We start from the raw sequence: 115,343 nt of genomic DNA on the forward strand, positions 1-115,343 counted from the left end.
TCAATAACAACTCCAATCGGAGCAGTATCTACAACGATGTAGTCAAAGTACTTGCGTAAGGTGTCAATCATGGTTGCAAAATTCTCACTTTGTAGCAAAGCTGTCGGGTTTGGTGATACAGAACCCGCTTGAATAACAAACAAATTTTCAACATTGGTTTCACATAAACCTTGTGATAGGTCTGTTGTGCCTGACAAAAACTCTGTTAGGCCTGTAATCTTTTCCCGTGATTTAAAGACACCTGACATGACTGAATTACGGATATCCGCATCAATCAACAGTGTCTTATAGCCTGCACGCGCAAAAGCCCAAGCAATATTGGTAGAAGTTGTTGATTTTCCTTCCCCTGGTTTCACAGATGTGATCGAAATCACTTTCAAGTTATTCCCGCTCAGTTGAATATTGGTGCGAAGGGCATTGTAGTACTCTTCTGCTTTTCTTGCCAAATCTAATTTTTTTTGTGCAATTTCTAACGTTGGCATTTTTCTCTCCTATTTCAATTTATCCAAATTTGGAACTACTCCCAATAGTGCAATTTGCATAACATCCTCAATATCTTCTGGACGTTTCACTCGTGTATCCAAGAGCTCAACTAGGAGAACCGTGACAACCATCACAACCGCTCCCGCAAGGAATCCAACCATGGTATTGCGACGAATATTTGGTGAAGATGGCGATGTTGCAGGACGTGCTTCTTCAAGCGTTGTCACATCCGAAACGCGAGTGACGCTGATAATCTTTTGAGCCGCAACCTCTCTCAAAGAGTTGGCGATACGGCTAGCTTCCTCAGGTGCACGGTCTGTAACAGAAATCGATACAATACGCGTATCCACTGGAACTGTTACCTTGATTTTACTAGCTAGACCTTTTGGAGGGAGTTCTAGTTTCAAATCAGTCGCAACCTTCTCTAAAACGTCTTGCGAGAGAATGATTTCGCGATAGTCTTTTACCAAGTAAGATCCCGCTTGCAAGTCTTGGTTGGTCAAGCCAGGCTTATCTCCCTGATTACGATTGACCACATAAATTCGGGTCGTACTCGTAAACTCTGGCTTCACAATAAAACTACTGTAGGCAAATGCTACTATCCCTGTCACGAATGCTACCAAAGCAATTAACAGTTTTCGCTTCCAAAGGATTTTAAGCAAGTGAAATACATCGATTTCCATCATATTTTGTTCTTTCATTTTTTCTCCTAAATCAATTGATCCATTATTATTTTTCGGGGATTATCCTTAAAAAGTTCCTTAGCCTTATCTTCACTGTATTTTTGGGCAATGATATCATAGGCTTCCTCCATATGAGGAGGTCTGTGATCCAAGTTGTGCATATCACTTGCTATCACGTGAACCAGATCTCGTTCCAAGAAATACTGGGCTCTCTTTTTCATAAATTTATAGGTTTCTCCGAAGAGTTTTGGTTTCAAAACATGAGAACTATTAACCTGAGTATAACATCCCATATCAATCAGCTCTCGCACGCGCTTTTCATTGTTTTCTAAAGCATCGTAACGTTCAATGTGGGCAATGATGGGTGTAATGCCTAGCATTAGAATATTACTCAGCCCCTTATGCATGTCCCGATAGGCTGTATTCATACTAAACTCAATCAAAGCATAGCGGCTATCGTTGAGGGTTGGGATTAATTTCTTTTCTAACTTCTCAACAACATCCGGAGTATAGTAGATTTCCGCTCCATAGGCAATGATTAAGTCATCCGCAACTTCCTTAGCCATTTCTCGCACCTTTAGAAAGTTGGTTGCAATTTTTTCTTCAGGAGTTTCAAACATCCCTTTTCGTCTATGCGAAGTGGAAACGATTGTCCTTACTCCTTGACTGTAGGCCTCTCTAAGAAGTTTTTTACTTTCCTCTATCGACTTTGGACCATCATCCACATCAAAAACGATGTGCGAATGGATATCTATCATGCTACTTGCCCTCCATCACATCATTGATAGCGGCTTTCGCAGCGGCCAAGCTACTTTCATCAATTTCCATCATGTAGAGGTTACTATCTGGCATAGCGTATGAAGGAAGATCCGTGCGTCCAGTTCCCTTCAAGTCTTGAGAGTTGACTTTGTAGTTCCCGCCACTCTCCAATTGAGTATTAACCAGATCCATCATAGTTTCCAAAGGCATATTGGTCTGAAGAGAATCTTGCAATCCCTTGATGATGTTATCGTAGTTTTTTAAAGCCTCAGTTGACGTCAACTTCTGAATAATAGCTACAATAACCTTTTGTTGGTTCCGACCACGATCTCGATCTCCATCTGCTAGAGAGTAGCGCTCACGGACAAAACCAAGAGCCTGCTCAGAGTCTAAATGAACATTCCCAACAGGATAATACTTCCCGTTAGTATGTGCTGTAAACTCCTGATCATTATAGACATCAACGCCACCTAAAAGGTCAATCAATTTCAAGAAAGAAGTAAAGTTCAAGCGCACATAATAGTTAATATCCACTCCATAGAGATTTTCCAAAGTATGAATCGACGAGTCCACTCCATAAATCCCAGCGTGGGTCAATTTATCCTTTTGATTATTTCCCCCATCCGCAATCGGAACATAGGAATCTCGAGGTGTTGTAGTCAGAAGGATTTTCTTGGTATCTCGGTTCACAGTCATTAGAATATTCACATCTGAACGAGATACTGAACTAATCGGACCATAGGTATCAATACCACTCACATAAATATTGAAAGCTTTATTCTTCGATACCTTTGGAGCCGCAACATCCTTAGTTAATTTTTTTGTATAGATTTTTTTGATTTTTGAAGCATAATCTGGATACTCTGCTTCAATGATATTTTCAAAGACACTATTTAAGACAATTGCTTTAGTTTCGCCAGAAAGCAGACTCTTATAAGCTGCTAGATAAGAAGCACTCTGTTCAACTGTCAAGTCTTTACTCTGTGTCGTCTTAATATCCACCACCAACTTTTGGATATTATCATTATCTGTTTCAGTCGGACCTGCTACACTATCCAACTGGGTCACATTTTTGATGTCACTGTCTTTTAAAACGACCACACTCATCGAATACTCTGAGTAGTTTGAGGTCGCATTGATATGGTTGGTAAAACCGACAAACTGTTGCAAAGCATAGAGAGAAACCGAGCTAACTACGATAGCAAGTGTCAAAAAGAAAACCGTAAACTTCTCGGCTTTTTTATACACTATCAGAAGGATTGCAATTACAGCAGAAATAAAAATAAGAACTGCAGTAAGGATATTGAGGTACCGAAAAGCTAAGATATTATGTTTAAAAATTAAGAACAGCAAAAAACCACTCAATAATAAATAAATGGTCACTAAAACTATATTAACATTTTGTTTTACATTCCCTAAACGAGCTCTCTTTGAACGTCTACTCATGATAATCCCCTATACACATTAATAGTTATAAATATTATATCACAATCATGATGGAAATTCCATCCATCCTTGCTATTTTCAGCGTTTTCATTCGCTTTTGTTCTCTTAAGTTACTCTAAAATATGATCAAAGTTCCGAATGCCATTCTACACAAAAAGACAAGGCGCTCAGGGGCAACCTTGTCCGCAATCTTATTTTACGTGGTTTTCAAACTCTTTTTGGCTCTTTTCAATAGCCTTTTTACTTTCTGCTTCCCACTTAGCCTTGGCCTCGTCAAATTGTTTCTTGGTAACAGGGTCTTTTTGCAATCTCATGTACTTATAATTATTTCCGTCACCCTTGATCCCTACTAGGGAGTAGGCACGTGTAAAGGGAGTTACTTTGGTTACAGAGGCTGTACCACCATTTGACATAGCAGACATGACTAGAGAATTGTCAATCATCCAAGCTTGAGCTTCAGCGTATTTTTCATAACGCTTAGCGACATCTTTGTTCTCAGCATCTGCTTCTTTCAGGAGTTGCGTATAGGTATCGAGTCCCAGACTCTTAACGAGCTCTTGGTCTTCCTTGGCGTCAAGACCAAAAATCTTGAGATAGAAGCCAGTTTCAGCATTGAAGGGGTCTAGATAAGTTGATGGATCCTGGTAATCACCAACCCAGCCATCAAAGTTTAGGTCGTAGTCACGAGCTGCTGGATTTGGTGCTAGGAAGGCAACATTTCCAAAGTCATCTGTAGAAAGCTGTTGAACATCAATGACGATATTGTCAGAACCTAGTACTGTTTCAAGGGTTTGTTTAACCGAGTTCATACCAGAAACCGCATTTTTATTTGTCTGATCAACAGGGACATCCAAATAGATTGGGAAAGTCACGCCTTGGGCTTCCAATTCCTTTTTAGCTTCCGCAAATTTTGCTTGGGCCTTTTCCTTGTTAAAGTAAGCATCTTGAGCGTCTGCCAAATTGATGCCTGACCACTCAGTTCCGTAGTTCACAAGCTTAGAAGCTGTTACTTCTCCAAAGGTCTTATCTCCCACCTGGACAAATGTTGGGGGAACCAGAGTATTACGAAGGGTTTTGCTCGCTGCTTCTTCACCGTTAGATTGAGCAGAGTAGGCTGTTCGATCAATTCCAAAGTTGATAGCCTGACGGAAATTTTTATTTAAGATAGCTGTTTGAGCTGATTTCTTTTGTTCGTCCGTTGTTTTAGCGGTATGATTATAGGTTTTGCGGTTGACATTAAAGTTAAAGTACCAAGATGTCTTGTCTTGTAAGCTATAGACGATATTGTCTTGGTATTTTTCTTTTGTCTTAGCATAGTTCGAACTATTTGGATAGACTCCTGCAATAGAGTAAGCACCACTTTCAAAGTTTCGAATGGTCATTTCCTGATCTGACCCATCAAAGTAGGCTAACTTCACTTTTTCAATGGTTACTTTATCATGGTCATAATAGTGTGGATTCTTCACATATTCGATCGAAGATTTTGATGTGAAATCTTTTAACAAATAGGGACCGTTATAAAGAATACTGTCTGGTGTCAAGGTACCAAAATCTTTATCCTTTGATTTCAAGAACTCTTCGTTGACTGGGAAAAGGATACTGTTGGTTGTCTTTGAATTCCAGTACGGTTCTGGTCGAGTTAAAGTGTACTCTACTGTGTAATCATCCAAGGCTTTGACACCAACAGTTGAAAAATCATTAGTCACACCCGTCACATAGTCATTCAATCCCTTGATTGAATTTTGGATCAGATCCATGGCTTGTCCCTTGTTGTCCGCGGCATATTTGATCCCAGTAACAAAATCCTGAGCTTTGACTGAAGCATACTCCTCACCGTCAGCTGTATACCACTTGGCATCTTTTCTAAGCTTGTAGGTATAGGTCAAACCATCTGATGAAACAGACCAATCCTCCGCAAGAGCAGGTACGAGGTTCCCATAGCTGTCATTTTCTAACAAACCATCTACAAGATTGGTAATAACAGCAGTGTTATCTGCATAATAATCTAGAAGATAGTTAAAAGTTGTTGGATTTGCACTAAATGTTGATGAATAAGTGCTAGTATCTGTGTTGGACTGTCCACATGCAGAGAGCAAAATCCCTGTCGCTAAGACAAGACCTGTCCCGATTAGTCTTTTTTTCATTTTGATCATCATTCACTCCTTTATGTCACTTTTTATAACATAACCATATTTTATCAAATTTATTCAAAAATGTAAAGTTACTGCTTTTATGACAACTGGTATCTCAAAATAAAAAAGGAAGCACAGTTTCTGCAACTTCCTTTTCTATTTATAGATTACTTGACGTGTTTTTCAAGTTCTTTTTGGTATTTGGCATTTGTTTCGATTTTTTCTTGTTGCCATTTCTTGAAGGCTTCTTCGTATTCTTTTGCAGTCACAACGTCATTTTGCAACTCCAATCCTTTGAACACAAATGGGTCTCCCTTGATTCCGACTTGAGAGTATGCTTTTGTGAATGGTACAGTTCGGCTAACAGTTGGAGAACCACCTGAAGAAGCAACTGGGATTAAGAGCGAGCTATCAGACACCCAAGCTTGTGCTTTGGCGTATTTTTCATAACGCTTATTAAGGTCACTGGTTTCAGCTGCAGCATCATCCAAGAGTTTCTTGTATTCGTCCAGTCCAACTTGAGCCATCACTTCTGGGTCTTTTCCGCGATTGATACCCAAGTGTTTAAGGGCAGAACCCTTCTTAGCATCAAGAATGTTGAGGTAGGTAGCTGGGTCTTGATAGTCTGGTCCCCAACCAGTTCCGTTCAAGTCATAGTCTTTTTGGGATGGAACCTTGGCTTGAGACGTAATGTTCATTTTCTCATTATCGGTCATTTGAAGGACATCGACAATGACATTTTCAGTACCAAGTGATGATTCGATAGACTGCTTGAGTGAGTTGGTTTGTTGAACCGCGATTACATCTGTTTGTTCAACCGGGATATCCAAATGGATTGGGAAGGTAACCCCCTTGGCTTGCAATTCTTCCTTGGCTTTAGCAAAGGCTGCCTTAGCTTTTTCAGGACTGTAAATCGTATCCTTGCCATCTGTAAGGGTTACATCTTTCCACTGGTCTCCATATGAAACGAGCTCTGCCTGAGCCAACCCTCCAAAGGTTTTTTCACCTACTTGAACGTAGTCATGAGGCACTAGGCTGTTACGGATAATCTTGTCCGCACCTTCTTCACCATTCAACTGAGCAGTATAAGAATGACGGTCAAGGGCAAAGTTCAGCGCCTGACGGAAGTTCTTGTTGAGAAGAGCTTCTTTCGTTGATGTTTTTTGAGCTTCGTCTGTCTTAGCTGTTTTATTATAAGATTGGCGGTTTACGTTAACAGTGAGGTAGTAGCTTGTCGCTTCTTGTGGACTGTAAACAATCTTATCGCCGTACTCTTGTTTAGTTGACTCAAAGTTTGAGCTTGTTGGGAAGAGACGAGCTGTTGTATAAGCTCCTTGTGTAAAGCTGCGAATCAAAGATTCTTGGTCTGATCCATCGTAGAAAGTTAGTTTAATATTGTCAATCTTAACATTGTCCTTATCCCAATAATTTGGATTCTTTTCATATTCAATGACTGATTTTGAAGTCAATGATTTCAAGAAATAAGGACCATTATATAGGATACCCGATGGGGTTGGTGCACCATAGTCGCTCCCTTTAGAATTCAAAAATTCTTCATTAACTGGGAGCATGGTTGCAGTTGTGACCTTAGAGTTCCAGAAACTTTCTGGTTTGTTGAGCGTGTATTCTACCGTGTAATCATCAACAGCCTTAACTCCTACGGTAGAGAAATCATTGCTCTCACCATTAACATACTCTGCCAAACCTTTGATAGAATCCTGAATCAAAGAAAGACCATCCGATTTTCCGTCAGCAGCATGTTTAAGCCCAGTAACAAAGTCTTTGGCCTTAACTTCAGCATATTCTTCTCCATCAGAAGTATACCATTTTACACCCTTACGAAGTTTGTAGGTATAAGTCAAACCATCCTTTGAAACAGACCAGTCTTCTGCAAGTGATGGAATTAAGTTCCCATACTTGTCATTTTCCAAAAGACCATCAACAACGTTTGCTATAACGTCAGAAGTTGAGCTCTTGCTCGTCACACTATAGTCCAAAGAAGATGGATCCATAGCGTAGACATAAGAGAATGTCTTGGGAGCATCCGCCTTCTTTTCACTTTGCCCACAAGCAGTTAACAGTAGGGCTACGCTCAAAACAGCACCTGCTCCTAAGAGCCACTTTTTCGATTTCATAAGTAATCTCCTTAAAGATAGTGTTTTCACCATTATACCCTATTTTTTCATAAAAGCAAGGGCTTTCGACAGATTTTTTAGAAAATTCTAACAAATATTTTTCAAAGGCTTTTCTATATAATTTTTACCAAAAAGCAAAAAAAGTGAACAATTGTCCACTGGGAAAATCAAATTTTAACAGATATACCCGGAGATTCTGAACAAAAAACATCCAAGAAAACATTCTTGAATGTCTGGGAAGATTGATGACTCCATTTGGCCTATCAGCAAACTGGAAATGTTGATACTATGGCCTCATTATCTCAAATACTGCTGTATGAATCCACTCATTATGAAGGTATAAGTCATTTTCTATCATTCTACTAAGGGTGAAGCCATTTTTTATAAGCACCCTCTGAGAGGCCAGATTATCCGTTGCCGTTCCTGCAATGATTCTATTGAGACCATAAGTCGTGAAGGCCTTGTCTAAAACGAGTTTAACCGCTTCGCTAGCATAACCTAAGTTAGTAACATTTTCCCCAATCCTATACCCAAGCTCTGCTGTTTTTCGATCATTCTCTAAAACACTTAAATTGACTCTTCCGACCATAACACCTTGCGAATCTCTGATAAGATGCATGTAGACAGCCCGATTCGTTTGTTCCGCTAACAATTCCCTCGTGATTTCTTTAAAACCTTCTAAATCAAAATAGTTAGCTGGTCTAGGAGGTAAATTTCGTTCAAAATACTCTCGATTTTCTTTTTCAAAAGAATAAACGTCTAGACTATTTTCTTCGGACAACAGCTCTAAACTAATCATTACAAAACATCCCTTCTCTTCTTAGTTAAAATATTGCTAGATAGAGTTTGACTACCTTTGATTAGGATCCCCTTTTTCCTTATTACGATAGTATGTAATAAACTCTTCCTGACTGTTGACAATATGCTCCTGCCCATCTACTGAGTTTTCCGCAGGATTTTTCACATCGTCAAATAAATTCGTTCCTTCCTTATACAAGAGCTGATAAATTGGCACTCCATAAAATGCCTCATTCACAAAAAACTGGACTAGACCTAGCAACTCCTACTCTAATTTTTGCAACAGCTTTACAACTTGCTGATTATCAATCCTCACATAGTATACACCACTATCATTGACAAGTTTATCCTCTTTATACTTAGCAATCTTTACAGCATAAAGACCCCTTGGTAGGGGTTGGTTGGCAAAAAATTCCTTCATGAGCGCTTCAAGCTCTTTAAGATAGTCATCATACAAGAGATCTCTTTTTTCTTTTGGAACGAAATATTGAAATTCAAATATTGGGATAAGAATCTCTTTTTGGAAAAGATATTGAGCATCCATTGGGTACATTCCTTGCAGAGCTTGACCCTTGCTTTGATTTTCCTCTAATATTTCATTATAAAGATAAATATTATCAGATTGGTTATTAAATTCAAAACCAATACCTTGATACTTCAAATCAGGAAGTTTAGGATCTTTGATTGAACTGTCCAGTGTTTTTAAAAATTCGCTGGTGCCTGGACTAACTTCAATCCCTAAATAGGCTAGTTCTGGGAAAACATCATAAATTTTTTTATAATTCTCGTGATCAACCTCTGCATCTGTCTTTCCATATGTTTCATTTTTCGAAAAGCGAGTATAGTATTTAAATCGAGTTTTAACCTGATAGGTTTTTCCGGCTATATTTCCACTGTAGGTACCATGGATTATAAATCCTCCCACGCTTGTATAGTTTTTCTCGTATTTTTCTAACTCAAACTGTCCTGTAAGACCGTAATTTTGATAAGAACGATGCACAGCCTACTCAATCTCAGTTCGACTTGCATGGGCAAACAGCCCCCACATATCCATTAGAGCAAGAATAGGACTACTCACTATGAAGATTACAACTGGGATCACTATGGATAAGCAACCTATTAATAGCCAATTTCTTTTCTTGACCTTTCCTTCAGATTTTTTAGTAGTTCTCTGTCTCCTTTTTAAGATTAGAATGAGCAAACCCAAAAGCACCAATACTAGTAAAACCAATCTACAATCTCCTTTTACTTTGGATAGCTGTTAACAGATGTATAGGAGACTGACAGAAATACTCGTCTTACTTGCTAACTTATCCTGAATTCCATAAACTCGTCTGAAACGAGGAACAATCCTTGTCTCATTATACCACATGAGAGATACCGTGAGAAGATGAGAGAAGTAAAAAACACCCTATGGTGCGAACCCTGAAGTGTTGTAAATGCTATATTGTAACAGGTTCTTAAGGTTTTGAGGCAACTGACTTTGTCAGATTGCAGCCTCATTTGTAAGTGACTAAAGTCGCAACAACTGTGTCAATTGCACCAATTTAAGTATGAAAGTACAAAAAGAACACCCCGAAAGGTGCTCTTTGTAAGTATCGTAATTCTTTCGAATGAACGTTTACTAAATTGTGATACTTTACGAGCTTTCTTAAGATCTGGTTGGAAAGTGTGGGTTTCAGTTGGGTTAAAAACAGCACAATATCAAGGCTTTTCAGAACGATATCTACTGATTCATTTCATAAAATTTGAACCAATATTTTTTAAATAGGGGAATTTCTTAACACAAAACTTTCAATCCTATCCTCTTCCTTCTTATCCTAATAAAGTTTGTAATATTGGAATAACAACGATAAATAGAACCGTACTTAGAGTCACTACATTCGTAGAGAATTCCACATCTCCTTTTCCCTGATTAGCAAGGATTGGGAGAACAGCTAGAGCTGGCGTAGCGGACTGAATCATAAAGGTCTTAAATTCTACTGTCGCCATATTTGGGGAAAAGAACTTCAATACAAGAAGCATGATTAGAGGAGCTAGGATAAAGCGTCCAACTAAAGTGACAATCGTATCTTTATCAAAAGCAATGGTATTCAAGCCTGCCTTTGCAAGAACGATACCAATATAAATCAGAGATAGGGGAGTGACGATATTTCCAACATAGGTTAAGGTATTCGTTGCGAAATCTGGAATAGGAATTCGGAGAATCAAAAATAGTAGAGCCACAAGAAAACCTACAAGCGGAGCTGGTAGTAATTTCTTCCAGTCAAATTTACTTGTCTTCTTGCTTTGACCCGATTTACTATCGCTCGTCATCAAATACACGCCCAATGTCCATGTGGAAATCGTATTGGTGATATAGTAAATTAAGCAATAAGGCAGAGCCTGATCCCCAAAAAGAGCAACGTTTAAAGGTAAACCAATAAAAATAGTATTAGCATTCACAAAGGTATTAATCATGGTTCCTCGTCGTCCTGGACGGACCTTAAAAACCATAACTGCAATATAAGCTACAATATATCCCAAGATAAAGGCCACAAATGTATAAAGGAGACCTCCAGAAAGACTGATTAGTTTATCTAGTGTTAGGTATTTCATCACCGACACAAAGATTGACGCTGGCAAGGCTACATTCATGATCAAACGAGATAGGTTAGGTCCAAAGGCATCTCCAAACCATCCCTTCACCTGAAGAATATACCCCAAAACAATGATAGCGATAATCGGAATGATACTCGTAATCGAGGTTAAAAAGAGTGACATAGGTATCCTTTCTAAATTACTTAAGTCCACAGCCCATATAAATTTGTCGCTAGTGAAGGATAGGCAGCAGCAATGAATTATTTATACTCTGGATACCACTTCAAATCACGAACGGCTTTGGCCATATCTGTTTCCTTAGCACGCGCAAGACCTTGCTCTTGCGCTTTTTTAGCGACTGCTTCTGCTACTTTAATAGAAACATCTGCTACATACTTGAATGGTGGCAAGACAGGAGCTCCTGGTTGACCTGGATTGACAATACCACTCAATGAATGAGCCGCTGCTCCAATCATTTCATCAGTCAAAAGACTTGCTTCAGAAGCCAGCATACCTAGACCAAGACCTGGGTAAATCAAGGCATTATTGGCTTGACCAATCACATAGTCGACACCTTTATAAGAAACTGTATCAGCAGGAATTCCTGTTGCGACAAAAGCTTTGCCATCTGACCATTCAATCAAATCTTTGGCACTAGCTTCTGCTAGTTTGGTTGGATTTGACAAAGGGAAGATCATCGGACGCTCTGTGTTTTTACACATAGCTTCTACTACTTCTTTAGTGAAGGTATTAGGCTGAGTCGAAGTTCCTACAAGAATGGTTGGCTTCACAGTCTTCACTACTTCAAGCAGGTCAGTCAACTTGTCTGCGTTACTAAAGTCAGCACGTTTCTTAGCAAACGGTTTTTGCTCAGGAGTTAGGTCATCCATGTCATCAAAGAGAAGACCTTGTTTATCAACCATAAAGAAACGTTTATAAGCTTCTTCTTTAGAAAGACCTTCACTAACCATTTCACGAAGAACACGAGAGGCAATTCCTGCACCCGCAGTACCACCACCATAGCAGAGATAAACTTGATCTGTTAATTTTTCACCACTAATATCCAGTGAACCAAAGATACCACCCAAGGTAACGATTCCTGTGCCTTGAATATCATCATTAAAAGTTGGAATTTGTTTCCGGTATTTTTCAAGAATATTGGCAGCATTCAAGCGACCGAAGTCTTCCCAGTGAAGGTAGAGTTTAGGAAAGAGACGTTCTGCTGTTTGAACAAATTGGTCAACGAAGTCGTAGTAACGATCTCCGCGAACCCGTTCGTGACGATTCCCTAAGTAATTAGGATTGTTACGAAGTTCTTCACGATTAGTCCCTGCATCAATGACTAAAGGAAGGACCATAGAAGGATCGATTCCAGCAGCACCCGTGTAGACCATCAATTTCCCAACAGAAATATCGACACCATTTGTTCCCCAGTCACCGATTCCAAGGATTCCTTCTGCATCTGTTACAACAATGAGACGAATCTCGCGATTCCCAGCAGCATTTTTCAAAGTGGCTTCAATATTTTCAGGATGATTGATATCAAGATATCCCGCATATTGTGGATCTACAAAGAGGTCACTATAGCCTTCAATAGTATCTGCAATAGTTGGATCGTATACAATTGGATTGAATTCCTCCAAATGATGAGAAAAGAGGTAATAGAAAAGAGTCCGGTTGGTATTAAAAATTTCCATTAGGAAAAGACGCTTTTCCAAATCATTGGCTTTTGTTTGCATCTGTGCATAAGTTTGCGCCGCTTGTTCTTCAATCGTTTGAACATAAGGTGGCAATAAACCAATAAGACCTAGTTCCTTCCGCTCCTCTAAGGTAAAGGCAGTTCCTTTATTGAGGAAAGGGTTGTTTAAAATATCATGTGCAGTCATAGTGCAACCTCCTTTTTACTTCTATTATACCACTTAAAACGAATTGTTTAGAAAACTTTGTTGTTTAAAAAATACAATCGTGTACGCATATGTTATAATGAGTCTACGAAGACAATTTCTAATAAGCTCTTTTATACTTAAAACACTACTGTTAATGGCACTTTAAGTCGTTATATTTTATAAAGTTCTGAACTCATAAAACTCTCGATGATCACTCTTTACTAAAAGTTTCGAGTAAAAGAAACTAATCATACAAATTGGCAATCCGAATTAAAATAAATATTATATAAGTTTGTTATATAGTACTTTGTATTTTTTAAGGTGTTTTTTTGTCATACAAAACTTGTATTCTATTTATATGACGAATAAAAACTATTTACAACAATATATTTCCCAAAAAGTGAAATATTTTCGAACACAGAAAAAAATGAGCCAGGAAGAACTTTCAGAACAAGCGGGACTTGGGCTTAAGTATATCAATCAACTTGAAAACCAAAATGTGAATCTGACCATTCACAGTCTTGAAAAAGTGATTGTCGCCCTAGAGATGACCCCAGAGGAATTTTTCAATTTTGATAGCCTTGAATCAACCTCTGATAAGACCGACAATCTTTCACTCAAAAGAATCAACATGAAGATTAAACAGCTCCCTATTGATAAACGAGAAAAGATGTTGGTCATTTTTGAAAGTATCTTAGATAACCTTTGATATCCCTGACTCACTTACATTTTAACCGGTGAATACTCGTATAGTCAAATTGTAGGATACGGATAAAAAGTATTTATCTGGTGATTTCCACTTATTTTCCTTCTCCAACTAATGAAAGTGAGCCCATATGAATTTAAAAGATCTACAATATTTTTATGACCTCTGCCAACTTCAATCCTATACGGAAGTAGCAAAACAACACAAAGTCAGCCAACCATCTATTTCTTATGCCATCAAGCGCTTAGAGGAATCTTTTAATTGCAAATTGGTTCACCATGATCCCTCGCATCGTTCCTTTAAACTAACTCCTCAAGGACAAATCCTTCTGAAGCATACAGAACTGATTTTGCCTGAGGTCATTTCTACTCGCAAAGAAATTAATCGTTCCTTGGCGCATTGCTCTACTGTAGGATTCCCTCCTATTATCATTCAGTATCTTTTCTCTGTCTTAAATAAAGAAACTGAATTTGATTTTTTAAAAAAGGTACGTCCTATTCGTGGTGGATCCGTAGAATTATTAAATCTTCTCCTTAAGGGAGAACTAGATGCGAGCTTACTCGGATTGATTGAACCACTCAATCATCCTTCAATAGAGACACATGAACTCTTTCATAAAGAACTGTATGTCGTTTTATCTAAGAACCATCCTCTTGCTACTGCTCCTTCCTTCGCTTTTGAAGATTTAGTAGATCAATCCTTTATACTTTTAGACGAACACTTTGTTCATCTGAAAGCTTTTGAACTACTTAATCAAAAGCATCAAAACAAGGCAGAAATATTCTTTAAGAGTGACGACATTGTCATCATTAAAGAACTTTTAAAGAAAGGGATTGGCGTTAGTTTACTGGCAGATATCGCACTTTCTGATGAAGATGATGATTTAATAAAAATCCCTCTAATACCGGAGGACCAGATAACATTTACAGTTTATTACGCTTATCTCAAATCAACTACACTGTCATCAGAAGTAGAAGCCTTATTTAATCTCATTAAATCATATGAATAGAAAAAAACTCTAACTATCAACTACCTGATAGCTAGAGTTTTTTACATTATAGGTATTAGACTAAAGCACGAAGAAATAGGATATGATCGCCGAATTTTTCATTTACCTGATACCATTCAACGAGATTCCCAATTATAAATCTACAAAATGTCGATAAAAAAAGAACACCCCGAAAGGTGCTCTTTGTATGTATTGTAATTCTCTCGAATTAACGTTTACTAAATTGTGATGCTTTACGAGCTTTCTTAAGACCTGGTTTCTTACGTTCAACTTTACGTGAGTCACGTGTAAGAAGGCCTGCGCGTTTCAATGAATCGCGGAAGTCTGGGTCTACTTGAAGAAGGGCACGAGCGATACCGTGACGAATAGCTCCTGCTTGACCAGCGTATCCACCACCTACAACGTTAACGAAAACGTCGTATGAACCTACAGTTGAAGTAACTGCGAATGGTTGGTTGATAACAAGACGAAGGTCAGCGTGTGGGATGTACTCTTCAACATCTTTTTTGTTAACAGTGATTTTACCAGTTCCTGGAACAAGGCGAACGCGTGCAACAGCGTTTTTACGACGTCCAGTACCTGCATATTGTGCTTGTGACATACTTTATTGTTCCTTTCCTTAGATAAGTCCTGAAATATCAAGAACTTCTGGTTGTTGTGCAGCGTGAGTGTGCTCAGCTCCAACGAATACTTTCAATTTCATACCTTGAGCGCGGCCAAGAGTATTGTGTGGAAGCATACCTTTAACTGATTTCTCGATCAAACGTACTGCATTTTTAGAACGAAGTTCACCAGCAGAGATTGATTTCAATCCACCTGGGTGGTTTGAGTGAGTGTAGTAGATCTTATCAGTTGCTTTTTTACCAGTTAATTTAACTTTTTCAGCATTGATAACGATTACGAAGTCACCTGTATCAGTGTGTGGTGTGAATGTTGGTTTGTTTTTTCCGCGAAGTACGCTAGCAACAACTGCTGAAAGGCGTCCAAGAGGTACATCAGTTGCGTCAACAACGTACCATTTGCGTTCTACTTGGCCTGGCTTAGCCATGAATGTAGTTTTGTTCATGATTTCTCCTATATGAATATCGTTTTTGTTTACAGGGCGGATGTTCCGGTCCGCGGGGTATTTGAAAGGTTCCGGGGCCTTACAAATGGGGTAAACAATACCGTCTACTATCATACCAAATTTTACTACTAAAAGTCAATAGATATGAAAAATATTTTTGCCGATTTCAGTGTTTAACATCTAGAAAAACCTCGCTTTTGCGAGGCTCTCCTATTTATAAGCTAAAGCACGTTTAAAGGTTTTCCAGATTCCCAAATCATCCGTTTGAAGGACTAGACTAGCATACATACGTCCGATAAAGGCTGTTGCAGTGACTGCAAAAACAACCGTTATGGCAAGGGAAATCCAAGCTTCTAGACCACTTGCATACCCATTTATAGCTCGAAACGGCATAAAGAAGGTCGAGATGAAAGGGATATAGGAACCAATTTTCAGAACTAAATTGTCCCCTGCAGCGCCTAGAGCAGTCACTCCAACGAATCCTGCCATAATCAAGATCATCAATGGTGACAAGGCCTTTCCTGAATCCTCAGGACGAGAAACCATAGAACCTAGAAAGGCTGCCAAAACAACATACATAAAGAGACTAACCAAGACAAACAATAAGGTATTGAGCGAGAAAGCCTCTCCTAGATGATTTAAAATACCAGATTGAGCCAAGATTGGTAGGTCTTTAAAGAGCAGAATGGCAGCCAGACCACCCACGACGTAAATCCCAATATGGGTCAAAATCACAAGGAGCAGAGCCAGCATACGAGCGTAGAAATAATGGCTAGCTCGGATACTAGAGAAGACTACCTCCATGATTTTGGTCCCTTTTTCACTAGCTACTTCCTGAGCAGTGACGCTAGCATAGGTAATCAAGATCATATAAAGGAAAAATCCTAAGCCCAATGCCGCCATGTTCTGCACTGTTTTTTTATTTTCTTTAGCTTCATCAATCTTCTCTGTATAGTCAACAGTTTGACTCAAGTATTTTTCCTGCTCTTGAGACAAATTAGCTGCCGAACGATTCAGTTGATATTGCAGTTCATTTAGCTTATTGGTTACAGCCAGCTTGATGCCACTTTCAAGAGAAGTTTCACCGTGATAGACGGCCTTGAGAACACTGTCCTCTTGGTCAATGGTTAGGTAACCCTTGATTTTCTCATCCTTGATAGCAGCTTGAGCACTGGCTTCATCCTTATAATCAAAATTGATACCATTGGTACCCTTGAGTCCCTCAGCTACAGATGGCACTGTTGTTACTACTGCTACCTTGCTATTTTTAGCCATCGAAGAATTTTGGAGATAGCCGATTCCTACAGATAATCCTAAAAAGAGGAACGGCGAAATCACCATAAAGAAGAAACTCCACGACTTGACATGTCGAAGATAGGTTTCCTTCATTACAACCCACATATTTCTCATACTTCCACCCCTGATTCTAGTTTAAAGATTTCATCGATTGTTGGAGCTTGTTGGTCAAAGGTCGCGATGTATTGACCTTGAGTGAGGATGGGGAAGAGTTCCCTTCCAGCGTCCTCATCATCTAGGATTAATTTCCAACTACCTTGCTTGGTCAAGCTCACCTGTTTGACATGAGGAAGACTTTCCAGTTCTTCCTTGCTTCGTTCACTTGAAACAAAGAGACGTGTTTTCCCGTATTGATTGCGAACATCCTGAACAGGTCCATGCAAGACCACACGCCCATCTCGAATCATCAGGATATCATCGCAAAGTTCCTCGACGTTGGTCATGACATGGTCAGAAAAGATAATGATTGCACCACGCTCTTTCTCTTTCAAGATGACCTGTTTGAGCAACTCGGTATTGACTGGGTCCAAACCACTAAAAGGCTCATCCAGGATAATCAAGTCTGGCTCATGGATCAGGGTGATAATGAGCTGAATTTTCTGCTGATTCCCTTTGGAGAGGCTCTTGATTTTGTCGGTCAATTTGCCCTTCACTTCCAGTTTTTCCATCCATTGAGGGAGTTTTTCCTTGACCTCCTTAGCATCCATACCTTTCAAGGTAGCCAAGTAACGAACTTGCTCAAGGACTGTCAACTTGGGCATGAGGCTGCGTTCCTCAGGCAGATAACCAATCCGAGCATAGGTTTCCTGACGAATCTCCTGTCCATCCAGACTGATTTCTCCTTGATACTCCAAAAATTTCAACATACTGTGGAAAATCGTTGTTTTCCCAGCACCATTTTTTCCGACCAAGCCCAGAATCCTTCCTGGACTTGCCTGAAAATCGACACCAAACAAGACTTGCTTGGAACCGAAACTTTTCTCTAGATTTCTTACTTCTAGCATCTTCCACCTCCGAGATATGTTGCACTTATTATACTCCTTTTTGGTAGCCTTTACAACCTTTTATGTCCATTTTTATCGATATTATTTATAGTAAAAATCTACCAAATCTAAGGTTGTTAAGCGCTCTAGTAATAACTTAAGTATAGTTCATTAAAGGATTTCTGAGATAGTTTCCTCCTCAACTGTCGCTTTTCTCTTCTGAACTGTTCTCTTAAAGCTAAAAATCCACCCCGAAGGATGGATTGATGAGTTAACGCACTTCTGCATTGACTTTTTCTTCGAGTGATGCTTGGATTTTTTCCATGTAGCGTGCGACTTCTTCGTCTGTCAAGCTATCTTCTGGATTTTGGAAGGTCAAGCTATAGGCCATTGACTTCATACCAAGTCCCAGTTTTTCGCCTGAGAAGACGTCAAAGAGTTTGATATCTGTCAAACGTTTCACGCCAGCTGATTTGATCGCATCAACCACATCTTGGTGAGTCACTTCTGCCTTGAGAAGTAGAGCAATATCACGGCTAACCGCTGGGAATTTGGTAATTTCCACAAATGGAGTAGCTGGTTGAAGGGCTGCTTCAATAGCTGAAAGGTTAAGCTCAGCCACATAAGTCTCAGGAATATCGTAGGCCTTGGCAGTGACTGGATGCACTTGGCCAAGGAAACCAAGAACTTGGTCGCCGAGTGAAATCACGGCCGTACGTCCTGGATGGAGGCTTGCAATCTCAGCTGTTGCTGTATAAGTCACTTCTAGTCCCAAGCGAGTAAAGAGCGCTTCAAGGATTCCCTTAGCATAGAAGAAATCAACTGGAACTGCTGCTGTTTGGAAGTCTTGTTCCGCAACCAAGCCAGTCAAGGCAAAGGCAAAGCTGTTGATCTCATTTGGTAGATCCTCTTTTGGATTTCCTGTTTGTTCAAAGACTTTTCCAATCTCGTAAAGTGCCAAGTTTTTGTTCTTACGAGCCACGTTGTAGGCCACCGTATCAAGGATACCTGAGATCATATTTTGACGGAGGACTGAACGGTCCACTGTCATTGGCCACATGAGTTCTGTAAGGTTACTTGGTTGAGCTGTGAACTCAACTGCTTTTTCAGGAGTTGTGAGAGCGTAGGTAATGATTTCTGTCAAACCTGCCCCTTCAGCGATCGTACGAACTTGGCGACGCAATTTTTGTGTCGCAGTCAATTCACCAGCTGTACCGTCATCTTTGGGAAGACTGGTTGGCAAGCGATCGTAACCATAGATACGAGCGATTTCTTCAAAGAGGTCCGCTTCGATGGTAATATCCCAACGACGACGTGGAATGCTAACTGTAAAGCTATCTTCATTTCCAGAAATACCAAAGCCAAGACGACGGAAGACATCTTCCACATCAGCATATGAAAGCTCCGTACCAAGGACACGATTAACGTCTGCAAGGGTTGAAGAAACTTCCACATCAGAAGTGTCAAGTTCACCCGCTGAAACGATGCCCTTACGCACTGTCGCACCTGCAAGATCAGCAATCATGCTAGCTGCAGCATCCAAGGCCTCATTGACTGTTGCCACGTTGATCCCTTTTTCAAAACGAGAAGATGATTCCGAACGAAGGTTAAGGCGTCCGCTAGTCTTACGAATGGATGTACCATTGAAAACAGCTGCTTCTAACACAACGCGACTTGATTTTTCAGAGATTTCTGTAGCCTCTCCACCCATGACACCTGCAAGGGCTACTGGCTTGTCAGCCACAGTGATGACTAAGTCATTTGTTTCCAAGTCACGTTCTTCACCATCCAAGGTTACCAATTTTTCACCAGCACGCGCTTCACGCACATGGATGTCATTGCCTTCAAAGGTATCCAAGTCAAAGGCATGCATAGGCTGACCAAAGTAGAGTAGGATATAGTTGGTCACGTCGACCACATTATTGATGGGACGGATACCTTCATTCATGAGGAGATTTTGCAACCACTGTGGACTTGGTGCGATGGTCACATTGTCCAAGATACGGGCTGCATAGTATGGTGCCTTGTCTGTCTCAATGCCTACAGAAAGAGCGTCTGCTGCAACTTCATTTGTTTCTGTCAGAGTAAATTCTTTAAAGTTAACTGCCTTGTCATAGATGGCTGCTACTTCGTGCGCTACTCCACGCATAGAAAGAGCGTCTGCACGGTTTGGAGTGATGGAAAGTTCGATGATTTCATCATCCAAGTCTAGGTAAGAGAAGACTTCCTCACCTGGTACTGCATCTTGAGGCAAGATTTGAATACCATCTGCAAATTCCTTTGGCACAACTGAGTCAGAAATACCTAATTCACCAAGGGAACAAATCATTCCGAGAGACTCTAAACCACGGATTTTCCCTTTTTTAATCTTGTAGTTGTCCGCAATACGAGCTCCCGGAAGTGCCACCATGACCTTGATACCAGCACGCACATTTGGAGCACCACAAACGATTTGACGGGCTTCTTCTTCACCCACATTAACCTGACAGACATGCAAGTGAGTTTCCGGCACATCTTCGCAAGACAAGACCTCACCGACGACAATTTTTGAGAGACCAGCAGCCGGTGATTCGACACCTTCGACCTCAATCCCTGTAGTTGACATTTTTTCAGCCAACTCTTGTGATGGCACGTCAATGTCCACCAATTCTTTTAACCATTTGTATGATACTAACATAATTCTGATTGTAAGATCCCAGTAAGAGAGACCTTTTCAATTCCTTTCTTTTTCTTTGAATCAGTCCTCACCATTTCTCATTGAGAGAAAATGACTAGGACTGTATAGGACTGTGTTTCAGATTTCAATCTTATTTAAACTGTTCTGAGAAGCGAACATCGCCTTGGTAGAAGTATTTAAACATAAATCTATGAGCAAACTCTTGCTATGAAGCTACATTTTTTATAGCAAAATATAACTTCCCAATTAAAATCTATTCATTCAATCTTCATAGAATGCTTAACTATTTCTTCACAACCACCTTGAATTAATTTTTTTAAATTTTGATAACCAGGATGATATACAGCATAAAAATTAAGTTCAATATTTAAATACGAGCTTTCTGAAACTTCTTCTAGCAACTCTTCTATAAAAAAACTAAAATCTTCACGCTTACTCTTTGCTAAAGCACCACAAACATATATATTTAATTTATCTTCTTTTGAATCCTGGGACAATATTTCTAATTGTTCAATTAATTTTTTATACGATTGTTTTCGGTAGTCCTTTTTATTATCATCCTTTACTGCCGAAATTACATTATCCATTACAGATTCAACAACATCAGAAAATAGATCAGTTACATATGATCCGTATAGATTTCTCCAAAATGTACTTGTTTTCATAGTTAAAAATCTTAAATGACGATCATTGATATTTGAATGATGAAATGAAGAAAAATTACTATCAGGGGATTGTTCTCTTTTAGCAGAGGGATTCACCATAAGTATTATATTTGAAGGATTTATGTAGTCTTTTTGATGGTTTTCAATAGCTTCTTCATAGGATATATTTTCAGATGTCGCTTTATCATTATTTTTAGATTCTTTATAAATCGCAAATGAAGATATATCACCAAACTTCTCTAAAAGTTTATTATAGTTTTGTTCCGAAATCATAAAATATCCTCGCGTTTGATTTCTTATTTAAACTGTTCTGAGAAGCGGACATCTCCTTGGTAGAATCCACGGATATCGTTGATTCCGTAACGGAGCATGGCTACACGCTCTTGTCCAAGACCAAAGGCAAATCCAGAGTATACAGCCGCATCGATTCCACTCATTTCAAGGACACGTGGGTGAACCATACCGGCCCCCATGATTTCGATCCAACCTGTTTTCTTACATACATTACAGCCTTCTCCACCACACTTGAAGCAGGAAACATCCACTTCAACAGATGGCTCTGTGAATGGGAAATAAGATGGGCGCAAACGAATTTGACGCTCTTCACCGAACATTTTTTGGACAATCAACTGAAGGGTTCCTTGAAGATCTGCCATAGAGATGTTTTTCCCAACAACCAAACCTTCGATTTGGTGGAATTGGTGACTGTGGGTCGCATCGTCCGTATCACGACGGAACACACGACCTGGTGAGATCATTTTCAAAGGACCTTTTGAAAAATCATGGGCGTCCATAGCACGCGCCTGAACTGGAGACGTGTGGGTACGGAGTAAAATCTCTTCTGTGATGTAGAAGGTGTCCTGCATATCACGGGCTGGGTGATCTTTCGGAAGGTTCATACGCTCGAAGTTATAGTAGTCTTGCTCCACTTCAAAACCATCCACGACTTGGTAACCCATACCGATGAAAATATCTTCGATTTCTTCACTGGTTTGTGTAAGAACATGACGGTGACCAGTCGCTACCGGACGACCTGGAAGTGTCACATCGATACTCTCGCTAGCCAGTTGAGCTGCGACTTTCTTTTCTTCCAAGAGTTTCGCTGTTTCCTCAAAGGCTGCTGTCAAGACATCACGAGCCTCGTTGACGTGTTTCCCGATGACAGGGCGCATTTCAGCCGATACATCCTTCATCCCTTTAAGGATTTCAGTCAGTGAACCTTTTTTCCCAAGGACAGAGACACGTAATTCTTGCATCTCTTTTTCATTTTCAGCAGTAATCTGCTTCAAGCTAGCCAGCGTTTCTTCACGAAGCGCTTTTAATTGTTCTTCAATAGTTGACATAATTCCTCCATCAGTCTCTCGTAGATAAAAAGAAAACCACATGCCAAAAACTCCACTCGGAGCGTTGACACGCGGTACCATCCGTTTTCATCTGACAAGTCAGACCTTCATTTCTAAATCCATGCGCAAGTGAATTCACCCAGCTTTCATATAGAGAGCTTGCAGTCACGGCTCTCCTCCCTGATATACTTCCCTTGAGTTACTAGTCTTGCGGATTCCTATTCAATTACTACTTAGTTTATCAGATTTTTACCATTCTTGCAAGGCCTATCTCACTTCTGCTTGCCTTTAAATCGCCATTGGAAGCGAAGCTTGTCATAGAAAGGAAATTCGATAAACAAGACTCCCAAGCCCACACAGAAACTGGCAAGAACATCTGATGGGTAGTGAACTCCCAGATAGACCCGAGATAGAAGCACACTGACTAGGTAGACCCCAAGGACGATTTGCACAATTTTTCTCCAAACCGGATCTTTAATCCGTTGACTGAGAATGACAATCAAAGTCCCTACCATCAGAGTCACTGCCAGAGAATGGCCACTTGGAAAAGAAAATCCCTTCTCCTCTACCAAGTGTAAAATAGCTGGCCGTGGGCGCTGGTAGATATTTTTAAAGGTCACGATTAAAAGACCAGCTAAGGCTAGATTACCCGCCATGAAGTAGCTTTCTATCTTCCACTGCTTACGATAAAAGATAAAGGCTGCGATGGCAACCCAGGTGATGATTACTGGGATATCAATCAAATGCGTAAGGGCACGGAACAGAACTGTCAAATAATCTGGCAAGTCCCCACGAAGGGCAGTCTGAAGCGGTTGATCAAAACCGACCAGCGTTTCGGGATAGAACTTAACCATATAGCCAAGAAGGACGAAAAGTAAAAGGGCAAAACTGCCCTTCATTAAAAATGTTTGTTTATCTCTCATAATGTTTTAAGGTTGGTTTCAAGAGGACGTATAACAACCAGAATGAAACGGCAAAGATTACACCCTCAATCAAGTTAAAAGGTAAAACCATAGTCATTAGGTAGTTGGAAAGTCCTAAAATTTTTCCAATATCAAAGTTGGCAAACTTCGCGTACAAAGGAACAGCATAGACATAGTTGAGAACCAACATGGCAGCAGTCAACCCAATAGTTCCCGCCAGAGATGCCAGTAGGAAACGAAGGGTGCTGCGTTCCTTTTTCCAAATCAAACCAAAAGCGATAACAAAAACTCCCAAGGCTACGATATTCATTGGCAAACCAATGTAGGTGTTCACTCCTTGGCTATTCAGAAGCAACTTCAAGAGTGAGCGCATCAAGAGAATTCCTAGAGCAGCTGGCAAATCCATCACCACCAAGCCCACAAGGACTGGCAAGATACTAAACTCGATCTTGAGGAAGGTTGCCACTGGCAAGAGCGGAAAGTCAAAGTACATCAGCACAAATGAAATGGCTGATAAAATCGCAATGGTCGAAATTCGACGTGTATTTGTCATAACAGGTTCCTCCAATTTTCTATAAAATCAGAAGAAGTTGGAAAGGATCCCTCTATCTATTCTCACTTTTTATATCCCAAAAGTTCCCTCTCACTCTTTTGAGCAAGCGGTTGCAATTCATCAATAAACTCATCAGAACAGACAAAGCCATTCTTTCGTCTTCTCCCATCCAGACTATACTGTCGGTTGTGGAATCGCACCACATCAGCTTGCGCTCGCGGACTTCTTTAACTAAGATATTTTGGATTAATCTAGGCGTCGCAGTCGAAGATAATACTTGAATATATCGAGACAAGACAACGAAGAGTAAGCCAAAATAGCTAGTTAAAGTCACCGCCGGTCGGGAATCTCACCCAGCCCTGAAGACCCCTTTATCATAACAAAAAACGCTTGCAAGTGCAAGCATTTTGTTTATTTCAATTTATCTGCTTCATAGGTGTGAACAAGCTCAAGACCTGCAAAATTTTGCTGACGGAGCGCTTCGTAGACAATCATGCAGACAGTATTCGAAACATTGAGGCTACGAACATGTTCATCATTCATAGGAATACGGAGAGCCTTTTCGGGATGCTCCCGCATAAAGTCCTCAGGCAAGCCCTTGTCTTCACGTCCAAAGAGAAAATAATGGTCTTCGTCCGTCGATAAATCTGCCTCAGAATAGACCTTTTCCGCAAATTTCGAAATCAGATAGAGTTTTCCCTTCATCTGAGACATGAAATCTTCCAAACTGTCATAAAAATAAATCTCAAGCTTATCCCAGTAATCCAAACCAGCTCGCTTCATCTTCCGGTCATCAATCGGAAATCCCATCGGTTTAATGATATGGAGGGGAGAATTGGTCGCAGCGCAAGTACGCGCAATGTTACCTGTGTTTTGTGGAATCTGAGGTTCAAATAATACAATGTGATTTGTCATGACGGGTTTCCTTTTATCATTGCAAAAAAATAGCCACACTGCCCGGAGTCAAGCTCAGCAAACAGCGTGGTTAAGGCATCGTTAACTTACCTCACAACAGGTTTGAAGTAAATCAGCGAAACTACTTTCTTAGTATAACACTTTCAGAATCATTGTCAATAGAAATGACTTGATTTTTTTACTTTTTTGATGATATTTTCATGTTTGGTCATTCCCTTTCTGAAAAGGTATGGTAAAAGAGCCAAATCACTTCAAATCGGAGGCATTGTCATAGAAGTTAAACAAATGTAGCTTCAAAAACTTGAAAAAGGTCTTTCTTCCCTTAAAAATCGCCTTAGCAAGTGCATTTTTTGCTAAAAAAGGGTATGATAGTTACATCATGAAAAAGTAGGTTTTTTATATGAAAATTGTCCTTGTTGGTGGAGGGAAAGTTGGTTTCGCCCTCTGTCGTTCACTGGTTGCAGAAAACCATGACGTTGTCCTCATCGAGCAAGATGAGGCTGTCCTCAATCACATTGTCAGTCGCTATGATATCATAGGTCTCCTTGGAAATGGGGCTGACTTTGCCATCTTGGAGCAAGCTGGTGTTCAAGAGTGCGATATCTTTATCGCCCTAACCGAATACGATGAAGTGAATATGATTTCAGCGGTACTTGCTAAAAAAATGGGCGCTAAAGAAACCATCGTTCGGGTGCGAAATCCTGAATACTCTAATGCCTATTTTAAAGAGAAAAATATTCTTGGATTCTCACTTATCGTTAATCCAGAACTCCTGGCAGCGCGTGCGATCTCAAATATCATTGATTTCCCTAATGCCCTCTCTGTCGAACGATTTGCTGGAGGTCGGGTCAGTCTCATGGAGTTTGTTGTCAAGGATTCTAGCGGTCTTTGTCAAATGCCAATCTCAGACTTCCGTAAAAAATTTGGGAATATTATCGTCTGTGCTATGGAGAGAGATCATCAACTGATGATTCCAAGTGGTGATGTTATTATTCAAGATAAGGATAGGATTTTTGTTACGGGAAATCGTGTAGATATGATGCTTTTCCATAACTATTTTAAATCTCGTACAGTGAAAAGCTTGCTTATCGTTGGGGCTGGAAAGATCGCTTATTATCTACTAGGGATTTTAAAAGACAGTCGCATTGATACCAAGGTCATCGAGATCAATCCTGAAAGAGCTCGTTTCTTCAGTGAAAAGTTCCCCAATCTCTATATTGTCCAAGGAGATGGAACTGCAAAAGACATTTTGCTTGAAGAAAGTGCTCCCCACTATGATGCAGTCGCAACCTTGACTGGGGTTGATGAGGAAAATATCATCACTTCTATGTTCCTTGACCGAGTTGGTGTCCATAAGAATATCACCAAGGTCAACCGAACAAGCCTTTTAGAGATTATCCACGCGCCTGATTTTTCGAGTATCATCACACCAAAAAGCATCGCAGTAGATACCATTATGCACTTTATCCGTGGTCGAGTAAACGCTCAGTATTCAGACCTTCAAGCTATGCACCATCTAGCAAACGGTCAAATTGAAACCCTCCAATTCCAAATCAAGGAAGCTAATAAAATGACTGCCAAACCTCTATCACAGTTGAAATTGAAAAAAGGGGTTCTCATCGCAGCCATTATCCGAAAAGGAAAAACAATCTTCCCTACTGGAGAGGATATGCTTGAGGTTGGAGACAAGTTACTCGTGACGACCTTATTGCCAAATATCACCAAAATTTATGATTTGATTGAGAGGTAAAAAATGAATAAAAGTATGATTCGTTACCTCCTCTCAAAACTTCTCTTGATTGAGGCTGTTCTTCTCCTAGTTCCTGTTAGTGTAGCGATCTATTACCAAGAATCCAGTCAAGTATTTATCGCTCTCTTTTCTACGATTGGAATTTTAGTCCTTCTCGGTGGTCTAGGCGTTTTACGGAAACCGAAAAATCAACGGATTTATGCCAAGGAAGGGGTCTTAATTGTTGCCCTCTGTTGGATTCTATGGTCTTTCTTTGGCGGCCTCCCCTTTGTATTTTCAGGACAAATCCCAAGCGTCATCGATGCCTTCTTTGAAATCAGTTCTGGATTTACAACTACAGGAGCAACTATTCTGAACGATGTTTCCGTTCTCACTCGTTCCCTCCTCTTCTGGCGAAGTTTCACCCACTTAATCGGAGGGATGGGGGTACTCGTCTTTGCACTTGCCATTATGGACAATGCCAAGAATAGTCACTTGGAGGTGATGAAGGCTGAGGTCCCTGGACCTGTCTTTGGCAAGGTCGTATCCAAGCTAAAAAACACTGCCCAGATTCTCTATCTGCTTTATCTGGCTCTCTTCTCCCTTTTTGTGGTTATCTACTATCTAGCAGGCATGCCTCTCTATGATAGTTTTGTCATCGCTATGGGAACAGCAGGAACTGGGGGCTTTACCGTCTATAACGACGGAATTGCCCACTACGGTAGCTCACTCATCACCTATCTAGTTAGTATCGGCGTTCTGGTTTTTGGGGTTAACTTCAATCTCTACTACTACCTCATGCTCCGTCGGGTTAAGGCTTTCTTTGGAGATGAAGAACTACGAGCATATATCATCATTGTTCTAGTTTCTACCGGCTTGATTACGCTTAATACGCTCCACCTCTATCAAGGGGTCTCTAAAAGCGTTGAAATGGCCTTCTTCCAGGTTTCCAATATCATCACGACAACAGGTTTTGGTTACGGAGATATTACCAACTGGCCCCTCTTCTCCCAATTTATCCTCCTCTTCCTCATGGGAATCGGTGGATCAGCAGGCTCAACTGCAGGTGGTCTTAAGGTGATCAGAGGACTTATCCTCTCTAAAATCGCAAAAAATCAGATTTTGTCCACCTTATCTCCTCACCGTGTTTTGACTCTACACGTCAATAAAACTGTGATTGATAAGGATACCCAGCACAAGATTCTTAAATATTTTGCTATCTATATGATGATTATTCTCTCTCTCATCTTTATCGTCAGTCTTGATAGCAATGATTTTCTAGTCGTAACCAGTGCTGTCTTCAGCTGTTTTAACAATATCGGACCTATTCTAGGTACAACCTCGAGTTTTGCCATCTTTAGTCCCATCTCTAAAATCCTCCTCTCCTTTGCAATGATCGCAGGTCGCTTAGAGATTTACCCAATTTTGCTACTCTTTATGAAACGCACCTGGTCTAAACGCTAATGATAATACAATTCCCCTTTTACAAGCTAGTAGAAGGGGAGTTTTTCTATTAAAAATGAGAAGACCTTTCGGTCCTCTCTTAGTCTGTTTATTTTTTAAGAGCTTCTTTGTATCGAGCAACTTCCGCTTGGTTAGCCCAAACATAGTGACCTGGACGAATTTCTACCATAGATGGCTTGTCTGTCTCATAGTCATGTTGGTCAGGATCGTAAACTTTTAAGACCTTCTTGCGTTCCAAGATTGGATCTGGAATCGGTACAGCAGATAGAAGTGCTTGAGTGTATGGGTGGACAGGATTATTAAACAACTCCTCTGTCTCCGCCACTTCGACGATAACTCCCTTATAGATAACCGCGATACGATCTGAGATAAAGCGAACAACCGACAAGTCATGCGCGATAAAGAGATAAGTCAAGCCCAACTCTTTTTGGAACTTCTTGAGCAAGTTCAAGACCTGCGCACGCACTGATACGTCCAAGGCAGAGATTGGCTCATCCGCAATAACGAAATCAGGTTCCATCACAAGGGCACGGGCAATCCCGATACGCTGACGTTGACCACCAGAAAACTCGTGTGGATAACGGGTCAAGTGTTCTTTCAAAAGTCCAACTTCATGAATCATCTTTTGAACTTTTTCTTTTCGATCTTCTTCATCTTTAAACAAATGGTAGTTGTAAAGACCTTCAGAGATGATATAGTCAACTGTTGCACGCTCATTCAAGCTAGCTGCAGGGTCCTGGAAAATCATCTGGATACGACGGATCAAGTCCGATGATTCCTTATGAGATTTTTTCCCATTGATCTTATGACCATCAAAGATGATCTCACCTTTACTAGTATTATTTAGACCAATAATGGCACGACCAATGGTTGTTTTCCCACTACCAGACTCACCTACAAGTGAGAAGGTTTCTCCCTTGTTGATAAAGAAGTTGGCGTTTTTAACCGCGACAAACTTCTTACTTCCTTCACCGAAGGAAATTTCTAAATCTTTAATTTCTACTAATTTTTCAGACATTTCCTTCCTCCTAGTCTTCTAGATGAGCAAAGCCCATTTTATCACGAATCTTGTCATGCAAATCTGCAATGACCCCAGGTTTTTCAACTTTAGGAGCATTCTCATGAAGCAACCAAGTCTTAGCCCAGTGGGTATCAGTGACTGAAAACTTAGGTGCCTTCTCTTCAAAATCAATTTGCATCGCATAATCTGAACGAAGGGCAAAGGCATCACCTTTCAACTCAGTATAAAGAGACGGTGGTGTTCCTGGGATAGAGTACAATTCCCCTTTATCATCAGCAAGCTGTGGCAAGCTAGACAAGAGACTCCAAGTATATGGATGACGTGGATCATAGAAGACTTCCTCAACAGTACCGTATTCTACAATTTCACCAGCATACATAACCGCTACCTTATCGGCGATACTTGCTACCACACCAAGGTCATGGGTGATAAAGATAATAGTAAAGTGGTACTCATTTTGCAAGGTTTTAAGCAAATCAATGATTTGCGCTTGAATGGTTACGTCAAGGGCCGTTGTTGGCTCGTCACAGATCAAGATATCTGGACGACAGGCAAGGGCAATCGCAATAACGATACGTTGGCGCATCCCTCCAGAATATTGGAAAGGATACTCTTCAAAACGTTTTTCAGCATCTGGGATTCCGACCTTGTTCATATAGTCGATTGCCATCTCTTTGGCTTCCTTAGCTGTTTTCCCTTGGTGTTTAACGATAACTTCAGTGATTTGGCTACCGATTGTATTGATTGGGTCCAAACTTGTCATGGGGTCTTGGAAGATGGTCGCAATTTTAGCACCACGAATCTTCTCCCATTCCTTGTTAGAAGTAAGGGCGGTCAAGTCTTGTCCACGATAGTCGATGCTTCCTTGGGCAATACGTCCATTGTCTTCTAACATTCCTGTAAAGGTTTTTGTCAAAACAGATTTACCAGAACCAGACTCACCTACCAAGGCAAGAACTTCTCCTTCAATCAGGTCCAGAGAAACTCCTCGGATAGCCGTCAGAACTTTGTCACGAACGTCAAATTCCACGACAATATCACGAGCAGTCAAAATTACATTACTTTCTTTTGTCATGTCTACTCCTATCTATGTGTACGTGGATCACTAGCATCCGCTAGGTTTTGACCAACAACGAAAAGAGATAGGGATACCAAGATCAAGGTTGTCAATGGAATCCAGAACAAGTAAGCGTTGGTCGTAACGTTTTGTGAGTAATCTGAGATCAAACGTCCCAAACTTGGCACTGTTACAGGCAATCCCAATCCAAAGAAGGAAAGGAAGGCTTCATAAGAGATGAAGCTTGGCAACATCAAGGTCATTGTAGAAACAATAACAGATACCAATTGCGGCATGATGTTTTTAACAATGATTTTAAAGGTTGGTGTTCCAAGTGTTTGAGAAGCAAGGTTGTATTCCAAGTCACGGTAACGCATGATTTGGATACGAATCATATAAGCAATCCCAATCCAAGTTGTCACACTCATGGCAAAAATCAGATTCCAGAAACCAGCACCGATTGAGTAAGTCAAGACAATGACAATCAAGAGAGATGGAATGTTTGAAATAATGTTATAAACTTCCATCATGACGCGGTCAACGGATTTTGAAATCCCCCAAATTCCACCAACAATAACCCCGATCACAAGGTTGATAAAAGTGGCAATTACAGAGATAAGAATTGAATTACGCGCACCAAACCAAACCCCATCAAACAAGGATTTACCATTGCTATCTGTACCAAACCAATGTTCAGCATTGGGTTTGATAAAACGAGCAGAGAAGTCATTAACCTTACTTACATCGTTGAAGTCAAAATCTGAGAACATTGGGTAAATAAAGCTCATCAAGATAATGGCAACCAAAATTCCTAACATAAAGACGGTTGATTTTTTCTTTAGAAATTGTCTAAATACAGAACCCCAGTATGAATAGGCAGGAGCATCAATTGTTTCAGAGGCAAAATCGTCACGTTTTACGAACTGAAATTTTTCTTTATCGATTGTTGACATTATTTGCCTCCTTTCTCTGTCAATTTAATACGTGGGTCAAGCATGGTCATCCAGATATCTCCTACAAAGAGTGAGAAGATAGAAATACATGTAAAGATAAAGACGAGACCAACTACCATTGAGTTGTTTGATGCCTTAACAGAGTCAATCAACATTTTACCCATACCTGGGAAAGCAAAGACCGTTTCTGTCAATGTTGCACCACCAATAACTCCGATTACGGCACCAGGAATACCTGAAACCAAAGGAACCATGGCATTTTTGAAGATGTGTTTATTTGAAATTTCTTTTTCAGACAAACCTTTGGCACGAGCAAAACGAACAAAGTCCTGGGATTGCAAGTCGATCATGTAACGACGAATCCAGATAGCTGTACTTGGCGCACCCAACAAACCTAGAATAACTGCTGGCAAGACATAAGAACGCCAATCTCCTGCACCCAAGATAGGGAATGAGTCAGGCAGACCAATTGATGAGCCAATCAAACGCACGATGTAAACCAAGGCAATCGTTGGAAGAGCAAGCAAGAAGGTTAGAGCACCTGTCGAGAAGCTATCAATCCAAGTATTCTTGTGGCGAGCCATAGCAGATCCAAGAGGAATAGCAATCGCATACGAAATAATCAAACCAATCAAACCAGCAACCGCTGAGCTTGCAATCATTGATGGATATTGATAATTGCTTTCTGTAGCTGTATATGGATCGTCCTTACCATAGTTGGCTACTTCACGCGCATCTGCTTGACTTGGAGATTTGTAAGTACGAGAGTAAATATCTACAGATGAAGTCTTTTTACCTGTAGGGAATTGAACTTCTGATGTCTTAGTTTGTCCCTGACCTTGTGTGATAACCTGAAGCACTGGTGTATTTGCATAAGTTGGGTAAGAATCTCCCAAGTTAATGTTCACAAAGTTTTGGTGTACAAATGGGAATTGATTGTTGAAATACAAAAGGTATTTATGTTTTGTACCTGAACCAACCAATGACCAACCGATAGCAGGGTCATTTTCAAAACGAAGATAACGTTGCAAGTTTGGATTTTCAGGGTCTTGAATCTTGTTTGGATGATCAATATCAATCAAGTTCGCATAGAATTTGAAAACACGTTCAAAAATCGGAATTTCACGCGTTGCATAGAATTGACCACTTTCTGAGAACACACCGAGCGTCCAACCATTTCCTAGTTGGTTGATGTATTTTTCGTAGATTGCCTTATTGGTATCATTGGCATCCACTGTTACAGATGAGTCCATTGTGCTCGCTCTTTCTTGCAACTCCTTGGTATCGTAGTACTCGATATAGCCCATCCGTTCATAAACGGTATTTTCATAATTATCCCGCTTGTCCGGCGTCGTTGCAATCTTGTTATAGTTGGTATCCTGCTTGAAAATCAATTTTCGAGGAACCATCGTATAGATAATTGTGTAGGTCAAAGTTGTCACCAAGAAAATAGACAACAATGAACGCAATACACGCATAAAAATATATTTCTTCATATCGTTTCCTTTTAAAATCCCAAAAGAACCTTCTCCTCATGGAGAGAAAGTTCTCTTGAGAGTTATTTATTTAACGTGATTAGCCAATTCTTTTTGAACTTTTTCGTTTGATTCTTTTTTCTCTTTGAGCCATTTTTCACGAGCTTGTTCATAGTCAGCTTTTGTTACAACCTTGTCTTGTAACTGAATATACTTGAAGTATACGTCTGAGCCCTTATCTCCAGATTGGCTGTATGATGCTGTGAATGGTACAACACGAGAAATGATTGGTGCAGCACCACTTGATGACATAGCTGGCAAGATGAGGGAGCTGTCTGTCAACCAAGCTTGAGCAGCCGCATATTTTTCATAACGAACATTCAAGTCGTTGGTTTCTTTTGCAGCTTCATCAACTAACTTATCGTATTCTTTCAAACCAACTTGAGCCGCTGCAGCATTATCTGCACCTTCATAACCCATGTATGTTTTTGTTTGTTCAGCATTCGTTGTTTTCAAGATATCAAGGTAAGTTGATGGATCTTCATAGTCTGGGTTCCATCCAACTGCTCCTGAAAGGTCCCAATCTTCTGCTGCTGCGCTAGCTGCGTAGTAAGTGATATTGTTCAACTCATCTTTAGAAATTTGTTGGATATCAATAACTACATTATCTTCACCAAGTACTGTTTCAACGGATTGTTTGAAGGATTGGATACGTGCGATATAGTTCTTAGCAGTTTGGTCTACTGGGATATCCAAGTGAATAGGGAATTTCACACCTTCTGCTTCCAATGCAGTTTTAGCTTTCGCAAATTCGGCTTTGGCTTTATCGGCGTTGAAGAGTCCATCTTGACCATCCGCAAAGTTTACATTCTTCCACTCATCACCGTAAGCTGCCATCTTTTCAGTTACCAAGTCACCGAAAGTTTTTTCACCTGCAGAGACAAAGTCTGGTTTCACAAAGAGGTTACGAACTGCAAGAGGAGCACCTTCTTTACCATTAATTTGTGCTGAGTAAGAAGTACGGTCAAAGGCAAAGTTCAAAGCCTGACGGAAGTCCTTGTTAAGAAGGGCTTTCTTAGTAGAAGTCTTCTCTTCATTAGTTGTCTTAGAAGTGTATTTGTAACCTTGACGGTCAATATTCACACCCAAACCACCAATACCAGGCCCTGATGGAGTGTAGTAGATATTGTCTTTGTATGTTTCTTCTACCTTAGAGTAGTTTGAACTTGTGGGGAAGAGGCGGGCATAACTATAAGCCCCACTTGTAAAGTTACGTTCAATTGATTCTTGGTCTGACCCATCATAGAAAGCAAGGGTTACTTTATCAATGTGAACATTATCTTTGTCCCAGTAGTTTTCATTCTTAGCGAACTCAATAGAAGACTTAGCAGTCAAACCTTTCAGTAAGAACGGACCATTGTAAAGCAATGATGTAGGGTCAGTTGCTTTGGCAAAGTCAGCCCCTTTTGATTTTTCAAAATCTTCGTTCAATGGCCAAAAGATTGCGTAGGCCATCTTAGAGTTCCAGTATGGTTCTGGCTGGTTCAAAGTATACTCAAGAGTATAATCATCAACTGCCTTTACACCTACTGAAGAAAAATCTTTATTGTTTCCAGCTGTATAGTCAGCTAGACCTTTTACTGAATCTTCTGCTAGATAAAGTGCTTCAGACTTGTTATCAGCCGCGTGTTTCAAGCCATTTACAAAGTCTTTGGCTTTTACTTCAGCATACTCTTCGCCATCTGATGTCATCCATTTAACACCTTTACGAATCTTGTAGGTATAAGTCAAACCATCTTTTGAAACGGACCAGTCTTCTGCAACTGCAGGAACTAGGTTCCCATACTTGTCGTTTGTGAAAAGACCGTCGATACCATTTGAAGTGGCAACCTTAGTACTTTGTTTCCCTGAAATGAGGTAATCCAACGTTTCTGGGTCAGCTGAATAAACATAGCCATAATTTTTTGGTGCTGTTGAATCAGATGATTTTGAAGAACCGCAAGCAGCTAGTACTCCTGCTGCTAATAAAGCAACTCCTGCTGCAACAAATACTCTACTTTTTTTCATGTTTTTAACTCCTCTTGAAAAATTTAGGCTTATTGGAAATTATAACATATATCTTTTAAAAAGTAAACGAATTTTCAGAATATTTAGGCGCATTTCCTCAAAAAACTTCTATTTGTCAAAATTTCTGCATTCTTTATTTGCATCTGCAAGAAATACTTTCTAGTCCGACCCTCTTTAGAACGGGATTTTTACAAGCTTTTTCTCACTTCTTCGATCATCATCTGTTTTCCTAAATTGGATTTTAGAATAAGAAACTATTGACGGGAAATGATTTTCAAGGTATAATAATAAACGTTGAGGCGGTATAGCCAAGTGGTAAGGCACGGCTCTGCAAAAGCTTGATCGTCGGTTCAAATCCGTCTACCGCCTTTCAATACCTGAATGAACAGGAATTAACCAAATGAAAAGCCCAAAAAATCGGGCTTTTTTATTTTTTCTTCAGATAAATACGGGTAACTTAGAAAAACTTTTGGGGCGAATTTGGGGAAATATAAAGCAGTGACTCAAGTCACTGCTTTATTCTGTTTCTTCTTCAGGTTCTAGTTCTGTGATTTGAACTTTTACCTTGGTAACACGTCCATTTTTCACCTTATCATTGGTCAGGACGATTTGCTTGTTTTGACTGATCAGTTCATAACTGATTTTTTCAGTTGTTGGAATCGTACCAACACCCGTCAAATAGTAACCAGCGATGGTATCCACATCATCGCTTTCTAGTTCGACACCAAAGTAGTCATTGAAGTCGTTAAGATTCATGGTTCCCTGTGCAATATAGGTGTCCTCACCGATTTGATGGACTTCGATTTCTGCCCTATCTGTCTCATCATCGATCTCACCGACAATTTCTTCTAAGAGGTCTTCCAGAGTTACCAAACCAGCCATACCACCGTATTCGTCTAGTAAGATGGCCATTTGTCTTTGGGTATTTCGCAATTCTTTTAGCAAGTCATCCACAAAAATAGTTTCAGGAACAAAGAGTGGATCTTGTAAGATCTTCTTCCAGACAATGTTTTCAAAGCCATCTGCATAGGCAGCGTTTAGCAAACGCTTGGTATGAATCAAACCAATCACATTGTCCTTATCGCCATCGTAAACAGGGATACGTGAGAAATTTTGCTTTAGAATACTTTGGATAATCGTTTGACTGTCATCCTGAATATCTACCATAAAGGCATCTGTACGAGGCACCATTAGCTCACGAGCCATCAGTTCATCTAGAGAAAAGATTCCCTGTAACATTTCAATCTCATCTGCATCCAGTGTTTCTTCACTATTGGTGAGCATGTACTCTATTTCATCACGTGTCATCTTTTCGTCAGCATCATCAAAGGTCATTGGCGTCACACGGCTCAATAGATTAGTTGAAGCTGACAGAAGCCAAACAAAGGGGCTGACAATTTTCCCCAAGCCAATAATGACTGGTGCTGTTCGGATAGCCAAGGTATCTTTCAGATTTAGAGCAATTCTCTTGGGATAGAGTTCCCCAAAAACAATAGAAATATAGGTCAAAAACGCTAAAGATAGAAAACTTGCAATAGCGTAAGCTGTTTCACTATTTCCCATCCAAGATGCGATTTCGCGTCCCAGCGTTTCTGCTAAACTGGCCCCTGACAAGATGGTAATTAACGTAATACCAACTTGAATCGTTGATAAAAAGTGGTTAGGATTTTCAAGTACCTTTAACAAACGAATGTAACGCTTGTCTCCCTCTTCTGCCTTTTGCTCTACTCGGGAGCGGTTTAGTGACACCATCGCCATTTCAGTGGCTGAGAAAAAAGCATTTAACAAGGTCAAGATAAATAACAATACAAACTGTAGCAACAAATTCTGACTGCTCGGGTCTTCCATAGTCCTTCTCCTAAAATAGTATCTTGTGTTCCATTATATCATAAAATCCCTCAGGAATCACATTATTTTTCATTTAAACAACAACTCCCCTGCCTCTAGAAGACAAAGGAGCTATTTTTATAGTATCTATTGTTTCTAATCTGTCACCGTTACTTGACCTGTTTGGTAATCAAGCTGGATTCCCTTTTGAACATTGGGGATTAGGACATTGAATTCCAATTCGCCATCTGAAGACTTGGCTTCGATTTGTGAAGCGGATGGAACTAAATCCTCATTTGTCGCATAGTGGAGTGTCACCCGATAACGGACCCTCTTATTTTGGTCCAAGGCTTTTCTGACTAGACTCTCATAGTAGTTCTGACCTGTCGAATCCTCAGCCTGTGCTTGGTTTGCCCAAGCTGTCTGAACTGCAATGTTCTTGGGATTGCTAGTAGAAGCATCAAAACCATCCAAACCACCTATCAAGGCATAGCCCAGCAGATGTCCTCTATCAACTGCATGTGTATAGGCTCCCTTTAGATTCTTGACCTGATGCCATCCTGGTGGCGTCCAAGAGGTTGAGCCATTTCCAGTCTCTTCACGATTCTTATACTGCCGAGTCGCTTTGGATAAGATGGCATTGGCAACAGTCGGGACTGTTTCTTTTCCAACTGTCTTTGTTTTATTATCCGCATAGGGTTTGCTAGAAACCTTGGCATCTAGATTGGTTTTATTGCCATTGACAATGAAGGCCCCTGCTCCATTCCACTCGAGATTTCCCTTGATTTGGTTTTTGATTGACTCAGTTAAGACACTTTCTGCCAGCTCCTGACTGGGAGCTTCTGAATCTTGTTTTTTCTGACTAACCTTGGTTCTAGGGGTGTTTGGCGCTGTCTGCATCTGCTTGATGTAATAGCTTCCAGCAGCCAAGAGTAAGAATATGAGTAGCCCTATCAGAGCCTGTCTTGTTTTTTTGTCCATTTTTCTCCTTATTTCTTTAGAAAAAGACTGGTCTCCCAGTCTAATTTCCTGTAAATTTGCTAATCAATTCCTGCCACTTTGCTGGAGACAAGATTGCCCATGGATCCTGTCCCTTTCCTAGGATGCCATAGCCAACCATCAAGCCGATTCCTAAAGCCAGAAAGCCTAGCAATAATACGATAAAAATCAACAGAAAACGACGGAGTACATAGCGTAAGTTTTTATTCTTCTTCATCATTTGCCTCGATTCGCTGAATCTTCGCTCCTAGCTGAGCCAATTTCTCATGGAAACGGTAGTAACCTCTATCAAGGTGGACTAACTTACCAACAACTGTTTCTCCCTGCGCCACCAGACCTGTCAAAATCAAAGCAGCACTAGCGCGAAGGTCCGTTGATAGAACTTCTGCCCCCTGTAAAGCCTGTCCCCCAACAATACGAGCCGTGTCACGGATAATCTCTGAATGCAAGCCCATACGGCGCATTTCTTCCAAGTGTTGGAAGCGATTCTCAAACACCGTTTCCACCATGGTGGATTCCCCTTTTGCGACTGTCATCAGGGCTGTAAATTGTGCCTGCATATCTGTTGGAAATCCTGGGTGTGGTAAAGTTTTTACATGAACAGCCTTGAGATTTTCAAGTTGAGAACGAACACGGATGCCTTCTGACTCCTCTGTCACTTCAACACCCATTTCAAGTAGTTTTGAGATTAAGGGGCGATTGTGCTCCCAGACTGCATCACGAACGAGGACATCTCCGCCAGTCATAGCTGCAGCCACCAGAAAGGTTCCTGCTTCGATACGGTCCTGTACCACATTATGAGTTGTTCCATGAAGTTCCTCAACACCAGTCACTGTGATGGTTTCGGTACCAGCTCCCTTGACCTTGGCTCCCATTTCATTAAGAAGGATAGCGAGGTCAACAATTTCTGGCTCACGCGCAGCATTTTCAATCATTGTGACACCATCAGCTAGAGTCGCTGCCATCATCAGGTTTTGTGTTGCGCCAACACTTGGGAAGTCCATGTAGATATGAGCACCATGCAGGCGTTCTGCCTTAGCTTCGATGTAACCAGCTGTCTGGGTGATCTTTGCCCCCATAGCTTCCAAACCTTTGAGGTGAAGGTCGATGGGACGACTCCCGATGGTACATCCCCCTGGCATAGAAACTTTGGCATGGCCTACACGAGCAAGGATTGGTCCCAAGACAACGATGGATGCACGCATCTTGCTGACATACTTGTATGGAGCTTCCTCCGTGATATCACCAGTCGCATCGACCTCGACAACATGTGCTTCCTCATCAAAGTTCACCTTGGCATTCAGACCTCGAACTACTTGATTCATGGTGAAAACATCTGACAAGATTGGGACGTTCTGCAAGACTGTCTTACCCTTGCTTGCTAGAATAGTCGCTGCCAACAAGGGCAAGACTGCATTCTTTGCTCCCTCAATCGTCACACTCCCGACCAGACGATTATCTCCGCCTTGAACCACAATTTTTTCCATAGTTGTTTCCTTTACTTTTGATTTTATAATAGTCCTCTAAGCGCTTCTTGCCACAGTTGGTACAAACTGATAAAGAATGAACTCAAGATGTAGCCCATCACAATACTAAAGAAGCCTACCAACAAACGAACCTTTTTTGTGTTCGTAGCAGTTACTTTTAACACCTTTTCCCATCTCACAAGATCCTTCAAAAGGTAAAAACTCAAATAAATAAAGAGTATATGACTACTTAGAGTGAATAATAATTGAACCATTTGACTATTATACCATCTTATCCGCTTGCGCGCTAGTTTTCAATTTTTCTACGAATTAGGGATTGTTTTTAAGGTAATCAATCGCATCCTGCAAGGTCTTAACCGGAACGATTTTCATCTCTGTTTTGATCGTTTTAGCAGCTTCTAGGGCTGTTTCATAGTTGCTTTTCGCATTGGGATCTGCTTTTTTTGCTTCCTCGGTGACTGGATTGTCAGGAGCAAAAAAGATGTTAGCTCCCTGACGAGAGGCTGCAACCACTTTTTTGTCAATTCCACCGATGTCTCCAACATTTCCATCGCGATCAATGGTTCCCGTTCCCGCAACGACGCGACCATTACGAAGTCCTGGATCTGCTATCTGGGTGTAAATAGCTAGACTAAACATAAGACCGGCACTTGGCCCGCCGATACCAGCTGTTGAAAAGCGAATTGGAACGTCACTGGTCACTTCCGTACGGTCAATCAAACCAATCCCAATCCCGTTTTTCCCGTTTTCGAGAGTGATAATTTTACCTTCAGCAGACTTGACTTTTCCGTCTTCTTCATAGGTTACTTTGACCGTATCCCCTAATTGTTGAGAATTGACGTAGTCGACCAAGTCTTTTGAGCTGTCAAATGTTTTGTCATTAACAGCCGTCACAGTATCCGCAATGTTCAGAATGCCCTTAAAAGTTGAATTGTCCGTCACGGTCAAGACATAAACTCCCAGATACTTGAGTTCGATATCCTTTCCAGCCGTCTTCAATCCTTGATACTTGGCCATGTTTTGAGAAGTTTGCATGTAGAACTGATTGATCCGCATAAACTCTGCATCAGTAGAGCCACCCGTAGTCTCCTTGGCACTTCTAATATCTGTGAAAGGTGTTAACCAAGCATAGACAAGATGCGATAGGGTTGCATGTCGAATGCCGACTGTTACAAACTGGTAAGCTCCTGCTTCTGTGTCTTCTGTTTCATTGACTTTTAAAACTTGACGAATATCTTCCGCTCCACCTGGAACTTCTATGTAGTAGGGTAAAGGTACTACAAAAGCTAAAAAAGTCACTACTAGTGCTAGGATGACATATAAGGGCCATCTAGTTTTTTTCTTCATGTTCTAATTCCTCCACAACACTGTTTGGGACATATTGCTGAATCTCCTGACCAAACTTCAGAAGTTCTCTCACGGCCGAAGAGCTAATATAAAGATGCTCTGGGCGGCTATATAGGTAAATGGTTTCGATTTCTGGAGCCAGTTGATGATTGTAGTAGTCAAAGCTAGACTCGTATTGCAAGTCGGTGGCATTTCGCAAGCCACGGACAAGGGTCTTAGCACCCAGTCTTCTTGCAACATCGACGACTAGTTGGTCATGAGAAGCCAGCACCTCTACATTATCTAAATGCGCCACCGCTTTTTCGACTGCTCGTTTGCGGTTTTCAACAGGGAGAAAGCCTTGTTTGTGGGGATTGTAGAACACCCCGACATAGAGCTTATCAAAGAGTTTGCTGGCACGTTCAATGATATCCAGATGTCCATTTGTCATCGGATCAAATGAACCTGTAAATAATCCAATTTTATCTGACATAAACTGTCACCTTACTAATCCCATATATTTTTTCTTTCCAGATACCTAAGCAAGCGATTTCTTCTGGGAGTTCTACAGACTTATCGGTTTCACAGACAACCATGATCTCTTCGGAGAAAAGGTTTCTTTCTGCCATTTTTTCGATATCTGCAACGATTTGTTCCTTGGCATAGGGAGGGTCTAAAAAGACCAGGTCAAAGGGACCATTCACTTGCTCCAAGGCCCGTTCAGCCTCCATCTTGAGGAATTGAAATTTTCCAACTTCCTTGGTCATTTGGATGTTTTCAGCGATGATAGCTTGCGCCTTTCGATCCCGTTCCACTAAGACAGCATGGGACATCCCTCTTGACACAGCTTCAATAGACAGACCACCACTGCCAGCATAGAGATCCAAAACACGACCACCCTCAAAATAGGGACCTATCATGTTAAAGATAGCTCCACGCACCTTATCTGATGTCGGCCTCGTCGTCTTGCCTTCTAGCGTCTTGAGGGGACGCCCCCCATAGATTCCTGATACGATTTTCATACCGTTTATTATACCAAATTATAGGCAAAAAGAGAAAGAAAACCGAACCTTGCGGTTCGATTCTCTACAAAATATTTTCGTACGTATCGCGAACTTCTTGAGGCCAGACACTGGTCTGAACCTCTCCAATGTGTTTCTTACGAAGAAGGAACATGGCCATACGAGACTGTCCGATACCTCCACCAATTGTCAGTGGGAAAAGACCGTTAAGCAAGGCTTTATGCCATTCCAGCTCAAGACGATCTTCGTCTCCTGTAAGAGCCACTTGGCGACGAAGGGTATCCTCATCTACCCGAATCCCCATTGATGAAAGCTCAAAGGCACAACCAAGAGATTCGTTCCAAACGAGAATATCCCCATTTAACCCTTTGTAGCCATTTTCAGACTCTGTTGTCCAGTCATCGTAGTCAGGTGCGCGGCCGTCATGAGGTTTGCCATCAGGCAACTCGCCACCGATACCAATCAAGAAGACTGCACCGAACTCTTTACAGATTGCATTTTCACGCTCTTTTGGTGTCAAATCTGGATAGCGTTCCACCAACTCTTCTGTATGGATGAAAGTGATTTGTTTTGGCAAGATGGATTCGATATCGTAGCGCGCTTCTACTGCTAGCTCTGTCAGACGGATAGCCTTGTAAATCTTCTCAACGGTTTCTTTGAGATAAGCGATATTGCGTTGACCATTTGGAATCACTTTTTCCCAGTCCCACTGATCTACATAAACTGAGTGAGTCGCATCAAGCGAATCTTCATCTGGACGAAGGGCCTTCATATGAACAAATAGACCTTCACCTTCTCCAAAACCAAAGCGAGCTAAGGTGTGACGTTTCCATTTGGCTAGTGAGTGAACGACTTCATAAGTTTCATCTGGAATCTGCAAGACCTTTACGGATACTGGATGTTCGACACCGGACAGGTTATCCTGCATCCCATCACCAACCTTGCTCAAGATGGGACCTTGAACTTCAACAACTTCTAACTTATCTTTCAAATACTGGGTAAAGGTGTTTTTGACAAAGGAAATCTCTTCTTGCTGATGGATAAAACTTTTCTTCATAAACGGCTCCTCAAAAATTAGTTAAAAGCATTATACACCTATTTCCAAGAAAAGAAAAGAGTAAATAAGAAAAAGTCAGTGCTCTTTCGAACACTGACTCTGTCATTCATTAATCGTTTCGACCAAAGATTCGTAAGATGCTAAGGAAGAGGTTGATAAAGTCTAGGTAGATGCTGAGTGCCATTGAGATGATCCAACCTGTCGCTACTTGCCCTCGTGACTGCTCATAAACATAGCGAATCTTTTGGTTGTCCCAAGCAATCAAACCTGAGAAAACCAAGACCATGGCAATACTAATCATGTAGTCAAAGAAACTATTGGCTAAAAATAGATTGACAACCATAGCAATGATGAGACCAACAAGTGCCGCCATCAAAGCTCGGCCCATTCCACTCAAATCTTTCTTGGTGAAAATTCCGATTACCGCCATGACAAAGAAGAGAAGGGCACTGGATACAAAGGCTGATAAGACGGTCCCAGGTGTATAAAAGGCTACGACAAAACTGAGCGTAAATCCATTTAAAACAGAATAAACTAAAAATACTGGGAGAGCTGCTGGGCTGTTCTTCGCAGCCATGCTACTTGCAACAAAGACTAGAGCAAGTTCTGCAAAAGTTGCAATCATTAGCCAGAGACGGCCATGCATTAAAAAGTAGACCAATTGGGACTGAAAGACTGTCAACATCAAAGCTGATACGAGAGCCGATAGACCAATCCCAAGTCCCACAAAGGTATAAACCTTAGCGTAAAATTGATTGAGACCTGAACGTTCTTGAATAATCGTTTGATTCATTCTGATTCTCCTTTTCTCTATAAATATGTCTTGATTATAACAAAGATTTTATAAATTAGCTAAAATAAAACATCAATATACCTGCTGCAACTGCCACGTTGAGACTTTCTGCTCGACCTTTCATGTCAATATGAACCAGCTGATCAGCACTCTCAGCCATGACAGAACTAATCCCCTGTCCTTCATTTCCCATGACTAAAGCAAAGTTTTCTAAGGGAGAAAGCTCATGATAATCCTTTGAATCTCTCGATAAGGTCGTTGCCAGAATGGGCAAGTTGCTCTTCTTTGCCCATTCTAAAAAAGTGGCAACGGGCATACGATAGATAGGCAAATGAAAATGACTTCCTTGCATGGAACGCAGGGTCTTGAGACTGTAGATATCTGCTGACTTATCTGAAACAATAACCCCTGTAAAACCTGCCGCATCCGCCGTCCGAATCATGGTGCCAACATTACCAGGATCTTGGACATCCTCTAAAAATAGAAACTTACCCTGACGGAAATCAGGCAGTCCTACTTCCTCTTTTTGAATCACTGCAACAATCCCTTGAGGAGTTTGCGTATCTGCCAAGTCCCGCAAAATCTCCTCTGAAACCCAGACAGTTTGAGGAAAAGTGACTAGCTGATCTCGGTAACTTTCTAAGGCAAAAATCTTCTCAATCGTCACTCCTGCTTGAACAGCTTCTTCAAACAAGTGCCAGCCTTCAATCAAATAGGTAGACTTTCGATATTTTTTTTGATGCAATTTCTTGGCATTTTTTACCACAGAATTGGCTTTTGAGGTTATAATAGTCATAGAAGTATTATAACACAATCAAAGGGGTTTGGTATGCAAAAGGTTAGAATGATTGCCCAAGGTAGGGTGCAGGGTGTTGGTTTTCGCTGGGGCGTTTATACTTTAGCGCTTGAAATTGGTGGCATCACCGGTCGTGTCTGGAATAATGACGATGGCACAGTGGAAATTCTCGCTCAGGCAGACTCTTCTGCCACCATGGCAAAATTTATACAAGAAATCCGAAAAGGTCCGACACCCTTTTCAAAAGTTACCTATCTAGATGTACAAATGAGCAACTTTTCATCCTATCCAGACTTCAAAGTCGCAAATTAGGTCTCTAGAACTATTGTATATTTTACAAAAAAACAGTAGAATAGAAAGGTATAATTTTTAAAGAAGGAATGAAAACATTGAAATCTATTAAACGTTTTGCCCTCTCAGCTATGGGAGTGGCTATGCTACTCGTCTTGACAGGCTGTGTCCAAGTAGACAAAGCAACAGGACAACCTACTGGTTTTATCTGGAACACTATCGGATCGCCTATGGCAGAGGCTATCAAGTACTTCGCTACTGATAAAGATCTAGGCTTTGGTGTGGCTATCATTATCGTAACCATTATCGTACGTTTGATTATTTTGCCACTTGGTATCTACCAATCATGGAAGGCAACGCTTCACTCTGAAAAGATGAATGCTCTCAAACATGTGCTCGAACCACATCAAACACGCCTTAAAGAGGCAACAACTCAGGAAGAAAAACTAGAAGCACAACAGGCTCTCTTTGCTGCACAAAAAGAAAACGGCATCAGCATGTTCGGTGGTGTAGGATGCTTCCCTCTCCTCATTCAGATGCCTTTCTTCTCTGCTATCTACTTTGCAGCCCAGTATACTGATGGAGTATCTAGCTCTACCTTCTTGGGTATCAATCTCGGTTCCCCAAGTATAATCCTTGTCGCCTTCGCTGGTATCCTCTACTATCTCCAATCACTCCTTTCACTTCACGGAGTAGAAGACGAGATGCAAAGAGATCAACTCAAGAAAATGATTTACATGAGCCCACTCACGATTGTCGTCTTCTCCCTCTTCGCACCAGCCAGTGTGACACTTTACTGGGTTGTCGGTGGTTTCATGATGATTCTCCAACAGTTCATCGTTAACTATGTTGTTCGTCCAAAACTTCGTCAAAAAGTACGTGAAGAATTTGCCAAAAATCCACCAAAAGCAAGTTCAGCATCAACTACAGGCGGGCGAAAAGATATCACTCCTAACCAAGCAACTGCAATTACGACTACTAAGAAACATAAAAAACGCAATGCTGGTAAACAACATTCTAGAAAATAAAGTAACGGCTTGGCTGAAAGGCTAGGCTTTTTATGCATCACAAAAGCCCGATGTCTCCATCAGGCTTCTTTTTATCCATGAACACGTTTCATGTAGTCTTGGTAACTTTCTGTATCCATCAATTCCTTGGCATTCTTAACACGGTCTGCTGTTGGTGGTTTTACCCCTTCAAGTGAGTATGGAATTCCAAGTTCACGCCACTTGAATTCTCCCATCGTATGATAAGGTAGGATTTCAAACTTATCAACGTTTTTGAGGGTTTTGACGAACTTCCCAAGTTCAATCAAGTCCTCATCTCTATCTGTCAAGCCTGGAACCAGAACATGGCGAATCCACACAGGCTTCCCAATATCTGATAGATATTTTGCACAAGCCAAGATGTTTTTATTGGTTTGGCTGGTAACAATCCTGTGTTGTTCATCGTTGATCTCCTTGATATCCAAGAGAACCAAGTCAGTGACAGCCATGAGCTTGTCAAATTTTTCAAGGTAACGTGGTTTATTACGGAAAGGGAGGGCACAGGTATCCAAGGTACAGTGGATTCCTTTTTCCTTGGCCTTGGTAAAAAGGGCAATCAAGAAATCAATCTGTAAGAGGGCTTCTCCTCCACTGACAGTGATTCCTCCTTTGTCTCCCCAGAATCCACGGTAGCGAAGGGCTTCTGACAAAACATCGTCTACTGTCCGTTCGCGTGATTTATTGGTCTCCATAGCCCATGTGTCGGGGTTATGACAGTACTGGCAACGCATGTGACAACCCTGCAAAAAGACAATAAAACGAATCCCGGGGCCATCTACCGCCCCAAAACTCTCTGTCGAATGCACCATTCCTGTCACTTGTCCATAGTCAATTGTTTCTTCAGACATATCGTCACCTTCCTTGAAACCGTTTTATAGTTTTATTATATCACGAGTAAGGTGAAAAACAAGGTTTTTTTGTCTATTTTTTAGAAAGCAATCTGTTTTTCACTTTCATTTTCAATTTCTTTTAATGATCCGATTCAAAATCAAAACCATACAAGGTTGCGAAATAGTCCTCAGGGCGCTCTGCACGGCGGATTTGGCGGGCTTTTCCTTCTTCGGTATAGAGAATTTCTGCCGAGCGTAGTTTGGCATTGTACCGATAACCCATGGAGAATCCATGTGCACCTGTATCATGAATTACCAGCAAATCCCCTATTTCTGTATGAGGTAGTTCGCGATTGACGGCAAATTTATCATTGTTTTCACAGAGTGAACCGACCACGTCTACCACCTCAATAGGTCCATCTGGATGAGTCAGATTGGTGATATGGTGGTAGGCTCCATACATGGCTGGGCGCATGAGGTTGACTGCTGATGCATCCACACCTAGATAGGTACGGTAGGTTTTCTTTTTATGAGTTACTTTGGTGACGAGAACTCCATGAGGCGCCAGCATAAAACGGCCCAATTCAGTAAAAATCTTGACCTGACCAAGACCTGCTGGCGTAAGGACTTCTTCATACACCTTGCGCACACCTTCACCAATCATCGCAATATCATTTGGCTCCTGGTCTGGACGGTAATTGACACCAATACCACCAGAAAGATTGATAAAGTCTAGCGAAATGCCCAACTTTTCCTTGATTTCAACAGCCAATTCAAAGAGCTGACGTGCCAACTCTGGATAATAGAGATGGGTGACAGTATTGGATGCTAGGAAAGAGTGAATCCCAAAAGTCTTAGCTCCTTTTTCCTTTAAGATGGCAAAAGCTTCAAAGAGTTGATTCTTGGTCATGCCAAACTTGGCTTCCCCGGGATTGTCCATGATATCTGTTCCTAGCTCAAAAACGCCTCCAGGATTGTAACGACAAGAGATGATTTCTGGAATGCCTGCCGCTCGCTCCAGATGTTCAATGTCTTCAAAAGCATCCAAGTTAATGGTCGCACCTAATTCACACGCATAGGCGTACTCTTGGTCTGGGGTATTGTTAGAAGAGAACATGATCTCAGAACCAGGAAAATCCAGTTTATGGCTCATCAAAAGCTCCACATAACTAGAACAGTCCACACCACAACCTTCCTCTTTGAGAATTTTCAAGATGGCTGGGGTTGGAGTAGCCTTAACTGCAAAATATTCCTTAAAGCCCTTATTCCAGGAAAAGGCCTGGTTGACGGCTCGCGCTTTCTCGCGAATCCCCTTCTCATCATACAAGTGAAAAGGAGTCGGGAACTCTGCAACAATCGTTTCTAAATCTTCTCGGCTGATAAATGGTGTTTTCATAAGCTTCCTTCTATTCTGTTTGCAAAGAAAGGCTGGGACAATCGTTCCAACCTTTAGTTCTATCTCTTATTTGTCTTCGTCAAAGATATTTCCAATCTCAACATCGATGGATTGGTTCTTAACATCAATATTGGTTACTTTCAAGAGTGACTTGTAATCAAACTGCTTTTCACGTTCTTCTTGGGCATTGTCTGCAAAGACTGCGACACCGGCTAGTTCAGAGTCAAACTCACGCAAGAGACTAATCATCCCGTTGACAGTTCCGCCACCTTTCAAGAAGTCATCCACGATCAAGACACGACTGCCTGCCTTGAGACTGCGTTTTGAAAGGAACATTTTCTCAATACGGTCACCACTTGAACCTGAAACATAGTTGACGCTGACCGTTGAACCTTCGGTAATTTTCAAGTCACGACGCACAATGACAAATGGAACATTGAGGACATTGGCAACTGCATTTGCGAGTGGCACACCTTTTGTTGCTACTGTCATAACGGCATCGATTTTTTGGTCCATAAAACTCTTGGCAATGATACGCCCAATATTTTTCAAAATGGCAGGTGTACTGAGCAAATCAGACAGGTAGATGTAGCCACCTGGCAAGATACGGTCGCTTTCTGAAAGTTTGTCACGCAAGTCTGCGATCATTTCTTTGGCTTCATGGCTTGAGATTGATGGTGTAAAGATAACGCCACCACCTGCTCCAGTCACAGTCTGAATATGACCGATTTCAATTTCTTCAAAGGCACGCTTGATAATCACGATATCCTCTGAAATCGATGATTTAGCAGATTCGTACTTTTCTGCAAAGGTATTGAGACTTGTTAGTTTGTATGGATTATTAATCAAATAGTTGGAAATGACAACCATCCGATCACTTCTTCTTAATTTCATTTTTATTTACCATTCCATTTAATTTTGATATTTTATCCATTATACCACATTCACATAAAAAAACGAACATTATTGCGTAAAAAATGCTCGTTTTTCTTAAATCATTAATCTAAATCTGGTTTATAGAAGGAACGATTGTCCATAGCGAAGATTTTATTGGTCATCTCTCCTTTGTCCACCAAAGCTAGAGCTGTTGACATCATCATCATGCTGGCATCTAGATTATCGATCATATGAATAATCTCTGCCTCCATAATGCGTGGACGGACTGGACTTCCATACTCTAGTAAGCCATGGTGACTGAGGATGACATGGCGCAGTAGCACCACTTCTTCTCTAGTATCATCGATGCCTAGTTCCATGACTGTCTTAGTAATTTCGCTATCGATGAGGGCGATATGCCCAAGAAGATTACCTCGCACTGTATACTCAGTCTGGTCTGGTCCCGTCAACTCGATGACCTTAGCCAAGTCATGCAGCATAATCCCAGCATAGAGCAGGCTCTTATTGAGCTGAGGATAGATCTCGCTAATGGCATCTGCCAAGCGTACCATAGTTGCTGTATGATAGGCCAAACCCGTTTCAAAGGCATGGTGGTTGGTCTTGGCAGCTGGATAGGAGTAGAATTCCTTATCATACTTGGTGTAGAGACTGCGAACGATACGCTGCCAGATAGGATTTTCAATCTTGAAAATCATTTGCGACATGTAGTCACGGATTTCCTTGACATCAACTGGCGACTTAACCTTGAAATCAGCTGGATCATTGGGTTCCCCAGGCTGAGGCAAACGAAGCGTGATTTGATTGACTTGTGGAGTGTTGTTGTAAACTTCTCGACGTCCCTGCATGTGGACCACTTTCCCTGCGGTAAAGGCCTCAACGTTATGTGGTTGGGCATCCCAGAGTTTCCCTTCAATCTCGCCACTATCGTCTTGGAAGGTAAAGGCTAGGTAGTTTTTCCCAGCACGCGTCTGTCTCAGGTCAGCTGACTTGATCAGGTAAAAACCTTCAAACAGCTCATCTTTTTTCATGTGACTAATCTTCATATTCTTCCTCATCTTCTTGGAAATGGAGTAGATCAAGCGCAGGCTCACCTTCTGATAACTCAATGTGACGGAGCGTCCGCTCGATAGCTGTAGTACGACGGTTTAATAATTCATCAATATTGCCAGAGGCGTGTTGAAGATGCTTTTGTGCCTTGACCAGAATGCCTCCGAACTTGCCAAACTCGGTCTTAACGCTGGCAAGAGTCTTGCTAATATGGTCAGCACTCTTCTGGATATTGAGAGTCTTGAAGCCAACTGATAGGGAATTGAGCAGGGCTGATAGGGTACTTGGACCTGCAACAATAATCTGCTCCTCCCGTCTCAAATCATCAAAGAAGACCGGATTGCGAACAATCTCTGAGTAAAGTCCCTCTGTCGGAACAAACAAGACTCCAAAATTGGTCGTTTGAGGTGGCGCTATGTACTTGCTCTTAATATCTTTGGCAAAACGCTTAACGCTGGCTAGGAGTGACTTACGACAACGTTCGATTTCGTCCTTATCGCCTGCTTCATAGGCTTCTTCTAGGCGGTAATAATCTGCCAGTGGAAACTTGGAGTCAATTGGTAGATAGACGTATTCCTGGTCGCCCTGTCCAGGTAACTTGATGGCATACTCTACTCGCTCGCTGGAGTTCTCAACTGTTGCGTATTCTCGTTCATACTGGGCAGGTGTCATGATGTCTTCAATGATTTGCCCCAGTTGCAATTCTCCCAGAATCCCTCGCGTCTTGGTCCCAGAGAGAACTTTGTTGAGAGTACCAACATCACGGGCAACTGTCTGCATCTCTCCAAGGCCACGATTGACCGACTCTAGTTGCTTGGAAACTGTCTCGAAGGAAGCCTGCAAGCGTGTCTGTAATGTCTTTTCCAGTTTTTCCTCGACCGTCTGGCGCATTTGTTCTAAACGTTGCTCATTTGATTCTTGCAGGGCTTGAAGGCGTTGGTCGGTCTTATCTCTGGTTTGAAGGAGATTCTCGTTCATCTCCTGTCTAACTTGCGTCAGACCTTGGTGCAACTCCATTCGCACTTCCTGCAAACGGTCGCTGACAGCTACTTCCAAATCTTTTTGGTCTAACTGGCTGGCTTGTCTGGCTTGTTCAAAGCGGTAATCCAGTTGATCTGAAAGATTGTCTGCCTGATCCTCCAAACTCTTGGCTAGGTACTTGTCTTGCTTATCCTGCCTTTGCCAAATCAGAAAGAGTCCAGCTAGGTTGGCAATTAATAATAGTAGTAATACAGTCTCCATCCTACCTCCTGTCCTTGCTATGCAAGACAACCACATAGCCATCTGGGCAAGTCACCGAAACTTCCCTATCTATATATTCGTTAGAAGCGTACACTTTTTTAAAGAAAAAATTTTCCTCTGTCAATTCGTACTTGGCACCAAGAATAGTCAGCTGGCTATCCCGAACTGGCATAAAAGCTAGATAATCGTAGTCTGAACGGGGCTCTAGCTGACTGGTCCCTTCTGGACAATAGGCAATCAAGTTTTGCCCATCCTCAATCGCTATCTGGCGCATATAGGGTGCCAACTTGGGATTGCTAGGCAGAAAGACATTAGCCAGCATATGGTCAATACGACCACCCAAAGCACCGAAAATAGTCACTTGGGCCTGAGGACTTTGTTCAAAGATGGTTAAGAGAGCCAATTCCAGGTCCGTATCATCCTTTTCTGGCTGGGCTTGAACAAAATGTTGGGCACGTTCTTGAATTAACTGACGTTCGTCTGTGGTTACCGAATCAAAATCGCCAACTGCTAGAGCCAGAGGAAGGTTTTCTTCCAAGACCCATAGCGAACCGCGGTCCACACCGACAAAGCAATCAAAATCCGTCCGATAATGCCCACGATCTCCGCCTGCAAAAACGGCAACCCTAGTCCAGTTGTTTTCTGAGAGTTTGAACTCGTTCATTGACATCTCCCTTAAAGACATAGGAACCTGCTACAAAAACGGTCGCACCAGCTTCTTTGGCTTGGGCAATGGTCTGATCATCAATCCCGCCATCGACTTCAATCTCAAAGTTCAAGCCTTTTTCCTGACGAAGGGCAACCAACTCACGGACCTTATCCATGGTTTCAGGCAGAAAAGCTTGACCACCGAAGCCAGGGTTCACTGTCATGACTAAGACTTGATCAACTAGGTGAAGGACGTGCTTGATCGCCTCCACAGGCGTCCCAGGATTGATGACAACCGAAGGTTTGACACCGAGCGAACGAATTTTTTGGAGAGCTCCATGGATATGAGGCGTTGCTTCCACATGGATACTGATGATGTCTGCACCTGCGCGCGCAAAGTCTTCTAAGTGGTGTTCAGGATTGGATACCATCAAGTGGCAGTCAAAGACCATCTTGCTATGAGGACGAAGAGCTTCTACCACACCTGCACCAAAACTGATTTGTGGTACAAAGTGCCCATCCATGATATCGATATGGGCATACTCTGCCCCAGTTGCTTCTAGGCGCTTGATTTCACGTTCAAAGTTGGCATAATCTGCTGCCAGAATTGACGGAGCAATCTTGTATTGAGACATAGGTTTCTCCTTATTTTGGAATTTTTTTGCTGACTTTTTTATAGGTTTCTCTGCGATTTTCAATCTCACTAAGGAATTGCAGGTAGTTGTCAAAACGGAAGGTTGCAATGATACCCTCTTCTACTGCTGGCTTGACCGCACAAGAAGGCTCATGAGTATGGGTACAGCTACGGAACTTACAATCTCGACTGACACTGGCAATCTCTGGAAAGGCCTGATTGAGGTCTTCAGCCGTTGACACTTCATAATCCAGTGATGAAAAGCCTGGTGTGTCCGCGATTTTACCCCCATTGAGGTTGTAAAAACTAACAGCTCGAGTGGTATGGCGACCGCGACCCAGACTGACTGAGATTTCTCCTGTTTCAAGATTGAGGTCCGGTGCGATTTTATTGAGAAGGGTTGATTTCCCAACACCTGTCTGCCCCATGAAAACTGTAACCTTACCTGTCAACAGAGGCAGGAGCTCCTCCTTGCTGGTCACAAAATCGTAACCAATAGCACCATAGGTTTGTTGGTAAAAATCTAATTCTCCCCTATCTTCCAGCAAGTCCATTTTAGAAATATAGACGACAGGATGGATGCCCTTATGTTCTAAGAGTACCAAGAAGCGATCCAGCAAATTGCTGTTGAAGTCCGGTTCCTTGACGGACATGATCACCACAGCTTGGTCAATATTGACAATAGGTGGACGGACCAGGCTATTTTTCCGTTCGTAAATCTTAAGAATATAGCCTTCTGAGTTTTCCTCGGCAGAAAAGTCTACCCAATCCCCAACGTAGGGTGTGTGGCCTTTTTTACGAAAATTCCCACGCGCGCGCGTCTGATAGACTTGGCCATCACTCTCTACATAGTAGAATCCTGCCAAGGCTTTAATAATTTGTCCCTTCATCTTAGAGTCCTTGTCCTTTAAGCGCATCAGCTAGACTGGCAAATTCTTCTAAGCTGAGAGCTTCACCACGCACACTTGGTGACAAGCCTGCCTGATCCAAAGCCTTGGTCAGTTTGTCCTTGATTTCATCAGTCTTGCCAAAGTAACCTGTTAAGTTGTTCCACAAGGTCTTGCGACGATGGGTGAAACTAGCCTTGCATACCTTAAAGAAGAAGTTCTCATCTTTTACTGTTACAGCAGGCTCTGGACGGCGCACCATTTTTAAAATGGCTGAGTCCACATTTGGCGCTGGCACAAAGACCGTACGGGGCACAATGAAGGCAACCTTGGCTGTCATATAATACTGCACCGCAATCGACAAACTACCATAAGCCTTAGTATTTGGCTGTGCTGAGATACGGTCCGCCACTTCTTTTTGCATCATGACCACAAACTCACTAAAAGGAATGCCACTCTCAATCAAGTGCATGAGAATAGGAGTCGTAATGTAGTAAGGCAAGTTGGCTACTACCTTGATTGGTAGGTCTGGATTTTTGAAATTCTGGATATGTTGCGCCAAGTCGACCTTGAGAATGTCCTCGTTGACTACGGTCACATTATCAAAATCACGCAGGGTATCCGCTAAAATCGGTACCAAACGGTGGTCAATCTCAAAAGCCATGACCTCTGCCGCACGCTCAGCCAAAAATTCTGTCAAGGCACCAATTCCTGGACCGATTTCAATGACATTAACCTGATCATCAATCTCAGCTGTATCCACGATTTTTTGAAGAATATTGGTATCCGTTAGGAAATTTTGCCCAAAGGACTTTTTAAAGGTAAAACCGTGACGCTCCAGCACCGCCTTAGTCACGCTATAATCTGCAATTCTCATTTATTCTCTTTTCTAATATAATATGCTTCCGGAGTATAATGATAGAGCAAAACAAATAAGGGAGTCTCAGTAATTCCTTCCAACATCTCTTTTAAGACCGCATTTGGATGGATAATCTCTCGTGTTTTGGTGAAATAAACACCTTGTTCCCCATTTCGATTACGGAGTTCCCAAGCGACATTGTTTCCTTGAACAGACGGCAAATAACGTTCCTTTTCTAGAAAGTCAAAAAATTCTTTCACCGTCATTTCTTCAGGAATCTCAAATTCTGTCTCATGAGACAATGCATCGTCTCCCATACACACAGAATCTCTATCAACTCGAATTTTCATTTCGCACTGTCCTTATAAGCTTCTATTTTAACGCTATCAAAATAAATCTAAGTACCTCTATTGTAACACATTCCTTTTGTATTTTTGGGTTATCTGGCTATTGTTATCACTTTTCAGGACTCTCCAAACAGATTTCGATATCTAAATTTCTTTCCACTATTGAAATAAGCATAAAATTTATTTTTCTAATTCTTTATAGATTGTCTCTTGAAAAGGTCAGTTGTTCAAGTAAGGAATAGAGTTTTGCTTGCTCTTCTTCTTCGTAAGCAGATCTATTTGCTTTTACTTCCCTGCATTTCTCGTCATACAAAAAACCGTCATATCCATCTTCTGTAGATAAGGCTGTGTAGACTTTGGCCATTTCTTCAGGACTAATTGAAAATCTTGACTTGATTTTATAAAGATTTTTCATAAAAGCGCTGAGGTGATCATAGCGGCGCATATCTACTTTGACATTGGTCACACGGATTGCCTGAACCTTGATACCTTTCCAATGTTTCCGCATATAAAGCGACAACATCAACAAGGCTAGTTTATTCTGATAATAGGTCTTGGCAGGACTATAATGTTTTTGACCAGCTAAATTTTCAAAATCAAGCTTCATGAAAGGATAAAGCATCAGCCCTTGAGAAGAAATATTAATAATCCGACCACTCTCTGACTTTTCCAACAAACCTTTCAACAGGATAGAAAGCAAGAAAGGGGCAACAACATTGGTCGCAAATTGCTTTTCTAATCCCTCCTTAGTCAGGATTGGCTTTTTGACCGATAAATCAAAATCCGCTGCATTGTTAATTAAAACATCCAAAGTCTCTTCTTTTTGGATATACTGTTCTACCGCTTTCTTGATACTCTCCAAATCAGATAAATCAGCCAAGATATAATCTACATGTGGATTTCCTGTCTGCTGACGAATTTCCTCACAAGCTTGCTCGGCAGCCTCTTGCCGCCTACAAAATAGGGTCACTGACCACCCTTTCTCAGCTAACTGCCTTGCAGCTTGATAACCGATGCCACTGTTACCACCGGTAATAATTACTTTTTCCATTTTTTACTCCTTTAAACTGAATATTTTGTCATAACTTCTTCCACTTCTGCCAAGGTTACGCCAAACAACTCTAAACGCTTGAGGAGTTGCTTGCCGTTGGAATAGCCGATGCGAAGCTGTTCGCCTAGATACTCTCGGCGTCTACGACTGTCTGCTCCCGCTAGGAAACCTAGGCGAATCAAGTCACCACGGCTGATGTTAAACTCGTTCTCGCTTTCAAATTGCTCTGTCACCTGAGTCAGCGCTGTTTTTAGATCTTCATAGCTGGCGTGTTCAATTCCCAGAGAACGTCCCTTGGACTTAGATTTGGGAACAGCCTCATCTCGCTTTAGAAAGGCATGCTGCACAGTTGGAATGGCCGTCATAATCATGCGCCGGATCCGCTCTCCATTAAAATCTGGGTCCGTAAAGACAATGACTCCATGCAGTTCATGCAGGCGCTGAATACGTTCTATATCCTGGTCATTTATAGCGGAACCTCGTGTCTCATAGGTTTCTACGTCAAAGTAATGTTTGAGATTGGCCGTATCATCGCGACCTTCGACCACGATGACTTGGGAAATTTTTTCTTTCATCACTTGCTGTCCAATCCAAAGATATGCTCTGCATTTGCAGTTGTTATAACTGCTAATTCCTCGGTCGTCATCCCGCGCAAGGCGGCAATAAAGTCCACCACATAGCGTGTGTAGGCTGTTTTGTTTTCACGACCACGTTTAGGAACAGGAGCCAAGTAAGGGGCATCTGTTTCTACCAAAATCTTATCCAAAGGAAGTTCCCTAGCAGCCTCTTGGATATCTGTCGCTTTCTTAAAGGTCACCACTCCTGAGAAAGAAATAGTCATACCAAGCTCGACAAACTTCTCAGCCCACTCCAAAGAACCTGAGAAGGAATGCATAATCCCACCACGAGGACCAACGCCCTCTCTCTTGATAATCTCATAAGTATCTTCTAGCGCATCACGAGTGTGGACCACAAAAGGCAAGTTCAAATCCTTAGACAGCTGAATCTGACGACGAAAAACCTGTTCCTGCACTTCCTTAGATGCTGTCATCCAATGGTAGTCCAGACCAATCTCCCCCAAGGCAACAACCTTGGGATGCTTAAGCTTTTCAAGCAAGTAAACTTCGACCTCATCTGTGTAAGTGCCAGCTTCCGTTGGATGCCAGCCAATAGTTGCGTAGAGTTGCTCATACTCATCTGCCAATTCCAGGGCTCGTTCAATGGTCGGCTTATCAAAACCAACAATATTCATCTGTGTCACACCCATCTCAGCAGCCAAGGCGATTTCTTCTGCCTCACGTCCTGCAAATTCTTCTACATTTAAATGTGTGTGCGTATCAAAAATCATCTCTTCTAACCTCATTTTCTTCCATCTATTATACCAAAAATAGCATCTCCCGGCTTGTAAAAATATTCTAATACCGATCATTCTCCCTTGACTGCCTTTTTTCAAAGCAGTATAATAACACTTATTGAAATTTTCAGCAAAGGAAAAGAAAATGTTTAGAAAATTAAAATATACCTTTATCGGTCGACCACTCAAGTCTCTCACAGATGGTGAAGGGGGATTACTTGGAAAAATGCAAGCACTTGCAATGTTATCCAGTGATGCCCTGTCTTCTATTGCCTATGGACCTGAACAAGTCATTCTCGTTTTAGTCAGTCTCTCTCCTCTCGCTATTTGGTGGAGCCTCCCTATCGGTATTTTTGTCCTCTTACTCCTCGCTAGTTTGACCATTTCCTATCGTCAAATTATTCACGCCTATCCTCAAGGTGGAGGGGCTTATATGGTCACTCGGGAAAATCTCTCCCCTGAACTAGGCTTGATTGCAGGTGGTAGCCTCCTTGTTGACTATATGCTGACAGTAGCCGTATCCGTTGCGTCTGGAGCTGATGCTATTACAGCAGCCATCCCTGCCCTCCATCCCTATAATCTTCATATCTCTATTTTCCTAGTCTGTCTGCTCATGCTCTTGAATTTAAGAGGTTTGAAAGAATCTGCCAGCTCTCTGATGATTCCCGTCTACCTCTTTATCTTCAGTACCGTCTTTCTCTTGCTTTATGGGTTCTTTCAACTATTCACAGGTTCCCTAAACTATCAGGCGACTTCAACCATTGGACAAACTGTTCCGAGCCTTTCCATCGTTCTCCTATTGAGAGCCTTTACCAGTGGCTCTGCCTCTCTGACAGGGGTTGAGGCTATTTCAAATGCGGTACCATTTTTCAAAACTCCGAAAGAAAAGAATGCTGCTCAGACCCTGACCATCATGTCGCTGATTTTAGGATTTCTTTTTGCAGGCATTACCTTCCTAAACTACTGGATGGGCATCACACCTCAAAATGGAGAAACCATCCTCTCGCAAATGGCCAAGGGCATTCTTGGTGATTCATTCTTTGGTCATGCTAGCTACTATCTCTTCCAGTTCTCAACAGCCTTGATTCTAGCCGTAGCTGCAAATACTGGCTTTTCAGCCTTCCCTATGCTGGCTTACAATATGGCTAAAAACAAGTACATGCCCCATCTCTTTATGGAAAAAGGGGATCGTCTTGGCTACTCCAACGGTATCTTAACTCTGGCTTTTGGAGCTATGATCCTTCTTCTCATTTTTAACGGCAATACTGAACGCTTGATTCCTCTTTATACTATCGGGGTCTTCGTTCCCTTTGCCCTTTCTCAGACTGGGATGATTCGCCATTGGAAAAAGGAAAAAGGAGCAAACTTCTTAAAACCTGCCTTTGCTAATATCCTTGGGGCCATCATTTGTTATGCTATCGTTCTCATTTTACTCCTCTTCAGACTGGGTGATATCTGGCCATTCTTCCCAATTATCCTAGTCTTAACCTTCCTCTTTTTGTCCATTCACAGCCATTACCAAAAAGTGGCAAAACAACTGCGACTCTACGAAGGAATTGAAAAGCGCACTTACGACGGCAACCGTGTCCTTGTCCTAGTAGGAAATGTCACTCGAGTAAGTGTCGGAGCCATTAACTACGCTCAAAGTATCGGTGACGAAGTGTTAGCCATGCACATTTCTACTAAAGAAACGGCAGAAAAAGACCAAGAAATTCTTCAGGAATTTGCCGATTACTTCCCAAATATCACTCTGAAGAATATCAATACCAGCTACCGCGACATCATCACCCCTAGCGTTAAGTATGTCAAACGAATCGCCCAAGAAGCTAAGCAAAAAAACTACACCGTTACAGTTCTTGTACCACAATTTATTCCTAACAAGCCTTGGCAAAATATCCTGCACAATCAAATGAGCCTTAAACTAAAATACGCTCTCAGATGGCATGAAGACGTCGTTGTCGCTAGCTACTCTTATCACTTAAAAGAATAAACAAAAACTCAAAATCAGTAACTTATATCTGGTTTTGAGTTTTTTGGATGTGACCTTTTAAATGAGCCCTCCATGAGTTTCATCTAAAATGACCGATTTCGTGGACAATGCACTCTTTAAAATCAAAAGAAAAGCCAGTAGACTCGAGTTCCTACTGACTTCTTTGTTGAATTCGTTTGGATTATGCAGCCAAAACTTTGCGTCCTTTACGACGACGAGCTGCCAATACGCGACGACCGTTTTTAGTTGACATACGGTTACGGAATCCGTGTTTACGCGCACGACGAAGTTTACTTGGTTGATAAGTACGTTTCACGATGAATACCTCCTCATAGATTTTGTATTCGTTTAGCCGGCTATAAAGTGATCAGTTACTAAACATACTTTACTATTCTATCTGATTCTGACCTATTTGTCAATAGCTCTAAGGAAATGTTTCCTGCTTTTCCCTATGAAAGCCTTATCTACGATACTGACTCAAGAAACGTGTCATCTTTTCTTGAATTTGCGCCAATTCGTCCACACGAGGAAGGTAAACGATACGGAAATGGTCTGGTTCCTTCCAGTTAAAACCACGACCATGAACCAAGAGAACCTTTTCCTGCTTCAAGAAATCAAGAACGAACTGTTCATCATCATCAATGCGGTACATATTGCGGTCGATTTTAGGGAAGATATAAAGACCCGCCTTCGGCTTGACCGCAGACAAACCTGGGATATCTTGAATGGCATTGTAAATGAAGTTTCTTTGCTCATAGATTCGTCCACCAGGAAGGAGCAATTCATCCACTGACTGGTGCCCACCTAGTGAAGTTTGTACGACTTGCTGGGCCAAAACGTTAGAGCAAAGACGCATATTGGACAGCATATTGAGACCTTCGATATAGCCCTTGACATGGTGCTTAGGACCAGACAAGACCATCCATCCTACACGGAAACCAGCGATACGGTGAGATTTTGACAAACCATTCATGCTGACACAGAAAACATCTGGTGCCAAGCTCGCCACAGGCGTATGCACATGCCCATCCATCACCATGCGGTCATAAATCTCATCTGCAAAGATGATCAAATCGTTCTGACGAGCAATCTCAATAATCTCCAACAAGAGTTCCTTAGGATAAAGGGCTCCAGTTGGGTTGTTCGGATTGATAAGGACGATTGCCTTGGTATTGGAAGTAATTTTTGACTTAATATCATCAATATCTGGGTACCACTCTGCAGCTTCATCACAGATATAGTGAACAGCATTTCCCCCAGCTAGGCTGACCGCTGCTGTCCAGAGAGGATAGTCCGGCATAGGTACCAAGACCTCATCGCCATTATCCAAAAGCCCTTGCATGGACATAACAATCAGCTCACTGACACCATTTCCAAGGTAGATATCATCAATGTCCACATTGGGAAATTTCTTCAGTTGGCAATACTGCATGATGGCCTTGCGGGCTGAGAAAATCCCTTTGGAGTCAGAATATCCCTCACTATCACGCGCATTCATAATCAAGTCATGAATGACCTCGTCTGGCGCTGTAAAGCCAAATTCTGCTGGATTCCCTGTATTCAGACGTAAAATCTTTTCTCCGTTTGCTCGCATCCGCATGGCTTCTTCCAAAACAGGGCCACGGATATCATAGGCAACGTGCTCTAACTTACTAGACTTGTTATATTCTTTCATCTTGTTTCCTCAATTCATCGAGATAGTAACATTATACCACTAGAAAGGGATTGCGACAAGTTTCCTGAAATGAGCAAGCAAAGAAAAAAACTCACAACGACTAGGTTCTCACCGTCTAAACAACTAGAATACAGAAGTATTTTCTCACATACCAAAAGACAAACCTAGAAAGATCAGCGCTATAAAAGAGTCATACAAAAGATTAAACATGAGAAAGAGCCCCCACGTGATCAAATAGTCCAAGCGACCACTTCTCTTTGCAATCACAAATAAAATGATGTGGTAGATTAGGTGAAAGAGAAGAAATCCAACAAAACCTGGATAGAGAACGGGCACGACTCTTTCCAGCTGCCAAAGCATCACTACTTCACCTACAAGTGACGCAAGGATCATTCCATGATAAAGAAAACTTATTTTTTTAGAAGCTTGAACAAAATCTTTCATACTTTCTCATCCCCTCGCTGTGTTTCCTACTATCCCGTTTTCTTTTATTTTAACATATCTCCACCAAATCGAATCTCCAATAATATTTATTGAAATATGATTTTTACTTTACTTCTTTAGTGAAAAGGGTTACAATAACAGTAAGAAAATTTCAGGAGGTTTCATTATGGCACAACGTTACCAAAATGTTATGGTCGCAATTGATGGTTCTAAAGAAGCGGATTTGGCTTTCGTCAAAGGTGTTTACACTGCTCTACGCAACGAATCCAAGCTCACCATTGCCCATGTTATCGACACACGCGCTCTTCAAAGCGTGTCTACCTTTGATGCTGAAGTTTACGAAGAACTCCAAGTCGATGCTGAAAGTCTGATGAAGGAGTACGAAAAGCGCGCAAGAGATGCTGGTGTGACCGATATTCACATCGTCATCGAAATGGGAAATCCAAAAACCCTCCTTGCCCGTACTATTCCAGACGCAGAAAATGTTGACCTGATTCTCGTTGGTGCAACAGGGCTCAATGCCTTTGAACGCCTCTTGGTCGGATCTTCATCTGAGTACATTCTCCGCCATGCAAAAGTTGATTTGCTAGTCGTGAGAGAAAGAGAAAAAACATTGTAGTCATTAAAAAAGGGAGCCTTGAGCTCCTTTTTGTTTCTATTTTTTTCTTTCTTTATGTCGCTCATAAGCTTTAAACTGACGTTGTAGTTCCTGTCGGATGGCAGGTTCCGGAGCATATTTTTCTTCCCAGTCATCTGGTTTTAAAATCTTGTGTGTAACTGGGTCAAAATGAGCTTTTCCATCAGGGAAAACCTTTCCCATATTTGCTTCATGGACAATATCAAAAATACGTTCTGGATCTACTCCCATCAATACAAAACTACCGTATGTGAAATACAGTGTGTCGATCAAAGCATCCACTTGACCGACCAAGTTTTGCTTAGCAGGTGTCTTTTTCGCCACTTTCTCTGCCGCCTTATCAAGTGCCTTATGCATGCTTGCAAGGGAGTTTTGGAATTCTTCCTCCGAAGAACTTGCTGCGCGAACAAACTCTACTAATTCTTCAATTTTAAAGTCTGCGCGGTGGGTTGCACCTTCAGCATCCCATGCCTGTGGCTCTTCTTGAGTTCGTTCATCCATCATGTGGTGGAAGGTTTTGACCTTATTAAAGTGGTAGTCTCGACTGACAAACACTTTTTCTGAAGCCAAAACACCAAAGTGCTCGAGCGCCTTGTGGATACCATCTTGTTGATTACTTGCCGTAATATGCTTGGCAACTTCTTTGACACTGCTACTGCCATTTCCCATAGCGACCGACATCCCAACACCCGCCAACATTTCCAAATCGTTGTCGGAATCACCAAAGGCCATGACTTGGTTGAGATCAAAGCCATATTCTTTCCCGACTCGGCGAATACCTTCTAGTTTGGAATTCCCTTGATTGATGATATCTGCTGCAAAAGGATTGCTTCGAGTTAATTTTAAATCTTCAAAATCAGCTGCTGCCTTCTCAGATTCTTCTGGCGTCATCAGCATTAAAACTTGATAAATGGGTTGATTAATCAAGTTAAGCAAGTCGTCTTCTTTTTGAGGAACTGCCTTGCTGACCATCCGATTAAAAGAGCGACTAACAGTTCTTGTCAGCACAGTCGGGATAAAACGACTAACCAGTTGGGAAAAGGAGCCGAGACCAAATGACATAATCTTCGAACCAACAACAGCATGCTCGGTTCCAAGAGCGATTTCTTTACGCTCCTTTTTAGCATAAGCAATCAGTTGACGTAGGCTTGACTTAGCGATTGGACTTGCAAAGAGTACCTTTTCTTTATTAAAAATGTATTGGCCATTGTAGGTCACCGCAAAGTCTAGGTCCAAGTCTTCCATCAATTCCTTGACAAAGAAAGGCCCTCGTCCTGTCGCTACTCCGACAAGTACCCCTTGCTCTTTAACAATCTTAATCGCGTCCTTAGTGGATTCCAAAACACTCTTGCGATCGTTGACTAACGTTCCATCGATATCAAAAAAAACAGCTTTGACTTCCATCCTATCCCATTCTCCCCTTTTGTGTTACAATGATTATACCACATTTCAGAAAGAGTGACTAAATCATGCCTAAGAAAATCCTTGTTTTACATACAGGTGGGACTATTTCCATGCAAGCAGATGCCACTGGTGCCGTTGTAACTAGCCAGGAAAATCCCATGAACCATGTTTCCAATCCGCTTGAAGGGATTGAGGTTCATGCCCTAGACTTTTTTAATCTGCCAAGCCCTCATATCAAACCCAATCATATGCTTGCACTCTATCATAAGATTAAAGAGGAAGCTGATAACTATGATGGAGTTGTCATCACACATGGTACAGATACCTTAGAAGAAACAGCCTACTTCCTTGATACCATGAAAATCCCGCCTATCCCCATCGTTCTAACAGGGGCCATGCGTAGTTCAAACGAACTTGGTAGCGATGGTGTTTATAACTATCTGAGCGCTTTGCGAGTTGCCAGTGATGATAAAGCAGCCGACAAAGGTGTGCTGGTCGTCATGAACGATGAGATCCACGCAGCCAAGTATGTTACCAAAACTCATACAACCAACGTCAGCACCTTTCAAACCCCAACACATGGACCACTTGGCCTCATCATGAAGCAAGAAATCCTCTACTTCAAAACGGCTGAACCTCGTGTCCGTTTTAATCTCGAACAAATTCAGGGTCTGGTTCCCATCATCTCAGCCTATGCCGGTATGACAGACGAGCTGATCGATATGTTAGACTTGGAACAGCTGGACGGCCTAGTCATTCAGGCCTTCGGAGCAGGTAATATCCCAAAAGAAACAGCTCAAAAGTTGGAAAATCTCCTCCAAAAAGGAATCCCAGTCGCCTTGGTCTCACGGTGCTTTAACGGTATTGCTGAACCTGTTTATGCCTACCAAGGTGGGGGGGTTCAGTTGCAAGAGTCTGGCGTTCTCTTTGTCAAAGAACTCAACGCTCAAAAAGCTCGCCTCAAATTATTAATTGCCCTTAATGCTGGACTAAAAGGACAAGCCTTAAAAGACTATATGGAAGGCTAATCCTCTTCGAAAATCTCTTCAAACCACGTCAGCGTCGCCTTACCGTATATATGTTACTGACTTCGTCAGTTTCATCTACAACCTCAAAACCATGTTTTGAGCTGACTTCGTCAGTTCTATCCACAACTTCAAAGCAGTGCTTTGAGCAACCTACGGCTAGCTTCCTAGTTTGCTCTTTGATTTTCATTGAGTATAACTCCTTCTCTAGAAAGCAAAACCAGGAAATCTCACGATTTCCTGATTTTTTCTATTTACGTTTTCGTGTAGAGCGACGTTCTGTCAAACCATGAGGCAGGAGAACTTCACGTTCTTCCAACTCTTCCTTATGCATAATCTTAGTCAACATACGCATGCTGATAGCACCTAGGTCATAAAGAGGTTGGGCAATAGTAGTCAAGTTTGGACGAGTGAATCGTGCAATCTGAGAGTCATCTGTCGTAATGATTTCAAACTCTTCTGGCACAGACACACCGTGGTCAGCCAAACCATTCAACACACCCGCCGCCAATTCATCACCTGTTACAACTGCGGCTGTAGCTTGTGATGAAATCAAGCGTTCTGCCAAGGCATAACCATCGTCATAGCTGTATTTTGATTCAAAGACCAAGCCCTCACTATAAGAATGCCCAGCTTTTTTCAAGGCTTCCTTATAACCAATCAAACGAACCTTGCCATTGATATCATCGACGAGTGGTCCACTCACAAAAGCAATTTTCTCATTTTCTTTGAGAAGATAGCTCACGGCATCAATCGTTGCTTGTTTGTAGTCGATATTCACACTTGGAAGTTGGTGTTCAACATCCACAGTACCAGCAAGAACAACCGGTGTCCGTGAACGAGAGAACTCTGAACGAATCTTTTCAGTCAAGTGATAGCCCATAAAGATAATCCCATCGACTTGTTTTGAAAAGAGAGTGTTAACCACTGAAACTTCCTTTTCATCATCCTCATCACTATTTGCAAGGACAATGTTATACTTGTACATTTCAGCAATGTCGTCAATTCCCTTAGCAAGTGTTGAGAAATAACCATTGGTAATGTTAGGAATCACAACTCCGACTGTCGTTGTTTTCTTGCTAGCCAAACCACGTGCTACCGCATTTGGACGATAGTCCAAGCGATCAATCACTTCTAGGACTTTTTTTCGAGTGTTCTCTTTAACATTCTTGTTGCCATTAACGACACGGCTAACTGTTGCCATTGAAACTCCTGCTTCACGGGCGACATCATAAATCGTTACTGTATCATCTGTGTTCATTCCGTTTCCTTTCTATAATGAAAATTTCGCTTTCACGCATCTACTTACTCCATTTTATCACTTATTGTAAACACTTTCAAGTATTTTTTAGAGAAACTTTGAAAAAATTTCACAGTTTATTCTCATTTTGAAAAAGCAAGTACGATTTCTTGATTTTTGAGATATTTTGCTGTATGATAAGAAAAAATAAAAGGGGGAGGAAAACATGGCTTTTACAAATACACAGAGACGTTCCGCTAGTTTTGGCGTCGTGACCAGCCTGCCTGACGATGTCATTGACTCTTTATGGTATATTATCGATCATTTCCTGAAAAATGTCTTTGAATTAGAAGAAGAACTTGAGTTTCAACTGCTTAACAATAAGGGGACCATCACCTTCCATTTCTCGAGTCAGCACCTTCCGACTAGCATCGATTTTGACTTCAATCATCCTTTCGATCCGCTTTATCCTCCTAGGGTCCTTGTTTTAGATATGGACGGCAGAGAAACCATCCTCCTTCCAGAAGAAAATGACTTATTTTAAAAACTCTAGCTTCTCGGCGTAAACTGCTGAGGAACTAGAGTTTTCTTTTTCTAATAAATGGAGCGGCTAACTACTAGACCATTGGGTTTTGTATACTCTAAGTCAAGGTAATCCTGATAAGTCCCTGGCACAATGAATCCCTGGGGACTCAATATATCTGTCCCAGCTTTTCCTACGATAGAGTCTGCCAGCAAAACACAATTGGTACTGAGAACAAAGTAGGTCTTAAACTCGGATGAGCTGAATTTATAAAGCATCGCATCCGCTTCCTCTTTCAGTTGGTAGGAGTAGGTATGCTTGACCTCTCCCTCTCTTCTTTTCATCAACTGCGAACTTGGTTCCCAAGGAATTAACAGGTCCTCTATCTCTACTAGACGAGCTTGGATGGCTGCTTTCTGTTGGTCCGTCAAACTCAGACCATAAGCAAATAAGGTCTTCTGACTTTCCCTCTTACAGAGTTCAATGTATTTTTCCCGATTGGCCTTAAATAAAACACCGTCTCCAACCATGCCGAATAAACGCTCCGAGTGGGGATCATACGAACCATAGGAAATAACCTTCCCTTGATAACAAATATCCACATGTCCCATGGCGAGGAAGAAGGAGGTTTCTGATGTATGGACAAAAATTTCCAGATCAACCGTCTGGTCATTTTTTCTTTCTGAATGAACTTCCCCTTCTTGACTTTCATTATTTGACATCCACTCATTCAGTTTGCGCAAGGTACTGATAGGAATCAGAGCTGTCACAAAGATCGGCAAGGTCATTCGCATTCGGCGTTTCAGCTTGGGATTGTTTTCTATCTTTTCAAAAAAGAAACCATCCCGAAGGCTACTAGCCCCTAACATGAGCAAGTAAAACCCAAGCAAGAGCAATTCAAAATTCGCTGCATCGTGAAAAGGAGAGATGCTATAAAGCCCAAATCCTATCATCCATACAGCATCGAAGAGATGATGGAGCCGAGGATGAATAGCATTTTTTCGATAGAGAGACCAAGTCACAAGACTAATGATGCCCGTAAACAGCTGGTAGCTCGCAATGATAAAAACCAGGAGATAGAGGGCAAGGTCTTGCAAGATGATAGAGTCAAACACCAGAGCCGCAACCACCAGCTTGGCCAAGGTTACAAAAATGTTTTCCCGACGTTTTTTATCCTGAAACCAGCGAGTCAACAAGTGCCAAACTGCTGACAAGGAAAAGTAGCCCATCAGCAACTGATACCCCATTCGCGGAATAACTTGTCCAAAACGAATCAAGAGAAGCCCTAAAACAATAGCAAGTAGTCCCTCCCCAGTGCTCTTCCACTTGCTATAGGTCTCAGAAAGCTTAGGCATTTCCTTGCTCCAACTGGTCAACCAAGTATCGAATTGGTTGTTTTAAGATTGGATGGATAAAATGGGGAGCTATTTCCACTAACGGTTCAAGAACAAAGAGGCGCTCTGCTATATAAGGATGAGGCAAGATGAGGTCGTCTGTATAAATGACCTGATCCTCCACAAAAAGCAGGTCCAAATCAATCAAACGCGGTCCCCAATGCACCTCTCGAACCCGTCCCATCTCGGACTCAATTGCTAACAAGGTCTCTAATAAGACTGATGCTGGAAGCCATGTTTCTACTTCAATCACCTGATTGGCAAAGCTATCTTGTTCCACACCACCCCAAGGCTCCGTCGCCAAGACACTGGACTCTTTGAGAATATGGATACCTCGAGTCCGCAGTTTATCAATAGCTTGTTCCAAGTTCGCTTTCTTGTCTCCCATATTACTTCCTAGAGCGATAAAGGCCCGCTGCTTACGACGGTGAATGGTCACCGAGCAGGTATCTAACGGTAAATGCACTGGCGCCCACGGTTTTTTTAGTTCCAACTCAATCTCTTGGACAAGAGGATAGCTCTCAAAGGTACGTTCAACTAGTTTGTAGGCTACCGTCTCAATCAAGTCCTCAGCGCTTTCCTGAAACCAGGTCGTCCACTGCTGACACAATTCTCCGTAATGGACAGAGGCTGTTAAATCCAAGTCTGTCGCCGCCTTGGTCATATCATAGGATAAGCTTGCGGAAATAACAAACTTCTGCCCCAATTCCTTCTCACTAGGAAAGAGACCATGATAGGCAAAAATTTCCAAATCTTTAATCTGCAGTTGATCCATAACTAGTCCTTTCTAGAAAAATCCGCTTAAAGCGGATTCTTTTATACTCAATGAAAATCAAAGTGCAAACTAGGAAGCTAGCCGCAGGCTGTACTTGAGTACGGCAAGGTGAAGCTGACGTGGTTTGAATCTGATTTTCGAAGAGTATTATAGTCCCATTAGACGATAAGCCTGATCTCGGAGGTCCTTATCTGTTTCAAATACGCCACGGGCTACAGTAGTCAAAGTCGCCGTGCCTGGTTTTCTGACACCACGCATGCTCATACACATATGCTCCGCCTCAATGACAACAAAGGCTCCCTTAGCACCCAGATAGTCCATCAAGGCATCAGCAACCTCAATATTCAAACGTTCTTGAATCTGTGGTTTTTTAGAATAAACTTCAACCGTACGGGCAAGCTTGGACAAGCCTGCCACACGGCCATCTGGAATGTAGGCAATGTGGGCTCTCCCATAAAATGGCAAAAAGTGGTGTTCACACATGGTGTGGAAAAAGATATCCTTTTCCACTACCATATTGTCATCAATAATCTCAAAGGATTTTGACAGGTGTTCCTCAGCAGTTTGGCCAAGACCTGAAAAAATCTCTTGGTACATACGGGCTACGCGAGCAGGTGTCTCCTGCAAGCCCTCGCGGTTAGCGTCCTCACCAACAGCCTCGATAATCATTTTTACAGCTGCTTCAATCTTTTGTGTATCCATTCTCTAGTTATTCCTCTCCATTAGGTAGGCTCTCACTTGGCTCAAGAAATACAAGGAACCCGTGACAATCCTAACTGTTTTTTTCTCTTCATCTTCTGTCATTTTCTGATCTAAAAACTCCTGCCAACTTTGATAGTTGAGATTTCTAGACTTTGCTGTCTCTTTCAGTACGTTTTCATCAGTTGCCCGACTATCGTCAAAATGGGTTAAAGTCAATTGACTATCTGGCACCGTTTTTAGCAAGTCCAGCATATCGTCCAGGGCCTTGGTTTTGATGCAGGTAAAAAGGATTTCCTTATGATAATCCGCAAAGCGTCCTTGCAAGGTTGCTAATAAAGCCTTGATAGCATGAGGATTGTGGGCCCCATCCAAAAACAGCAAGGGGTTACTAGACACGACCTCCAAACGCCCTGGCCATCTAGTTTCTTTCAAAGCTTGAGCAACCAAGTCATTACTTGCTAACTCCCGCCCAGTCTCCTGGCAATAAGTGTCTAGGAGGGCAAGCGCCATCCCCGCATTCTCTATCTGGTGCAAACCGAGCAGGCCTGTTTGAAAGCGACCTTGTCTGACAAAACTGGTATAATCAAAGATTTCACCCGCTACCACGCTTTCTTGATGACGAACCTGGTAATCACTTCCATAGGTAAGTCTAGGCGCATTTTTAGCTTCTGCAATATTGTCAATCACAGTCAAAGCTTCTGGAACAATATGACCTGTTACCAAGGGAATACCTTGTTTGATAATACCTGCCTTCTGCTCTGCTATGGCTTCCAAGGTGTCACCAAGTAGGGCCATATGATCCAGTCCAATGGTCGTAATTCCTGTTAAAATTGGCTGGCAAACATTGGTACTATCCAGAAGTCCACCCATGCCGACTTCCATGATAGCCACATCAACTTTTTCAGTGGCAAAATAATCATAGGCTAGGGCAGTGATAATCTCAAACTCGGTCGTTCCTTGTAAAACAGCGCCCTTCTCCCCCTCAAGCAAAGACTGATAGTCCTCCATGAGGGCTTCTAGTCTCGCTTCTGGGATGGATTCCCCATTGATGCTAATCTGATCCGTGTAATGAATGAGATAGGGCGAGCTGAACACCCCAACTCTTAGACCTAGCTTTTCCAGCATCTTTTTCAAAAAAGCAATAGTAGACCCCTTGCCATTGGTCCCTCCAATATGGATAACCTTAAGTTTGAGATGGGGATTGCCTCGCAAAGCTAGGAGTTCTACCATTCGTTCCAAACCGAAATGCGGTTGGTCGGTCCGGTAGTGGGCAATCCACTGATTGTTTTGAATTTCGTTCATCTTACTTATATTGTTTTAAATCTAGATTTTCTGCGTCATCTGCCAAACGAATAGCAGATGCAATTTCAACCGCCATCCTGTGACTGGCTACATCGTGCACGCGCACCACTTCGACACCCTGTCTCGTAGCGATACCGGTTACATGAGCCGAAGCTGTGTCCCGATTGCGGAAACCAAGTTCGGCCTCAGGATTGACTTCGAAGCCATTCTCCTCAAGGATATTAATAACAAATCGCTTGCGCGAAACTCCAAGAAAGATTGGATAGCCTTTCTGATGGAGTTTATCCAAGTCCCGTAAAAGAAGGAGATTTTCTTTCTTGGTCAGACCAAAGCCAATTCCTGGATCCAGCAGGATATTTTCTCTTGCAATCCCAGATTGATCCGCTCTCGCTAGAGCTCGTTCAAAGAAAGCCTTCATCAGGTCTTCGATTGGCATTTTTTCAAAGCCAGCTAACTCTTCTTCTGTAAAAGCTTGTCCAAAACCAAAATGAGGAAATATGAGCGAACTAGGATGCTGAGGACGAGCCATGACTGGATTAAACATGATAACCACTTTTGCTCCAGCCTTCGCAACCACATCCGCCATTTTCTCATCTCCCATGAGACCCGTAATGTCATTTACTAGATTGGCACCAGCAGCCAAGGCGGCCTCTGCCACCTGACTTTTCCAAGTATCGATGGAAATGAGAACATCACTTTCCTCACGGATAGCTTTAATCACTGGAACAACACGCTGAATTTCCTCTTCTATTTCAACATAGCTACTGCCCGGCCGAGTCGATTCTCCACCGATATCTAGCATGCTCGCTCCTTCTGCTATCAATTTACGAGCTTGCTGGAGTGCCTGCTCAAGAGCAAAAAACTGATCACCATCTGAAAAGGAATCTGGCGTCACATTGATAATTCCACAAATGGCTGTTTTTTCGCGGTTGACTTTATTGGACATAACGGTTACTCCCTTAAGGTTCTCTACCATATTATCTCTCTATTTTACCATAAAAAGAAAAAAGATGGACACGTTAGTATTCATCTTTTCCAAGTAGGCCAATGGTTTAGAATGATAGACCTAGATTTCTACTAATCAATACCAATAAGGCCAACAAACAAAATGCAATACCATTGAGAATCATATGAAGCAAAATGGACATCTCCAAACGCTCAGTCTTATAGGCTGTCCAAGTCAAAACCGTTGACATTCCTCCATAAATAATCACAGAAGGTAAATTGGTTGGCATATGGAGCAAGGCAAAGACGATTGCACCAACAACAAAGCCAAGTTTTTCTTTTCCACGGAAGATCTTTTTAGGAATAATTCCGCGACACAAAATTTCTTCACAAATCGGCGCAATCAAGACTAGCAGGAAGAAAGTTGAAATCAAGGAACTATTCTGAACTAAACCATTTAGTATTGATTGGTTATTGGTTGTTGCCTCATTTGTTAGTCGAAGCAGGAGTGAACCCAAGAGATTTGTCGCAAAAATCACTAGATAACTCAGTACCAAGCGAGCCAAGTCTTTTGCCTTAAAAAAGGATAGATTAAAAGTAGCAAGTTGTGTTTTTCGTGCGCCAATAATGAATACAATCAAAACGACTATGGATAGGGCACCAACTAAGAGCCCTGACTGTAAAATCGGAAACTGTTTGTTTGCTAAAAACAAAGCAAGTCCTATGGGAAATTGAGATAGAACAAAAGCCACCAAAAGGATGAGCACCCATTTCCCTCTGTTCAAAACCTCTTGCCAAATCGTCTTATCTTTCATGATGTACCTCCTTATAATTAAAAAGGGAGACTCCCCTTTTTCTATTATACCATTTATAGCGCCATACTGATATAGTTAAGGATAAACAAGGCATCCAAAATCCAAATCATCACGTGCACATCCTTGGCTTGACCTTTGACAACTTTTGTCAAGGTATATGTCAAGAAACCAACAGCAATCCCTTGTGTGATAGAGTAGCTAAATCCCATAAAGATAGATGTGAAGAAGGCAGGAACCGCTTCAGCCATATCATCCCAAGGAATATTTTTCAAGTTAGAAAGCATCATGATTCCGACGATAATCAAAATTGGTGCTGTTGCAGCTGTCGGAACAATCGCTAGAAGTGGGCTAAAGAAGCTAGATAGAGCAAAACAGATCGCAACTACTAAAGCTGTCAAACCAGTACGTCCACCAGCACCGATACCCGCCGCAGACTCAACATAGGTCGTAACGTTTGAAGTACCTGCAATGGCACCTACTGAAGTTGCCACCAAGTCAGAGTAAAGAGCCTTGTCCAATTTAACTGACTCATGGTTTTCCCCACTTGTCGCAACGATACCAACTTTTTCACCAGTACCGATAAGAGTACCGATTGTATCAAAAATATCTGTTAGTGAGAAGGCAAGAATAGCCATCAAAGTTTCTGGTAAACGCGAAGTGTTTGAAATCAAAGATCCTAAACCTTCTGAACCAAGAGCAGCACCAAACAAAGTTCCTAAATCATTAACCGCTGATGAAAGATTATTGCTAGCGAAGTCAATCCCTGATAATTTGACAACACCAACAGCAATGGCAAGGACAGTCGTTGTTAAAATAGAAAGAATGATTCCACCTTTGATGCCTTTAACAACAAAGAAGATGGTAATAGCCAAACCTGCAAGAGCTACCAATACTGCTGGAGTATTGAAGTCTACCAAGCCTGGAACAGCTGCTGAGTTTGCAGTAAGTGCAGCTTGAGCCTTGTCTGCTCCTTCACCTGCTACCGTATAAGTACCTGGATCGATTGAGAATTTCAAGAGACCAGCATTCTTAATTCCAACATAGGCAAGGAAAACACCAATACCAGCCGAAATAGCTGAACGAAGTGTTGTAGGAATGGATTCGATGATCATTTTACGAACATTTGTCAAGGTGATAATCAGTGAAATAATTCCACAAATGAAGACCATACCAAGAGCTTCTTTCCAAGTATAGCCCATCCCAAATACAACTGTAAATGTGAAGAAGGCATTTAGTCCCATACCTGGTGCTTGTGCGTATGGCAAATTAGCATAGAAAGCCATCATCAAAGTACCGACTACAGAACCGATAATCGTTGCCAAGAACACACCTTGAACAGGCATACCCGTTTGGGAAAGCATTTGAGGGTTTACAAAGAGAATATAACTCATTGCAAAGAATGTTGTTAAACCAGCAAGCACCTCTGTACGGACATCTGTCCCGTGCTCTTTTAGTTTAAATAGTTTGTCCATTTTTAATCTCCTTTTGTTTTTTACGAACAATATTAGTATTATATCATTTATCATTCACCTTTTCAATATGTTTGTTTGATTTATTTAACAAATCAAAGCAACTGAGTTTTTGTTCTTGTCTGCTTTTCTTCCTTCTTTTTGATATAATAGAAGACATCTTATCTGGAAACGACTAGGAAGGTTTATATGACTAAAAAAATTATCGCAGTCGATTTGGACGGAACCCTGTTAAATAGTGAAAGCAAGCTCTCCGATTTCACCAAAGAGACGATCAAAAAAATTTCAGAAAAAGGGCACCATGTTATCATCACGACGGGCCGTCCGTATCGTATGGCAAAAGATTTCTATCGTGAGCTAGAATTGCATACTCCCATGATTAACTTTAACGGCTCTCTTACCCATCTACCAGGACAGGCTTGGGCGCATGAAAAGTGCTTGACCTTGGACAAAAAATACCTCCTAGACATGGTCAAGCGCACGGAAGACATCCAGGCTGATTTTATTGCAGGAGAATATCGAAAAAAATTCTATATCACAACTCCGAATGAAGAAATTGCAGACCCTAAACTATTTGGCGTAGAGAACTTCCGGCCGGAAAATCAATTCAAACCCGAACGAGTAACCAAAGATCCCAACTGCATCCTCTTGCAAACAAGGGCTGAAGATAAATACGCTTTAGCGGACGAGATGAATCGTTTTTATCAGCACCAACTAGCTATCAATACCTGGGGCGGGCCCCTCAACATCCTCGAGTGTACTCCCAAGGGTGTAAACAAGGCCTTTGCTCTAGAGTACTTGCTCAATGTGATGAATCGTGATAAAAAAGACTTAATCGCCTTTGGTGATGAGCATAATGACACCGAAATGTTGGCATTTGCAGGCAAGGGATATGCTATGAAAAACGCCAATCCTGCTCTTCTTCCATATGCAGACGAACAACTTCCTCTGACCAACGAAGAAGATGGAGTTGCCCACGCTTTACAAAATTTATTCCTATAAAAGGGAAGATTGCGACCCTGCAATCTTTCCTTTTTGTTTTCATTCTATTTTCATAAAGACAGCTTATTTTTTGTATTTTTATATTAAATTTTCTATTTCCATTTTCATACATCTTTCTAAAAAGTATTGATATGTTAACATTTTTAAAAAGTCATTCTATGAAAATTTTTACACCTTTTTAGAAAAAGTAGTTGATTTTTATATGAAAACGGTTTATACTTAAAGTTAGGCTTAAAGTTTTCTTAAACACACAGTCAAACATTTTATAAGGAGGAATGACAATAATGAGTATCGGAATCATTATTGCGAGCCACGGCGAATTTGCTGCGGGTATTCATCAGTCAGGATCCATGATCTTTGGTGAACAAGAAAAGGTTCAAGTTGTAACCTTTATGCCAAATGAAGGTCCAGATGACCTTTACGCTAAATTCAACAACGCTGTGGCTGCATTTGACGCAGAAGATGAGGTTCTAGTATTGGCTGACCTTTGGAGTGGATCTCCATTCAACCAAGCTAGCCGCGTGATGGGAGAAAATCCAGAACGTAAGTTTGCCATCATCACAGGACTGAACTTGCCGATGTTGATCCAAGCCTACACAGAGCGCTTTATGGACGCGAATGCAGGTGTGGATAAAGTCGCTGCGAATATCATTAAAGAAGCCAAAGATGGCATCAAGGCTCTTCCAGAAGAGCTTAACCCAGTTGAGGAAGTTGCAAGTGCTGCAGCTGCTCCAGTTGCCCAAGCTGCTATTCCAGAAGGAACAGTTATCGGTGATGGTAAACTGAAAATCAACCTTGCTCGTCTAGACACTCGTCTCCTTCACGGTCAGGTTGCCACTGCTTGGACTCCAGATTCAAAAGCGGATCGTATTATCGTTGCTTCAGACAACGTTGCAAACGACGATTTGCGTAAAGAATTGATCAAACAAGCTGCTCCTAACGGAGTAAAAGCCAACGTTGTCCCAATTCAAAAATTGATCGACGTTGCAAAAGACCCACGTTTCGGCGAAACTCATGCCCTTATCTTGTTTGAAACTCCACAAGATGCCCTTCGTGCCATCGAAGGTGGCGTGCCAATCAAGACCCTTAACGTTGGTTCTATGGCTCACTCAACAGGTAAAACAATGATTAACAACGTTTTGTCTATGGACAAAGAAGACGTTGCAACCTTTGAAAAAATGCGTGACCTCGGTGTTGAATTTGACGTACGTAAAGTACCAAACGACACGAAAAAAGATTTGTTTGACTTGATTAAGAAAGCAAACGTCCAATAATTTTAATCTGTTTTATCATTTTTGAAAACAGGATTAAGTACTTTATTAAAACTAAATAGAAAAGGAATAAAACCATGTCAGATATTTCAATCATTTCTGCTATCTTGGTTGTAGTTGTTGCCTTCCTTGCAGGTCTTGAAGGTATCCTCGACCAATTCCAATTCCATCAACCAATCGTCGCATGTACCCTTATCGGACTTGTAACAGGTAACCTCGAAGCAGGTGTTATGCTTGGTGGATCTCTTCAAATGATCGCCCTTGGTTGGGCTAACATCGGAGCTGCCGTAGCTCCTGACGCTGCTCTTGCATCTGTTGCCGCAGCGATCATCTTGATCAAAGGTGGTAACTTTACTACTGAAGGTATCGCCGTCGCAACAGCCACAGCTATCCCTCTTGCTGTAGCTGGACTTTTCTTGACAATGATTGTTCGTACAATCTCAGTTGCCTTGGTTCACTCAGCTGACGCAGCTGCAAAAGAAGGAAACATTGCGGCTGTTGAACGCGCTCACTACTTTGCCCTTGTTCTTCAAGGTCTTCGTATCGCTATCCCTGCAGCCTTCCTTATCGCTATCCCTGCTTCTGCTGTTCAAGACGCTCTTGGCCTAATGCCAGAATGGTTGAATGGTGGTATGGCTGTCGGTGGTGCTATGGTCGTTGCCGTTGGTTACGCTATGGTTATCAACATGATGGCAACTCGTGAAGTATGGCCATTCTTCGCTATCGGTTTTGCTCTTGCAGCAATCTCTCAATTGACTTTGATTGCCCTTGGTGTCATCGGTGTTGCCCTTGCCTTCATCTACCTTAACCTTACAAAACAAGGTGGTAACGGTGGCGGCGGAGCTGCGACTTCTAACGACCCAATCGGTGATATCCTAGAAGACTACTAGAAAGGGGAACAATCATGGCTGAAAAAATTCAATTATCAAAATCAGATCGTCAAAAAGTTTGGTGGCGTTCACAATTCCTTCAAGGTTCTTGGAACTATGAACGTATGCAAAACTTGGGTTGGGCTTACTCTTTGATCCCAGCTATCAAAAAATTGTACACTAAAAAAGAAGACCAAGCGGCTGCTCTTGAGCGTCACCTTGAGTTCTTCAACACTCACCCATACGTCGCGGCTCCAATCATGGGGGTTACTCTTGCACTTGAAGAAGAGCGCGCTAACGGTGTTGAAATCGACGACGCGGCTATCCAAGGGGTTAAAATCGGTATGATGGGACCTCTTGCTGGTATCGGTGACCCAGTATTCTGGTTTACAGTTCGTCCTATCCTTGGAGCCCTTGGTGCATCACTTGCTGCATCTGGTAACATTGTTGGTCCCCTTCTCTTCTTCTTTGGATGGAATGCTATCCGTATGGCCTTCCTATGGTATACACAAGAGTTCGGTTACAAAGCTGGATCTGAAATCACTAAAGACATGTCTGGTGGTATCTTAAAAGACATCACCAAAGGAGCATCTATCCTTGGTATGTTCATCCTTGCCGTTCTTGTACAGCGTTGGGTATCTATCAACTTTACTGTGAACCTTCCAGGTAAACAATTGGCTGAAGGTGCTTATATCAACTTCCCAGAAGGCGCTGTAACAGGTGGAGAATTGAAGGGAATCCTTGGTCAGGCTCTTAGTGGTTTGAGCTTGGATAGCGTTCAACCACAAACACTTCAAGGTCAGTTGAACTCATTGATTCCAGGATTGATGGGACTTCTCCTTACTTTCCTCTGCATGTGGTTGCTTAAGAAAAAAGTATCACCAATCGCAATCATCCTTGCTCTCTTTGCAGTAGGTATTGCAGCTCGTTTCTTCGGTATCATGTAAACCATCGAGAATATAAATAAAAAGAATCAGGTAATAAACCTGATTCTTTTTGTGTATCAACTTTTTCTTCTAGTCAGATAATGCAAGCCTCCAATCACCACTGCTAGGATGGCTACATAGACGACTTGGGTGGTTTCTAAAGGCACATACGCTCCTTGCAGGATAAAGGTATTGACAAGCACTCCAACAAGGGCTGCAAGGCTCAAAAGTATGAGCAAGACTAGTTTGTATCGATTAAATGGCAGGCTGACCTTGGCAACCAGACACAGACCATTGAACAAAGCAAGGAGGAAGCAAATAAATTTGACCTGACCATGGACAGTGATAAAGAAGTTCGTCAAGAGTACACTAGCGACTAGAATGCCACCCCCAATCGCAGCATTGGTCAAAATATCTCGCATAAAATGTGTGCTGACCTTTTCTTTATTGGACTCAAAAGTTAGGAAGAAAGATGGAATCCCAATCGTAATGGCTGAAATGATTGTAAACTGAATGGGGATAAAGGCAAATTCCAAACCAAATACCACACTCAAAATGGCAAACACGATGGAGAAGAAGGTCTTTGTCAGAAAGAGAGAGGCTACCTTTTGGATGTTATTGATGACCCGGCGACCTTCCATCAAGATATCATAAAATACTGCAAAGTCATCTGTCAGAAAAACAATATTGGATACACTTTTGGCTGCACTCGTAGCACCATTCATAGCAAAGCTGATATCTGCTTTCTTGAGAGCCAGAACATCATTGACCCCGTCACCACTCATGGCAACTGTTTTACCAGCATTTTGCAAAACGGTCACCATCTTTTCTTTCTGTTCAGGTGTCACCCGACCAAAGATATCATGTTCCAAGACCACTCTTTCAAAATCTTGTTCACTCACCTTAGTCATATCAATCGCACGGGCTTCTTCCTTAAAACCTGCCTTACGAGCCACCCCATATACAGCCACATGATTATCACCACTGATAATCTTCACTTCAACACCTTGAGATTCGAAATAGTCAAAGGTTTCCTTGGTATTGTCCTTAACTTCATCTGACAGGACGATGTGCCCCAGTAGTTCCATATTGGCTGGACTCGTGATCTGGTCCTTGCTATGAGCGAGTGTCAAGATTCGAAAACCTTGCTGTTTCAGATGTTCATAGTAGGCATCCATCGGCTGGGTAAAGCCTAGAAATTCATAGGCTCCGAAGAAATAGGTTCCACCCTCTTTTACTTGAACAAAGGAATACTTGTTTTTGCTTGAAAAGGCACCGACTTCTTGAACTTCCCACTTTTTCTCACAGGTTAAGTAAGTCTTCAGAGCGCGCGAAGTTGCATTTTCATCCTCGAAATAGGCCAGATAAGAAGACAGTTTCTCTGCCAGCTTCGCATCTATTTCTTGGACCTTCATATTCCCCGTTGTGATGGTACCTGTCTTATCAAAACAAAGAACATCTACTCGCGCCAAGGTCTCTACACAGTATAGCTCCTGCACTAGAACCTTCTTTTTAGCTAGCTTCATGGCCGCTACCGCAAGGGATACACTGACCAGGAGAATCAAGCCCTCTGGAATCATGCCGACCAAGGCACCTGAACTTCCTAAAACAATCTCAACATAAGACCATCCTAGACTAAAACCTCTGACATAGAGCAGAATGGCAACTGGTACCAGCAAGATAGAGACGATTTTTAAAATCTTATCCATGTAATCGCGCAGTTGAGATGGGTATTTTTTGAATTCTTTGCTGGATTTTGCGAGTTTGTTGATATAACTATCCTGCCCCACAGCCGTCGCTGTGACCAGACACGTGCCACTGACGACATTGCTTCCGCTCATCAGCTTGTCACCAACCGTTTTAAAGATCGAATCACTCTCACCCGTCAGCAAAGACTCATCCACTTCAATATTTCCTTCAAGAACTTCTGCATCTACAGGCACCTGATCCCCCAGATTGAGATGCAGATACTCATCCAGAACGATGTCCTCTGGATCAATCTCGATCGTTTGACCATCTCGATTGACTTTGTACTTACTTTTACCAAGCAAACTTAGCTTTTCCAAGGCATTTTTTGAACGCACTTCTTGGAAAATCCCAATAGCTGTATTGATAGCAATCACACCTAAAAAGAGCATATTTTCAAATCGCAAGGTTGTGGCTACCAGAACTGCCAGAGCCAAGTTCATGGCATTAAAGAAGGTAAAGATATTTGAAACGACAATTTCCTTGGTTGTTTTGTAAGGTTTAATGTCGCTGATGTTTCGTTGACAATCTTTGATGTCTTGGCTGCTTAAATACTTCATTTCTACTCCGATATCCTTTTGTACTACTATAGTAACACATATCCTTTTCTCTGTCATTTAAAGACTCAAAATATGAGGAAGTCCATTGGCAAGCATCATCTATCGCTACTTTAAGAAGGACTTGAAAAAGAAGCTAGGATTTCCCTAGCCTCTTTTCTCTATGCTTTATTCTGCCAAGGCTCCCATTGGATCCCATGGTGCAAGTACGATTGGTTCTGCTTCATAGGCAGCTCGTTCTTCTGCTGTCAGCAATTCCTTACGGACAACGATTTGGTAAGTGTATTCGTCCATCCAAGCATCTGAGGCAACAAAGTACCCATCTGTACCAACCTTATCTCCCCAAGAGTTTTCAACCTTCCACTTGGTTGACTTGCCATTTTCGTCCAAGTCCACACCTGTCAAGACCATGGCGTGAGTCATCAAGCTTTCGCTGTAGTCCAAACGTCCAGCCTTGTCTTGAGTGAGTTGAATATCCATACTTGATTCAAAGTCATAAACATCTGTCGCAAGGATTCCAGCTTTGCGGTTGCTAAGCTGGCCGACATCTGAACCAAACCAAACAGTCTCACCTGTTTGCATTTGGGCAATCGCCAATTCTTTCAAGCGCTCCATAGGAACGTTGATGTAGCGAACTGCACGGCTACCAACCACATTTCCCAACATCTCAACTGTGTAAGATTTGCCGTAAGGCTTGTCAGCAGTTGGAGCATTGATAACAGAAACATAGTCTTCTAGAGGAAGATTGACATATTTCTTGTAAAATTCCTGTGGTGTGATTCCTTTTTCACTTTGGTAGTTATCATCCTTATCGCGATAAGCAAAGTCAAATTTACGTGGTGGAAGCCCTAGTGACATAGCAAGGAAGTTAAAGATTTCTTGCAAGAGGTCTTCTTTCTTAGCTTGAACAGTCGCTTGGTCTGCACCAGAAGCAAGCAAGTCACGCAAGATTTGGGCATCTTGGCGGAGCAATTTGTTAAGAATTGCATTAAGCTCACGGCTGCTGCTAGAAGAAACTGACTCAGGATAAACAGACTTGGGAACGACACCATATTTCACAAAGAGGGCAACGACCATATCCCATTGACCACCATCTTGTTGAGGTGTTTGGAGTAGGAAGCTAACCTTGCGGCTCGTCAAGTCTTGGTCTGCAGTCGCAATCACTTGCTCCAAGAACCAGTTGGATTTCTCGTACTTGTCCCAGAAGAAAGTGTGGGCTTGTGACAACTCAAAGTTTTCCAGTTTGTATTGAGAGATGAGTTTGTGGCGGAAGGTGTTGAGAGCTGCAAACATCCAGCAACGACCAGAGGCTTTCTGGTTAGTAACCTTGTCCTTGGTCAAATCCAATGAGAAAACAGGTGTATTGTCTACATGGCTTTGGCGACGTTCTAGGGCTGCAAAAATTCCGTTATGGCTGGCAGCATTTTCGATCGCTTGGTATTTGACATTTGCTTCATAGTTGGCAAAAAGTTTATCTGTAAATGATTCTTGAATCGCGTTCATAGATTCCTCCTTTTATTCTACTGTCTATTATAACTCTTTTCACAAATGAAGCAACCGAAAAACTTAAAAAGGCAAGGACATTCTCCTCACCTTTTCTAACATAATCCAAACTAAGCAATACTAGCAAGGAGCTCCTCTAACTCCTCCTTGGTCAGGCGACGCCATTCTCCTCGTTCTAAGTTCTCATCCAAGGCTAACGTTCCCATCGTCAAACGTTGCAGGTCCACCACTTCCTTGCCACAGTAGGCCACCATACGCTTGACTTGATGGAACTTCCCTTCAGCAATGGTCGCGCGAACCAGACTTTGATTCTTTTCTGAATCAATAGATACAAGCTCCAGTTTAGCAGGTTGGCAGGTAAAGTCCTTGAGCGGAATTCCCTTGGCAAATGTTTCCACATCTTCTTGAGTCATAATTCCCTCGACTTGTGCCAGATAGGTCTTGTTCACATGACGTTTTGGTGAAAGCAAAGCATGGGCAAGCTGGCCATCATTAGTCAAGAGCAAAAGGCCATGCGTGTCGATATCCAGTCGCCCTACTGGGAAAACTTCCTTGGTCCGCGCCAAGTCATCCAGCAAGTCTAGAACCGTTCTGTGCTTGGGATCCTCAGTCGCTGAAATAACTCCTTGGGGCTTGTTCATCATGTAGTAGACAAACTCTTCATACTCCAACACTTGCCCATCAAAGCGAATCTCATCTCTTTCTTCATCAATTTGCAATTTAGCTGACTTTTCTTTTTTACCATTTACCGTCACCCGCCCAGCCTTCAGAAGATTTTTGACCTCCGTCCGACTCCCTACAGCGCAGGCAACTAAAAATTTATCTAATCTCATAGAACTATTATATCATACTTAAAAGGAGGCTGGTACAATGACCAACCTCCTTTTCGTTTCATACTCTTCAAAAATCTCTTCAAACCGCGTCAACTTCCATCTGCAGCCTCAAAACAGTGTTTTGAGCTGACTTCGTCAGTTCTATCTATAACCGCAAAGCAGTGCTTTGAGCAGCCTGCGGCTAGTTTCCTAGTTTGCTCTTTGATTTTCATTGAGTATCAGATTTAAGAAATTAGCTTCCTCGTCTCCAGAAAATAGCTAATACAATCATAGCACCGAGAACCGCTGGAATAATGGCTGTACCGTTTAGACTTGGCCCCCAAGAACCAAAGAGTAATTGTCCTAAAAAGGCACCAATCCAACCGAGGAACATCTTCCCAAAGCATCCCATACGTTCTCCACGATTTGTGATAGCTCCAGCTAATAGTCCGATTAAAAGACCGACAAACATGCTTCCAATCATAGCTTCTCCTTAATTTGCCCAATCTCCATTACGGAAGAGTGGTACGCGTGTTCCATCCTCACGGATACCATCGATATCCATTTGATTCGAACCAATCATAAAATCCACGTGAACATCTGAACGGTTCAGTCCTGCAGCTTCAAGCTCTTCTTCGCTCATCTCTGCCCCACCAACGACGCTGGTCGCATAGGCCGCACCGATAGCCAAGTGGTTTGAAGCATTCTCATCGAAAAGCGTGTTAAAGAAGGTAATGCCTGACTGAGAAATTGGGCTTGGATCTGGTACCAAGGCACATTCACCCAAGGCACGCGCACCCGCATTTTCAAAGACAAGGTCCTTCATGACCTGATCACCCTTTTCAGCAGTAATGTCTACGATTTGACCATCCTTGAAGGTTACTTTAATGCCTTCGATGATATTTCCGTTGTAGCTAAGTGGTTTTGTAGAGGTTACATAGCCATCTGCACGACGGAAGTCAGGCGCTGTAAAGACTTCTTCTGTTGGCATATTTGGCAAGAATCCTTCGCCCTGTGCATTGATAGCACCAGCTGATTCCCAAACGTGGTTCTTTGGCAAGCCAAGTATCAAATCTGTCCCTGGAGCTGTGTAGTGAAGGGCTGAAAATTGTTCTTTATTAAGCATTTCCGCCTTGCTCTTAAGGATTGCTGCATGTTCTTCCCAAGCCTTAACTGGATCTTCTTCGTAGACACGGCAAGTTTTGAAGATTTGGTCCCAAAGGAGATCCACTGCTTCTTCATCGCTTGCAGCATTTGGAAAGACTTTCTTAGCCCACTCAAGTCCAGCAGCGGCTGCTACAGTCCAGCTAACCTTGTTGGACTGCGTTGCGATACGCATTGGCTTCATCGCAAGTCCCATAGCTTTTGCAGAAGCTGAAAGCTTGTCAGCGTCCACACCGTTCAAGGCCCCTGGATCAGAAGAACGAACACCGAGACGACTTGCTTTATTTTCAAGAAGGTAATTCATCTCAGCAATCTTGTATTCTGGCACATTATCCAGACGCTCCATCGGAGCATGGAGGAATTTCTCACGGTTGATGACATCATCTGTCCACTGAACGATAACCTCATGCGCACCCAAAGCATAAGCTTCCTTAACGATCAAATGTGCCAACTCACGTTGCTCCACATCGATAGAGAGAGTCAAGGTGTGACCAGGTTGCACATTAATTCCGTTCGCAACCAACAATTTCGCATATTTTTCTAGATTTTCTTTAAAATTTGGTAAAACCATTTTGTTTTTCCTTTTCTTTTGTTATTTTTCCTTCAAAGCAGAAAATAATCCTGCTAAAGCAATGGCACCAGACAAGAGCGATGTCGATAGGATAATTGTTTCATCTGCCAGCTCTAGCTGATAATCAAAAACCTTTTCAGCTGGTTTATCTTCCGCAAAAATTCTTAGTTTCATGAAATATCCTCCGTTACTAGTATATCACATATGATATAAATTTAAAAACAAGCTTTATTAGGCTTGTTTTTAATTAACTAAAACAAAAGTCGTGTACATATCTTTCCACTTCTTTTTCCATAGATTGAATCTCACGAACACTCCATTTATCATTTTTTACTGTTACGTCTGCCATCATCTGTAATTTTAAACTCTGGCGATTGAAAATTCCTTCCCACTGTTTATACTTTGCACTTGGAACTAAATTTCCAAACTTCGAATTTTGACTATCTGTAATGATACAAAGATTTCCAAAAGAGTGCAAAAATTTATCATCAATCTTTTCAACTCTTTCATCACTATTTGGATGTTGTGGAAACCAATGTTCTACGGAGCGACGATAAGCAAATTTAAAATCTTTAAACTCAATATCGTAATCTTTCTTCAATTCTTCACGATTTTTCCATAAAACATAATCTACAAAGTTAAAAGCATAAACAGGAATTGCCCCATATTTTTTGATACTTTTATCTTCGGTAAACAATCTTTCCTCAGCATATCTCACTGCCATTTTTTCAAGAGAATCCTTAAACTGACTAGCAAATTCTGTTTGATTTAACTCTTCAATATGGTTAAAGAGGAATTGCAAGATTTCATATAACCAACGACTATCACGATTAGCAGTAAAGGTCACAGCAAACATGGATTGGAGAAGAATGATGTTTTTGTTTAAATTATTTTGAAAACTAATTCGAACATATTTCCATCCTCCATTTTCATTTCGTTTATATGTCTCATACTGAGCGCGCTTGATTTGCCATTCAGTTTCATTTTCTAATTGGACATTTTTTACGATAAGCGTATCAAATATATGCTTCATAGTCAGAAGTAGTTGCCCAAATTGTTGGACCCATTCTCTATCTCGTCGTTCAATTTCAAAAATTTTCAATAATTTTTTATCATCAAATGTAGTTTCGTCATTTCCTTCCATGATGAAAAAAACTTGAAGTAAAAATGTTGGAAAATCAATTACAGTCGTGCAATTTGAAATATCTGCTCCATTATTTACTAAGCTACTACTTTCATATTTTGTCTGAGTAATTGCATCTAGTAAACTTCGTTGCTCAATTTTTTTTACTCTTATTTTCTCAAATACACTTTCCAATTTGAAGTTAGTAAATTCTTTACCAAAAATTTTCTCCCCCTCTTCATCAGTATTGTTTGGTCTACTTCGGATTTGAAAAGTTTTTATTACCGGCTTATCAAACTCTGCACAGGCATCCCAAATCCTTGCAAATTTTTGTGCCATTTCTTGATCTGCACCAAACTTGGCCATCATTTGCGCCTTAAGAATCTCATGAGCCTCTAGTTGTTCTCCACGAGAGTTGAAACGTTCGAAATAAAGATTTAAGTCTAAATCTTCAGGAAGTATACTCCGAAAAATAATAACTTTATCAAAAAGATAATCAACGAAAGATTGAGGATTAAGGTGGCGCTCCTCTAGCACTTTTTTCAATGCGTCTTTAGCATGTCCGTAACCTCTAGTTAATTCATTTTCATCGTCCTCAGAGATTTTTTGCTTAGTAAATAGTTTTTGAATGTTCTCATTTGATTTCTTCCTAGCTGGGAAGGTAAGGTTGATAGCTTTCAATCTATCAAAACCAAACTCATACTTCAAAGCTAAGGCAATCAAATTAAGGGCTGTTGTCCGTTGTTGCCCATCTATGATTTTGAAATTGTTATTCTCTTTATTAACGACTAATGTTCCAATATAATAATTATCCCTATTTTCTTGAAAAGCATCTGCTACATCGTTCAATAACTGCTCAATTTCATCATAAGTCCAGGCAAAATTTCTCTGATAAAGAGGAATGGCATAGGTATCTTCATTTAACAAACGATTAACTGATAAGCTTATATGTGTTTCTACCATTTATCTTTTTCCACTTCTATAATCTTGTCCACAGTATAATTTTCAAATAACTCTCTATCTATCTTGATCATGAAATCATTTGGAGTGACAGCATGAGATAAAAGTTGAAATAGCTTTTGAACCTCTTTTTGTCTAAACCTTCCACCAGCAACATAGTTTCCAACAGTTGCATCATATATGGCTTTAGACTTAACTCGAGGGTAATAAGACCAAATAAACAAGGTCTCTACTATCTCTTTTGATAGCTCATCTTTCCCAAATCTATCTGCGAAAAGCGAGCAAATATTTAGGAATATATTGTGACACTTGAGATAGCGACCCTTTGAGCTATTGTAAATGTTTATCATACCTTCTGGGTAAGCTAAATTTTGTTCTTCTTCCTCTAACTCATTAGAGACTCCAAACTTTTTATTTAAAAAATTTTTATGAACTTTAATAGTTTCATGAGAAGATTCAATATACTCAAAAAATTTACTTCCATCAATTATTGGCATAGTAATTGACATAGGGAGTTTTTCAATATGACGATACAATTCTAGGTATGGAAAGTTCTGATTCAAATCAACGCCTTTAAAGTCGTCAATAAAATCCTCTGTAAAACGGAGATAAGAGCCATAACGCTTGTTTGTTAATCCTGTCTCTCCTCGCGACCAACGTCTCATACGAAAAAGATGTTTATCAAACAACTCTTTGAGACTTAACTCTTTATCCTCTACAAATTGCTCCCACTTTTCAACAATCCTTTCATCTTCGGAATCTTGCTTGCGAAGATGATAGGCCTTGAGCAAATCATGAGGTTCTAAAGATTTTCCACGATTATTCTGAGAATCAAATAACTGAAAGGCCTCTGATAATCGTTCCTGTGGCATAGTAATCACGGAGACAGAACAGTTTCCCAATAAAAAGTTGCAAATATCTTTTGCCTGGTTTTCGCCAACCAATTGAATCAAATTTTCCCACTCATTATAATTTTCACTCGCATGATAGCAAGATATCTCTCCAAATTCAGCACTCAACAGTTGATTAGCACCCTTATAATTCTCTAAATCATCTAATAAATGAAGAAACAAGGAAATTGAAATTAGCCGTTGCTGTCCATCGACAATATCTAAGTGTCCATCATTCTCATGCAAGATAACGGAGCCAATCTGATATTCCTTTTTCCCCATAGCATCTCGTAAATCATAAAAAAGATTACGGATATGCTTTCTGTTCCACTTATAAGGTCTTTGATAAGAAGGAATCCGCAAATCCTCTTCTTTCAATAGTTCTTCAACCTTTTTAGAAGTAAATTGAATACTCATTTTATCCTCATCTATATTTATCTATCATTTCTTGAACAGTTTGCTTCATATCTTCTACTAAAATCCGAGGAGACAAAACAGTAACTGCTTCCCCTTGTCCCAGTAACCAGCGTTTAAGACCCGGTGTATACTGACTTTTAAACTTAAAATGAGTCCAGGCACCATTTTTCCCAACTATTTTTGCATTTGGAAATTGATCCATCACAATAGTAGGATCATACAAATACCCAATCTCAATACTGATTTTCTTCCCGATAAAAGCATCAACTCTCTCATTACGAATATCACCATCTCTAAATTTATCTCGATAAGAAATAGAGGGTTTCTCTATACCACTAAGAGACCATGATTGGATACGGTCTACTCTTAAAGTAATATAAGTAGCGTGTTTTAACTGATAAACAACCAGATAAAAATAATGACTATCATAGTAAAGAGATACAGGCAAAACCGTCTGCTTCTTAGAAGACTCCGAATAAGGTTTTTGATAGATAATGTCTAAGACCTGTTCACGTAGAATAGACTCCGATAAATTCCAAATTTTCTCTATTCTATCTTGCTGATCCGTTAAGGGAGCATAATTAAGCTTTTCACTACCAATGATTTGCTCAATTTCTTTCTGGTCATCACGAGGAATTAAAATCAGTAAATTTTTTAGTAAGCTATCAATTTCTGGCCGATTCAATGCTCGATTTTCCAATAAAATCTTTGAAATAACAAGTATATCCTTTTTATTAAAAACTGACTTACTTGATAGGCTATACTTATTCGTTTTACGACTATAAAGCAGGTCTCCATTAAAATCGGGATGACTGGATAAAATATCACGAAGGAGCGAAAAATCTCTCTGTATCGTCTTTTCACTAACCTCAAATTCCTGGGCTAATTGCTTTTTTCCTAACGGAGTCCCAAACTGTAAGCGTAAAAAGATTGTTAGTAATCTCTCTTGATCATTCATCTAATGTCCTTTTTGTTAATCTTCAAGCGATGTTAGACAAGCTGTCATTCCCCACTTAAAACGCACAATCAAATGAAAATTTAGATTTTCCAATTGATCTGGTTCAGAGTCACCAGAGAAAACCATTTGTTTATTCATATCATGTTGAGAATTAAAAAGATTAAAAAATTTTTCTTGAATCATATCATCCTTTTCTCCCAATATCTGAATATCATCTACTATTAGGAGATCAAACTTCTCACTTCTAACTTTTTGTATTTCTAGCTCATTTTCTAACAAATCTTTAGCAGAAATATATTTTACTCGCTTTTCTGGATTGTTCTCAAGAACCTTATTTCCAATTGCTTGCAGGAGATGTGTTTTTCCTGAACCTGATTGCCCATAAATATAAAGGGGATTGTATTTTAATCCTAAGTTCTTTACTACTTCTAAAGCTTCTTTTTTTGCTAAAGCATTACCGTCTTTTTCTATAAAATTTTCAAATTGATATTTGTTATCTAATCCTGTATTGTTCATCATTTAAACCTCTTTCTTTGTTATGCTATAAGTATAACAAAACAGATGGACAATTTTTGTCCGTCTGTTAATTTTTTTTAAAATAAATCATCAAACAAACTCAACTGGTTATCCTCTGGCATATTACCAAGAATCCCCATTTCATCCATCTTTTCAACCAAGGTTGATGAAAGTCCACCACGCTTGCGCAGTTCTGTCTTAGAGAGGAACTCACCCTCTTCACGCGCACGCACCAACTGCTTAGCAACGTTCTCTCCCAGACCATCCATTGCTACAAATGGTGGGATGAGGGTATCTCCATCAATGATGAATTCAGTCGCATCACTACGATAGAGGTCCAACTTGCCAAACTTAAAGCCACGTTCCCACATTTCATTGACAATCTCAAGAGTTGTATAGAGGTCAATTTCCACATTAGAGGCTTCATTATTCTTCCGTTTTTCAGCGATTTCTTCCATTCTGCGCTTGATAGCATCCAAGCCCGCACCCATGGTCTTGATATCAAAAGCCTTGGCACGGATAGAGAAGTAAGCACAGTAATAATAAATCGGATGGTGAACCTTGAAGTAGGCTACACGCAAGGCCATCATAACGTAGGCTGCCGCATGGGCCTTAGGGAACATATACTTGATTTTTCCACAGGATTCGATATACCACTCTGGTACCTTATTAGCCTTCATAGCCTCGATGTAGCCATTTCGCTCCTCTTCGGAAATCTTCAGCCACAAACCTTTACGCACCCGTTCCATGATGGTAAAGGCCATCTTAGGTTCGAGACCCGCATGCATGAGGTAAACCATGATGTCGTCCCGACAACCGATAACGGTTGATAGGTCCGCAATCCCTTGCTTGATCAAATCCTGGGCATTTCCCAACCACACATCGGTACCGTGGGATAGACCTGAGAGCTGAAGCAACTCTGCAAAAGTCGTCGGATGCGTCTCGTCTACCATCCCACGTACAAAGTTGGTTCCAAATTCTGGAATCCCCAGCATACCCGTCGGCGTTCCGATCTGTTCAGGAGTCACCCCAAGCACATCCGTCCCAGAAAAGAGGGCCATGACACCTTCATCATCCATAGGGATTTCATTAGGATCAATCCCAGACAAATCCTGCAATTTCCGAATCATAGTCGGATCATCATGCCCCAGTACATCAAGCTTGAGGACGTTCTCATCGATATCATGGAAGTTAAAGTGAGTTGTCTGCCATTCAGCCGTCACGTCATCTGCTGGATACTGGACAGGCGTAAAATCGTAGACGTCCATGTAGTTCGGAATAACAACGATTCCCCCCGGGTGTTGTCCTGTCGTCCGCTTAACACCAGCAGCACCTTGAGCGAGGCGTTCCACCTCTGCATCACGATAAAACTTGCCATAGTCTCTCTCGTAGCCCTTGACAAAGCCATAGGCAGTCTTGGCAGCCACCGTACCAACCGTTCCTGCACGAAAGGCATATTCCTCACCAAAGATATCACGTACATCCAAGTGAGCACTAGGCTGGTCTTCTCCCGAGAAGTTCAAGTCAATATCGGGAACCTTGTCTCCATCAAAACCAAGGAAGGTCTCAAACGGAATATCCTGTCCATTTTTGCTAAGTTTATGACCACAGTTTGGACAGTCCTTATTAGGCATATCAAACCCTGAACCGTAAGAACCATCCGTGATAAATTCGCTGTACTGACACTGACCACAGACGTAGTGTGGAGAGAGAGGATTAACCTCCGTAATCCCAATCATAGTCGCAACAAAACTGGACCCAACAGACCCACGAGAACCAACCAAGTAGCCCCGTTCATTGGAACGTTGCACCAGCATCTGCGATGCCAGATAAATCACGGCAAATCCATTCCCCAGAATGGAAGTTAATTCTTTTTCAATCCGTAAATCAACGATATCTGGCAGCGGATTTCCATAAATCTCAAAAGCTTTCTTGTAGGTCAGCTCGGCGACCGTTTCTTCCGCCTTGTCAATGAAAGGTGTGTACAAGTCACCCTTAACAACCTCAACAGGTTCAAAGATATCTGCTAAGGCATTGGTATTTTCAATAACCAATTTGCGTGCCAGTTCCTCTCCCAAGAAAGCAAACTCATCCAACATCTCATTAGTCGTTCTAAAATGAGCCTTCGGTAGCGGTGCTGGTTGGGCATGTTCACCATGACCGATGGTTCGGTTAATCATAGCCCCTTGGCCCAAACTACGGACAATAATTTCACGGTAAATCTCTTCTTCCGGTTCGATATAGTGGACATTTCCCGTAGCTAGAACAGGCTTGCCAAGACGGTCCCCAACCTCTATCAAACTCTTGATAATAGTCTGGAGTTCCTCCATATCCTTGACCTGCTCTTTAGCAATCAAGGGAGCATAGATAGCCGGTGGCATGACCTCGATAAAGTCATAATACTTAGCCACCTCAACCGCCGCATCCACACCTTGGGAAACGACCGCATCAAAAACTTCACCCTCAGAGCAAGCTGACCCTAAAATCAATCCTTCTCGATGGGCATCTAGAACTGTTCTCGGTATCCGTGGTACTCCTTCAAAGTACTTGGTATTGGACAAAGAAACCAGCTTAAAGATGTTTTTTAGACCTACTTGATTCTTGACATAGATGGTCGCATGCTTGATCCGAGCTTTTTTATAAGAATCTGGACTGATTAGATCAATGTTTAGTCTAGCTAGATCGGTCACACCATGTTTTTCTGCTACCTCTTTGATAAAGATGAAAAGCAGACGACCAGTCGCTTCCGCATCGTAGTTGGCCATGTGGTGATGTTCAAGTGCTACACCAAAACGCTTAGTCAAAGGTCCCAAACCATGACGTTTATACTCAGGATAGAGATTTCTAGCAAACTCCAGCGTATCGATAACTGGCTGGCTAATCTTAGGCAGACCATGACGCTCATAGTTGGCATTCATAAAGCCAACGTCAAAGGTGGCATTGTGAGCAACTAAGACTGTATCCTTGCAAAATTCTTGGAATTCTTGCAAAACTTGTTCCAGTGGTTTAGCATTTTTGACATGATCATCTGTAATACCAGTCAACTCAGTAGTAAAGGCTGACAAGGGATGCCCAGGATTGATAAATTCATCAAATTCGGCAATAACATTTCCCTTGTACATCTTAGAGGCCGCAACCTGAATCAAATCATTATAGATGGCTGAAAGCCCCGTCGTTTCCACGTCAAAAACCACATAGGTCGCTTCTGACAAGTCCATCTCCACTTCGTTATAGACGATAGGGACACGGTCTTCCACAATATTGGCTTCCATTCCATAGATTAGCTGAATTCCAGCTTTCTTGGCTGCCTTATAGCCATGTGGGAAGGACTGAACATTCCCATGGTCTGTGATGGCAACCGCCTTGTGTCCCCACTTAGCAGCTGTCGCAACGATTTCTTCAACCTCTGGTAAAGCATCCATGGTAGACATATTGGTATGAGCATGAAACTCAACCCGACGCTCACCTTCTGGCATCAAATCCTTCCGCTCACAGTGAACAACTTCCTGCACATCCTGGACGTTCATGGTCAAATCTCGTGTGAAATTATTCATCTCCACATTTCCACGAACTCGGAGCCAAGAATTCTTCTTAATGATGTCAAACTTCTGAGCTTCTTCTTCATTCTTAACCCATTTTTGCATTGAAAAACTTGAAGTGTAGTCTGTCATTTTAAAGTTGATCAAAACGCGACCAGTTCTGGTCACCTTATGCTCCACATCAAAAACGACCCCTTCAAAGACCAAACGATTCTCCTCAGTCGTCACATCGATCATCTGGGTAACTTCTGCCTTATCTAGTTTTGGCTTGGCTGCAGCCTTTTTAGCCTGAAAATCAAAGACTGGCTTCTCTTCTACTGGAGGAGGGACCATTTGTTCCAGTTGCTCCATAGCCCGCAATGCTTCTTCGTTGGCAGCCTGAACAATCTGTTCATTCTCTGTATGGAAGGCTTCCTCCTGCTCTTGTGTAAGAGCATCATTCTTTTCTATTTGGCATACAAGAGCTGGAAAACCAAACTTTTCGAGTTGCTTTGCCAAATTAGGAAGATGATTCTTCTTAAAGTGTTCCTTATCAATCGCCTCTGAACCTTCAATAATGAGTTGATTTCCCTCCGCACGAACGTTTAAATTCTGGTAAAGAGATTTAAACCCCTGACTTGCACATGGACCTTCAGAAAAAGCCTCTCTATAGTAGGCCTGCAAGAGTTCATTAGAGAATTCTTGAGAAAGAGCCTTGATTTCGAAAACAGCTCGGTTCCCTGTCTTAGAAAATTCTTCACTAAGCCCTTTCTTTAACTCCAAAAAGATTTCAATCGGTAAAATATTAGAAAATACAAAATGAAATTCCCAAATCTTACTAATTTTATGAACCACAACACGCTCAATTCTTGCATCAACAAGAGCAGTATCCTGTCTCAATTGATCCGAGATTCCTAGTTGATTCATCAAAATTTCAAACTTACTTGACATTCATTTTCCTCACATTATTCTCTTACTATTTTACCATAATTAAAGAAAATATATAGTCACTACCATTCCTTAAGCACTGCTAGTTTACACAAATTTATTCCGTAAACAAAAAAGAAGACTCTCAGAATCTCCTAAGTAAATAAAAAAAGATACCCAAAAGTATCCTCGTAATCGATCGGGAAGACAGGATTCGAACCTGCGACACCTTGGTCCCAAACCAAGTACTCTACCAAGCTGAGCTACTTCCCGCGTTAAATAAAAAAATGCACCCTAGAGGAGTCGAACCTCTAACCGCCTGATTCGTAGTCAGGTACTCTATCCAGTTGAGCTAAGGGTGCTCATCATTATATGCCGAGGACCGGAATCGAACCGGTACGATCGTTACCAATCGCAGGATTTTAAGTCCTGTGCGTCTGCCAGTTCCGCCACCCCGGCCTCTCTAAGCGAACGACGGGATTCGAACCCGCGACCCCCACCTTGGCAAGGTGGTGTTCTACCACTGAACTACGTTCGCATCGACCTCTTATTCTATATAAAAAAATGCCGGCTACATGACTTGAACACGCGACCCTCTGATTACAAATCAGATGCTCTACCAACTGAGCTAAGCCGGCTACTTTCTATTATGCGGGTTAAGGGACTTGAACCCCCACGCCGTTAAGCGCCAGATCCTAAATCTGGTGCGTCTGCCAATTCCGCCAAACCCGCAAATATGACCCGTACTGGGCTCGAACCAGTGACCCATTGATTAAAAGTCAATTGCTCTACCAACTGAGCTAACGAGTCTAAAATAACTGCCGTTATCTTAAACGGTCCCGACGGGAATCGAACCCGCGATCTTCGCCGTGACAGGGCGACGTGATAACCGCTACACTACGGGACCTATGGGAGTTAACGGGATCGAACCGCTGACCCTCTGCTTGTAAGGCAGATGCTCTCCCAGCTGAGCTAAACTCCCTCGAGCTAAGCGACTTCCATATCTCACAGGGGCAACCCCCAACTACTTCCGGCGTTCTAGGGCTTAACTGCTGTGTTCGGCATGGGTACAGGTGTATCTCCTAGGCTATCGTCACTTAACTCTGAGTAATACCTACTCAAAATTGAATATCTATCAAATCTCAAGAAAACCTTACACTTCGTATTCTCAGTTACTTTGGATAAGTCCTCGAGCTATTAGTATTAGTCCGCTACATGTGTCGCCACACTTCCACTTCTAACCTATCTACCTGATCATCTCTCAGGGCTCTTACTGATATAAAATCATGGGAAATCTCATCTTGAGGTGGGTTTCACACTTAGATGCTTTCAGCGTTTATCCCTTCCCTACATAGCTACCCAGCGATGCCTTTGGCAAGACAACTGGTACACCAGCGGTAAGTCCACTCTGGTCCTCTCGTACTAGGAGCAGATCCTCTCAAATTTCCTACGCCCGCGACGGATAGGGACCGAACTGTCTCACGACGTTCTGAACCCAGCTCGCGTGCCGCTTTAATGGGCGAACAGCCCAACCCTTGGGACCGACTACAGCCCCAGGATGCGACGAGCCGACATCGAGGTGCCAAACCTCCCCGTCGATGTGAACTCTTGGGGGAGATAAGCCTGTTATCCCCAGGGTAGCTTTTATCCGTTGAGCGATGGCCCTTCCATACGGAACCACCGGATCACTAAGCCCGACTTTCGTCCCTGCTCGAGTTGTAGCTCTCGCAGTCAAGCTCCCTTATACCTTTACACTCTGCGAATGATTTCCAACCATTCTGAGGGAACCTTTGGGCGCCTCCGTTACCTTTTAGGAGGCGACCGCCCCAGTCAAACTGCCCGTCAGACACTGTCTCCGATAGGGATTACCTATCCGGGTTAGAGTGGCCATAACACAAGGGTAGTATCCCAACAACGTCTCCTTCGAAACTGGCGTCCCGATCTCTTAGACTCCTACCTATCCTGTACATGTGGTACAGACACTCAATATCAAACTGCAGTAAAGCTCCATGGGGTCTTTCCGTCCTGTCGCGGGTAACCTGCATCTTCACAGGTACTAAAATTTCACCGAGTCTCTCGTTGAGACAGTGCCCAAATCATTACGCCTTTCGTGCGGGTCGGAACTTACCCGACAAGGAATTTCGCTACCTTAGGACCGTTATAGTTACGGCCGCCGTTTACTGGGGCTTCAATTCATACCTTCGCTTACGCTAAGCACTCCTCTTAACCTTCCAGCACCGGGCAGGCGTCACCCCCTATACATCATCTTACGATTTAGCAGAGAGCTGTGTTTTTGATAAACAGTTGCTTGGGCCTATTCACTGCGGCTGACTTAAAGTCAGCACCCCTTCTCCCGAAGTTACGGGGTCATTTTGCCGAGTTCCTTAACGAGAGTTCTCTCGCTCACCTGAGGCTACTCGCCTCGACTACCTGTGTCGGTTTGCGGTACGGGTAGAGTATGTTTAAACGCTAGAAGCTTTTCTTGGCAGTGTGACGTCACTAACTTCGCTACTAAACTTCGCTCCCCATCACAGCTCAATGTTATAGATATAAGCATTTGACTCATATCACACCTCACTGCTTAGACAGACACTTCCATTCGTCTGCTTTAGTTAGCCTACTGCGTCCCTCCATCACTACATACTCTAGTACAGGAATATCAACCTGTTGTCCATCGGATACACCTTTCGGTCTCTCCTTAGGTCCCGACTAACCCAGGGCGGACGAGCCTTCCCCTGGAAACCTTAGTCTTACGGTGGACAGGATTCTCACCTGTCTTTCGCTACTCATACCGGCATTCTCACTTCTATGCGTTCCAGCACTCCTCACGGTATACCTTCTTCACACATAGAACGCTCTCCTACCATACCTATAAAGGTATCCACAGCTTCGGTAAATTGTTTTAGCCCCGGTACATTTTCGGCGCAGGGTCACTCGACTAGTGAGCTATTACGCACTCTTTGAATGAATAGCTGCTTCTAAGCTAACATCCTAGTTGTCTGTGCAACCCCACATCCTTTTCCACTTAACAATTATTTTGGGACCTTAGCTGGTGGTCTGGGCTGTTTCCCTTTCGACTACGGATCTTAGCACTCGCAGTCTGACTGCCGACCATAATTCATTGGCATTCGGAGTTTATCTGAGATTGGTAATCCGGGATGGACCCCTCACCCAAACAGTGCTCTACCTCCAAGAATCTTTATGTCGACGCTAGCCCTAAAGCTATTTCGGAGAGAACCAGCTATCTCCAAGTTCGTTTGGAATTTCTCCGCTACCCACAAGTCATCCAAGCACTTTTCAACGTGCCCTGGTTCGGTCCTCCAGTGCGTCTTACCGCACCTTCAACCTGCTCATGGGTAGGTCACATGGTTTCGGGTCTACGACATGATACTAATGCGCCCTATTCAGACTCGGTTTCCCTGCGGCTCCGTCTCTTCAACTTAACCTCGCATCATATCGTAACTCGCCGGTTCATTCTACAAAAGGCACGCTCTCACCCATCAACGGGCTCGAACTTGTTGTAGGCACACGGTTTCAGGTTCTATTTCACTCCCCTCCCGGGGTGCTTTTCACCTTTCCCTCACGGTACTGGTTCACTATCGGTCACTAGGGAGTATTTAGGGTTGGGAGATGGTCCTCCCAGATTCCGACGGGATTTCTCGTGTCCCGCCGTACTCAGGATACTGCTAGGTACAAAGACTATTTTAAATACGAGGCTGTTACTCTCTTTGGCTGATCTTCCCAAATCATTCTTCTATAATCTTTGAGTCCACATTGCAGTCCTACAACCCGAAGAGTAAACTCTTCGGTTTGCCCTCCTGCCGTTTCGCTCGCCGCTACTAAGGCAATCGCTTTTGCTTTCTCTTCCTGCAGCTACTTAGATGTTTCAGTTCACTGCGTCTTCCTCCTCACATCCTTAACAGATGTGGGTAACAGGTAGTACCTGTTGGGTTCCCCCATTCGGAAATCCCTGGATCATCGCTTACTTACAGCTACCCAAGGCATATCGTCGTTTGTCACGTCCTTCTTCGGCTCCTAGTGCCAAGGCATCCACCGTGCGCCCTTATTAACTTAACCTTATTTTCTGACCTTTCAGTCATAAACTCTTATTAATACTACAGCGTTTCGGTTTATTTTCTTGTTACTATTTGATATAGATATTCAATTTTCAATGTGCATTACTTGGTGATCTCTCACCAATGGAGCCTAGCGGGATCGAACCGCTGACCTCCTGCGTGCAAAGCAGGCGCTCTCCCAGCTGAGCTAAGGCCCCACAAGACCTCTCAAGACTAAACAAGACCAATGTGCAGTTCCTTATCCTTAGAAAGGAGGTGATCCAGCCGCACCTTCCGATACGGCTACCTTGTTACGACTTCACCCCAATCATCTATCCCACCTTAGGCGGCTGGCTCCTAAAAGGTTACCTCACCGACTTCGGGTGTTACAAACTCTCGTGGTGTGACGGGCGGTGTGTACAAGGCCCGGGAACGTATTCACCGCGGCGTGCTGATCCGCGATTACTAGCGATTCCGACTTCATGTAGGCGAGTTGCAGCCTACAATCCGAACTGAGACTGGCTTTAAGAGATTAGCTTGCCGTCACCGGCTTGCGACTCGTTGTACCAGCCATTGTAGCACGTGTGTAGCCCAGGTCATAAGGGGCATGATGATTTGACGTCATCCCCACCTTCCTCCGGTTTATTACCGGCAGTCTCGCTAGAGTGCCCAACTGAATGATGGCAACTAACAATAGGGGTTGCGCTCGTTGCGGGACTTAACCCAACATCTCACGACACGAGCTGACGACAACCATGCACCACCTGTCACCTCTGTCCCGAAGGAAAACTCTATCTCTAGAGCGGTCAGAGGGATGTCAAGACCTGGTAAGGTTCTTCGCGTTGCTTCGAATTAAACCACATGCTCCACCGCTTGTGCGGGCCCCCGTCAATTCCTTTGAGTTTCAACCTTGCGGTCGTACTCCCCAGGCGGAGTGCTTAATGCGTTAGCTACGGCACTAAACCCCGGAAAGGGTCTAACACCTAGCACTCATCGTTTACGGCGTGGACTACCAGGGTATCTAATCCTGTTTGCTCCCCACGCTTTCGAGCCTCAGCGTCAGTTACAAGCCAGAGAGCCGCTTTCGCCACCGGTGTTCCTCCATATATCTACGCATTTCACCGCTACACATGGAATTCCACTCTCCCCTCTTGCACTCAAGTTAAACAGTTTCCAAAGCGTACTATGGTTAAGCCACAGCCTTTAACTTCAGACTTATCTAACCGCCTGCGCTCGCTTTACGCCCAATAAATCCGGACAACGCTCGGGACCTACGTATTACCGCGGCTGCTGGCACGTAGTTAGCCGTCCCTTTCTGGTAAGATACCGTCACAGTGTGAACTTTCCACTCTCACACTCGTTCTTCTCTTACAACAGAGCTTTACGATCCGAAAACCTTCTTCACTCACGCGGCGTTGCTCGGTCAGACTTCCGTCCATTGCCGAAGATTCCCTACTGCTGCCTCCCGTAGGAGTCTGGGCCGTGTCTCAGTCCCAGTGTGGCCGATCACCCTCTCAGGTCGGCTATGTATCGTTGCCTTGGTGAGCCGTTACCTCACCAACTAGCTAATACAACGCAGGTCCATCTGGTAGTGATGCAATTGCACCTTTTAAGCAAATGTCATGCAACATCTACTATTATGCGGTATTAGCTATCGTTTCCAATAGTTATCCCCCGCTACCAGGCAGGTTACCTACGCGTTACTCACCCGTTCGCAACTCATCCGCTCGGTGCAAGCACCAAGCTTCAGCGTTCTACTTGCATGTATTAGGCACGCCGCCAGCGTTCGTCCTGAGCCAGGATCAAACTCTCATTAAAAGTTTGAGTTCTCACTCATTTCTGTCACTGACAGATTTATTGTTTTTTCATTGTTCAGTACTATAACCTCAGTTATAGTGCCCTGCACATTGGTTCGTCTTGTTCAGTTTTCAAAGGTCTTTGTCACTCATTCTCTCTCAAGCGACAACTATATTAGTATATCACAGCCATCTGTCTCTGTCAACAGATTTTTTGAACTTTTTTTCAAGTTTTTTTAACCGCAATACACCATAGTCCGTACGGGATTCGAACCCGTGTTACCGCCGTGAAAAGGCGGTGTCTTAACCCCTTGACCAACGGACCTGAGCTTTTCAACTCTTTCTATTATACCTACTTTTTTACCTTTGTCAAGAACTTTTTTCCTCTTTACCGAAATTCTGAAAAGATTAGGGAAAGTTCTCTCAGGAGAGCTTTACGTCCTCTAAAGACTTCCCCTCCCATGAGACGATCTATTAACTCTTGTTTTTCCATACTCTGCTTTGATTTATAATTCTTTAGAAGTTCGTGAAAGAGATAATAATCGTCCAGTCTGAGTCCTTTTTCTCCTAGACGATGGCTAATCTCACTCACCTCTTCATAGGGTTCTTTGTCAAAACGGCGCTTGTGGCTTTCCTGTTTACGGATGTAATCTAGGATGCGATTTCTAAACTTTGTTTTAAAGCAAACATATAGTTGATGGCGGTCGCCCTCTAGTAACTCTGGGTTGCGACTCACCAGCTCATACAGACATAACATGCCTTCCTGGTCCCAGTCCTCTTTCTCCCACAGATGCAAATGATAATCTTTGCGACACTTATGGACGATTCCTTTACTTTCTTCATATAAGTCTTTTAGATTCATAGACCTCTCCTTTCTGCATTTAGTTTAGCAAAATGCACGAGGCCCTGGGTCTAGTTCCTCTATTCTATACTTCTTCCTCCCTCAACGGCACATAAAAAGAGAGGCAAAGCCTCTCTGGGGTTATAATTCTGCAATTTGGTTGAGATTCACTTCTGCAATCGTATCATTACCAAACATGGAGATAATCATCTTCACTTTGTTGTTATCAATTTCAGTAATTTTCCCTGTGTAGTCTGCAAAAGCGCCATCAATGATGCGGACTGTCTGGCCAACTTCAACATCAATATCGAACTCTTGAACAGTTTGTCCCATTGAAACCAGAATATCACGAATTTCTTGTTCCAATAGTGGAGTTGGTTTTGATCTGTTCCCGTGTGAGCCGACGAATCCTGTTACGTTAGGTGTGTTTCGAACGACGAACCATGCTTCATCGGTCATGACCATTTCTACAAGGACATAACCTGGAAAGCGATTCTCTTCAATTTCCTTTTTCTTTCCATTTTTCTCAACTTGCACGGTTTGTGTTGGAATCTCAACGCGAAGAATATTATCCAACATGTTATATGTTTGCGCACGTTGCAATAGATTTTCTTTTACCTTATTTTCATAGCCAGAATAAGTTTGTAGAACAAACCATCCCTTGTCAAAACTATCCATGATATTTCCTTTCATACATATATAGAAGAAAGCTAGCAGAAGTTTTCCACTTTTCTTCTAAAAAATGTTAATAAATCGAATCAAACCTGAAACAATCAACTGGTCAAAAATGTAAATGATGACCACAAAGAAGGCTGTGTATTCCATAATAGAGCGAAAATCTCTCCAGCTTTCTTTGCGAGTTGGCCAAGTTGTTTCTTTAAGAAGTTTAAAAATATCCTTAATAAAACCCATCGTTCTCTCCTATCTCGTTTCTCTATGTGTCGTATATTTTCCACAATGTTTACAAAATTTATTTACTTCTAGTCGTGTTGGCTTGGGGTTCCCACTAATTTTGATTGAGTAATTCCTTGAACCACAAACTGCACAAGCTAGGCTTGCTTTTTTTAGTGCCATAACGCCTCCATCTTATCTATTATAACAAGAAACCTAGGCTTTGACAAGCCTCTTAACGAAATAGATTAAGGATTGAGTCCCATATTGTCTGGGCTTTTTCTTTTATTTTAGCTTCTGAAATCGCACGTCCTGCTTCATCTACAAGATTTTGTGCACGACTACGAATATCTCCTATCGGATCCTCAGACTGGTTTGTCTCATTTTCAACAACTTGTTTTTTCGTATTTTCTGGTTCAATGCCATTTTGTTTATAAGCATTCTCAACTGTAAAAGTGCTACCTGGAGTGTATGGCAAAATGGTATTAGCCATACTTCTAAAGACATGGGCAGCGCCATTGGAGGTAGAACCTGCTAGATAATGGTTCTCATCTGTTGTTGGGAAGCCGAGCCAGTGGCTGATTACAACATCTGGAGTATAGCCGATCACCCATTGGTCACTGGTATATTCTGGGTTGAAAACAGCTTCAGTCGTCCCTGTTTTACCAGCCATAACATAATCTGCCGGTGACGAACTAATTCCTGTACCATTTGTAAAAGTTCCCAACATCATGCTGGTCATTTTATCAGCTACAGACTTATCAATCACTCGTTTTTGGGAGTTTTTATGACTCTTGATGACCTGACCACTGGCATTTTCAATACGAGTGATGAAATGTGCTTCAGGCATCAAACCTCCATTAGCAAAGGCTGCATAGGCTTGCGCCATCTGGAGAGGATTCGTCTCCACACCTCCACCAAGAGCAACTCCAAGAACTCGGTCAACTTTTTCCATATTCAGACCAAATCTCTCCCCAGCCTCAAAAGCTTTGTCAATACCTAATTCATTTACAGTCGCAACTGCCGGTAGATTGAGTGATTCTGCCAAGGCCTGATACATAGGTACTTCTGGAGATGTCTTAATGCCCGCATAGTTGTCTACTTGATAACTGTTGTACTGCATCGTATGATTATCCAGTTGCTTGTTCAAGGCCCATCCTGCTTCTACTGCGGGTGTATAAACGACTAAAGGTTTAATGGTTGAGCCTGGGCTACGCTTAGACTGAGTGGCATAGTTAAAATTGCGGAAGCCTGGTTTGTCATCACCAGCTACACGACCAACAACTCCACGCACTCCACCAGTCTTGGGTTCTAGAGCGACACTACCTGATTCGGCATGTGTTCCGTCTTCTGCTGTTGGAAATAGCGAAGTGTTTTCATAAATAACCTGCATGTTTGCTTGGTAGTTTTGGTCAAGCTCTGTGTAAATTCGATAGCCGTTGTTGACAATCTCTTCTTCTGTAAGATTGTACTTGGAAACTGCTTCGTTGACAACTGCATCAAAATAGGACGGGTAACGATAATCCGAAACTTTGCCTTCATACTTATCTTGCAGTTGTGAAGCCATATCTACTCCAGCCGCCTCGGTCTCTTGATTTTTATCAATATAACCCGCTGCAACCATATTTTGCAAAACAGTATCCCTACGGTTGGTCGAAGTCTCAACAGAATTTAATGGATTATACAATTCTGGTCCCTTGAGCATCCCTGCTAGAGTGGCCGCCTGATCAAGCGTTAGTTGCGAAGCCGATACACCGAAATATTTCTTACTTGCATCTTCAACACCCCATACCCCATTTCCAAAGTAGGCGTTATTGAGGTACATAGTAAGGATTTGCTCCTTGCTATATTTCTTTGTTAACTCTAAGGCTAGGAAAAACTCCTTGGCCTTCCGTTCAACGGTTTGGTCCTGAGAAAGGTAGGCATTTTTTGCCAACTGTTGAGTGATAGTGGACCCCCCTCCAGAACGACCCGCTGTAAGGATAGCTAGAAAGAAACGACCGTAGTTAATCCCATCATTTTTATAAAATGAACGGTCCTCTGTCGCGACAACAGCATTTTGCAAGTCTTTACTGATATCTGTCAGTTCAACATAGGTCCCCTTTTGACCTGATAGGGCTCCTGCCTCTTTTTCTTCGCGGTCAAAAATCAGAGTTCGCGTTTTCAAGGCATTTTGCAAGTCATTGACATTGGTAGACTTGGCTATCGCAAATAGGTAGGTTCCCACAAGTAAGCCAGCGCTTAACCCTAAAATGATGACAATCTTTGTCAGATGATAACGACGCCAAAATTTCCGAATTAGCCCTACTTGTGACATTTTTTTTCTATCGCTCCGAGAACGACGCATGCTAGTCGAATCAGACTCCGCTGATTCATTCGTTTCTTTTTTAAAGAGAGAAAGAAACTTCTCAAATAATTTATCTAATTTCATGCGTTTATTTTATCATCTTCACCATAGGAACTCAAGAATTTAGCTACTCCCTATCCAAATAGGACTTTTTTTGTTACAATATCTGTATGCAATTCACATTTACATTACCCGAAGCCTTGCCTCAAATGACGGTCAAACAATTTCTAGAGGAACAACTCCTCATCCCTAGAAAAATCCGTCACTTTTTGAGAACCAAGAAGAACATCTTAATTAACCACGAAGAAGTTCACTGGAACGAGATGGTGAAACCAGGGGATATTTGCCAATTGACTTTTGACGAGGAAGATTATCCCAAAAAGGAAATACTTTGGGGAAATCCAGACCTCGTTCAAGAAATTTATCAAGACCAACATCTTATTGTCGTCAACAAACCTGAGGGTATGAAAACTCACGGTAATCAACCAAACGAAATCGCCCTTCTCAATCATATCTCTGCCTACGTTGGACAAACTTGCTATGTCGTTCATCGTCTAGATATGGAAACCAGCGGGCTAGTGCTTTTTGCTAAGAACCCTTTTATTCTTCCCATTCTTAATCGCTTGTTGGAGAAAAAAGAAATTGCTCGCGAGTACTGGGCACTCGTAGAAGGACGAGTAGAGAGTAAAGAACTTGTCTTTCAAGATAAAATCGGGCGCGATCGTCATGATCGCAGAAAACGAGTAGTAGATCCCAAAAATGGGCAATACGCTGAAACACATATCAGTCGATTAAAGCAATTCCCAAATAAGACTTCTCTGGTTCGTTGCAAGCTAAAGACCGGTCGAACGCATCAGATTCGTGTTCACCTCTCTCATCACAAGCATCCTATCTTGGGAGACCCTCTCTATAATAGTAAATCAAAAACAAGTCGGCTTATGCTTCATGCCTTTCGCTTTTCTTTTACCCATCCACTCACCTTAGAAAAATTGAGTTTCACTGTTCTATCGGATACTTTTGAAAAAGAATTAAAAAAGAATGGATGACATTATCATCTATTCTTATATATAAAAAAGCAAGGCCAGAAAGCCTTGCTTTTTTATCGACTCAAGAATTATTTAGCGATTTTTGCAAAGTATTCAAGAGTACGAACAAGTTGGGCAGTGTATGACATTTCGTTATCGTACCATGATACAACTTTAACCAATTGTTTACCGTCAACGTCAAGAACTTTAGTTTGAGTTGCGTCAAACAATGAACCGTAAGACATACCTACGATATCTGAAGATACGATTGGATCTTCTGTGTAACCGTATGATTCGTTTGAAGCTGCTTTCATAGCTGCGTTTACTTCATCAACAGTAACGTTCTTTTCAAGAACTGCTACCAATTCAGTAACTGATCCAGTTGGAGTTGGAACGCGTTGTGCAGATCCGTCAAGTTTACCGTTCAATTCTGGGATTACAAGACCGATAGCTTTAGCAGCACCAGTTGAGTTAGGAACGATGTTTGCAGCACCAGCGCGAGCACGGCGAAGATCACCACCACGGTGTGGTCCGTCAAGGATCATTTGGTCACCAGTGTAAGCGTGGATAGTAGTCATCAATCCTTCTACAACACCGAAGTTATCTTGAAGAGCTTTAGCCATTGGAGCCAAGCAGTTTGTAGTACATGAAGCACCTGAGATAACTGTTTCAGTACCGTCAAGAACGTCGTGGTTAGTGTTGAATACGATTGTTTTAACATCGTTTCCACCAGGAGCAGTGATAACAACTTTCTTAGCTCCACCTTTAAGGTGTTTTTCAGCTGCATCTTTCTTAGCGAAGAAACCAGTTGCTTCAAGAACGATTTCTACACCGTCAGTAGCCCAGTCGATTTGTTCTGGATCACGTTCAGCAGAAACTTTAACGAATTTACCGTTAACTTCGAATCCACCTTCTTTAACTTCTACAGTACCGTCGAAACGACCTTGAGTTGTGTCGTATTTCAACAAGTGTGCAAGCATAACTGGATCTGTAAGGTCGTTGATGCGAGTAACTTCAACACCTTCTACGTTTTGGATACGGCGGAAAGCAAGACGACCGATACGTCCGAAACCGTTAATACCAACTTTAACTACCATTAGTGATTTCCTCCTTATGAAAATCATGAAAATTTTATTGTGAAAAGAGTAACTTGAATCACTACAAATCACCTTTCAACGAACCTATTATATAACTATTTGAGCTTAATTGCAAGTGCTGACCTTGATTTTCTATGTCAGTTTCTTTTTGATAAACTTCTTTCCCTACTCATAGCGTAAGGATTCCACCGGATCCATTTTACTAATCTTACGTGCTGGGAAGTAAGCTGAAATATAGCCAAGAAACAAAGCAAAAACAAGAGTTCCTAAAACGGAGAGAAGATTTAATTCAAAAACTTTAGAGATTGATGGATAGAAATAGTGAACAATAACATTCGCTAAACTGCCTATCCCTTGAGCAATGATGAAAGCTATAAACAAGGCAATTCCTACAATCCAAAGAGCTTCGTAGATAAAGATTCCTTTCACATCTCTATTTTGATAGCCAACTGCCTTCATGACACCAATTTCCTTAGAACGTTGCATGATATTGATGTAAATGATGATGCCTATCATAACTGCAGCTACCACAATCGCTTGTGAAGAAAGTACAATTAGCAATCCCTGGATGACACGAATAAAGGTAATCACAATATCAAGAACAGCCTGTTGAGAAAGAACTGTATACTTCTTATTTTTCTGCAATTCTTCTGTTACTGTTTTCGTACGAGAAGGATCTTTAAGTTCCAGAATAAAATAGGATACAGTCTTTGTAAATTCAGCTTCTTTTAAAAATGGACATGTTTTCCTCCGTTGATAAGTTTTGACACCATGTAACGATATGAAAGATAGAAAATAGCCGTCACGTATAATGTGTTTAGTACAAGTAATATGTGAAAATCAAGACCTCTAATTTGATTGAAAAGCAAGAATACTAAAACTGGTATAAGACGAACAAAATATAAAACAACTCTTGTTTTTATTGGGAGAGAAAAGGCATCTAACTCTTTTGCATCTTTAAACTCATATCGTTTAAAAATCAAGACCTCTATAAATTGTATACTTTGGCACAGTAAATAGGCAAACACCATCCCTAATAAGAATATCGATATTTGTAATATACTATACTGAACATACCATAAAAAGATAGGAATAGACACTGCTGGTAATACCCAACCAAAAAGCTCCCAAGATACTATTTAACCAAACTGTATTTTCTCTGTAATATGTTTCGGTTTGATGGCTAAATAAAAAGGTATTGTTATCTAATTAAATCACTCAAAACATTGATTAATTCTTCTTTTTGGACAGAAGTCAATCTCTTCTTGCTGGCATCATGATCATCTACTGTTCCCACATGAACTTTTACATTTGCATTTTTATCAATAGCTACTACAAAAGGAACGGATAAACCATCCTCACCTGTGTACTGCTTATAAAATTTTTCTAGAACCTCATTTTGTCTATTTGTATAGTTTTTATCTCTTACATTAACAACGAATGCCGTCTTTTTATGTTCTGATAAAACTTCATTAAAAACTGGCAATAACTCTACACACCACGGACAAGTGGGGAAACCAAAATAATAAATCCCTTCTTTTTTCCTAACTAACTTGTGTATAATTTGTTCAGAATCTTCATGCACAAATACCGGTAATCGATCGTTATATGTATTTGCTTGAGTAACTGAGTTTGAAAAATAATAACCAATTACAAACAGTGCGACTATCGAAAACACTCCCAGTAAATATTTAAGTTTCAATTCTTTTTCCTCTTTTCTTTTTTATCATCTGCATAAGAGATAAGAAAATAACCTCTCCATCACCTGTAATTGGTATCAAGTTAAATAGATTTAAAAGACAAGTAATTTTTAAAATAATTGTATATATATTTAATTCTATAAAAAATCCTATAAAGACTAAAAACAACGGGGAAATAATCGATATAAGCAGATTATCCAAAGGTTGATATCTATTTTCATAATATACTTGAAATTTTAATGGTGGCAAAAAAGTTAGTTTCGGACTATATCTCAATAAATGCGCGATGAAAATATGGAGTAACTCGTGTAATATCAATCCACCTAAAATAGAAAATATATATAATACTCCTAATGTCAAGATCATTTTGTCCCTCTTTTAAATGTATAAATTATAGCAGAGACAAAGATAGAGTATATAGCAAATGTAACAACTATCTGAGGAGTTAGTCCAAATGTAGTAGAAATTTCATGAGCAGTGACATGATTATCAATTGAAATCCCAAGCAAGGTCGTCACACTTTGAGAACTTTCTCCCCCAATAGAAAATAATTTTACCAAGGTCTCGATAACCAACAAAAACAAATAAGTAACAACTGTAACACTAAAATATTTACTATAATTTTTCATTTCTAACCTTTCTAACAATCATAAAATGGAGAACTATTAGTGAAAACAATACTAATAATTCCATTCCTAGCATATTTGAAAACACACCAAATGCAACAAATAAACTCATTAACAATAAAACCGATGTAAATTCATTCAGACTACCATACGATTTAGGAAATAGATATCCTAGTAATAAACTCGCAACTGAAAAGCTCATCCCTTTTAACAGAGAATGAATCGTAATAATACTTAATAACCACATCAAGACACTTGGAAGTGACAATAACATAATTAAACAGAATTGATAGAACCAATCCATCTTATAGCTAATTCTTATCAGATCAAACTGTTTGCGGAATAAAGCAGTTACATCCGCAAAATGCAGTAGTAGAATACCAGCAAATGGTAACAACGATCCTCCCACGATTATTCCTATATTTATTCCGCTTTGAATCGTGACAATAGTGCATATTGTAAAAAATAGCAATAAAATTCCAATATTTTGCTTATTTCGAAAAATCGTCTTTTCCACAACTGGCATTCTTATATATCTCTGAGATATAAAAATGTTCTCTTTCGTAGGATATGAATATATGATTAAACTAAACATACAAAATAAACAGATTGCTACACTAAACGATATTATGATATATGATGATAAATTAGTAACGTTGTTGGCTAAAGTACTTTCAAATTCATATCTAAAATGGAAAAAATAGTATAGCGTCGATAACAGTAAAATCAAATAATGTATAGAGAGAACAACAGATACTAAGCTTTTTCTTACAAACCAAGTTATTTTAAATATTCGAGTACAGCACTCAAGTAGGATAACTGTAATCAAAAATGTTAAAAATTGTGTTATGGAAAATAGTATCCCCTCGAAAAAGCTATCTGTGATTAGTTTAATAGTAGGTACAGCAATAACTGAAACCAATCCATAAATAGTCAACATTACAATAATTTTAAACAGCACATACGCTCTATACACCACAATATTTTGATAAGGCAATGCTTTGACAAAAAATAGTGACGATTTATCTAAACTTACAGTAGTCTCTACAAAAACAAAACTGACGATAGCTAATGTAATTGTATTACTGAAATAACTAAAAAACGTTATCGCCTGCCCCTTATGCAACAAACTATTATCAACTGCTGACAAATTTGATGAAATGTGATTTAGCTCACTCATATTATACATAAAGTAAGCAAAATAAAGAGAAAAAAATATAGCAAAGAAAATAGTTTTTCTAATTTTCGAAGAGAAAAAAGGGCGATTTAATATTCCTTTTAGTGCGCTATTAATAAAAAATTCAACCAGAAACAAAACTTGTTTTAATCCATTGGATTTTATCATAAACACTCTCCATTAATGAAATTTTCTTTACTAAATCTTCAGCAGTCCCTGAAAATAGAGATAATTTACCATTTCTCATCAAATATATATTATCTGAAAATTTTTCAACAACTAACTTATTATGTGACACCAATACAATACTTGACTTCTTTGATATAACTTTTAACAATTCCGTCAGCAGTAACTCCGTTTCAAAATCCAACCCGCTAAAAACCTCATCACATAATATATATTCAGCATTTGATAAAAGAGCTGCAATAATCTGAATTTTTTTCTTCATACCAAATGAGTAACTTTCAATTAACTGATTTTGTGCTGATTCTAACCCAAATAAATCAATAAAATCAGGTATTAACAATCGATTAGAATGAACATATCTTGATAAAATAAAATGTAAGTACTCTATACCTGTCATAAACTCAGGAAGATAAAAGTCAGAAGGAATATAGAATAACTTTGATTTATAGTTATCGCTACTATAAGAAAAACTATCGACAAAAATCTCTCCCGAATCCATTGACTTCATCCCTACTATACAATCCATCAATGTTGTCTTACCACTTCCGTTGACCCCAACAATAACAGTCACTCCTTTTTCAGGGAAAGATATTGTTACGTCATTCAGCACTATCCGATTTTTATACTTCTTACTCAGGTTCTTTATTTCTATCATTTCTAACCTCGTTAATTGAAAGCTACTTCTATCTATCTTTTACAGTTAAAAGTTACATGGACAAAATCAGGAATACCAAGTTTGATACCACCAACAAACGTTCCTCCGACCCATGTACAGTAAACAGCATATCCAATCGCACCGATAACTGAAATCAATACAACAACAGCCCAAATCCATTTTACTGTTACAGTTGTAGCATATTTATTTTCTAAAAACGAAATATAACTATTAAGCATTTTTTTCTCCTTTTCTTCTTTAAACCTATTTTAATTTTCTAAAAAAATTAAAATCCCTAAATGTCCTGTTATTCTCTAACGTCATATCAAGTCCTACACTTACTTCTTGAACGAGAATAAGTGCATTTTTTTTAATGCCTACTAAAGGATAGATTTTTAACTTTTGGGGTTTTATTGTAATCAAATCCATTAAATAGCCATTAACTCTTATTTCTACTTGAATAAGATTTGATAGCGTTTGTTGAATGAGCAATACATCTCCTACTTCTGACATGCCAGTCAATAAAACATTGTTTATTCTTTCAAATTCTAGCATATCATTCCTCTAAACTCAACTCCATCACCCACCAGTGATAAATAGAAAAATCAGTATTTTAATCATAGTAAATTCCTTTCTTTTTTTTTCGAATTTATTGTAACAAAAAAGCGACATTCCCCCAATGACAGAAATGTCACTCCTATAAACCCTTTAACGATATCTTTCTAGATCCTCGGTCCATTCATTGTCTAAACTAACGACTAATTTCTCATTGCCAAACATTCTCGCCATCATTTTTGCTTCTTCATACTTTTGTTTTGCTGTTTCATAATCCGTCTGAATATAATATTTCCACTCCACCATCAAGACAATTGGTTGTTTTTGAAAATCGCGTGTTTTCTGCCCTATTTTATTTAAGGTGTCAATTGCTCTCTTAAAATAATGAAACAGCCCCATAATTTCTATACAAGCTAAAGAAGCTAACAAGGAATCTCTAAGCAAGTCCAAACAATCGAACTTTATCTTATCAACCTGAGAACTTAGTTTATCATGAAAATAAAGAATGTTTTCATGCTCAGATTCTTTTATCTCACCCACATTTAAACCATCCATTAACTGACAGTTGAAATACAGTCTCAATTTCAACAAGTCCTCGGCTTTATATACATCTCTGGATAGTAAGTCTTGAAGACCGCCCTCAATCACACTGCTCCCGTATAAGGAATTACTAGTCGCTCTCACCTCATCTATGGCTTGAAGACAATCCACTACCACTTTCTCATCACGTGGCAAATCATCATAAAAACACTCAAAAATCTCATCAAAATATTTTTCCTTTTGTTCCTGCAACTCTTTGTCTCCATAGTCAGGATGATGAAGAAGAAAGTATTTTAATTCTTGGTAACGCTTGGGTAACTCCTTGTAGTCTGGCATCAAGACATAGGATGGAATGCCTAGCCTATCTGCAATGTATTCTAGTGTTTTTATCGTAGGACGAAATTCTCCTTTTTCAATGCGTACCAACTGACGAACGGATAACTCTGACTCATCTCCACAAAAAACTGGACGACTAAGACCTTTCTCCTCTCTAAGGAGTCTTACCTTTTCCCCTAAATCATTCATCTCTTACATTTCTCCCTCGGCTCGATACAAAAACTTTGATAGTCAAACAAACATATACACTTATTATAACATTTTTTCAAGAAAATGTACAAAAAAGAGACAGGATCACTCCTGCCTCTAGGCTGATAAACAATTATTTGCGACGTCCTGGTCGTTCTGCATAACCATAGTAAGCATCTGCCATGATTTCTTCCATGTCAGCTACCATTGGCAAGCGAGGGTTAGCAGGTGAACATTGGTCTTCATAAGCAAGCAAGGCAATTTCATGCAAGCTGTCTTTCCAAGCTTTTTCATCGATTCCTTGATCCTTGAAGTTCATCTTGATACCTACTGCAACACCAAGTTCGTAAACAGCTTTAGCGTATGCTTCAACTGCTTCTTCTGGAGTTGAGTGAGGCAATCCAAGCATTCTAGCAATATCTTGGAATTTTTCGTCAGCTTTCCAGTAGTTATACTTAGGCCATGTAGTCGTCTTAGATGGGCGAGTACCATTGTAACGGATAACGTATGGAAGCAAGATTGCGTTTGTACGTCCGTGAACAGTATGGTGAACCGCACCGATCTTGTGGGCCATTGAGTGGCTCATACCAAGGAAGGCATTGGCAAAGGCCATACCAGCCATTGTAGATGCATTGTGCATTTTTTCGCGAGCTTCTGGATCAGCTGTCTTAACAGATTTTTCCAACCATTCAAAGACAAGTTTGATTGTTTGAAGGGCGATACCGTCTGTATAGTCGTTAGCGAAGTTTGAAGTGTAAGCTTCAGTCGCGTGAGTCAAGACGTCCATACCTGTATCCGCAGCGATGAAGTCTGGAACTGACTCAACCAAAGCAGGGTCAACAATCGCAATAGTTGGTGTCAATGAGTAGTCAGCCAATGGGTATTTACGATTGTTTTTCTTATCAGAGATAACGGCAAATGGTGTTACTTCTGAACCTGTACCTGAAGTTGTTGGAATACCAATGTATTTCGCTTTCTTACCAAGTGATGGGAAGCGGAAGGCACGTTTACGGATGTCCATGAATTTTTGAACCAAGTCACGGAAGTCGATTTGTGGTTGTTCGTAGAAGAGCCACATTACTTTGGCCGCGTCCATTGGAGAACCACCACCAAGAGCGATGATTGTGTCTGGTTCAAATGCTCTCATTACTTCAGTACCACGTTCTACAGTTGTGATATCTGGGTCTGGTTCAACGTCTGAGAAGACTTGGACAGTTACACGGTTGCTGCGTTTGTTCAATTGGTCAATAATGCGTTGAACAAAACCAAGTTTTTCGATCGATTTGTCTGTAACAATCATAACGCGTTCAATATCTTCACATGTTTGAAGGTATTGGATAGAATTGCGTTCGAAGTAAATTTTTGAAGGAACTTTAAACCACTGCATATTATTTCTACGTTTCCCTACTTTCTTGATGTTTAGAAGGTTGATCGCACTCACGTTATCACCGACTGAATTGTGTCCATATGAACCACATCCAAGTGTCAATGATGGAATGAAGGCATTGTATACGTCACCGATACCACCGAAAGTAGATGGAGAGTTCCAGATAATACGCATTGCTTTGATTTCTGTACCAAAGCGTTTAGCAAGAGCTTCGTCTTTTGTATGGATAGCTGCTGAGTGACCAAGTCCGTTAAACTCGACCATTTGACGAGCTTTTTTAAGACCGTCTTCTGTATCTTCAGCTTTTAGGACAGCGATAACTGGTGACAATTTTTCACGAGTCAACGGTTCTTTTGGTCCTACTTCTGCACATTCTGCAGCCAAGATGTTTGTTCCTTCTGGCACGCTAAATCCTGCTTGTTCTGCAATCCATGCCGCTGGTTTACCAACGATGTTTGCATTTAGTTTAGCACCTGCACAGTTTTTACTGTTAGCTTTCACGCCGAAACAGAATTCTTCAAGAAGGGCTTTTTCTTTCTTGTTTACAAAGTAAGTGTGGTATGATTTGAATTCTTCTACAAATTCGTCATATACTTCTTTATCAATGATAACGGCTTGTTCTGATGCACAGACCATACCATTATCAAATGATTTAGACATAACGATGTCATGAGCAGCTTGACGAAGGTCAGCAGATTTTTCTACATAGGCAGGAACGTTTCCGGCACCTACCCCAAGAGCTGGTTTTCCACATGAGTATGCAGCTTTAACCATAGCATTCCCACCAGTTGCAAGAATAGTTGCAACACCTTCGTGGTTCATTAGAGCTCCAGTTGCTTCCATAGATGGCTTTGTAATCCATTGAACACAGTTTTCAGGAGCACCAGCTGCAATCGCTGCATCGCGAACGATTTGTGCTGCGTGAGCTGATGATTCTTGAGCAGATGGGTGGAAGGCAAAAACGATTGGGTTACGTGTTTTCAAAGCAATCAAGGATTTGAAAATCGCTGTTGAAGTTGGGTTTGTTGTCGGAGTGACACCACAGATTACACCGACAGGCTCCGCAATCTTTGTCAAACCTGTAATTGGATCATCTTCGATAACTCCAACTGTTTTAACTCCACGCATATTGTTCACTACGTGCTCACAGGCAAATAGATTCTTTGTTGCCTTGTCTTCAAATACTCCACGACCAGTTTCTTCAACTGCATGTTGTGCAAGGATACCGTGCGCGTCAAGTGCTGCAACCGAAGCTTTTGCCACGATGTAGTCAACTTGCTCTTGGTTCAACTTGCGCATTTCATCAAGCGCAACCAAGGCTTTTTTCACGAGACCATCGACATGCTTTTCAGCAGCAAGTTGTTTTTCCTCTGGTGTTACTGTTTTTTTATCAGCCATATTATCCTCCATAGCCTTTAAGGATTTTATCCTTTGTTAATTTTTTCACAAGTTTATTATAACTCTTTTTTTATGCTTTGTAAACAGTTTCATAAACATTTCACAAAGAAATTCCCCAAGATTGTGATTTTTTTCTCAATGTAGCTACACAACAGAGTTTTGCTTGGATGATTGTGAAATTATCGAAAAAATTTTTTTATTTCACAAAGTTTTTCTAGTTGAGAGTTAGTTATCGAATTCAAATGTAGAAAGCGTTTTCTTTTTAGGTTTTGAAAATAGTCTCCTAACTTGGAGACTACTGTTTTTGTTGAAAAACGCCTTGTTTAAAGGTTCCTTCATAAACAACTTCTTGCCCTGTCGTCAACTTCCCTTGACCTTCAGCTTGGCCATTTACAAAATCACCTTCGTATTTCCAGCCATCTTTTGATTGGAAAGTTCCTTTCCCGTTAAAGGCTCCATTATTAAAATCACCTGTATATTGGTCTCCGTTTTCAAAGGTCAGGGTCCCTTGACCATTCATTTTCCCTCGTACCAAGGTGCCATCATAAACAAGAGCTCCACCATCAAGTGTCAGGACACCCTTTTTAGGCGTATTTAGCAGAAATATCGAAAGAGCACAGAGTACCATTACGACAACTGCAATGAGCTCTAACCTAGGACGAGTTAGGTAAACTCTACACTTCTCATAAAATTGTTTAAGCTTTTCCATTGTCACTCTCATTTTCTAATCGATCTAGCCAGCTTTGACATCCACTTGTAATACGAGCATAGGTTTCCTCAAAATCTCCTGTATACCAAGGATCTGGGACACTTTCAGCCGCAAAAGAGTATATCTTGTACTGTAGTTCCTGAGGGCACATTTGACGTAGATCTGAAACGTTTGAAGCATCCATACCGATAATGTAATCAAACGATTCAAAGTCTTCTCTACCAATCTGAAGCGATGTTTTATCTTTGTCATACGGGATCTGATATTGCTGGAAAATTCCTTGCGTTCCCTTATGAATCGGATTGCCATGTTCCCATGATGACGTTGCCCGACTCTCAACTTGGTAATCGCTCGTCATGGACTTCATCACAAACTCTGCCATGGGGCTTCGGCAGATATTTCCTAGGCAAACAAATACTATTTTTTTCATCCCTTTTCCTCTCGTCTCATAGAAAAACGGGAGTGATAGGTCCCGTTTTATTCTTCGATTGCTCCGCCTTCGTCAACAACTGTTCCTTCTGGTGTCACAGCTTCTTTGATTGGCAAAACGGTCTTGATAGCAGCCAATTCAAAAGTCAAGTAGACCCCATCTACATCCAGTACGATTGTACCTTTCTCAGTATCTACTTCATCCACTGTTCCGTAAAGTCCACCAATTGTAATGACTTCATAGCCTTTTTGAAGCTTGTTCAAGCTTTCCATACGCTTTTGTGCTTGTTTCTTTTGAGAACGTTGCATAAAGAACATCAAGGCAAACATACCTACAAGCATGATTAAAAAAGTAATATTTGGATTCATTGTTTTCTCCTTTGTATTTTACATAGGACTACTATATCAAATTTCAGCTACTTTTACAAGATTGTGCCTTGTTTTTATGGTTATAAAAAATCAGAGTTTTCACTCTGATTTTTGTGATTATTTCAAGTTTTGAACGACTTTTACAAGATTTTCTACCGTAAATCCGTACTCTGCCAATACTTTTGGTGCTGGGGCAGATGCTCCAAAGGTATCAATACCGAGAACTGCACCATCAAGACCAACATACTTGTACCAGTTTTGAGTTGCTCCCATTTCGACCGCAACACGACGACGGACTGCATTTGGAAGGATTTCTTCCTTGTAA

At 41.4% G+C, this 115,343-nt stretch carries 106 protein-coding genes, 12 tRNA genes, 3 rRNA genes, 2 pseudogenes and 1 riboswitch (2 of these 124 running past the window's edge); of the genes and pseudogenes, 16 read left to right on the top strand and 107 right to left on the bottom strand.

The window, feature by feature from the left end; genetic code table 11:
- The 11 genes and pseudogenes from I6H78_RS03815 to I6H78_RS03865 all read right to left on the bottom strand — a co-directional run.
- Positions 1-482, bottom strand: partial view of a tyrosine-protein kinase gene (locus I6H78_RS03815; protein ID WP_049489809.1) — the 5' portion only. It extends 202 nt beyond the left edge of the window; 482 of the gene's 684 nt are visible here — the first part of the coding sequence; it begins with the start codon at positions 480-482; its stop codon lies off the left edge, out of view.
- Between the two features lie 9 nt (positions 483-491).
- Positions 492-1,184 carry a capsular polysaccharide biosynthesis protein CpsC gene (gene cpsC / locus I6H78_RS03820; RefSeq protein ID WP_000664126.1) on the bottom strand — a complete coding sequence of 231 codons (693 nt, stop codon included), beginning with the start codon at positions 1,182-1,184 and terminating at the stop codon, positions 492-494.
- Positions 1,185-1,192: 8 nt separating this feature from the next.
- Positions 1,193-1,924 carry a capsular polysaccharide biosynthesis protein Cps4B gene (cps4B, locus tag I6H78_RS03825; protein ID WP_198460132.1) on the bottom strand — a complete coding sequence of 244 codons (732 nt, stop codon included), beginning with the start codon at positions 1,922-1,924 and terminating at the stop codon, positions 1,193-1,195.
- A 1-nt stretch (position 1,925) separates the two neighbouring features.
- On the bottom strand, positions 1,926-3,371 hold the full coding sequence (gene cpsA, locus I6H78_RS03830; RefSeq protein WP_198460133.1) for an LCP family glycopolymer transferase CpsA: 1,446 nt from the start codon (positions 3,369-3,371) through the stop codon (positions 1,926-1,928).
- Positions 3,372-3,562: 191 nt separating this feature from the next.
- Positions 3,563-5,524, bottom strand: a complete 1,962-nt coding sequence (locus I6H78_RS03835; protein ID WP_198460134.1) for a peptide ABC transporter substrate-binding protein — start codon at positions 5,522-5,524, stop codon at positions 3,563-3,565.
- Positions 5,525-5,670: 146 nt separating this feature from the next.
- On the bottom strand, positions 5,671-7,638 hold the full coding sequence (locus I6H78_RS03840; protein ID WP_198460135.1) for a peptide ABC transporter substrate-binding protein: 1,968 nt from the start codon (positions 7,636-7,638) through the stop codon (positions 5,671-5,673).
- A gap of 286 nt (positions 7,639-7,924) precedes the next feature.
- Positions 7,925-8,437: a GNAT family N-acetyltransferase gene (locus tag I6H78_RS03845; protein WP_198460136.1), complete on the bottom strand. Its 513-nt coding sequence runs from the start codon at positions 8,435-8,437 to the stop codon at positions 7,925-7,927.
- Positions 8,438-8,488: 51 nt separating this feature from the next.
- Positions 8,489-8,653 (bottom strand): hypothetical protein, encoded by a 165-nt coding sequence (locus tag I6H78_RS03850; RefSeq protein WP_193750114.1) that lies wholly within the window; start codon positions 8,651-8,653, stop codon positions 8,489-8,491.
- 48 nt (positions 8,654-8,701) lie between these two features.
- Positions 8,702-9,667 (bottom strand): annotated as a pseudogene (locus tag I6H78_RS03855) (hypothetical protein).
- Positions 9,668-10,251: 584 nt separating this feature from the next.
- On the bottom strand, positions 10,252-11,199 hold the full coding sequence (locus tag I6H78_RS03860; RefSeq protein WP_198460137.1) for an AEC family transporter: 948 nt from the start codon (positions 11,197-11,199) through the stop codon (positions 10,252-10,254).
- A gap of 77 nt (positions 11,200-11,276) precedes the next feature.
- On the bottom strand, positions 11,277-12,902 hold the full coding sequence (locus I6H78_RS03865; protein ID WP_198460138.1) for a malolactic enzyme: 1,626 nt from the start codon (positions 12,900-12,902) through the stop codon (positions 11,277-11,279).
- A gap of 358 nt (positions 12,903-13,260) precedes the next feature.
- Here I6H78_RS03865 and I6H78_RS03870 point away from each other — a divergent pair, with 358 nt between their 5' ends.
- Both I6H78_RS03870 and I6H78_RS03875 read left to right on the top strand, forming a co-directional pair.
- On the top strand, positions 13,261-13,611 hold the full coding sequence (locus I6H78_RS03870) for a helix-turn-helix domain-containing protein (RefSeq protein WP_025168989.1): 351 nt from the start codon (positions 13,261-13,263) through the stop codon (positions 13,609-13,611).
- Between the two features lie 127 nt (positions 13,612-13,738).
- Positions 13,739-14,617: a LysR family transcriptional regulator gene (locus I6H78_RS03875; protein ID WP_198460139.1), complete on the top strand. Its 879-nt coding sequence runs from the start codon at positions 13,739-13,741 to the stop codon at positions 14,615-14,617.
- A gap of 208 nt (positions 14,618-14,825) precedes the next feature.
- Here the strand turns inward: I6H78_RS03875 and rpsI are convergent, their stop codons facing one another.
- The 10 genes from rpsI to I6H78_RS03925 all read right to left on the bottom strand — a co-directional run bounded on the left by rpsI (position 14,826) and on the right by I6H78_RS03925 (position 25,038).
- The gene (gene rpsI, locus I6H78_RS03880; protein ID WP_000075969.1) at positions 14,826-15,218 is read right to left on the bottom strand and encodes a 30S ribosomal protein S9; all 393 of its coding nucleotides are present in this window, start codon (positions 15,216-15,218) and stop codon (positions 14,826-14,828) included.
- Between the two features lie 18 nt (positions 15,219-15,236).
- Positions 15,237-15,683, bottom strand: a complete 447-nt coding sequence (rplM, locus tag I6H78_RS03885) for a 50S ribosomal protein L13 (RefSeq protein WP_002876943.1) — start codon at positions 15,681-15,683, stop codon at positions 15,237-15,239.
- Between the two features lie 210 nt (positions 15,684-15,893).
- Positions 15,894-17,093 (bottom strand): ABC transporter permease, encoded by a 1,200-nt coding sequence (locus I6H78_RS03890; protein WP_198460140.1) that lies wholly within the window; start codon positions 17,091-17,093, stop codon positions 15,894-15,896.
- On the bottom strand, positions 17,090-17,983 hold the full coding sequence (locus tag I6H78_RS03895) for an ABC transporter ATP-binding protein (RefSeq protein WP_198460141.1): 894 nt from the start codon (positions 17,981-17,983) through the stop codon (positions 17,090-17,092). The genes I6H78_RS03890 and I6H78_RS03895 overlap by 4 nt, the downstream gene beginning before the upstream one ends.
- Positions 17,984-18,233: 250 nt before the next feature.
- Positions 18,234-20,639, bottom strand: coding sequence for a phenylalanine--tRNA ligase subunit beta (pheT, locus tag I6H78_RS03900; RefSeq protein ID WP_198460142.1), 2,406 nt, complete (start codon positions 20,637-20,639; stop codon positions 18,234-18,236).
- A gap of 257 nt (positions 20,640-20,896) precedes the next feature.
- Positions 20,897-21,577: a hypothetical protein gene (locus I6H78_RS03905; RefSeq protein WP_198460143.1), complete on the bottom strand. Its 681-nt coding sequence runs from the start codon at positions 21,575-21,577 to the stop codon at positions 20,897-20,899.
- Positions 21,578-21,600: 23 nt separating this feature from the next.
- The gene (pheS, locus tag I6H78_RS03910; protein WP_198460144.1) at positions 21,601-22,647 is read right to left on the bottom strand and encodes a phenylalanine--tRNA ligase subunit alpha; all 1,047 of its coding nucleotides are present in this window, start codon (positions 22,645-22,647) and stop codon (positions 21,601-21,603) included.
- A 272-nt stretch (positions 22,648-22,919) separates the two neighbouring features.
- Entirely contained in the window at positions 22,920-23,570 is a 651-nt protein-coding gene (locus I6H78_RS03915; RefSeq protein WP_049519741.1) for a phosphatase PAP2 family protein, read from the bottom strand.
- A complete protein-coding gene (locus tag I6H78_RS03920) occupies positions 23,560-24,123 on the bottom strand; it encodes an ECF transporter S component (protein ID WP_198460145.1) in 564 nt (187 codons plus the stop codon). The genes I6H78_RS03915 and I6H78_RS03920 overlap by 11 nt, the downstream gene beginning before the upstream one ends.
- A 153-nt stretch (positions 24,124-24,276) precedes the next feature.
- Positions 24,277-24,494, bottom strand: a riboswitch (FMN riboswitch).
- Between the two features lie 40 nt (positions 24,495-24,534).
- Positions 24,535-25,038: a tRNA (cytidine(34)-2'-O)-methyltransferase gene (locus I6H78_RS03925; protein ID WP_033629317.1), complete on the bottom strand. Its 504-nt coding sequence runs from the start codon at positions 25,036-25,038 to the stop codon at positions 24,535-24,537.
- Between the two features lie 400 nt (positions 25,039-25,438).
- On the opposite strand from I6H78_RS03925, the gene trkA reads away from it, so the two are divergent.
- Positions 25,439-26,788, top strand: coding sequence for a Trk system potassium transporter TrkA (gene trkA / locus I6H78_RS03930; RefSeq protein WP_198460146.1), 1,350 nt, complete (start codon positions 25,439-25,441; stop codon positions 26,786-26,788).
- A 3-nt stretch (positions 26,789-26,791) separates the two neighbouring features.
- Complete coding sequence (locus I6H78_RS03935) at positions 26,792-28,231, top strand: TrkH family potassium uptake protein (protein WP_125422924.1); 1,440 nt, start codon at positions 26,792-26,794, stop codon at positions 28,229-28,231.
- 88 nt (positions 28,232-28,319) lie between these two features.
- On the opposite strand, the gene I6H78_RS03940 is transcribed toward I6H78_RS03935, so the two are convergent.
- From I6H78_RS03940 to I6H78_RS03960, 5 genes are all read right to left on the bottom strand, one after another.
- Entirely contained in the window at positions 28,320-29,249 is a 930-nt protein-coding gene (locus I6H78_RS03940) for an ATP-binding cassette domain-containing protein (RefSeq protein ID WP_001291311.1), read from the bottom strand.
- 10 nt (positions 29,250-29,259) lie between these two features.
- A complete protein-coding gene (locus I6H78_RS03945; RefSeq protein WP_061852929.1) occupies positions 29,260-30,327 on the bottom strand; it encodes an ABC transporter ATP-binding protein in 1,068 nt (355 codons plus the stop codon).
- An 8-nt stretch (positions 30,328-30,335) separates the two neighbouring features.
- On the bottom strand, positions 30,336-31,262 hold the full coding sequence (gene oppC / locus I6H78_RS03950; RefSeq protein ID WP_000103692.1) for an oligopeptide ABC transporter permease OppC: 927 nt from the start codon (positions 31,260-31,262) through the stop codon (positions 30,336-30,338).
- The gene (locus I6H78_RS03955) at positions 31,262-32,758 is read right to left on the bottom strand and encodes an ABC transporter permease (protein WP_000759891.1); all 1,497 of its coding nucleotides are present in this window, start codon (positions 32,756-32,758) and stop codon (positions 31,262-31,264) included. Before I6H78_RS03955 ends, oppC begins: the two co-directional genes overlap by 1 nt.
- Before the next feature lie 66 nt (positions 32,759-32,824).
- On the bottom strand, positions 32,825-34,804 hold the full coding sequence (locus I6H78_RS03960) for a peptide ABC transporter substrate-binding protein (RefSeq protein WP_198460147.1): 1,980 nt from the start codon (positions 34,802-34,804) through the stop codon (positions 32,825-32,827).
- 298 nt (positions 34,805-35,102) lie between these two features.
- On the opposite strand from I6H78_RS03960, the gene I6H78_RS03965 reads away from it, so the two are divergent.
- Positions 35,103-35,173 (top strand) — tRNA-Cys (locus I6H78_RS03965).
- 147 nt (positions 35,174-35,320) lie between these two features.
- Here the strand turns inward: I6H78_RS03965 and I6H78_RS03970 are convergent.
- The 11 genes from I6H78_RS03970 to I6H78_RS04020 all read right to left on the bottom strand — a co-directional run bounded on the left by I6H78_RS03970 (position 35,321) and on the right by I6H78_RS04020 (position 44,111).
- Positions 35,321-36,652, bottom strand: a complete 1,332-nt coding sequence (locus I6H78_RS03970) for a hemolysin family protein (RefSeq protein ID WP_198460148.1) — start codon at positions 36,650-36,652, stop codon at positions 35,321-35,323.
- 135 nt (positions 36,653-36,787) lie between these two features.
- Positions 36,788-37,612, bottom strand: a complete 825-nt coding sequence (locus I6H78_RS03975; RefSeq protein ID WP_198460149.1) for a DNA/RNA non-specific endonuclease — start codon at positions 37,610-37,612, stop codon at positions 36,788-36,790.
- A 40-nt stretch (positions 37,613-37,652) separates the two neighbouring features.
- On the bottom strand, positions 37,653-37,847 hold the full coding sequence (locus I6H78_RS03980) for a DNA-directed RNA polymerase subunit beta (protein ID WP_198460150.1): 195 nt from the start codon (positions 37,845-37,847) through the stop codon (positions 37,653-37,655).
- A complete protein-coding gene (murA, locus tag I6H78_RS03985) occupies positions 37,834-39,117 on the bottom strand; it encodes a UDP-N-acetylglucosamine 1-carboxyvinyltransferase (protein WP_198460151.1) in 1,284 nt (427 codons plus the stop codon). The genes I6H78_RS03980 and murA overlap by 14 nt, the downstream gene beginning before the upstream one ends.
- 23 nt (positions 39,118-39,140) lie before the next feature.
- Positions 39,141-39,371, bottom strand: a complete 231-nt coding sequence (locus I6H78_RS03990; protein ID WP_002892633.1) for a DUF1146 family protein — start codon at positions 39,369-39,371, stop codon at positions 39,141-39,143.
- A gap of 55 nt (positions 39,372-39,426) precedes the next feature.
- A complete protein-coding gene (locus I6H78_RS03995) occupies positions 39,427-40,464 on the bottom strand; it encodes a SepM family pheromone-processing serine protease (protein ID WP_084939620.1) in 1,038 nt (345 codons plus the stop codon).
- On the bottom strand, positions 40,448-40,936 hold the full coding sequence (gene coaD, locus I6H78_RS04000; protein WP_084872220.1) for a pantetheine-phosphate adenylyltransferase: 489 nt from the start codon (positions 40,934-40,936) through the stop codon (positions 40,448-40,450). The genes I6H78_RS03995 and coaD overlap by 17 nt, the downstream gene beginning before the upstream one ends.
- Positions 40,926-41,465: a 16S rRNA (guanine(966)-N(2))-methyltransferase RsmD gene (gene rsmD, locus I6H78_RS04005; protein WP_198460152.1), complete on the bottom strand. Its 540-nt coding sequence runs from the start codon at positions 41,463-41,465 to the stop codon at positions 40,926-40,928. Before rsmD ends, coaD begins: the two co-directional genes overlap by 11 nt.
- A 64-nt stretch (positions 41,466-41,529) precedes the next feature.
- Positions 41,530-42,522, bottom strand: a complete 993-nt coding sequence (asnA, locus tag I6H78_RS04010; RefSeq protein WP_000747987.1) for an aspartate--ammonia ligase — start codon at positions 42,520-42,522, stop codon at positions 41,530-41,532.
- Positions 42,523-42,631: 109 nt separating this feature from the next.
- Positions 42,632-43,315: a Bax inhibitor-1/YccA family protein gene (locus I6H78_RS04015; protein WP_198460153.1), complete on the bottom strand. Its 684-nt coding sequence runs from the start codon at positions 43,313-43,315 to the stop codon at positions 42,632-42,634.
- Positions 43,316-43,370: 55 nt separating this feature from the next.
- Positions 43,371-44,111, bottom strand: coding sequence for a TrmH family RNA methyltransferase (locus tag I6H78_RS04020; protein ID WP_198460154.1), 741 nt, complete (start codon positions 44,109-44,111; stop codon positions 43,371-43,373).
- A 33-nt stretch (positions 44,112-44,144) separates the two neighbouring features.
- On the opposite strand from I6H78_RS04020, the gene I6H78_RS04025 reads away from it, so the two are divergent.
- A complete protein-coding gene (locus tag I6H78_RS04025) occupies positions 44,145-44,423 on the top strand; it encodes an acylphosphatase (RefSeq protein ID WP_001174619.1) in 279 nt (92 codons plus the stop codon).
- Between the two features lie 77 nt (positions 44,424-44,500).
- Entirely contained in the window at positions 44,501-45,430 is a 930-nt protein-coding gene (yidC, locus tag I6H78_RS04030; protein WP_198460223.1) for a membrane protein insertase YidC, read from the top strand.
- A 71-nt stretch (positions 45,431-45,501) separates the two neighbouring features.
- Here yidC and pflA read toward each other — a convergent pair whose 3' ends face one another.
- The 13 genes from pflA to I6H78_RS04095 form a co-directional block, all read right to left on the bottom strand.
- Complete coding sequence (pflA, locus tag I6H78_RS04035) at positions 45,502-46,296, bottom strand: pyruvate formate-lyase-activating protein (protein ID WP_198460155.1); 795 nt, start codon at positions 46,294-46,296, stop codon at positions 45,502-45,504.
- Positions 46,297-46,417: 121 nt separating this feature from the next.
- Entirely contained in the window at positions 46,418-47,674 is a 1,257-nt protein-coding gene (locus tag I6H78_RS04040; protein ID WP_198460156.1) for a diaminopimelate decarboxylase, read from the bottom strand.
- Between the two features lie 66 nt (positions 47,675-47,740).
- The gene (gene purR, locus I6H78_RS04045) at positions 47,741-48,568 is read right to left on the bottom strand and encodes a pur operon repressor (RefSeq protein WP_002874197.1); all 828 of its coding nucleotides are present in this window, start codon (positions 48,566-48,568) and stop codon (positions 47,741-47,743) included.
- 104 nt (positions 48,569-48,672) lie between these two features.
- The gene (locus I6H78_RS04050) at positions 48,673-49,614 is read right to left on the bottom strand and encodes a 3'-5' exoribonuclease YhaM family protein (protein WP_198460157.1); all 942 of its coding nucleotides are present in this window, start codon (positions 49,612-49,614) and stop codon (positions 48,673-48,675) included.
- Positions 49,604-50,860, bottom strand: a complete 1,257-nt coding sequence (locus I6H78_RS04055) for a DNA recombination protein RmuC (RefSeq protein WP_061421642.1) — start codon at positions 50,858-50,860, stop codon at positions 49,604-49,606. Before I6H78_RS04055 ends, I6H78_RS04050 begins: the two co-directional genes overlap by 11 nt.
- Position 50,861: 1 nt before the next feature.
- Positions 50,862-51,524 (bottom strand): thiamine diphosphokinase, encoded by a 663-nt coding sequence (locus I6H78_RS04060; RefSeq protein WP_198460158.1) that lies wholly within the window; start codon positions 51,522-51,524, stop codon positions 50,862-50,864.
- Positions 51,487-52,143 (bottom strand): ribulose-phosphate 3-epimerase, encoded by a 657-nt coding sequence (gene rpe / locus I6H78_RS04065; RefSeq protein WP_129326382.1) that lies wholly within the window; start codon positions 52,141-52,143, stop codon positions 51,487-51,489. The genes I6H78_RS04060 and rpe overlap by 38 nt, the downstream gene beginning before the upstream one ends.
- Before the next feature lie 10 nt (positions 52,144-52,153).
- Positions 52,154-53,032: a ribosome small subunit-dependent GTPase A gene (gene rsgA, locus I6H78_RS04070; protein WP_198460159.1), complete on the bottom strand. Its 879-nt coding sequence runs from the start codon at positions 53,030-53,032 to the stop codon at positions 52,154-52,156.
- A 1-nt stretch (position 53,033) separates the two neighbouring features.
- Complete coding sequence (gene rsmA, locus I6H78_RS04075) at positions 53,034-53,906, bottom strand: 16S rRNA (adenine(1518)-N(6)/adenine(1519)-N(6))-dimethyltransferase RsmA (protein ID WP_198460160.1); 873 nt, start codon at positions 53,904-53,906, stop codon at positions 53,034-53,036.
- Positions 53,903-54,238, bottom strand: a complete 336-nt coding sequence (locus I6H78_RS04080; protein ID WP_002874188.1) for a hypothetical protein — start codon at positions 54,236-54,238, stop codon at positions 53,903-53,905. The genes rsmA and I6H78_RS04080 overlap by 4 nt, the downstream gene beginning before the upstream one ends.
- A 193-nt stretch (positions 54,239-54,431) precedes the next feature.
- Positions 54,432-55,286: an SDR family NAD(P)-dependent oxidoreductase gene (locus I6H78_RS04085; RefSeq protein WP_198460161.1), complete on the bottom strand. Its 855-nt coding sequence runs from the start codon at positions 55,284-55,286 to the stop codon at positions 54,432-54,434.
- An 11-nt stretch (positions 55,287-55,297) separates the two neighbouring features.
- The gene (gene rnmV, locus I6H78_RS04090; RefSeq protein ID WP_198460162.1) at positions 55,298-55,861 is read right to left on the bottom strand and encodes a ribonuclease M5; all 564 of its coding nucleotides are present in this window, start codon (positions 55,859-55,861) and stop codon (positions 55,298-55,300) included.
- Positions 55,861-56,634 (bottom strand): TatD family hydrolase, encoded by a 774-nt coding sequence (locus tag I6H78_RS04095; RefSeq protein ID WP_198460224.1) that lies wholly within the window; start codon positions 56,632-56,634, stop codon positions 55,861-55,863. Before I6H78_RS04095 ends, rnmV begins: the two co-directional genes overlap by 1 nt.
- Before the next feature lie 151 nt (positions 56,635-56,785).
- Between I6H78_RS04095 and I6H78_RS04100 the strand changes: the two genes are divergently transcribed.
- Positions 56,786-58,630, top strand: coding sequence for an APC family permease (locus I6H78_RS04100; protein ID WP_198460163.1), 1,845 nt, complete (start codon positions 56,786-56,788; stop codon positions 58,628-58,630).
- A gap of 181 nt (positions 58,631-58,811) precedes the next feature.
- On the opposite strand, the gene rpmH is transcribed toward I6H78_RS04100, so the two are convergent.
- From rpmH to I6H78_RS04115, 3 genes are all read right to left on the bottom strand, one after another.
- Positions 58,812-58,946 (bottom strand): 50S ribosomal protein L34, encoded by a 135-nt coding sequence (gene rpmH, locus I6H78_RS04105; RefSeq protein ID WP_000831905.1) that lies wholly within the window; start codon positions 58,944-58,946, stop codon positions 58,812-58,814.
- Positions 58,947-59,090: 144 nt separating this feature from the next.
- Entirely contained in the window at positions 59,091-60,305 is a 1,215-nt protein-coding gene (locus I6H78_RS04110; RefSeq protein WP_000666454.1) for a pyridoxal phosphate-dependent aminotransferase, read from the bottom strand.
- Between the two features lie 144 nt (positions 60,306-60,449).
- Positions 60,450-60,749 carry a hypothetical protein gene (locus I6H78_RS04115; protein WP_198460164.1) on the bottom strand — a complete coding sequence of 100 codons (300 nt, stop codon included), beginning with the start codon at positions 60,747-60,749 and terminating at the stop codon, positions 60,450-60,452.
- Positions 60,750-60,915: 166 nt separating this feature from the next.
- Between I6H78_RS04115 and I6H78_RS04120 the strand changes: the two genes are divergently transcribed.
- The gene (locus I6H78_RS04120; protein ID WP_000079161.1) at positions 60,916-61,368 is read left to right on the top strand and encodes a universal stress protein; all 453 of its coding nucleotides are present in this window, start codon (positions 60,916-60,918) and stop codon (positions 61,366-61,368) included.
- Between the two features lie 36 nt (positions 61,369-61,404).
- Here I6H78_RS04120 and I6H78_RS04125 read toward each other — a convergent pair whose 3' ends face one another.
- The gene (locus tag I6H78_RS04125; RefSeq protein ID WP_198460165.1) at positions 61,405-62,790 is read right to left on the bottom strand and encodes a Cof-type HAD-IIB family hydrolase; all 1,386 of its coding nucleotides are present in this window, start codon (positions 62,788-62,790) and stop codon (positions 61,405-61,407) included.
- Positions 62,791-62,855: 65 nt separating this feature from the next.
- Between I6H78_RS04125 and I6H78_RS04130 the strand changes: the two genes are divergently transcribed.
- Positions 62,856-63,818, top strand: a complete 963-nt coding sequence (locus I6H78_RS04130; protein ID WP_198460166.1) for an asparaginase — start codon at positions 62,856-62,858, stop codon at positions 63,816-63,818.
- 247 nt (positions 63,819-64,065) lie between these two features.
- Here the strand turns inward: I6H78_RS04130 and ccpA are convergent, their stop codons facing one another.
- Positions 64,066-65,076: a catabolite control protein A gene (ccpA, locus tag I6H78_RS04135; RefSeq protein ID WP_001090635.1), complete on the bottom strand. Its 1,011-nt coding sequence runs from the start codon at positions 65,074-65,076 to the stop codon at positions 64,066-64,068.
- 205 nt (positions 65,077-65,281) lie between these two features.
- Between ccpA and I6H78_RS04140 the strand changes: the two genes are divergently transcribed.
- On the top strand, positions 65,282-65,599 hold the full coding sequence (locus I6H78_RS04140) for a DUF960 domain-containing protein (protein ID WP_000886046.1): 318 nt from the start codon (positions 65,282-65,284) through the stop codon (positions 65,597-65,599).
- Positions 65,600-65,649: 50 nt separating this feature from the next.
- Here I6H78_RS04140 and I6H78_RS04145 read toward each other — a convergent pair whose 3' ends face one another.
- The 7 genes from I6H78_RS04145 to I6H78_RS04175 form a co-directional block, all read right to left on the bottom strand.
- Complete coding sequence (locus tag I6H78_RS04145) at positions 65,650-66,933, bottom strand: DUF308 domain-containing protein (protein ID WP_198460167.1); 1,284 nt, start codon at positions 66,931-66,933, stop codon at positions 65,650-65,652.
- Positions 66,926-67,747 (bottom strand): 2-amino-4-hydroxy-6-hydroxymethyldihydropteridine diphosphokinase, encoded by an 822-nt coding sequence (folK, locus tag I6H78_RS04150; RefSeq protein WP_198460168.1) that lies wholly within the window; start codon positions 67,745-67,747, stop codon positions 66,926-66,928. Before folK ends, I6H78_RS04145 begins: the two co-directional genes overlap by 8 nt.
- Positions 67,748-67,894: 147 nt before the next feature.
- On the bottom strand, positions 67,895-68,449 hold the full coding sequence (gene folE, locus I6H78_RS04155) for a GTP cyclohydrolase I FolE (protein WP_061409803.1): 555 nt from the start codon (positions 68,447-68,449) through the stop codon (positions 67,895-67,897).
- Positions 68,450-68,452: 3 nt separating this feature from the next.
- Complete coding sequence (locus I6H78_RS04160; protein ID WP_198460169.1) at positions 68,453-69,751, bottom strand: bifunctional folylpolyglutamate synthase/dihydrofolate synthase; 1,299 nt, start codon at positions 69,749-69,751, stop codon at positions 68,453-68,455.
- 1 nt (position 69,752) lies between these two features.
- Positions 69,753-70,727, bottom strand: a complete 975-nt coding sequence (gene folP, locus I6H78_RS04165; protein WP_198460170.1) for a dihydropteroate synthase — start codon at positions 70,725-70,727, stop codon at positions 69,753-69,755.
- A gap of 76 nt (positions 70,728-70,803) precedes the next feature.
- Positions 70,804-71,511, bottom strand: a complete 708-nt coding sequence (locus I6H78_RS04170) for a CPBP family intramembrane glutamic endopeptidase (RefSeq protein ID WP_000653642.1) — start codon at positions 71,509-71,511, stop codon at positions 70,804-70,806.
- Positions 71,512-71,564: 53 nt separating this feature from the next.
- A complete protein-coding gene (locus tag I6H78_RS04175; RefSeq protein ID WP_000359243.1) occupies positions 71,565-72,983 on the bottom strand; it encodes an NCS2 family permease in 1,419 nt (472 codons plus the stop codon).
- A gap of 186 nt (positions 72,984-73,169) precedes the next feature.
- Between I6H78_RS04175 and I6H78_RS04180 the strand changes: the two genes are divergently transcribed.
- The 4 genes from I6H78_RS04180 (at position 73,170) to I6H78_RS04195 (ending at position 77,069) form a co-directional block, all read left to right on the top strand.
- Positions 73,170-73,982 carry a Cof-type HAD-IIB family hydrolase gene (locus tag I6H78_RS04180; RefSeq protein ID WP_044020159.1) on the top strand — a complete coding sequence of 271 codons (813 nt, stop codon included), beginning with the start codon at positions 73,170-73,172 and terminating at the stop codon, positions 73,980-73,982.
- Positions 73,983-74,266: 284 nt separating this feature from the next.
- Complete coding sequence (locus I6H78_RS04185; protein WP_198460225.1) at positions 74,267-75,256, top strand: PTS sugar transporter subunit IIB; 990 nt, start codon at positions 74,267-74,269, stop codon at positions 75,254-75,256.
- 74 nt (positions 75,257-75,330) lie between these two features.
- Positions 75,331-76,143: a PTS mannose/fructose/sorbose transporter subunit IIC gene (locus I6H78_RS04190; protein WP_001280326.1), complete on the top strand. Its 813-nt coding sequence runs from the start codon at positions 75,331-75,333 to the stop codon at positions 76,141-76,143.
- A 14-nt stretch (positions 76,144-76,157) separates the two neighbouring features.
- Positions 76,158-77,069: a PTS system mannose/fructose/sorbose family transporter subunit IID gene (locus tag I6H78_RS04195; RefSeq protein ID WP_000818316.1), complete on the top strand. Its 912-nt coding sequence runs from the start codon at positions 76,158-76,160 to the stop codon at positions 77,067-77,069.
- A 56-nt stretch (positions 77,070-77,125) separates the two neighbouring features.
- On the opposite strand, the gene I6H78_RS04200 is transcribed toward I6H78_RS04195, so the two are convergent.
- The 30 genes from I6H78_RS04200 to pbp2a all read right to left on the bottom strand — a co-directional run bounded on the left by I6H78_RS04200 (position 77,126) and on the right by pbp2a (position 102,724).
- Entirely contained in the window at positions 77,126-79,354 is a 2,229-nt protein-coding gene (locus tag I6H78_RS04200; RefSeq protein WP_198460171.1) for an HAD-IC family P-type ATPase, read from the bottom strand.
- A gap of 165 nt (positions 79,355-79,519) precedes the next feature.
- Positions 79,520-80,854 carry an aminopeptidase C gene (pepC, locus tag I6H78_RS04205; protein ID WP_198460172.1) on the bottom strand — a complete coding sequence of 445 codons (1,335 nt, stop codon included), beginning with the start codon at positions 80,852-80,854 and terminating at the stop codon, positions 79,520-79,522.
- Between the two features lie 110 nt (positions 80,855-80,964).
- Positions 80,965-81,687, bottom strand: coding sequence for a pseudouridine synthase (locus I6H78_RS04210; RefSeq protein WP_198460173.1), 723 nt, complete (start codon positions 81,685-81,687; stop codon positions 80,965-80,967).
- Positions 81,688-81,919: 232 nt separating this feature from the next.
- Entirely contained in the window at positions 81,920-82,150 is a 231-nt protein-coding gene (locus I6H78_RS04215; RefSeq protein ID WP_198460174.1) for a GlsB/YeaQ/YmgE family stress response membrane protein, read from the bottom strand.
- 9 nt (positions 82,151-82,159) lie between these two features.
- Positions 82,160-83,401 carry an aminopeptidase gene (locus I6H78_RS04220; RefSeq protein ID WP_198460175.1) on the bottom strand — a complete coding sequence of 414 codons (1,242 nt, stop codon included), beginning with the start codon at positions 83,399-83,401 and terminating at the stop codon, positions 82,160-82,162.
- A 21-nt stretch (positions 83,402-83,422) separates the two neighbouring features.
- The gene (locus I6H78_RS04225) at positions 83,423-83,575 is read right to left on the bottom strand and encodes a hypothetical protein (RefSeq protein ID WP_125394899.1); all 153 of its coding nucleotides are present in this window, start codon (positions 83,573-83,575) and stop codon (positions 83,423-83,425) included.
- A 73-nt stretch (positions 83,576-83,648) separates the two neighbouring features.
- The gene (locus I6H78_RS04230; protein WP_198460176.1) at positions 83,649-85,487 is read right to left on the bottom strand and encodes a GmrSD restriction endonuclease domain-containing protein; all 1,839 of its coding nucleotides are present in this window, start codon (positions 85,485-85,487) and stop codon (positions 83,649-83,651) included.
- Positions 85,481-86,791 carry a DUF262 domain-containing protein gene (locus I6H78_RS04235; protein WP_198460177.1) on the bottom strand — a complete coding sequence of 437 codons (1,311 nt, stop codon included), beginning with the start codon at positions 86,789-86,791 and terminating at the stop codon, positions 85,481-85,483. The genes I6H78_RS04230 and I6H78_RS04235 overlap by 7 nt, the downstream gene beginning before the upstream one ends.
- Positions 86,792-86,798: 7 nt before the next feature.
- Positions 86,799-87,749 (bottom strand): helix-turn-helix transcriptional regulator, encoded by a 951-nt coding sequence (locus tag I6H78_RS04240; protein ID WP_198460178.1) that lies wholly within the window; start codon positions 87,747-87,749, stop codon positions 86,799-86,801.
- Between the two features lie 15 nt (positions 87,750-87,764).
- Positions 87,765-88,268: a DnaA ATPase domain-containing protein gene (locus tag I6H78_RS04245; protein WP_013670155.1), complete on the bottom strand. Its 504-nt coding sequence runs from the start codon at positions 88,266-88,268 to the stop codon at positions 87,765-87,767.
- 74 nt (positions 88,269-88,342) lie between these two features.
- On the bottom strand, positions 88,343-92,734 hold the full coding sequence (locus tag I6H78_RS04250) for a PolC-type DNA polymerase III (protein WP_198460179.1): 4,392 nt from the start codon (positions 92,732-92,734) through the stop codon (positions 88,343-88,345).
- 175 nt (positions 92,735-92,909) lie between these two features.
- Positions 92,910-92,983: transfer RNA gene (locus I6H78_RS04255), tRNA-Pro, on the bottom strand.
- 15 nt (positions 92,984-92,998) lie between these two features.
- Positions 92,999-93,072, bottom strand: a tRNA-Arg gene (locus tag I6H78_RS04260).
- Positions 93,073-93,083: 11 nt separating this feature from the next.
- A tRNA-Leu gene (locus I6H78_RS04265) sits at positions 93,084-93,169 on the bottom strand.
- Between the two features lie 7 nt (positions 93,170-93,176).
- Positions 93,177-93,248 (bottom strand) — tRNA-Gly (locus tag I6H78_RS04270).
- A 27-nt stretch (positions 93,249-93,275) separates the two neighbouring features.
- A tRNA-Thr gene (locus I6H78_RS04275) sits at positions 93,276-93,348 on the bottom strand.
- A 12-nt stretch (positions 93,349-93,360) separates the two neighbouring features.
- Positions 93,361-93,442: transfer RNA gene (locus tag I6H78_RS04280), tRNA-Leu, on the bottom strand.
- Positions 93,443-93,447: 5 nt separating this feature from the next.
- Positions 93,448-93,520: transfer RNA gene (locus tag I6H78_RS04285), tRNA-Lys, on the bottom strand.
- 24 nt (positions 93,521-93,544) lie between these two features.
- Positions 93,545-93,617, bottom strand: a tRNA-Asp gene (locus tag I6H78_RS04290).
- 2 nt (positions 93,618-93,619) lie between these two features.
- Positions 93,620-93,692: transfer RNA gene (locus I6H78_RS04295), tRNA-Val, on the bottom strand.
- A gap of 4 nt (positions 93,693-93,696) precedes the next feature.
- A 5S ribosomal RNA gene (rrf, locus tag I6H78_RS04300) occupies positions 93,697-93,811 on the bottom strand.
- Between the two features lie 76 nt (positions 93,812-93,887).
- Positions 93,888-96,787 (bottom strand): 23S ribosomal RNA (locus I6H78_RS04305).
- A 123-nt stretch (positions 96,788-96,910) separates the two neighbouring features.
- Positions 96,911-96,983, bottom strand: a tRNA-Ala gene (locus I6H78_RS04310).
- Positions 96,984-97,034: 51 nt separating this feature from the next.
- Positions 97,035-98,583 (bottom strand): 16S ribosomal RNA (locus I6H78_RS04315).
- The 16S, 23S and 5S rRNA genes sit together here with 11 tRNA genes alongside, the layout of an rRNA operon.
- 231 nt (positions 98,584-98,814) lie before the next feature.
- A tRNA-Glu gene (locus tag I6H78_RS04320) sits at positions 98,815-98,886 on the bottom strand.
- 63 nt (positions 98,887-98,949) lie between these two features.
- Positions 98,950-99,423, bottom strand: a complete 474-nt coding sequence (locus I6H78_RS04325) for a hypothetical protein (RefSeq protein WP_061853368.1) — start codon at positions 99,421-99,423, stop codon at positions 98,950-98,952.
- A 120-nt stretch (positions 99,424-99,543) separates the two neighbouring features.
- Positions 99,544-100,080 carry a transcription termination/antitermination protein NusG gene (nusG, locus tag I6H78_RS04330; protein WP_000376728.1) on the bottom strand — a complete coding sequence of 179 codons (537 nt, stop codon included), beginning with the start codon at positions 100,078-100,080 and terminating at the stop codon, positions 99,544-99,546.
- A 57-nt stretch (positions 100,081-100,137) separates the two neighbouring features.
- Positions 100,138-100,314: a preprotein translocase subunit SecE gene (secE, locus tag I6H78_RS04335; RefSeq protein ID WP_000505776.1), complete on the bottom strand. Its 177-nt coding sequence runs from the start codon at positions 100,312-100,314 to the stop codon at positions 100,138-100,140.
- Between the two features lie 9 nt (positions 100,315-100,323).
- Positions 100,324-100,476 (bottom strand): 50S ribosomal protein L33, encoded by a 153-nt coding sequence (rpmG, locus tag I6H78_RS04340; protein ID WP_001809375.1) that lies wholly within the window; start codon positions 100,474-100,476, stop codon positions 100,324-100,326.
- Positions 100,477-100,528: 52 nt separating this feature from the next.
- Positions 100,529-102,724, bottom strand: coding sequence for a penicillin-binding protein PBP2A (gene pbp2a / locus I6H78_RS04345; protein ID WP_198460180.1), 2,196 nt, complete (start codon positions 102,722-102,724; stop codon positions 100,529-100,531).
- A gap of 86 nt (positions 102,725-102,810) precedes the next feature.
- On the opposite strand from pbp2a, the gene I6H78_RS04350 reads away from it, so the two are divergent.
- Positions 102,811-103,686: an RluA family pseudouridine synthase gene (locus I6H78_RS04350; protein ID WP_332836293.1), complete on the top strand. Its 876-nt coding sequence runs from the start codon at positions 102,811-102,813 to the stop codon at positions 103,684-103,686.
- Positions 103,687-103,754: 68 nt separating this feature from the next.
- Here I6H78_RS04350 and gap read toward each other — a convergent pair whose 3' ends face one another.
- The 15 genes and pseudogenes from gap to tkt all read right to left on the bottom strand — a co-directional run.
- Positions 103,755-104,762, bottom strand: coding sequence for a type I glyceraldehyde-3-phosphate dehydrogenase (gene gap / locus I6H78_RS04355; protein ID WP_000260679.1), 1,008 nt, complete (start codon positions 104,760-104,762; stop codon positions 103,755-103,757).
- A 165-nt stretch (positions 104,763-104,927) separates the two neighbouring features.
- Positions 104,928-105,494, bottom strand: a pseudogene (locus tag I6H78_RS04360) (ABC transporter permease); the annotation flags it as partial.
- A gap of 469 nt (positions 105,495-105,963) precedes the next feature.
- Positions 105,964-106,464: a TlpA family protein disulfide reductase gene (locus I6H78_RS04365; RefSeq protein ID WP_198460181.1), complete on the bottom strand. Its 501-nt coding sequence runs from the start codon at positions 106,462-106,464 to the stop codon at positions 105,964-105,966.
- Positions 106,454-106,828, bottom strand: a complete 375-nt coding sequence (locus I6H78_RS04370; protein WP_050235542.1) for a metalloprotease family protein — start codon at positions 106,826-106,828, stop codon at positions 106,454-106,456. The genes I6H78_RS04365 and I6H78_RS04370 overlap by 11 nt, the downstream gene beginning before the upstream one ends.
- The gene (locus tag I6H78_RS04375; RefSeq protein WP_050235541.1) at positions 106,825-107,091 is read right to left on the bottom strand and encodes a hypothetical protein; all 267 of its coding nucleotides are present in this window, start codon (positions 107,089-107,091) and stop codon (positions 106,825-106,827) included. Before I6H78_RS04375 ends, I6H78_RS04370 begins: the two co-directional genes overlap by 4 nt.
- Positions 107,078-108,433 carry a hypothetical protein gene (locus tag I6H78_RS04380; RefSeq protein WP_198460182.1) on the bottom strand — a complete coding sequence of 452 codons (1,356 nt, stop codon included), beginning with the start codon at positions 108,431-108,433 and terminating at the stop codon, positions 107,078-107,080. The genes I6H78_RS04375 and I6H78_RS04380 overlap by 14 nt, the downstream gene beginning before the upstream one ends.
- On the bottom strand, positions 108,390-109,106 hold the full coding sequence (locus I6H78_RS04385; protein WP_050235539.1) for an ATP-binding cassette domain-containing protein: 717 nt from the start codon (positions 109,104-109,106) through the stop codon (positions 108,390-108,392). Before I6H78_RS04385 ends, I6H78_RS04380 begins: the two co-directional genes overlap by 44 nt.
- A gap of 32 nt (positions 109,107-109,138) precedes the next feature.
- Entirely contained in the window at positions 109,139-109,345 is a 207-nt protein-coding gene (locus I6H78_RS04390) for a hypothetical protein (protein ID WP_198460183.1), read from the bottom strand.
- 25 nt (positions 109,346-109,370) lie between these two features.
- Positions 109,371-109,661: a hypothetical protein gene (locus tag I6H78_RS04395; protein ID WP_198460184.1), complete on the bottom strand. Its 291-nt coding sequence runs from the start codon at positions 109,659-109,661 to the stop codon at positions 109,371-109,373.
- Between the two features lie 153 nt (positions 109,662-109,814).
- Positions 109,815-110,726 (bottom strand): helix-turn-helix domain-containing protein, encoded by a 912-nt coding sequence (locus tag I6H78_RS04400; protein ID WP_198460185.1) that lies wholly within the window; start codon positions 110,724-110,726, stop codon positions 109,815-109,817.
- A 133-nt stretch (positions 110,727-110,859) separates the two neighbouring features.
- Positions 110,860-113,511 carry a bifunctional acetaldehyde-CoA/alcohol dehydrogenase gene (gene adhE, locus I6H78_RS04405; protein WP_084944770.1) on the bottom strand — a complete coding sequence of 884 codons (2,652 nt, stop codon included), beginning with the start codon at positions 113,509-113,511 and terminating at the stop codon, positions 110,860-110,862.
- Positions 113,512-113,806: 295 nt separating this feature from the next.
- Complete coding sequence (locus tag I6H78_RS04410) at positions 113,807-114,220, bottom strand: MORN repeat-containing protein (RefSeq protein WP_198460186.1); 414 nt, start codon at positions 114,218-114,220, stop codon at positions 113,807-113,809.
- Entirely contained in the window at positions 114,207-114,650 is a 444-nt protein-coding gene (locus I6H78_RS04415) for a low molecular weight protein-tyrosine-phosphatase (RefSeq protein WP_198460187.1), read from the bottom strand. Before I6H78_RS04415 ends, I6H78_RS04410 begins: the two co-directional genes overlap by 14 nt.
- 47 nt (positions 114,651-114,697) lie before the next feature.
- Complete coding sequence (gene yajC / locus I6H78_RS04420) at positions 114,698-115,018, bottom strand: preprotein translocase subunit YajC (protein WP_049501161.1); 321 nt, start codon at positions 115,016-115,018, stop codon at positions 114,698-114,700.
- 117 nt (positions 115,019-115,135) lie between these two features.
- Positions 115,136-115,343 carry the end of a transketolase gene (gene tkt / locus I6H78_RS04425; protein ID WP_198460188.1) on the bottom strand. Its footprint extends 1,769 nt past the window's final position, so 208 of the gene's 1,977 nt are visible here — the last part of the coding sequence; its start codon lies beyond the right edge, outside the window — the gene reads right to left on this strand; its stop codon occupies positions 115,136-115,138.

The sequence above is a fragment of the Streptococcus oralis genome (genome assembly GCF_016127915.1).
Classification (GTDB): domain Bacteria; phylum Bacillota; class Bacilli; order Lactobacillales; family Streptococcaceae; genus Streptococcus; species Streptococcus oralis_BO.

Excerpts from the sequence above, each read along its gene's own strand:
- cpsC (WP_000664126.1), bottom strand. The coding sequence starts at position 1,184 with ATGAAAGAACAAAATATGATGGAAATCGATGTATTTCACTTGCTTAAA.
- cps4B (WP_198460132.1), bottom strand. The coding sequence starts at position 1,924 with ATGATAGATATCCATTCGCACATCGTTTTTGATGTGGATGATGGTCCA.
- cpsA (WP_198460133.1), bottom strand. The coding sequence starts at position 3,371 with ATGAGTAGACGTTCAAAGAGAGCTCGTTTAGGGAATGTAAAACAAAAT.
- I6H78_RS03835 (WP_198460134.1), bottom strand. The coding sequence starts at position 5,524 with ATGATCAAAATGAAAAAAAGACTAATCGGGACAGGTCTTGTCTTAGCG.
- I6H78_RS03840 (WP_198460135.1), bottom strand. The coding sequence starts at position 7,638 with ATGAAATCGAAAAAGTGGCTCTTAGGAGCAGGTGCTGTTTTGAGCGTA.
- I6H78_RS03845 (WP_198460136.1), bottom strand. The coding sequence starts at position 8,437 with ATGATTAGTTTAGAGCTGTTGTCCGAAGAAAATAGTCTAGACGTTTAT.
- I6H78_RS03860 (WP_198460137.1), bottom strand. The coding sequence starts at position 11,199 with ATGTCACTCTTTTTAACCTCGATTACGAGTATCATTCCGATTATCGCT.
- I6H78_RS03865 (WP_198460138.1), bottom strand. The coding sequence starts at position 12,902 with ATGACTGCACATGATATTTTAAACAACCCTTTCCTCAATAAAGGAACT.
- I6H78_RS03870 (WP_025168989.1), top strand. The coding sequence starts at position 13,261 with ATGACGAATAAAAACTATTTACAACAATATATTTCCCAAAAAGTGAAA.
- I6H78_RS03875 (WP_198460139.1), top strand. The coding sequence starts at position 13,739 with ATGAATTTAAAAGATCTACAATATTTTTATGACCTCTGCCAACTTCAA.
- rpsI (WP_000075969.1), bottom strand. The coding sequence starts at position 15,218 with ATGTCACAAGCACAATATGCAGGTACTGGACGTCGTAAAAACGCTGTT.
- rplM (WP_002876943.1), bottom strand. The coding sequence starts at position 15,683 with ATGAACAAAACTACATTCATGGCTAAGCCAGGCCAAGTAGAACGCAAA.
- I6H78_RS03890 (WP_198460140.1), bottom strand. The coding sequence starts at position 17,093 with ATGAGAAATATGTGGGTTGTAATGAAGGAAACCTATCTTCGACATGTC.
- I6H78_RS03895 (WP_198460141.1), bottom strand. The coding sequence starts at position 17,983 with ATGCTAGAAGTAAGAAATCTAGAGAAAAGTTTCGGTTCCAAGCAAGTC.
- pheT (WP_198460142.1), bottom strand. The coding sequence starts at position 20,639 with ATGTTAGTATCATACAAATGGTTAAAAGAATTGGTGGACATTGACGTG.
- I6H78_RS03905 (WP_198460143.1), bottom strand. The coding sequence starts at position 21,577 with ATGATTTCGGAACAAAACTATAATAAACTTTTAGAGAAGTTTGGTGAT.
- pheS (WP_198460144.1), bottom strand. The coding sequence starts at position 22,647 with ATGTCAACTATTGAAGAACAATTAAAAGCGCTTCGTGAAGAAACGCTG.
- I6H78_RS03915 (WP_049519741.1), bottom strand. The coding sequence starts at position 23,570 with ATGAGAGATAAACAAACATTTTTAATGAAGGGCAGTTTTGCCCTTTTA.
- I6H78_RS03920 (WP_198460145.1), bottom strand. The coding sequence starts at position 24,123 with ATGACAAATACACGTCGAATTTCGACCATTGCGATTTTATCAGCCATT.
- I6H78_RS03925 (WP_033629317.1), bottom strand. The coding sequence starts at position 25,038 with ATGACAAATCACATTGTATTATTTGAACCTCAGATTCCACAAAACACA.
- trkA (WP_198460146.1), top strand. The coding sequence starts at position 25,439 with ATGAAAATTGTCCTTGTTGGTGGAGGGAAAGTTGGTTTCGCCCTCTGT.
- I6H78_RS03935 (WP_125422924.1), top strand. The coding sequence starts at position 26,792 with ATGAATAAAAGTATGATTCGTTACCTCCTCTCAAAACTTCTCTTGATT.
- I6H78_RS03940 (WP_001291311.1), bottom strand. The coding sequence starts at position 29,249 with ATGTCTGAAAAATTAGTAGAAATTAAAGATTTAGAAATTTCCTTCGGT.
- I6H78_RS03945 (WP_061852929.1), bottom strand. The coding sequence starts at position 30,327 with ATGACAAAAGAAAGTAATGTAATTTTGACTGCTCGTGATATTGTCGTG.
- oppC (WP_000103692.1), bottom strand. The coding sequence starts at position 31,262 with ATGTCAACAATCGATAAAGAAAAATTTCAGTTCGTAAAACGTGACGAT.
- I6H78_RS03955 (WP_000759891.1), bottom strand. The coding sequence starts at position 32,758 with ATGAAGAAATATATTTTTATGCGTGTATTGCGTTCATTGTTGTCTATT.
- I6H78_RS03960 (WP_198460147.1), bottom strand. The coding sequence starts at position 34,804 with ATGAAAAAAAGTAGAGTATTTGTTGCAGCAGGAGTTGCTTTATTAGCA.
- I6H78_RS03970 (WP_198460148.1), bottom strand. The coding sequence starts at position 36,652 with ATGGAAGACCCGAGCAGTCAGAATTTGTTGCTACAGTTTGTATTGTTA.
- I6H78_RS03975 (WP_198460149.1), bottom strand. The coding sequence starts at position 37,612 with ATGGACAAAAAAACAAGACAGGCTCTGATAGGGCTACTCATATTCTTA.
- I6H78_RS03980 (WP_198460150.1), bottom strand. The coding sequence starts at position 37,847 with ATGAAGAAGAATAAAAACTTACGCTATGTACTCCGTCGTTTTCTGTTG.
- murA (WP_198460151.1), bottom strand. The coding sequence starts at position 39,117 with ATGGAAAAAATTGTGGTTCAAGGCGGAGATAATCGTCTGGTCGGGAGT.
- I6H78_RS03990 (WP_002892633.1), bottom strand. The coding sequence starts at position 39,371 with ATGGTTCAATTATTATTCACTCTAAGTAGTCATATACTCTTTATTTAT.
- I6H78_RS03995 (WP_084939620.1), bottom strand. The coding sequence starts at position 40,464 with ATGAAGAAAAAAACTAGATGGCCCTTATATGTCATCCTAGCACTAGTA.
- coaD (WP_084872220.1), bottom strand. The coding sequence starts at position 40,936 with ATGTCAGATAAAATTGGATTATTTACAGGTTCATTTGATCCGATGACA.
- rsmD (WP_198460152.1), bottom strand. The coding sequence starts at position 41,465 with ATGAAAATCGTATCAGGAATCTATGGGGGGCGTCCCCTCAAGACGCTA.
- asnA (WP_000747987.1), bottom strand. The coding sequence starts at position 42,522 with ATGAAGAAAAGTTTTATCCATCAGCAAGAAGAGATTTCCTTTGTCAAA.
- I6H78_RS04015 (WP_198460153.1), bottom strand. The coding sequence starts at position 43,315 with ATGAATCAAACGATTATTCAAGAACGTTCAGGTCTCAATCAATTTTAC.
- I6H78_RS04020 (WP_198460154.1), bottom strand. The coding sequence starts at position 44,111 with ATGACTATTATAACCTCAAAAGCCAATTCTGTGGTAAAAAATGCCAAG.
- I6H78_RS04025 (WP_001174619.1), top strand. The coding sequence starts at position 44,145 with ATGCAAAAGGTTAGAATGATTGCCCAAGGTAGGGTGCAGGGTGTTGGT.
- pflA (WP_198460155.1), bottom strand. The coding sequence starts at position 46,296 with ATGTCTGAAGAAACAATTGACTATGGACAAGTGACAGGAATGGTGCAT.
- I6H78_RS04040 (WP_198460156.1), bottom strand. The coding sequence starts at position 47,674 with ATGAAAACACCATTTATCAGCCGAGAAGATTTAGAAACGATTGTTGCA.
- purR (WP_002874197.1), bottom strand. The coding sequence starts at position 48,568 with ATGAAATTAAGAAGAAGTGATCGGATGGTTGTCATTTCCAACTATTTG.
- I6H78_RS04050 (WP_198460157.1), bottom strand. The coding sequence starts at position 49,614 with ATGAAGATTAGTCACATGAAAAAAGATGAGCTGTTTGAAGGTTTTTAC.
- I6H78_RS04055 (WP_061421642.1), bottom strand. The coding sequence starts at position 50,860 with ATGGAGACTGTATTACTACTATTATTAATTGCCAACCTAGCTGGACTC.
- I6H78_RS04060 (WP_198460158.1), bottom strand. The coding sequence starts at position 51,524 with ATGAACGAGTTCAAACTCTCAGAAAACAACTGGACTAGGGTTGCCGTT.
- rpe (WP_129326382.1), bottom strand. The coding sequence starts at position 52,143 with ATGTCTCAATACAAGATTGCTCCGTCAATTCTGGCAGCAGATTATGCC.
- rsgA (WP_198460159.1), bottom strand. The coding sequence starts at position 53,032 with ATGAAGGGACAAATTATTAAAGCCTTGGCAGGATTCTACTATGTAGAG.
- rsmA (WP_198460160.1), bottom strand. The coding sequence starts at position 53,906 with ATGAGAATTGCAGATTATAGCGTGACTAAGGCGGTGCTGGAGCGTCAC.
- I6H78_RS04080 (WP_002874188.1), bottom strand. The coding sequence starts at position 54,238 with ATGAAAATTCGAGTTGATAGAGATTCTGTGTGTATGGGAGACGATGCA.
- I6H78_RS04085 (WP_198460161.1), bottom strand. The coding sequence starts at position 55,286 with ATGGAAAAAGTAATTATTACCGGTGGTAACAGTGGCATCGGTTATCAA.
- rnmV (WP_198460162.1), bottom strand. The coding sequence starts at position 55,861 with ATGAAAGAAAAAATTTCCCAAGTCATCGTGGTCGAAGGTCGCGATGAT.
- I6H78_RS04095 (WP_198460224.1), bottom strand. The coding sequence starts at position 56,634 with ATGATTTTTGATACGCACACACATTTAAATGTAGAAGAATTTGCAGGA.
- I6H78_RS04100 (WP_198460163.1), top strand. The coding sequence starts at position 56,786 with ATGTTTAGAAAATTAAAATATACCTTTATCGGTCGACCACTCAAGTCT.
- I6H78_RS04110 (WP_000666454.1), bottom strand. The coding sequence starts at position 60,305 with ATGAAAGAATATAACAAGTCTAGTAAGTTAGAGCACGTTGCCTATGAT.
- I6H78_RS04115 (WP_198460164.1), bottom strand. The coding sequence starts at position 60,749 with ATGAAAGATTTTGTTCAAGCTTCTAAAAAAATAAGTTTTCTTTATCAT.
- I6H78_RS04120 (WP_000079161.1), top strand. The coding sequence starts at position 60,916 with ATGGCACAACGTTACCAAAATGTTATGGTCGCAATTGATGGTTCTAAA.
- I6H78_RS04125 (WP_198460165.1), bottom strand. The coding sequence starts at position 62,790 with ATGGAAGTCAAAGCTGTTTTTTTTGATATCGATGGAACGTTAGTCAAC.
- I6H78_RS04130 (WP_198460166.1), top strand. The coding sequence starts at position 62,856 with ATGCCTAAGAAAATCCTTGTTTTACATACAGGTGGGACTATTTCCATG.
- ccpA (WP_001090635.1), bottom strand. The coding sequence starts at position 65,076 with ATGAACACAGATGATACAGTAACGATTTATGATGTCGCCCGTGAAGCA.
- I6H78_RS04140 (WP_000886046.1), top strand. The coding sequence starts at position 65,282 with ATGGCTTTTACAAATACACAGAGACGTTCCGCTAGTTTTGGCGTCGTG.
- I6H78_RS04145 (WP_198460167.1), bottom strand. The coding sequence starts at position 66,933 with ATGCCTAAGCTTTCTGAGACCTATAGCAAGTGGAAGAGCACTGGGGAG.
- folK (WP_198460168.1), bottom strand. The coding sequence starts at position 67,747 with ATGGATCAACTGCAGATTAAAGATTTGGAAATTTTTGCCTATCATGGT.
- folE (WP_061409803.1), bottom strand. The coding sequence starts at position 68,449 with ATGGATACACAAAAGATTGAAGCAGCTGTAAAAATGATTATCGAGGCT.
- I6H78_RS04160 (WP_198460169.1), bottom strand. The coding sequence starts at position 69,751 with ATGAACGAAATTCAAAACAATCAGTGGATTGCCCACTACCGGACCGAC.
- folP (WP_198460170.1), bottom strand. The coding sequence starts at position 70,727 with ATGGTAGAGAACCTTAAGGGAGTAACCGTTATGTCCAATAAAGTCAAC.
- I6H78_RS04170 (WP_000653642.1), bottom strand. The coding sequence starts at position 71,511 with ATGAAAGATAAGACGATTTGGCAAGAGGTTTTGAACAGAGGGAAATGG.
- I6H78_RS04175 (WP_000359243.1), bottom strand. The coding sequence starts at position 72,983 with ATGGACAAACTATTTAAACTAAAAGAGCACGGGACAGATGTCCGTACA.
- I6H78_RS04180 (WP_044020159.1), top strand. The coding sequence starts at position 73,170 with ATGACTAAAAAAATTATCGCAGTCGATTTGGACGGAACCCTGTTAAAT.
- I6H78_RS04185 (WP_198460225.1), top strand. The coding sequence starts at position 74,267 with ATGAGTATCGGAATCATTATTGCGAGCCACGGCGAATTTGCTGCGGGT.
- I6H78_RS04190 (WP_001280326.1), top strand. The coding sequence starts at position 75,331 with ATGTCAGATATTTCAATCATTTCTGCTATCTTGGTTGTAGTTGTTGCC.
- I6H78_RS04195 (WP_000818316.1), top strand. The coding sequence starts at position 76,158 with ATGGCTGAAAAAATTCAATTATCAAAATCAGATCGTCAAAAAGTTTGG.
- I6H78_RS04200 (WP_198460171.1), bottom strand. The coding sequence starts at position 79,354 with ATGAAGTATTTAAGCAGCCAAGACATCAAAGATTGTCAACGAAACATC.
- pepC (WP_198460172.1), bottom strand. The coding sequence starts at position 80,854 with ATGAACGCGATTCAAGAATCATTTACAGATAAACTTTTTGCCAACTAT.
- I6H78_RS04210 (WP_198460173.1), bottom strand. The coding sequence starts at position 81,687 with ATGAGATTAGATAAATTTTTAGTTGCCTGCGCTGTAGGGAGTCGGACG.
- I6H78_RS04215 (WP_198460174.1), bottom strand. The coding sequence starts at position 82,150 with ATGATTGGAAGCATGTTTGTCGGTCTTTTAATCGGACTATTAGCTGGA.
- I6H78_RS04220 (WP_198460175.1), bottom strand. The coding sequence starts at position 83,401 with ATGGTTTTACCAAATTTTAAAGAAAATCTAGAAAAATATGCGAAATTG.
- I6H78_RS04225 (WP_125394899.1), bottom strand. The coding sequence starts at position 83,575 with ATGAAACTAAGAATTTTTGCGGAAGATAAACCAGCTGAAAAGGTTTTT.
- I6H78_RS04230 (WP_198460176.1), bottom strand. The coding sequence starts at position 85,487 with ATGGTAGAAACACATATAAGCTTATCAGTTAATCGTTTGTTAAATGAA.
- I6H78_RS04235 (WP_198460177.1), bottom strand. The coding sequence starts at position 86,791 with ATGAGTATTCAATTTACTTCTAAAAAGGTTGAAGAACTATTGAAAGAA.
- I6H78_RS04240 (WP_198460178.1), bottom strand. The coding sequence starts at position 87,749 with ATGAATGATCAAGAGAGATTACTAACAATCTTTTTACGCTTACAGTTT.
- I6H78_RS04245 (WP_013670155.1), bottom strand. The coding sequence starts at position 88,268 with ATGATGAACAATACAGGATTAGATAACAAATATCAATTTGAAAATTTT.
- I6H78_RS04250 (WP_198460179.1), bottom strand. The coding sequence starts at position 92,734 with ATGTCAAGTAAGTTTGAAATTTTGATGAATCAACTAGGAATCTCGGAT.
- I6H78_RS04325 (WP_061853368.1), bottom strand. The coding sequence starts at position 99,423 with ATGAATCTAAAAGACTTATATGAAGAAAGTAAAGGAATCGTCCATAAG.
- nusG (WP_000376728.1), bottom strand. The coding sequence starts at position 100,080 with ATGGATAGTTTTGACAAGGGATGGTTTGTTCTACAAACTTATTCTGGC.
- secE (WP_000505776.1), bottom strand. The coding sequence starts at position 100,314 with ATGGGTTTTATTAAGGATATTTTTAAACTTCTTAAAGAAACAACTTGG.
- rpmG (WP_001809375.1), bottom strand. The coding sequence starts at position 100,476 with ATGGCACTAAAAAAAGCAAGCCTAGCTTGTGCAGTTTGTGGTTCAAGG.
- pbp2a (WP_198460180.1), bottom strand. The coding sequence starts at position 102,724 with ATGAAATTAGATAAATTATTTGAGAAGTTTCTTTCTCTCTTTAAAAAA.
- I6H78_RS04350 (WP_332836293.1), top strand. The coding sequence starts at position 102,811 with ATGCAATTCACATTTACATTACCCGAAGCCTTGCCTCAAATGACGGTC.
- gap (WP_000260679.1), bottom strand. The coding sequence starts at position 104,762 with ATGGTAGTTAAAGTTGGTATTAACGGTTTCGGACGTATCGGTCGTCTT.
- I6H78_RS04370 (WP_050235542.1), bottom strand. The coding sequence starts at position 106,828 with ATGATCTTGACATTAGGAGTATTATATATATTTTCTATTTTAGGTGGA.
- I6H78_RS04375 (WP_050235541.1), bottom strand. The coding sequence starts at position 107,091 with ATGAAAAATTATAGTAAATATTTTAGTGTTACAGTTGTTACTTATTTG.
- I6H78_RS04380 (WP_198460182.1), bottom strand. The coding sequence starts at position 108,433 with ATGATAAAATCCAATGGATTAAAACAAGTTTTGTTTCTGGTTGAATTT.
- I6H78_RS04385 (WP_050235539.1), bottom strand. The coding sequence starts at position 109,106 with ATGATAGAAATAAAGAACCTGAGTAAGAAGTATAAAAATCGGATAGTG.
- I6H78_RS04390 (WP_198460183.1), bottom strand. The coding sequence starts at position 109,345 with ATGCTTAATAGTTATATTTCGTTTTTAGAAAATAAATATGCTACAACT.
- I6H78_RS04395 (WP_198460184.1), bottom strand. The coding sequence starts at position 109,661 with ATGCTAGAATTTGAAAGAATAAACAATGTTTTATTGACTGGCATGTCA.
- I6H78_RS04400 (WP_198460185.1), bottom strand. The coding sequence starts at position 110,726 with ATGAATGATTTAGGGGAAAAGGTAAGACTCCTTAGAGAGGAGAAAGGT.
- adhE (WP_084944770.1), bottom strand. The coding sequence starts at position 113,511 with ATGGCTGATAAAAAAACAGTAACACCAGAGGAAAAACAACTTGCTGCT.
- I6H78_RS04410 (WP_198460186.1), bottom strand. The coding sequence starts at position 114,220 with ATGGAAAAGCTTAAACAATTTTATGAGAAGTGTAGAGTTTACCTAACT.
- I6H78_RS04415 (WP_198460187.1), bottom strand. The coding sequence starts at position 114,650 with ATGAAAAAAATAGTATTTGTTTGCCTAGGAAATATCTGCCGAAGCCCC.
- yajC (WP_049501161.1), bottom strand. The coding sequence starts at position 115,018 with ATGAATCCAAATATTACTTTTTTAATCATGCTTGTAGGTATGTTTGCC.